Origin of the sequence: Brevibacterium sp. 239c, assembly GCF_900169365.1 — a bacterium.
Lineage (GTDB): Bacteria > Actinomycetota > Actinomycetes > Actinomycetales > Brevibacteriaceae > Brevibacterium.
This window is the reverse complement of the sequence record NZ_FXZH01000005.1, coordinates 115,343-230,685: the sequence shown is the minus strand read 5'-3', so window position 1 is coordinate 230,685 and position 115,343 is coordinate 115,343. Positions and strand designations below refer to the sequence as shown.

Here is a 115,343-nt window from a genome sequence, read left to right as displayed (position 1 = left end):
GGTCCTCGTGGCCGGACCCGACTTCGGCACCGGCTCCTCGCGTGAACACGCCGTGTGGGCACTGAAGGACTACGGATTCCGTGTCGTTCTCTCCTCCCGCTTCGGCGACATCTTCCGCGGCAACTCCGGCAAAGAGGGCCTCCTGGCAGCTCAGCTGGAACAGGACGACATCGAACTGATCTGGAAGATCCTGGAGAACCACCCGGGCACGCCGATCACCGTCGACTTGAACGAGAAGACCGTCACCTGCGATTCGGTCACCGTGACCTTCCAAATCGATGACTACACGCGCTGGCGCCTCCTCGAGGGCCATGACGACATCAGCCTGACCCTGGCCAAGGAATCCGAAATCTCTGATTTCGAATCCCGACGCGCCGCATTCAAACCGAAGACCCTGCCCGCGAAGGTCTGAGAGCCTTCCCACAGGGGACCCACGCGTCGTCTGCGCTAGTCTTGGACGAGTCCGGATTAGTCTGGACCACGTCCGGATCCCACCGGGTGCAAGTGTGACGCAGGGAGGAACATGCTCGAAGTTCGCGGCGGCAATCCGCTAGGCGGAACCGTCCAGGTCAGAGGTGCCAAGAACCTGGTACCCAAGGCCATGGTCGCCTCATTGCTGGGGGAGACACCCTCCGTGCTGCGGGGAGTCCCGCAGATCAGGGACGTTGAGATCGTCACCGGTCTGCTCGAACTCCACGGAGTTCGGGTCACGCCCGGTCCCGATGGGCAGTTGCCCGACGGTGAGCTCCACCTGGATCCCTCGGACATGGCGCAGGGGTCGATCGTCGACATCGATGCGCATGCCGGTTCCTCACGGATCCCGATCCTCTTCTGCGGACCTCTCCTGCACAGCTTGGGCCAAGCGTTCATTCCTGACCTGGGCGGCTGCCATATCGGTGACCGTCCCATCAACTTCCATCTCGACGTGCTGCGGCAGTTCGGCGCCGAGGTCGACAAGACCTCCGGCGGCATCATGCTCACCACCCGGGGACGCCTCCAAGGCACGAAGGTCGAACTGCCCTTCCCCTCCGTCGGTGCCACCGAGCAGGTGCTGCTGACCGCCGTCCGCGCCGAAGGTGTGACCGAACTGCGCAATGCGGCCATCGAGCCCGAGATCATGGATCTCATCGCGCTGCTCCAAAAGATGGGCGCCATCATCACCGTCGACACCGACCGGGTGGTGCGCATCGAAGGTGTGGACTCCCTGCGCGGCTTCATCCACCGGGCGCTGCCTGATCGCAATGAGACCGCCTCATGGGCCTCGGCCGCGCTGGCCACCGGCGGAGACATCTTCGTCGAAGGCGCCTCCCAGCCCGAACTCATCACCTTCCTCAACGTCTTCCGCCGCATCGGCGGCGAATTCGAGGTCGAGGAGTCAGGGATCCGCTTCCGCCACCCCGGCGGCAAACTCACATCCTTCGCGCTGGAAACCGATGTGCACCCGGGCTTCATGACCGACTGGCAGCAGCCGCTCGTCGTGGCCATGACCCAGGCCGAGGGCCTGTCGATCATCCACGAGACCGTGTACGAGAACCGCTTCGGCTTCACCCACGCACTCGGTGAGATGGGCGCCCAGATCCAGCTCTACCGCGAGTGCCTCGGCGGCACACCCTGCCGCTTCGGGCGCCGCAACTACCAGCACTCGGCCGTGGTCTCCGGACCCACCGAACTCACGGGAACACGCATCGACGTGCCCGACCTGCGCGGCGGGTTCAGCCACCTCATCGCCGCATTGGCGGCACGCGGCACCAGCCAAGTCCACGGCATCGAACTCATCAACCGCGGATACGAGAACTTCCTCGACAAGCTGCTGGGTCTCGGCGCCGAGGTCTCCGCATGAGCGAGGATGTTGAGTCGAAGGAGCTCGTCTCCTTCGACCCCGCTTCGGTGCGTTCGCAGAAGCGAGTGGCCTTCGCCGCCGCGACCTCGGCCTACGGGCTCATGCGCACCGCCACGAAGATGACGGTCGAGAACTCGGAGAATCTGCCGCCCCGGGGTACCGGTGCGATCGTTGCCGCCTATCACGCGAACCACCTCGACCCGATCCTCGTCGGCCTCGCACTGTGGCGCAATGGTCGGGTCCCACACTTCCTTGCGAAGTCGACTCTGTTCTCTGGGGTACTCGGTGTCATTCTCAAGGGCCTGGGCCAGATCCCGGTGCTGCGGGCTTCGGCACAGGCCGGTGACTCCCTGGACTACGCCAAGGAAGCGCTGGCTAGGGGTGAGACCGTCGTCATCTACCCCGAAGGCACGCTGACGAAGGATGAGGAGTTCTGGCCCCAGCACTTCAAATCCGGAACCGCGCGGCTGGCGCTGGAAACTGGGGCCCAGATCATTCCCGTCGCCCACTGGGGGCTCAACGGAATCTACCCACGGGGAGCGAAGCTGCCCAAGTTCAGGCCGATGAGCAACACCTCGGTGGTGCGCTTCGGTCCTGCCCTCAGCTATGACGATTTGTGGGGACATCGCGACGAGAAACGATCGAAGACGTTGCTGACGAAGCGTCTGACGAACACCATCGCAGTGATGGTGGGTGAGCTCTCGGGCCGGGAGCTGCCAGAGAGATTCCACAACGAGGAGGCAGGCGAATGAGCGTCGAGAAGACAGCAGTACTGGGTGCAGGATCGTGGGGGACCACCTATGCCGCCGTCGTTGCCGATGCCGGATTCCCCGTCACGCTCTGGGCCCGGAGGGCCGAGGTCGCAGAAGAGATCACGCGCTCGCACACGAACGAACGGTACCTGGGCGATCGGGTCCTGCCCGAGCTGCTGACCGCCACCGATGACGACGTCGCCGCCGTCACCGACGCCGAGGTCATCATCCTCGCCGTTCCCGCACAGACCCTGCGAGAGAACTTGAGTCGCTGGAAGGATCACCTGCGTCCGGGAGTCAGGCTCGTGAGCCTGATGAAAGGCATCGAGGTCGACACCGGCATGCGCATGTCCGAGGTTATCGCCGAGGTCGCCGAGGTGGATCCGGGCCAGATCGCGGTCGTGTCCGGACCGAACCTGGCCCGTGAGATCGCCGACCAACAGCCCACCGCCACCGTCGTCGCCTCGGAGAGCATCGACACCGCCGAGGTGGTCGCTGAGATCAGCGCCAACGGGTACTTCCGTCCATACACGAACACCGACGTCGTCGGTGTCGAGATGGGCGGCGCGGTGAAGAACGTCATCGCACTGGCCGTCGGCATCGCCGATGGGCAGAAGCTCGGCGACAACTCGAAGGCGTCGATCATCACCCGTGGTCTGGCCGAGACGTCCCGCTTGGCTGCCGCCATGGGCGCCCAGTCGCATACCCTCTCCGGGCTGGCCGGGCTCGGTGACCTCGTCGCCACCTGCGCCTCGCCGCTGTCGAGGAACAGAACTTTCGGGCGCCACCTCGGCGAGGGCATGAGCCTTGACGACGTCATCGCCCACACCCTCCAGACCGCTGAGGGAGTGAAATCGGCTCCTGCCATCCTTGCGCTGGGACGCAAGTACTCGGTCGACCTGCCGATCACGGAAGCCGTGTGTGCCGTCCTCGCCGGGCGGCTGCGGGTTGACGAACTCGCCGGTTTGCTGTTGTCTCGGAAGCGTAAGCACGAAGGGCCACCGGCCTGATCGCCTCAGCGTCTCAGCAGGAATTTCAACGAGAAGGAGCAGTCATGAGCGTCAACTCACCGTTCTACAACCTTTCCGACGTCCCGACATTCACCCTCACCAGCACAGACATTGAGAACGGCGCCGAACTCACCGGTCCGCAGCTCTCGGGTGCGATGGGTGTTGACGGCGGTCAGGACGTCTCCCCGCAGCTGTCCTGGTCGGGCTTCCCCGAAGAGACCAAGGCCTTCGCTGTGACCTGCTATGACCCGGATGCGCCCACCGGTTCCGGCTTCTGGCACTGGGTTGTGGCCGACCTCGACGCGTCGACGACCAGCCTGCCCGCCAACGCCGGCGATCCCTCGGCAGACCTCCTGCCGGCAGGATCCGTGACGCTGCGCAACGATGCAGGTGAACCCCGTTTCGTCGGTGCTGCACCACCCCAGGGGCACGGATCACACCGCTACTTCTTCATCGTCACAGCACTCGCTGAGCCGCTGGGCCTCGACGATTCCGCTTCACCGGCCTTCGCCGGGTTCAACATGTTCTTCAAGGGCATCGCCCGTGCCTGGTTGGAATGCACGTTCGAGCTCAAGTGAGCTAGAGTTTTCCAGTCCGTACAAACGGTCACGCGCTCTGACGACCAAGGATTCCTATGCCTGAAAATGATCACCGGCCACTCGTCGCAGTCCTCTTCGGCGGACGATCGAGCGAACACGCCGTCAGCTGTGTCACTGCTGCCGGAGTCATTCAGGCCATCGATGAAGACGCCTACCGAGTGCTGCCGATCGGCATTACGAAGGCCGGTGTGTGGCGCATCGTCGACGACTGGTCGACGATGGCCTTCGACCCGGCCGATATGCCAGAGGTGCTCGACAATGGAACCGAGGTCATCCCGCCGATCTCCGCTCAGGGCTCGCCCCTGCTGCAGCGCGATGCCGAGGGCCGCTACACCGAACTCGGATCCGTTGATGTCTACTTCCCGCTGCTGCACGGCCAGTACGGGGAGGACGGAACTCTGCAAGGTCTGTTCGAGCTCAGCGACACGGCCTTCGTCGGTTCCGGGGTCTTCGCCTCGGCGGCGAGCATGGATAAGCACTACACGAAGTCCCTGATGGCCCATGCCGGAATCCCGACATGCCCCTGGGAGCTCGTGACCGAAACCATGTGGGACGCCGATCAGGCCGAGGCGCAGGAGCGGATCGCCGGCCTGGGGCTGCCCGTGTTCGTCAAGCCTGCTCGGGCAGGATCGTCGATGGGAGTCAGCCGCGTCGAATCAGCCGAGGGGCTGGATCAGGCGCTGCGCTCTGCCTTCGAGCATGATGCGAAGGTCATCGTCGAACCACAGGTTGTGGGCCGTGAGATCGAGTGCGCGGTGCTCGGCTCCGTCTACGACCGTGAGATCCGAGTCTCGTACCCCGGAGAGATCGAGGTCTCAGGGGAGCACTCGTTCTATGACTTCGAGGCCAAATACCTCAACCTCGCGGATGCGCAGCTGACCTGCCCGGCACGGGTGGACGAGAAGACGACGGCACGGATTCAGGAACTCTCTGCCCAGGTGTTTCGACTCTTCGACTGCACGGGACTCTCACGCGTGGACACGTTCGTGACAGGGGCGGGGGAAGTCCTCATCAACGAGATCAACACCCTCCCAGGCTTCACCCCCACCTCGGCGTACCCATTCATGTGGTCGAACTCGGGCATCGAGTACCCGGCACTCATCTCAGAGCTCATCACCATCGCGCTGGTCGATCACGCCCGCACCCACTGAGTTCCGGTGCCATACGGCGCTTCTCGTCGAGGGGCCTACTTAGCGTCGAAGGATCACGCTATAGCCTCGTCCCTCGAGGCTAAGTAGCCCGGTCAATGCTGAGTGGTCTCACTGAGGCGTCTCATTGAGTCACCTTGCTGGGTGTGCACGCCCGTTCTTGCTTGCCGCAATGTACTCAGTTGATTGTGTGCGTCGGCGGCTGTCAGTCGAACTCGGCGAGAGCTGCTCTGATCCTCGCGAACTCACTCGTGCGGAAGAGGTCTGCCCAAACGAGGTTGAAGACTCGGTATCCGGCGTTGAGCAGCTTCATGTGTCGTTCATGGTTAGCAGAACTCGCTTGGTCTGGCCCTGCGGCATTGAGGTAGTACTTTCCCACGCCGTGGACCTCGACGATCAGCGGATGCTTGTCATGTTGGAAGTCATTGCGTGCGATCCACTTTCCGGAGAGATCATAAGCATTAATCTGCGGAACCATCCCGGTGATGTTGAAGCGAAAGAACTTCACGGCGCACAGTGCTTCCGCAGATGACTCGTGAGCCGGGCTGGCCAGATTGATAGCCTGCACGGCTTGTCTGCAACCACGAGTGCCTGTTCGGATACTGTCGCGCAGCGATTCGCACGAAGTGAGTCCTCGCCGCAGTGCCTCAGAGATGTAGGGGACCGATACTTCCAGAGGATAGTCGCTGGCAAGGTCGAGAAGTGTTCTGGCGATGGTGGTCACGGGCAGATCGCCGATCTCTGCCAGTTCTTCAGAGTTCAGTGCACGGTCCCGAGTTCGCAGGGTCTTCTTTGCACGGTGCATGCCGGGCCGGATCACCTCGGCGGACTCTGTTGCCGGAAACGGAGGGGCAAGACCGTGTATCAGCGCTGCGGACACGTGAGAGAAGACCGCTCCCGACTGAAGTTCATCAGCATACGAGCGGATAAGCACCTTCAGCCATTCCGAATTGTCTCGAATGTCCCCATACTGTCGCGGGTAGTCCGTGGCGGTGGCGTCGTGCAGAAGGTGGAGCGGTTTATGTTCAGTCGTGGTGCAGGGCGAATACAGAACGAAGTGTCCGCGCCGAATCCGGCGCAGACAACAGCTCAGCGCACCCTGAATGCCCGCCTCGGTGAACCCGAGGTTATGGAGCTCTTTGGATCTGAAGACAGAGACCATAGGGTCATTATGTCTCTCAATGATGCCGAAATGCAATGAACGTCATCAAACATCATCAAACGGCGTGATGTAAGTACATGTCCAGTGATCGCCCCTCATCGTTTACAAGCATGGTGACTGCGCCAAGGGGGCTACTTATCATCGAGCGGCCATAGTAGAACGTCTACCCTCGAAGGTAAGTAGCCCGGTCGAGGCTAAGTATGCCCCTCGATGTTGAGGGGGCCTGCTGAGGGGACTGGTTCAGAGCACCAACTCAGCGGACCTGCTCAGCTGTCGAGGTCTTGGGCTCCTACGCACTTGGCCTCTGCCTTGACGGCGGTCAGGGCCGGTGAGATGGCAGCGAGGACATTGTTGCCCGATTCTGCTTTGCGGTTGACAAGAACTTCGACCGCCGGGGTGCGACCGTAGCTGGTGAACACCCAAGTGTCGTCCTCTTCGGAGGCCTTTGAAATCCAGTCGACGCTGCTCACGCTCACGCACTGATCAGTCGTCGGTCCCGGAGGAGTGACGCCGCAGCGGACGACAGCGATATTGGGATCTCCCCACGCCATCGTGCCCTGGGAGGATGTCGTGCGTGACTTCTGGCCGGCGATCTCATCGGGCATGCGCAGCATGATGTCGGCGCATTTGGGATTCTGTGCGTCCTGAGCCGGGTCAACGACGACGGTTCGCTCGCATCCGGCCAGGCTCACACCAGCCACCACAGTGGCAATGGCTGCGAGTGCGATAGTGCGCGTCTTCTGAGGCCTCTTCCGAAGCGAGGGGCGAGGCGACGGGCGGAGGCGACGAGATCTCATACAACTACCGTATCTCCCGATAACCTTGAGTCATGACCCGACTGTCCGAACTTGGCGAATCACACGTGCTCGAACGCATCCTCTCTCACATTCGCGGCGGTTCGCAGGTGATCATCGGACCCGGAGACGATGCCGCGGTGACCGCGGTGGAGGGTAATCTTGTGTCGACTGCCGACATGCTCGTGGAGAACGAGGACTTCACTCGCACCTGGCTCGACTGGTCTCGGCTCGGAGTCAAAGCCGCAGCACAGAATCTTTCCGATGTGTGCGTCATGGGTGCCGTGCCGCACGGGCTGCTCGTGTCATTGGCCGTGCCGAACTCAACCGATATCGAGGACCTCGAGGCACTCTTCGCAGGCATCGTCGCCGAGGCGGCGCGTGCCGGTGAGGAGCTGGACTGCGACATTCCCATCATCGGTGGTGACCTTTCGTCCTCCGGGCTCATCGTCGTCGCGATCACAGCGCTGGGCACCGTCGGAGGCCCTGAAGCCACAGCTGCAGGAAGCGGCGCAGCGATCACCCGCGCGGGTGCCAAACCGGGCGACTCGATCTACCTGGCCGGGACCATCGGTCGCGCCGCTGCCGGCTTGGATCTTCTCTTCGCCGGTCTCGGCGATCGTACCGGGAACACGGGCGATCGTGCCGGGAACGCGGGCGATCGCTCCGGGAACACGGGCGAGCAGCCCGAGCTCGATGCGAGTCTCAAAGAGCTGATCTCCACTCAGTTGGCCCCACAGCCGGACTATGCGGCCGTCTTGAGCATGGGGGCAGCCTCGGCGATGATCGATGTCTCCGATGGGCTGAGCACGGACCTGGGCCGGGTCGCAGCGGCGTCGGGCGTCCACGCAGACATCGACCGAGCCGCACTCCAGGAACTCATCGATCCGCTGCTGCCCGCAGCACGCTACCTGCTGGCCAGCGCTAAGAGCACCGACGAAGTCGAGGCACCTGAGGAAGGAGCCGAAGCCCCGGCACCTGTGGCAGAAGCCCGGTCTGCCGAGGAATTGGCGTTGAGCTGGGTGCTGAATGGGGGAGAGGACCATGGCTTCGTCGCGTCGTCGATGCAGTTCGACACGCCTCCGGTAGGCTGGCGGAGAATCGGAGAGATGACAGTCGGCAGCGGGGTCAGTCTCGACGGCGCACCGGTGCCGACGAGCGGCTTCAGCCATTTCGGGAAGTGACATGAGCGGACCCAAACAAGCCATCGGCCTCAACGGGCGTCTGGCCGCCAGGTGGGCTCGGCGGGCCGTGGATCGTCTGCGCAAGGAACGCGTCGAAATCGACGAACTCAACGTCTTCCCTGTCCCCGACGGTGACACCGGCACAAACATGTATCACACGCTGCGCAGCGCCTACCTAGCCGTCGAAGAGCTCACTGGCCCCGTCACCTTGCCCCAGGTCGTTGCCGCACTGGCAGAGGGCGCCGGTCGCGGGGCTCGTGGGAATTCCGGACTGATCCTGGCCGTCGCGCTCCAAGGTGTTGCAGATGCCTTGGACGGTGTGACCGTGGCGACGCCCGAAGCGATGGCAGCAGCCCTCGAGCTCGCCTCCGCCCGGGCCAGAAAGGCAGTGGCCCGACCGGTCGACGGCACTATGCTCACCGTCCTCGACGCCATGGCCACCGAGGCACATGAGAAGGCCGAGAAAGGCGCTAACCTCATCGAACTCATCTCCGCGGTGCGGCTGCGCTCCCGGTCGGCTCTGCGCGAGACCACCGGACAGCTGCCCGTGCTGCGCGAAGCTGCGGTCGTAGATGCCGGCTCGACAGGGATCGTTGAACTCTTCGACCTCCTCTACGCCACAGTCACCGGCCGCACACCCCAAGACTCGATGCTCGTCGAGGTCACCAGGGCCCCACGAATCGTGCATCAGGCCAGTTCCGATGAACTCGAGATCATCGCCATCCTGGCCACGAACCCGGCATCCGTCGATTCCGAAAAGACGTCATCCACCCTCGCCGAGGCGCTTGATGCGCTCGGTGGGACATCGATCGTCATCAACGGTCCCAAGGTCCACGTCCACGTCGCGGACGAAGCCACCGCCGTGATCGTCCTCGACCACCTCGCCAGCTACGGCATCGCCCGCCTCGACATGGAGGACTTGCGCCTGCACGAGGAAGAGGGCGAGACCCATCTGGTGGCGATCGTCTCGGGCACCGGCCTGCTCATGCACTGCGCACTCAACGGAGCAAGCGCCCTGTCACCGGATGCCGGTGACGCGGTGGCCATGACCACAGACATCATCGCCGAGGAGGAACGAGAGGTCCTCGTCGTCCCCAGTTCCACCACGGTCCTCAAATCGCTGGGACAGGTGAGCGGGGCACAGGTGCTGCGCTCCCGCAATGTGGCCACGCTGCTATCGGCACTGGCGGTCTATGACCCCTTCGCCCCGACCAACGAGATCGTCGCCGATATGACCGAAGCCGCAGCCGGTACCCGCGTGGGAACCATCGTCTCGGCCGAGCAGCTGGCACTGAACCCACCGACCGGTGCCCTGCCGATCATCGATGACTCGATGGGCGCTGAACCTGGCTCGGAGGGTGGGCGGAGGATCCCACTGTCTCATCCTTCGCAGTTCTACCGCGTCTTCATAGATGGGAAGGTCAAGACTCAGAGCACCGAGCTCAGCACCTTGGTCGAGAAGCTTGCGGATCGTCTGCTGGGCGCCGGAGGGGAACTCCTCACCGTCGTCCACGGGCCGGGCTGCGCACCCGATGTCCTCTCGCACCTGCGGGACTGGATCCGGAAATCACACGCCCAAGTGAGGTTCCAGGACATCGACTCAAGGGATCGGGCCACACTGCTCATCATGGGAGTCGAATGAGCGCCCGCCTCGACGACTACTTCACCGCACGAGACCGCGGTGCACTGAAGAAGCGGGGGATCACCTCGGTGGCGGATCTGTTCCGCTTCTTCCCTCGCCGGTTCCTCGTGCCCGGAGAGAAGACGCCACTGGGCGGGCTCCCCCTGGGCGAGACCGCGATCCTGCAGGCCGAAGTCATCTCCGTGGACACCAGACGCATGCAGAAACGCCGCGGCACCATCACCGACGTGATCGTCCACGATGGACAGCAGTCGATGAAGATCGCCTTCTTCAACCAGCGCTGGCTGGACAGCCAGCTGGTGCCCGGGCTCACCGTCGTCTTCGCCGGGAAGGTCGAGGAGTACCGCGGGCAGCTGACGCTGAACTCCCCCACCTGGCTGAACCGGGACGAACACGATGAGAAGTGGACGCCGGAGGACCTCAACTCCCCATTCCCCGTCTACTCACGAGTCAAAGGCATCGCGCAGACACGACTGTGGAAGGCCATCAAGGTTCTCCTCGATGTCGCCGACCCTGCCGAGTTCGAAGACCCGCTGCCAACCGCCATGCGAGAAAACCTTGACCTGCCCGACCTGCGCACCGCATTCAACGACATGCACCGGCCCAGGTCAGCGGCGGCGACGGAGAAAGCCAAGCAGCGGTGGAAATGGGAAGAGGCACTCGCCTTGCAGGCGGAGTTCGTCTCCCGCAAGGCTGATTACGAAAGGCTCGAGGCCACCCCTCTGCTCAACGTCGGGGCCAGAAGTGAACGCTTCGACAACAATCTGCCCTTCTACCTCACCGCCTCTCAGCTGCGCGTCGGTGAGGAGATCGAGGCAGACATGGGCCGGAAGACGGCGATGCATCGGCTGCTCCACGGCGACGTCGGCTCCGGCAAGACCGTCGTGGCGCTGCGGGCGATGCTCACAGCCGTCGATTCGGGAGCGCAGGCCGCCATGCTGGCCCCCACCGAGGTGCTGGCCACTCAGCATTTCCGCTCAATTGAGAGCCTCCTCGGCGATCAGATGGCGCTCAGCCCTCTGCTCTCGAGCGATGATCAGGTGCGGGTGGCGCTGCTGACGGGGTCGATGCCGGCTCGGGAGCGCAAACAGCTGGCACTCGACCTCGCCACCGGTCAGATCGACATCGTCGTGGGCACGCATGCCCTGATGTCGGACACCACGATGTTCGACGCCTTGGGTCTCATCGTCGTCGATGAGCAGCACCGGTTCGGCGTCGAACAGCGTGAAGCGCTGCGGGCGAAGGCCGGACTCAAGGTCCCGCACACCCTCGTGATGTCCGCGACCCCGATCCCACGCACCGTGGCGATGACCGTCTTCGCCGACCTCGATGTGTCCACCCTCGATGAGATGCCCGCCGGCACCAAGGACATCACCACCCACGCCGTCTCCCTGGGCGATCATCCCAACTGGTTGGCCCGCGTCCTCCAGCTCATCGACGAGGCAGCCGAGAACGGGCGGGGCACCTTCGTGGTCTTCCCCCGCATCGACCCCTCCGACATCGAAGATCCCGAAACGGGCGACGTGATCGGCAGCCGACAGGGAATCGAAGACCTGAGAGACCTGCTGCAGAACTCCGAGCAGCTCCGGTCACGTTCGATTGCTCTGCTGCACGGTCGGATGCCTCCGGCGGAGAAGGACCGGACGATGGCGGCCTTCGTCTCCGGCGAGACCGACATCCTGGTCTCCACCACCGTCGTCGAGGTGGGCGTCGACGTCCCTCGGGCAACCATGATGGTCGTCTTCGAGGCTGAGCGCTTCGGCGTCGCTCAGCTCCATCAGCTGCGCGGACGCGTCGGACGTGATGGCAGTGCGGCCATGTGCTTCCTGCTCACCGAGGTGCCTGAAATCGATGAGAGCTTCGAACGGCTCAGCGAGGTCGCAGGCACCCTCGACGGCTTTGCGCTGGCCGAATACGATCTCGGCACCCGTGGAGAAGGTGATGTGCTCGGGTCCTCACAGTGGGGAGGATCGTCGTTGAAGCACCTGTCCATTCTCCGTGATGCACCGATCGTCGAAGAGGCGAGAGCCATCGCGGAGAAGATCATCTCCGTTGACCCCGACCTGAGCGCACTGCCGGCTCTGCGGACCTTCATCAATAGGGTTCTGCCCGCAGAATCGGCTCACTTCATCGAGGCGAGCTGATGTCGCGCTACTGTGAGATGACAAGGTTTCGTGTGCTGTCGAACCACCCCCTTGAGGAGGAGACGCAATGAGAATCATCGCTGGTGCGTTCAAAGGTTCCAAGCTTGTGGCACCGGGCGGGTCCAACACCCGTCCGACCTCGGACCGGGTCAAGGAATCTCTTTTCTCCATGCTCGACGGTTACGGGGTGCTGCAGGCTGCGAATGTTCTCGATCTTTTCGCCGGGTCCGGTGGGCTGGGATTCGAGGCCATGTCGCGGGGTGCTGCCGAGGTCGATTTCGTCGATTCGGCCGGTGCCTCGGTCCGCGCGGTCGAGGCGAATGCCGCGAAGCTCGGAATCGATCACTCGACTCGGATCCATTCCTCGGACGTTGTGTCATTCCTCAGCGCTCAGCGTGTCCCTAAGCTGCAGGCTGCCGCGCAGCAGGCATCGGGGCAGCAGTCTTCGTCGGAGCAAACTTCGGCGCAGCTGCAACCCGATGGCCACAACGGGGGAGTGGGGCACGCTGACGGGCTCGACGCGGTTCTGGACGGCGAGGTACTGGAAACCAGAAGCGACTTCGACGACGGTGAGGGGCGCATCTTCGACCTGGTGTTCATGGATCCGCCGTACCCGCTGGGTGAGGACGCAGTGACTCAGATTCTGAGCAGGCTCTCCGGGCTCCTCGACATGGAATCCATCGTCGTGCTCGAACGCGCATCACGCGCACCTGAGCCGACGATGCCGGCGGCGCTTGAAATCTTCCGTTCGAAGAGCTTCGGTGAGACCGCTCTGTACTTCGTCCAACTCAAGGCCGACTCTGAAGAGGCAGCGGATGTCGCCAGCGCAGTAGGTGCTACGGCAGCAGACGAGTCGGCGTGAGCTCTCATCGTCCCTGGCACCGCACACCCTGGGTGTTCGCAGCCTGCGGGGTGGGTCTGCTGCTCCTCTGGTTGGCACTCAGGTGGCTGACGAGTCAGTCGGAGACTGATGCCGGTGCAGGCAGGAGCGACGCGGGCACGAACGCAGCGGATCCGGTGCGGCGCTCCGATGTGTTCTGGGCCGGGCCTTCGGACATCCTGTTCTGGGTGGCCATGGTGCTCATCGCCATTGCAGTCGTCGTGAGGATCTGGCGGCTCGTGCGCCGCATCCGCAGCTGAGGTCCGTCGGAACGATCGAGACCTGAAAGTACGGCTGAAGCCCACCGGGAACGCCAGAGGCCCACCGGAATCGCATACCGGTGGGCCTCCGTTGAACGTGAGGCTTACTGCACGCTGGAGAGGAACGTACGGGTCCGTTCATGCTGCGGATTGTTGAAGATCTGATCCGGCGGACCCTCTTCGAGGACCTGGCCGCCGTCGAACATCATCACCCGGTGTGAGACCTCGCGGGCGAACTGCATCTCGTGGGTGACCAAGAGCATCGTGATGTCGGTCGTCTCTGCGATATCGCGGAGGACTCCGAGGACATCTCCCACGAGCTCGGGGTCGAGCGCGGACGTCACCTCGTCGAGGAGGAGGATCTCCGGGCTCATCGCCAGTGCCCGTGCGATAGCCACACGCTGCTGCTGACCGCCCGAAAGGCGAGTGGGATGCTCATCGGCCTTGTCTGCGAGTCCGACCTTGTCCAACAGCGACTTCGCCTCTGCCACGGCATCGGCCTTGGATCTGCCGAGCACGTGGATGGGCGCCTCGATGATGTTCTCGAGCACCGTCATATTGGGGAAGAGATTGAACTGCTGGAAGACCATTCCGATCCGCGTCGTCATGGCCCGGGTCGTCTTCGACGGCAGTTCGACTCGCTTGCCGTTCTTCTCGGTGTGGGTCAGCGGTTCGCCGTCGACGAAGATGTAGCCGCCGGTCAGCTCCTCCAAGGTCATGACGAGGCGGAGGATCGTCGTCTTTCCCGAACCGCTGGGCCCGATCAGAGTCACACGCTCCCCGGGCGCGACAGTGAAGTTGAGGTCCTTGAGTACGGTGGTCTTGCCGAAAGACTTCTCCACTTCTTTGAACTCGATCGCCGGTGTGGCCGAGCTTGCGGGGTCTGCCGTCGGAGTTGATGAGGTGCTCTCAGTAGGTGGCAAGGCGCTTGTCCAATCGTTGGATGAGCAGGGACGTCGGGTAGCTGGCGGCGAGGAAGATGATCCCGGCCAAAGTGAAGGCTTCCGTGTAGGCGAACGTGGAACCGCCGAAGTCCTTCGCGGAGCTGACGAGTTCGACCACCGAGATCGCGAACAGGTACGGGGTGTCCTTGAACATGGCCACGGCGTAGTTGCCCAATGACGGGATCGTGGCGCGCAGCGCTTGCGGGAGGACGACGGCGGTGAACGTGCGCACCGGTGGTAGGGACAAAGCTGTGGCGGCCTCGCGCTGACCCGGAGGCACCGAATCGATGCCCGCACGGTAGCTTTCTGACATGTATGTCGAATAGTGGATGCCGATGACGATGCAGCCGATGACGAGCGCCGGAATGCTCTTCAGTCCAGGGAGGTCCGAGAACGCAAAGTAGACGAACATCAGCTGCACGATCAGCGGCGTGTTGCGGACGAAGGCGACAAGCAGTCTGACCAGCCAATTGATCCAGCGAGGCAGTGAGCGTATAGCCACGGCAATGAGGAGGCCCAGAATCGCGGCGATGATGGTGCCAACGACTGTGGCGATGAGTGTGTTGACGAATCCTCGGAGGAGGATCGGCAGCGCTTCGGCGGCAAATTCCCAGTTCCAGATCACAGGCCACCTCCTTGACCGGCAGGACCTAGCTTGGAGGCCCCATCGTTGGCAGCAGCATGGGATTTGAGACGATCGCGGCGAAGTTCCTCGCGAGCGTCGCGACGAGCATCTCGTCGATCACTCCGGGAGTTCGGGCGTCTGCGTCCGAGCCGTTTGGTGGCTTGGCGTTCGAGAAGGTTCATGCCCTCCTGGATCAGCCACGCGATGACGAAGTAGATAAGGAGACCGACGGTGAACGCAAAGTAGGTGTCGCCGGTTGACTGGCGCAGCTGTTGGATCTTGTCCGTAAGGTCGCTGAGCGTGATGAAGAAGACCACGGCTGTGCCCTTGAGCAGCTGGATGAGCAGAGTCGCCAGCGAGGGGATCATCAGGGCCCATGCCTGGGGGAAGATGACGCGGATCATGCGCCGGGTCGGGGAGAGGCTGAGCGCGATCGCCGCCTCCCATTGGCCGGAATTCACGGTCTTGATCGACGACCGGACCACCTCGGCGGAGTAGGCCCCGTAGTTGAGCGACAGCGCGCCGATACCGCACAAGATGGGGTCGAGATCGATGCCGAGGAGTGGGAGCACGTAGAAGAGCCAGAAGATCTGGACCAGCAGCGAAGTGCCGCGGAAGAATTCGACGATGATCCTGGCAGGGATGCGCATCCACGCGTGAGGGGAGGTCATCGCGAGTCCGAGGATGAGGGCGATGATGATGGTGCCGATCGAGCCGGCGATGGTGAGGATGAGCGTCGTCTGAATTCCCTCCCACAACTGTGGGAGGAAATTCAGCAACGTAGTGACATTGTCAGTCATGATCGGCAGCGACTAGGGGCCGGTTCAGGACTTGGCAGTGGGCAGTTCGCCCTTGCACAGCTGATCGGTCGTGATCTCACCGTCAGGACGCTCTTCTTTGGTGAAGCCGAAATCGCCGACGACATCGAGGTACTTCGTCTCATCGGAGACGATTTCGTCGAGCTTCTCGTTCCACTTGTCCCGGAGTTCGGTGTCATCGGTGCGGAAGACTGTGGCACCGGCACCGATCTGTGGGACTCCCTTGATCTCCTGGACGAAGGAATCTCCGACCTCGACGCCGGAGTCCTTGTTGTTCTTGGCCATCCAGTTGAGCGAGATGGCGGTCAGTGCGAAGACATCGGCACGGCCCGTGGTCACAGCGTCCATGCCGTCCTGCGGAGTGCCGACCTTCTGCGATTTGATGCCGAGGTCCTTGGCGTAGTCTGACTCCACTGCGCCAGTCATGGTCGCGAGCTTGAGACCCTTCTTCTTCACATCATCGATGGTCTTCATACCGTCCTGCTTGCCCTTCTTGGTCATCAGGGCAGTGGTGTACATGAACTCAGGATTGCCGAAGGCGGCCTGCTCACAGCGATCGGGCAGGATGGACATGCCCGCGGAGATCGCACCGAAGCGGTCGGCGTTCAGTCCGGGGATCAGCGAACCGAATTCGGTGTTGACACCCTCGACGTCGTCGACACCGAGTTCCTTGAAGACTGCTTCTGCCATGGCGACCGATGCACCCTGGAGCTCGCCGTCCTTTTCGAAGCTGTACGGAGCCTCACCGGCGAAGCCGACGGTGATCTTTCCGTCATCGACGGCCTTCTGGAGAGTGCTCTTGTCGGAATCGCTTCCGCCGCAAGCCCCCAGGGTGAGTGTCAGAGCGAGGATCGAGGTCGCGGCGGCTAGCCCCTTGATGGCTTTCATAGCTGTCCCTTTCTTAGTACGTCGACACATCTTCGTGACATGCGTCTCAAGAACACTATTCAATACTTTTGTTGTTCGGATGTCACACTGTCAGACAACGTTATATGATCGTGATATGCCTCAACTCCCGACTTCGGAGCTTCCTGTCCTGCGCAAGGTCATCCGTTCCTCGACGATCGACCTCATCGCCGATCAGATCAGGAACGCCATCTACAGCGGCTCGCTGGCGCCGGGACAGTCCATCAACGAGGTGCGCACGGCAGAGCTCCTCGTCGTCTCCCGCCCCTCCTTGCGGGAGGCCCTGCAGCGTCTGGTCAGCGAAGGGGTGATGACCCACGCGCCCGGTCGCGGAGTCTGGGTCAAGCGGATGACGTCTGATGACATCGACGACGTCTATGCGGTCAGGGAAGCCATTGAGGCGCAGGCTGTGAAGATCATCATCCGGTCGGGCAAGCCGATCGCCCGCATCCACCAGGCGCTGGCCAAGCTTGAGCTCGCGATCGAGGAGAACACTGCGCGAGCAATCGGCGACGCCGACCTCGACTTCCACCATTCGATCGTCGCCTGCTCCGGCTCCATCAGGCTCAGCAGCCTGATGAAGGTCTCGATGGTCCACACCCGACTTCTCTCACTCTCCGATCCGCGCGGATACGAGGTCAGGTGCGACCTCATCGAAACGCACAGAGAGCTGAATGAGGCCATCGCAGCCGGTGACGAGCGCCTCTCCTTGGAGATCGTGGGCAGGATCATGACCGGCGCCGCCTGCCGTCTGCACAATCCGCTGACTGAGCCCGAAGCCGTCATCGTCAGGGCCGGTGATCAGGACGGGCCCGTTGATGACCAGTGGTCGCAGCTGAGAGATACGATGAAGACATGAAGGTTGTCTGCCCCGGTTCCTATGACCCGATCACTATGGGTCATCTCGATGTCATCGCCCGCAGTGCCCGACTCTTCGACGAGGTGGTCGTGGCCGTTGTGCACAATCCCAAGAAGTCCGGACGTTTCGACCCTGAAGTTCGCGCCGATCTTATCCGGCGGTCCCTGGACGAGGACGAGCGGACACGCGACGCCGAAAACGTCATCATCGACACCGTCGCCGGGGGGCTCCTCGTTGACTACTGCACCTCTATCGGAGCCCCCGCCGTGGTCAAGGGACTGCGCTCGGGCACAGACTTCGCCTACGAACTTCCGATGGCGCTGATGAATAAGCATCTGAGTGAGCTCGAGACGATCTTCGTCCCCGGCAACCCCGAGTACGAGCATGTCTCGTCCTCGCTCATCAAGGAAGTCCACGGTGGTGGGGGAGACATCGAAGGTCTGGTTCCCGGCGCGGTGCTGTCGGCGCTGAACGCCAGCGCCTGAGGCATGCCGATTCCCTCTTCCTCGTCTCGGGCGTGGTTCCTCGGTCTCATCTTCCACACCGTGATCGCACATGCCACCTACAACGGCGTGCGCGTCCTCATCTCCTACCGGACCCTGGAGCTGGGCGGCAGCGGGGTCGTCCTCGGTCTCATGACCGCCTGCTATTCACTCGTGCCGCTGATCACAGCGCTCCTTGTGGGCCGGCTCGTCGACCGCGGATACGCCACCGCTGTGCTGTGGACGGGAACGATCCTCTCGATCCTGCCCGTCGGGCTCGCAGCGATAGCGCCCAACCTCGGCATGCTTCTCATCGCCACGATGTGCCTGGGGCTCGGGCAGCTGCTGACCACGGTCGCGTCGCAGGCGCTGATCCCACAAAGCTTTCCCGCCTCGGCGCTGACCTCGAAGTTCGGCTACCTCACCCTCGGCGTCTCGATCGGACAGACCATCGGTCTGCCCGTAGCCGGTGCGATCGCCGGCGCCACCGATGGTGCGCCGCAGATCGTCAACGCCCTGTGGTTCATGACCGGGGTCTCCGCGCTGACACTGGTCGCCGCGGTCATCGTCCTCCTCCGCGGTCGCACCCCGCACGTCTCCCGCGCTGATGCGGCCAAAGACGCCCGAACCCCCTTGTCTCTGCTGGCGATCCGGGGCATGAAGCCCGCGATCCTCGCATCAATGACGACCCTGGCCGCCGTCGACCTGATGACGGCCTACCTGCCGCTCATCGGACAGCAGAACGGGTTGTCGGTGACGACGGTGACCTGGTTGCTGACCCTGCGCACACTTGCCTCGGTGATCTCGCGACTCATCATCGGACAGCTCACCCGCAGATGGCGCAATCTCTCGCTCCTGTGGACCGCCTCGGCGCTGGCAGGGGTCTGCATCATCCTCATCCCTGTCTTCACCCAACCGTGGGCGCTGGCGATCCTGCTGCTCGCCTCCGGGTTCTGCTTCGGACTCACCCAGCCGCTGACGATGACCTGGGTCTCGACATTGTCGGACCCGGCCAACCGGGCCGCAGTCCTCTCGATCCGACTTGCCGGCAACCGACTCAGTCAGGTGGCGATCCCCTCGGCGGCCTCTCTGCTCACCATCGTTGCCGGATCCGGAATCGTGTTCACGATCTCCGGGACACTGCTCTTAGCCGCCGGTGGCGTCACCTGGCGCAACCAGCACGAGAAATGGTGACCAGGAACACCCGCGCATCCGCACAGGCTCGATTGGTAATGACCGGCGATGATGACTAGAATGGTGAGTCGCGTGTGAACGCAGGAGTAAGCATCCTCAATCACGTAAAGGAGGAGTGAGCATGAAGAAGCAGTCTGAGTTCGTCTACGATCTCAGGTCGATGGGATTGCTCGGTCATCCTGGTGAATGGGAACGGGTGAACACCACCCTGTCTGCTCCGTCGGATCTCAAGATCGAAGTGATCGGGGTCGCCGAAGGTTCACCACTGACACTCGAGCTGATGTTCGAAAGCGTGTCGGAGGGAATCTACGTGTCGGGCACAGTCTCGACAGTGGCCCGCGGCGAAGATGTAAGGACTCTCGACGAAATCGAGTTGCCTATAGATGTCGACATCCAAGAGATGTATGTCTATGAGCAGGCCGATGGCGACGAGGATTCCTATGTCATCGATCGCGATCAGCTCGACCTCGAGCCCGCAATCAGGGATGCTGTCGTCATGGCTCTGCCCTTCAGTCCGTCAAAGGACCGGAGCGAAGAGTTCAGCTTCACCCTCGGTGAAGATCTTGAGGTCGATGACAGCGAATCGGATTCGCCGTTCGCATCATTGAAGAGTTTGTTGGATGAGAAGAAAGAGAGCTAGACGTGGCTGTTCCAAAGCGTAAATTGTCGCGCAGCAACACCCGCCACCGTCGTTCGCAGTGGAAGGCACAGGCGCCTAGCCTGGTCAAGACTGTGGAGAACGGTCGCGTTGTGTACTCGCGCCCTCACCAGGCCAAAGTTGTCGAAGACGCAGCCGGCACCCCGCTGTTCCTTGAATACAAGGGACGCAAGGTCGCTGACGTCTGACCTGTGGACACTGACACCACAGCAGAACTGCAGAAGAGTCTCGGGATCGATATTGATCCCGAGACTCTTCGTCTCGCGTTAACTCACCGCTCCTTCGCCTTCGAAGCCGGCGGCATACCCACGAACGAGCGCCTCGAATTCCTCGGCGATTCCGTCCTGGGCCTCGTGGCCACCGAGTCGCTCTACTACGACAACCCGGATCTGGCCGAAGGTTCACTGGCCAAGATGCGCTCCGCCGTGGTCAACACCAAAGCACTGGCGTCGATCGCGCGCAGACACAGAATCGGCCCCCATATACTCCTGGGAAAGGGCGAAGAGCTCACCGGCGGTCGCGACAAGGACTCGATCCTCGCCGATACCGTCGAAGCCCTCATCGGTGCGACCTTCGTCGCCCGCGGACGTGAAGAGGCCTTCGCCTTCGTTCACCGTCTCATCGACGGTATGCTTTCCGACGCCGTGAATCTCGGTGCCGGAATGGACTTTAAGACGACCCTGCAGGAAGCAGCGGCCGACCTTGATCTGGGCGCCGTGAGCTACGAGATCGTGTCCTCGGGACCCGACCACGCCATGGTCTTCACCGCCACAGCGCTGTTGGGCTCCAACGGTTGGGGCTCCGGAGACGGTTCCTCGAAGAAGAACGCGGAAGCCGCCGCCGCGGAAGTCGCCGTCAAGGCCATCCGCACCATCTACCCGGACTACACTCGCTGAACATCGCTGTGGCGGGGCCTCGTAGCCCCGCTCTGAGCGTGAGAGCTCGAAGGAGTTCCTGATGCCTGAGCTGCCCGAGGTTGAGAGCGTCCGTGTGGGCGTCCATGAATGGACTGCCGGCACCACCATCACCGGCGCCGAGGTGATCGATCCCCGAATACTCGGCACGACGTCACAGCGTCGCATCGATGCTTCCGCAGCCGAAGAGTTCGTCGCAGCCGTCACCGGTCGGCGAATCATCGGTGCCGAACGTCGTGGAAAATTCATGTGGCTGACGTTGGGGGAGGACCCCGGCGTTGGGCAGTCGGCCGAACCGGCTGCCCCTGAACTCAGTCTGCTCGTCCACCTCGGCATGAGCGGGCAGCTGCGCGTGCACAACGCGAATGACTCAATCCACAAGCACACGCGAGCCATCTTCCGGCTCGAACGGGGCAGCGCCGGATCCGAGACCGACGGTGAGAGCCTTCAGCTGCGCTTCGTCGACCAACGGATCTTCGGCCATCTGGGCGTTCAGCCCCTGGTGCACGCCTACGGTCGGCTCGTGCCCGCCTCGGCGAATCACATTGCGGCCGACCCGCTGGAACCTGCATTCGAACCCGGTCTGGCTCTCGAGCAGCTCTCCCGCAAGCGGACGGTGGTCAAATCAGCGTTGCTCGATCAGTCTCTGGTCAGCGGCATCGGCAATATCTATGCCGATGAAGCTCTCTTCAGAGCCGGCATCCACCCTCTGGCGATTCCCGCTCGCACCCGCAAGTCACGCCTGGCTGCTGTCCTCGATTCTGCGGCGCGGGTGATGAGCGATGCGCTGGCCGTGGGTGGGACCAGCTTCGACGCGCTCTACGTCAACGTCAACGGAGAATCCGGCTACTTTGACCGGGCCTTGCTGGTCTACGGTCGCGGTGGCCAGGAATGTGTGCGCTGCGGGACCGAGATCGAGAAGATGACGATCGGCGGACGCGGCAGCCACTTCTGCCCGAACTGCCAGAACGCTCCGCGCTACCGCTAGCCGCGTGCCGACGACTGCGGCGCTGGCGCATCAAGCCGAAGAGTCGCTGGAGCCCGTCAGCAGTGTGAGTAGACTCGGGACAAGCGAATTCCAGGTCGGTGGATGTTCAGAGAGGAACAGACATGTTCACAATTCCAACGTTCATCGGCGGGATTGTCCTCCTGCTCGTTCGGGCGCTGCTCACTGCGGCATTCGTCCGCGAGTTCTGGGTCAAGGCAAAGGACATTCCGGGTTTCGCAAAGAACGACGGGCTCAACGTCCCGACCGCGTGGTTCGTCGCCATCGCCGAACTGACTGCGGCGGCATCCTTCGCCTCCGGCGTTCTCGCTCAGTGGGCCGGAATCGGAGTGATCGTCCTGATGCTCATCACCACCTGTCTGCACGTGTTCAGATGGCACTCGAAGTACTGGGCCTCGGCCGGAGGTCCGGAGTACGACCTGCTTCTGCTGGTCTTGGCCGCGGTCATCACCGCCTTCGGGACGGGACCGATCGCGATTCCCACCCTGTTCGGGATGTGACCCTGACTCGAAGGTGACCCTCTTGGGGCAGGAAGCCCAGGGAATTGCCGAGGGCCGGGTACCGCTCCTCTCGGAGTGATACCCGGCCCTCGGCTCGGTTTCTGCGACTAATCAGCGCATGCGGTACTTGGAACCCTCCTCACCGGACGTGTCACCGGACTTCGAGGAATCACCCTTCGACGAAGACTCAGCACCCGCCTCGGTGTCGGTGGAGGTCGTGCCTTCGTCGTCTGCGATCTCCTCGGCAGGCAACTCGGACGTGTCGAGTCCGAAGACCTCACCGTCGTACTCGTCGACGGCCGTGGCGACCGACTGTTCGAGGATGTGGTCGGCCAGCTGCCCCTGGATGATCAGCGGATCTCGGGACAGGTCCTTCCACACCGCCACACACAGCAGCAGCATGACGATGACGAACGGCAATGCCGCCACGATCGTGATGTTCTTCAGACCTTCGAGCGCCTCGGCGGGGTCATCACCTCCGGCGAGGAGCATCACCGCGGCCACAGCACCGGTGGCCACACCCCAGAACAGGACAAGACCTCGTCCTGGCTCTTCGCGACCGTTGGCCGAGAGCGTGCCCATGACGATCGAGGCAGAGTCGGCGCCGGTGACGAAGAAGATCGCGATCAGGATGACCGTGACGATCATCAGGATGATGGCGATGAGGTTCGGCAGCGGAAGCGCGCCGAGGAGGTCGAAGAGGATCGTGTCCATGTTGATGTCCGGCTCACCGTCGACGACCTTCGCCAGTGCCTTGACAGTTCCTTCGCCGCGTTCGGCACGCTCCTGGATGCCGATGGCACCGCCGCCGAAGATCGCGAACCAAATGGTCGACACGACGGAAGGGACGATGAGGACGCCGGTGACGAACTGACGCACGGTGCGGCCGCGCGAGATACGGGCGATGAAGAGGCCGACGAAGGGCGACCAGGAGACCCACCAGGCCCAGTAGAAGACCGTCCACGAGGACAGCCACTCATTGACGCCCTGACCGTTGGCCGCGGTGCGCGAGGCCATCTGGGGCAGATCCTCGATGAACGAGCCGATCGAGGATGGGATCACGTTGAGGATGAACAGTGTCGGCCCGCCGATGAACACGATGAGGGCGACGATGATCGCGAGAACCATGTTGATGTTCGACAGCCACTGGATGCCCTTCTCGACACCGGACACGGCCGAAGCGACGAAGGCAGCTGTGAGGATTGCGATGATGATGACGAGGATCGGCGAAGAGACGTGGGACATGATGCCCGCCGATTCGATGCCGCCGCCGATCTGGATCGCGCCGAGACCGAGCGAACAGGCGGAGCCGAAGAGCGTCGCGAGGATCGCGAGGATGTTGATGACCTTGCCGCCGGCGCCGTTGACGGCACGCTCGCCGAACAGTGGGGTGAACATCGAGGAGAACAGCTGGGAGCGACCGAGACGGAAGGAGCCGTAGGCGACGCCGAGTCCGACGATGGCATACATGGCCCAGGGGTAGAGGGTCCAGTGGAAGAGCGTGGTTCCCATCGAGGTGCCCATCGCCTCCGCCGTGGAACCATCAACGGTCGCCGGGGGAGGAGACATGTAGAAGAACAGCGGCTCACCGACAGCGGAGAAGACCAACCCGATGCCCATGCCGGTGGCGAACATCATCGAGATCCACGACGAAGTCTTGAACTGCGGCTTCTCATCGTCCCTGCCCAGCGGGATGCGCCCGAACTTGGACAAGGCGACGATGATGACGAAGATCGTGAAGACCGTGGCGGCGATGACGAAGAGCCAGCCGAAGTTGTCCATGACACCGGTCAGCAGAGTGCCCGCGACAGAACCGAGGCTCTCTGGAGAGATGAAGCCCCAGACGACGAATGCAACTGCGAGGATACCGGCTGTGAAGAAGACCACCTTGTCGACTCCCTGGCGAATCAGGGGCCTCTGTTTGGTGGTCGGATTCTTCAGGTGCTTGATCAGCTCCTGAGTCTTAGTCAATTCACTGCTCATAGGGACGCTAGCCGATCAGCTGGGCCGCAATAGGTTCGCGACCATTCCCAGTCGGCGCTCCTTCCTGTTCATGGACGGCATTGATAGTCATCGGGCGGTATTACGATGTGCTTACCTAGAAATAGCCCGATTTGTCAGTTTCCTGTCGATTCACACCGATGATCTCCTCAGATGAGATGCGATCTTCTCAGGTGAGATGCGAGGCGGGCCGAGCTTTCGCCGGTGCGACGATGATTGATTCTGCCCGGGCAAGGACAAGGCCTCGTCGCTAACGACGAGGCCTCGATCCGCTCCTCCGGCTGGGCTCGAACCAGCGACCCTTCGATTAACAGTCGAATGCTCTGCCAACTGAGCTACGGAGGATAGGCGCCGATTTCGGCGCACGAGGGAACACTCTATCAAAAGATCGGAGTATTGCAGGAACTCCTTCGCGATATGCTGGATGGACAATGCATCTCAAAAGCCTGACCCTGCGAGGATTCAAATCCTTTGCCTCGGCGACGACTCTCAAATTCGAGCCGGGCATCACCTGTGTTGTCGGCCCCAACGGCTCCGGCAAGTCCAACGTCGTCGACGCCTTGTCCTGGGTGATGGGAGAGCAGGGCGCGAAGAATCTGCGCGGCGGAAAGATGGACGACGTCATCTTCGCCGGGACCTCGAAGAGACAGGCATTGGGCCGCGCCGAGGTGGCCCTGACCATCGACAACACCGACGGAGCCATCCCCGTCGACTACACCGAGGTCACGATCTCGCGCACCCTGTTTCGCACCGGGGGCAGCGAATACGCCGTCAACGGGACACCGGCACGACTGCTGGACATCCAGGAACTGCTCAACGACTCCGGTCTGGGCAAAGAGATGCACGTCATCGTGGGACAGGGGCGCCTCGACGCGATTCTGCACGCCGACCCGATCGAGCGCCGCAGCTTCATCGAAGAGGCCGCCGGCGTCCTCAAGCACCGCAGACGCAAGGACAAAGCCGTCCGCAAGCTCACCGGTCTGCAGACGAATCTTGATCGTCTGTCCGACCTGCGGACTGAACTCAATCGACAGTTGGGGCCGCTGGGGCGACAGGCCGAGGCCGCTCAGAAAGCCGCCACCGTCCAAGCCACACTGCGCGATTCCGCAGCACGGCTGTTGGCTGATGACACCGTGCGCCTGCAGGCCACACTGGCCTCGACTTCCACGGTTGAGGGCGAAGACGGCAATGACCGGATCGGTGACCTCGAGCATCGGCGATCCCGCACAGAGGCGCGATTGCAGGAGATCGAAACACGTCTGGGAACCCTTGATGCCGAGCTGGAGAACCTGCGGACCTCCGAATCGCGGACACAGACCCAGATCGTCCGGGCCAGAGGACTTGCCCAGCGCGCCGAGGACAAGCGCTCACACTTGCTCTCCGAGGTTGCAAGCCTGGGCAGACGGGAATCGAAGTCGCCGGAAGAGCTGAGATCCCAAGCCGAGCACCACCAGCAGGAACTCGGCGCCGCACGGAAGGCAGTGGAGGAATCCGCGGTGGCACTGGATCGCAGCCAGATGCGAAAAGAAGAACTCGCATTGGCGTTGAAGAAGGCCGAAGACGAGGTCAAGGCGACCCAGTTGGCCATCACCGAGGCGATCAAGAACCGCTCGGCACTGCAGTCCAAGAGCACCCAGGCGCGAGAGCGCATCAGCGACCTCGCCTCCAGAATCGAATCCAACCGGGCAGAGATCGACACCGCGTCGGCCCGTATCGCCGAACGCCGTGAAGAACTGAGCACCGCCGAGGCAGCTGTGGAAGGCGTGGAAGCAGGCGAGAGCGAACTCGACACGGAATACGAATCCGCGAAAGACGCCCAGACCGCGTTGGAGACCGAACTCGACGAGCTCCGAGCACAGCAGGCGAAGACCGCGTCAGAACTCGCCTCGGCCCAGGCCCGCGCGGAGGCCCTGTCTCTGGGCACCGCATTGGAAGCCGACCTCGAAGACATCGTCAACGCCGATCTGCCAGGGGTCGGCTCGGCCGTGACCGAACGGTTGAGCGTGGCCAACGGATTTGAAATGGCTGTGGCGGCAGCCCTGTCGAACACGGTCTCCGGTGTGCTCGTCGATTCCGGTCGGGTGGCACTGACAGTCCTCGACCACCTCGGCGAGGACACCAATGTCCACCTCACGATCCCTGCCGGGACGAGAACAGGTGGGACCGCTGGTAGGGCCGCTGGTGGGATCGCCGGTAGGAGCGGCGAGTCGAAGAGCCTGCCCACCCTCAGCCCGACCGCGGACGGTGGGGCGGCCACGCGGTGGCTCTCCGACGTGGTCAGCAGCGACGTCCCTGAACTCACCGAACTTCTGAACTCTGCGCTGGAGGCGGTCGTGTGCGTTGATGACGCTGACAGCGCCTTGTCCCTCATCGACGCCCACCCCGAACTCACCGCCGTCACGGTGCACGGTGAGATCCTCACCGCCACCCGGGTCAGTCGGGCCCGCACCGCCTCGGGCACCCGTCTGTCCTCACAGACCGCGCTCGAAGAGACCCGTACCTCAATCACCGAACTGGAGCAGGCACGGAGCCGCATCGACGCCGACATCGATCGGGTCGACGCGAAACTCGTCGAGGCGAAGACAGTGGCCGCCGCGGCCCTTGAGGAACTGCATTCCTCGGACGCGGCGATCATGGCCGCAGGGGAAGAGGTCTCGCGAATCACGGGCGACATCACCACCGCCCAGACTCGCCTGCAGCGGGCCAAGGACAACGAAGTAGAACTGAAGACACGGCTGGAGACCGCCGAAAGTGAGGCCCGCACAGCCGAATCCGCACTCGCCGGGGCAGACGACGTCGAAGAGGTCGTCGACACCACAGCCCGAGACGAGCTCAGCCAGCAGGTGTCTCAGTCCTCTGAAGACGTCATCGAGACTCGGATCAGCCACAAGGCAGCCACGGACCGGGCACAGTTCCTCTCCGACCGTGTTGATTCCCTGCTGCGTCAGGCAACGGCGGAGGAGACCGCACGTGAGCAGACGCAGCGGACGATTGTGCGCAAGAACAGAGCAGCCGCCTCGGCGCTGCTCATCGTCGAGACCGCACAGAACGCGAGCACCCTCGCGGAGACGACGGTGTCCGAACTCGGCTCCCAGATCCAGGTCCTCGTCGAGGAGCGCGGGCAGCTGCGCGAGGAGAAGGGCCACCTCGGCGAAGAATTGGGCACCACGCGCACAGAACTCCAACGACTCAAGGACATGGCGGCCGAAGCCGAACTCGCAAAGGAACGGTTCCGACTTAAGCTCGAAGAGATCGAGAACCGGGCGGGGGAAGAGACCGGGCTCGGGCTCGAACGACTGGTCGAACTCTACGGTCCGCATACCCCTGTGCCCGCCTTCGACGAGAGCGAGGAAGAACGACCCTACGTGAGAGCCGAGGTCGAGAAGCGTCACAAGCAGGCAACCGCTGCCCTCAAGCGCATCGGAACCGTCAACCCGCTGGCGCTCGAAGAATACGAAGCGCTGAAGGAGCGACACCAGTTCCTCGAAAAGCAGATCACCGACATCGAGTCCTCCCGGAAAGACCTGATGAAGCTCGTCGATGAGGTCGACCGGCACGTCGAACGCGTCTTCTCGGAGGCCTATGCGGACACCGCTCGCGAATTCGAAGACATCTTCTCCCGACTCTTCCCCGGCGGCGAGGGATCCCTGAGCCTGACCGATCCCAATGACATGCTCACGACCGGCGTCGATGTCCACGCCCGGCCCGCCGGTAAGAAGGTCAAACGACTGTCCCTGCTCTCCGGCGGTGAGCGCTCACTGGTCGCCGTGGCCATGCTGGTTGCGATCTTCAAGGCCAGGCCCAGTCCGTTCTACGTCATGGACGAGGTCGAGGCGGCACTCGACGATCTCAACCTGTCTCGCCTGCTGACCGTGTTCGAGGAGCTCCAGGACTCCTCTCAGCTCATCGTCATCACGCACCAGAAGCGCACGATGGAGATCGCCGACGCGCTCTACGGGGTGACGATGCATGGTGATGGTGTGTCGAAGGTCATCTCGCAGCGGATTCCATGAGCGGCAACCGCCCGCCAGAGACCGATTCGGCAGAGACGTCCAGGGGAGTCCCAGGGAATTCTCCAACAGGCTCACGGCCCCCGAACACAAATGTTGTGGGTTTGGACGATAGACTTGGGGACAGGGAAGCATTGTCAAAAAGCTTGAGGAGCGAGACGTCCATGGCCGAGTCGGCTGATTCACGGGGTGACTCGAGAACATGAATGCAGTACTCGTCGTCATCGTCGGACTCGCCGTATCGTTCGCGTTGGCACTCATCGTCGTCCTCCTCGTCGCACTGCCCGGGTTGAGGGCCGAAGGCCGCCTGAAGTACTCATCCGATGTGCAGCGGTTTCGACTGCCGGGCCAATGGACCGGGTATGACGATGAGGTCCACGAATTCTTCGGACATGATGATGGCACCTCCCATCTGGCGACTCGCGAACAGGCCGCCGTCACCGCGATCCGAGACCATTCCTACGTGCTCAGGCCGCAGCCGCGCCGGCACGCCGCGCCATCACTGCTGACAGTGAGGCCGCGCACCCGTCATTGGAAGATTCCGGAATCCGGCACAGGGTGGAGAACCACAGCCGGTCTGCTCTTCGGCAGCCGAGGTTCCTGACCCGAACACAACATCATCCACGTGCCCCGAGACAGTGGGGCGCCTGAGCGCGGGCCACCTGAACGCGACACCGGTCTGGAACCGATGCGTGCAACGGCAGGCGCACAGCACCCTCAACTGGCGGTCGCCGCGTGAGAGCGTGGGGCCGACGAAGGTAATCAAAGGAGAACGTACGTCCATGGATCAGCCGATCGTATTGCTCATCGTCGCAGCCGTCGTCTTCATTCTGGTCGTCGGCCTGGGCTTCACCCTGCGCGTCAACGCCAAGAGGAAGGGTCTGCGGGATCAGCGCAGCATCGACGCCGATGTCACCGGTGAAGGGGAGGTCGGCGAGCCCTCCGAGGCCATCGCCAAGGAGAAGGCCGCCACCCGCGGCTCCGAAGTTCCCACCGAACCTGCGAACCGACTGGTCCGCCTGCGCGAGCGCCTCGCGAAGTCCAACTCAGGCCTGGGACGCGGACTGCTCAGCCTGCTGTCTCGTGACACTCTCGACGAATCGACATGGGAGGAGATCGAGGACACTCTCATCCTCGCCGATGTCGGAGTCGATCCGACCACCGAACTCGTCGACCGTCTGCGCGAACGCGTCAAGGTCCTCGGCACCCGTGAGCCGGAACAGGTCAGGGAACTGCTGCGCGAAGAACTCATCAACCTCGTCGATCCCTCTATGGATCGTGAACTGGCCGCCACCGGCACCGACGGCGACCCCACTGTGATGCTCGTCGTGGGTGTCAACGGTGCTGGCAAGACGACGACCGTGGGCAAGATCGCTCGCGTCCTCGTCGCCGAAGGCCAGAGTGTGCTGCTGGGTGCTGCCGATACGTTCCGTGCTGCTGCGGCCGAACAGCTGGCCACCTGGGGCGATCGCGTCGGCGTGGAGACCGTACGCGGTGAAGAAGGAGCCGACCCTGCTTCCGTTGCATACTCTGCCGTCGAAAGGGGTAAGCAGGACAGCACCGATGTCGTGCTCGTCGACACCGCCGGACGCCTGCAGAACAAGATCGGCCTGATGGACCAGCTCGGCAAGGTCAAGCGTGTGGCCACGCGTCCCTTGGGTGAGGGACACGAGATCGACGAGGTGCTCCTCGTCCTCGATGCCACGACCGGGCAGAACGGCATGCAGCAGGCCAAGGTCTTCGCCGAGGCGGTCAACATCACCGGCATCGTGCTGACGAAACTTGACGGCACTGCCAAGGGCGGAATCGTCATCGCCGTTCAGCGTGAGCTCGGAGTTCCGGTCAAGCTCATCGGCCTCGGAGAAGGTGCCGACGATCTGGCGCCATTCACCGCCGAGGGATTCGTCGACGCTCTCCTCGACTGAACCCGGGTGTCACACGCTGGAAACATGACTGACTCACCGTGGTGACATGTGTCATAGACACTGTCATTGTTCGGCTCGACCGGAGCCGGCAATGACGTGGAAGAGACGACATGGAACTCGATGCGGTAAGCGTGTGGATGATGATCGCGGCAGGCTTGGTCCTGCTCATGACACCGGGGGTCGCCTTCTTCTACGGCGGAATGACCCGAATCACCTCGAGCATCAACATGATGATGATGGTCTTCTCCGCGATGGCCGTGGCCGGTCTCGTCTGGGTCCTCTTCGGCTATGGGTTGAGTTCCGGTGATTCGCTGGCCGGGATGGTGGGCAATCCGCTCTCGCAGATCGGCCTCGCCGAGGCGGTCGCCAGTCAGCCCGAGACCCTGATTTCCATCGGCTATGGATCCACCTTTGCGATGATTGCGATCGCACTCATCGCCGGAGCTGTGGCCGATCGTGCGAAGTTCTCCACCTGGTTGGTCTTCGCCGCACTGTGGGTCACGTTCGTCTACTGTCCCCTGGCGTTCATGGTCTGGGGCGATGGGCTTCTCAGCGAAAAGGGTGCGATCGGCAGCGTCGTGGGGACCGCGATCGATTTCGCCGGCGGCACCGTCGTGCACATCAACGCGGGCGTTTCGGCACTGGTCCTGGTCGTCGTGATGGGACGTCGTGCCCGCTTCTCGACACCGCACAAACCTCACAACATTCCGATCACCGTCCTCGGTGCTGCACTGCTGTGGTTCGGGTGGTTCGGATTCAACGGGGGAGCCGCCTCGACGATCGAGCAGGCGGGCCTGATCTGGATCAACACTCTCATCGCACCGGCCGCCGGACTGGTCACCTGGATCGCAATCGAACGGATCCGTTCCACCCGGCCCAGCAGCATCGGCAGCGTCTCCGGCGCCATCGCCGGCTTGGTGGCCATCACCCCCGCCTGCGCGAACGTCGAACCCTATGCGGCGATCATCATCGGAATCGCTGCGGGCGCGGGCGCCGTCCTGGCCGTCGAGGCGAAGAATCGTCTGCGCTACGACGATGCGCTCGACGTCGTCGGTGTTCACCTGGTCGCCGGGGTCATCGGTACCGTGCTGATCGGACTCTTCGCCGTCCCGAGTGCGAACTCTGCGGCCGGTCTCTTCCACGGCGGAGGCCCAGGGCTGCTCGTGTCACAGATCGCGGCCACCGTGGTCGCTCTGGTCTATGCAGGAGGCGTCACCCTGGTCATTGCCCTCGTGCTGCGCAAGACCATGGGCCTGCGCATCGATCCGCGAGACGAGCTTGCCGGCATCGACGCCTTCGAGCACGCGGAGCAGGCCTACTCCTTCCGCTGAGCCAGCGTCGGCGCCCACGATCGGTCTCGAGGGGACTGGTTGTGGGCGCATTCTCAGCTTCTCCGGTTTCAGTCGGACACCGGTGAGTTGTTAGGCTAGGGAGTCGACCAATTATCGTGAAGAAGGCTTGTACGTGTTTAATTCTCTTTCCGACAGGCTCACCGCGACGTTCAAGAACTTGCGCGGCAAGGGCCGGCTGTCCGAAGCCGATGTGGATGCCACCATCCGCGAGATCCGGCGTGCTCTTCTGGACGCCGACGTCGCCCTGCCCGTCGTCCGTGCATTCACCGGACGCATCCGCGAGAGGGCGCTGTCCGAAGAAGTCTCGGGTGCGCTCAACCCGGGCCAGCAGGTCGTCAAGGTCGTCAATGATGAACTGGTCGGCATCCTCGGCGGAGAGACCCGTCGCCTGAACTATGCGAAGCGCCCGCCCACTGTGATCATGCTCGCCGGTCTGCAGGGTGCGGGTAAGACCACACTGGCCGGAAAACTCGCGTACTGGCTGAAGTCCGAAGGCCACCGTCCGATGCTCGTTGCAGCTGACCTGCAGCGTCCCAACGCCGTCAATCAGCTCGAGATCGTCGGCGAACGTGCGGGCGCCTTCGTCTACGCACCAGAACCCGGCAACGGCGTCGGCAATCCGGTGCAGGTGGCAACCGACTCCCTCGAGGTCGCAAAGTCCAAGCTTCACGATGTCGTCATCGTCGACACCGCCGGTCGTCTCGGCATCGACGAAGAGCTCATGCAGCAGGCCGCTGACATACGTTCCGCGGTCAACCCGGACGAAGTCCTGTTCGTCATCGATGCGATGATCGGTCAGGACGCGGTGAAGACCGCCGAGGCGTTCCTCGAAGGCGTTGACTTCACCGGTGTCGTACTCTCGAAGCTCGATGGTGACTCACGTGGTGGTGCCGCGCTGTCCGTCGCCGAGGTGACCGGAAAGCCGATCATGTTCGCGTCGACCGGTGAGTCGATGAAGGAGTTCGAACAGTTCCATCCCGACCGGATGGCTGACCGGATCCTCGATATGGGTGACATCCTCACCCTCATCGAGCAGGCCGAGAAGAACTTCGACGAGAAGGAGACCGCGAAGCTTCAGAAGAAGGTCGAAGCCGGTGAGGACTTCGACCTCAATGACTTCCTGACTCAGATGTCGGGCCTGAAGAAGATGGGCTCGATGAAGAAGATGCTGGGCATGATGCCCGGCATGAGCCAGTACAAGGATCAGCTGGAGAACTTCGACGAACGCGAAGTCGACCGCGTCGAAGCCATTGTGCGATCGATGACTCCTGCAGAGCGCACCAACCCGAAGATCCTCAACGGATCACGCCGGGCACGCATCGCCAAGGGCGCCGGCACCACGGTGACCGCGGTCAACCAGCTGATGGAGCGTTTCACTCAGGCGCAGAAGATGATGCGTGGGATGACTCGTGGCGGCGGGATGCCCGGAATGGGCGGAGGCGGCGGTATGCCGGGCATGGGCGGTATGCCTGGAATGGGCTCAGTGCCCGGCGGCGGCAACCGTAAGAAGAAGGCTGTGGGCAAGAAGAAGGGCCGCAAGGGCGGTCAGTCGGGCAACCCCGCCAAGCGTGCGCAGCAGGCGCAGGCGCTTGAGGACAAGAAGGCCGGCAAGACGAAGGACCCCGTCGGCTCGGCCTTCGGGGGAGTCGATCTCGACGGTGAAGAAGACTTCGATATGAAGAACCTGCCGAAGGGCTTCGGCGGGATGTTCCCAGGTGGAAAGTAGTACGGCTTTCTGGCACAATTGAGTCTTGTACTTTTGCTTCCGACGCGGGCCCTCTCTTCCGCGTTGAGGTGATAGTCCAGGTCACAGACTCCGACAGGTCAACCCCACGATTCTTCTGGAACCTCTGTGCAACATAAAGACAAAAGGAGACACCACTAAAGTGGCAGTCAAAATTCGCTTGACCCGCATGGGCAAAATCCGTGCACCGTTCTACCGCGTTGTCGTGGCCGATTCGCGCACACGTCGCGATGGTAAGGCCATCGAACAGATCGGCATCTACCACCCGACCCGCAACCCATCGGTCATCGAGATCGATTCGGAGCGTGCACAGCACTGGCTCTCCGTCGGTGCTCAGCCGACCGATCAGGTTCGCACACTCCTGAAGCTCACAGGTGACTGGCAGAAGCACACCGGCATCGGCGAAGCAGTGAACACTGTGAAGCCGCAGCCGGAGAAGGAAGCCTTCGTGGCTCCTGCTGCCGGATCCGTGATCAAGGAAGCCATCACTCCTAAGGGTTCGGACAAGGCTGCGGAAGCACCTGCCGAAGAAGCAGCTTCTGCTGCCTCCGAAGAGAGCGCTGAAGCCTGATCATGTTGGCTGATTCGCTCGAACACCTGGTCCGCGGCATCGTCGATCATCCAGACGATGTTGCTGTTCGATCCCGCTCGTCACAGCGCGGGACCACGCTCGAGGTTCGGGTTCACCCGGAAGACCTCGGTCGTGTCATCGGTCGCGCGGGGAGAACCGCAAAGGCTCTGCGTACCGTGATCAACTCTCTTGCCGGCCGTGAGTCGGTGCGAGTGGACCTCATCGAGGCGTAACACCTTCATCAGGAAAGGGGGACGCGGCGTTTCATCGCCGGGTCCCCCTTCCTGTATTCACTGATCGGGCGGTGATATTGCACGGTGCAAACCGGGCGCGAGGCAGATATGACCGAGTCAGCGGACTAAACTGTGTGCTTGAAGTGAATGCGTACCCGCATCTGCACGGTCACACGCATCATCACACGCACGAGCTTGAGTACTTTCATGAACACGAGGAGCAGCATGGACACGGTGATCGCCCGGTTGGGCAAACCGCACGGCATCAAAGGCGAATTCACCGTCGAGGTGCGTACCGACAGGCCGGATGAACGACTCGTCCCCGGCCAGACCTACACGACCGATCCCGATATCGGCGAGCTGACGCTGGCGACGGCGAGGTGGCACCGGGACCGTCTGCTGCTGACCTTCGACGAGGTTCCCGATCGGAACCGGGCCGAGGCGATCCGCAACACCCTGATCCTCAGTGACCTGGATGAGGACGAGGTCGAAGACGATGCCTGGTACCTCGAAGACCTCATCGGGCTGCGAGTCCTCGAAGGCGAGACACAGGTCGGCGAGATCGTCGACGTCACGAACGGCACTGCCCAGGACCTGCTCCATATGAAGCACGTCGACGGTCATCAGGCGCTCATTCCATTCGTCACCGAGATCGTGCCCGAGGTCGATGTTGAGGCCGGATGGGTCAGAGTCACGCCTCCGGCTGGTCTCTTCGACGCCTCGTGAGCACAGGCATGAAGATAGACGTCGTCTCCATCTTCCCGGAGTACCTGGCCGGACTCCAGCTTTCCCTCATCGGCAAGGCTGTCGATCAGGGGCTGCTGGACTTGAGCGTGCATGATCTGCGTGACTTCACCTTCGACCGACACAACACCGTCGATGACTCACCGTATGGCGGAGGAGCCGGCATGGTGATGAAGGCCGAGCCGTGGGCGCTGGCACTCGAGCACATCCTCGGCGGGAAATCACCTGAGACTGTCCGCGGCGAGGAGCACACAGTCAGCGGGAACTCTGCTGAAGGCGAGCCCGCCGGTAACGGGAAGCCGATCCTCATCGTGCCCAGCCCTGCCGGCCCCGTATTCAACCAGCGCATCGCCGAGGAGCTCTCCAGCGCCGACCACCTGGTGTTCGCATGCGGACGATACGAAGGGATCGATCAGCGCGTCATCGACTGGTCGGCTCAACATTTCGATCTGCGACCCATGAGCATCGGAGACTATGTGCTCAACGGGGGAGAGGTCGCCTCGATGGTGATGATCGAAGCGGTCAGCCGCCTCATCCCCGGAGTCATCGGCAACCCCGAGTCCCTGACAGAGGAAAGCCATGAAGACGGCCTCCTCGAATACCCGATCTACACGAAGCCCGCCAGCTGGAGAGACCGGGACGTGCCCGAAATCCTACTCAGTGGAAATCACGGTGCGATCGCACGGTGGCGACGGGACCGGAGACTCGAGCGCACGGCCGAGATCAGACCCGATCTGCTCGCCGAACTCCACGATCTGGATAAGCACGATCGAAGCGTTCTGGACCGGTTTGAGTCCGGAGACGAATCCGTGAAAGAATAGGTCGTCGCGTTTGTTGGCATTCACCTGCTTCAGGGGGATGGATGCCCAGAACTGTTCTCCGATGTCGACATCGGAGAATTTCGGGGAGTGATCCCGACAGACGATCCAATTACCGGTTCAACCGGTCCGATATGCGTGTCCTCGACCTGAAGCTGGGGATACATGGAGAAACACAATGCAGAAGCTTGATGTTGTTGATGCAGCCTCGATGAAGTCTGATGTTCCTGAGTTCCGCCCAGGCGACACCCTCAACGTTCACGTTCGCGTGATCGAAGGATCGCGTTCGCGTATTCAGGTGTTCAAGGGAATCGTCATCCGTCGCCAGGGCGACGGAATCCGCGAGACCTTCACCGCTCGTAAGATCAGCTTCGGCGTCGGTGTCGAGCGCACGTTCCCAGTGCACTCGCCCATCGTCGAGAAGCTCGAAGTCCTCGCACGCGGTGACGTTCGTCGCGCGAAGCTGTACTACCTGCGCGACCTGCGCGGCAAGGCTGCACGCATCCGCGAAAAGGCCTGATTATTGCCTGGCACTGTGGGCAATGATCACGCTGTGCCGAAGAATCAAGAAAACGCGACCTTCGGGTCGCGTTTTCTGTACTCTGGCCGCTTCTGGAAGGTCGTCGCCGTCATTGCGATCCTCATCATCGTCATCGGCGGGTCGGTACGCGGGTTCGTCATCCAACGGTTCACGATCCCTAGCGCATCGATGGAACCGACCCTCAACGTCGGCGATGACATCACCGTGTGGCGTCCCGACGCGCTGACGTCTGATATCCAACGCGGAGACATCGTCGTCTTCGACGGTCGAGGCTCCTTCGTTGACGATGCGCTGCCGACCCCGCTGCAGAAGGTGGGGTCATGGGTTGGGATCGGAAATCGAGACGTCTACTACGTCAAACGCGTCATCGCGCTCGGTGGAGACACCCTCCGATGCTGCGACGCGCAGGGCCGGATGCTGCTCAACGACGAACCTCTTGCAGAGGATTATGCTCCGCACCCGGCCTCAGCCACTGAGTTCTCGATCGAAATCCCTGCAGACACCATGTGGGTGATGGGCGACAACCGGAACAACTCCGCCGACTCGCGTGCACTGATGGGCAAACCAGGCGGCGGGTTCATCCCCCTTGACCGAGTCATCGGACCAGTGATCGGCCATGGCTCCTCGATCGACTGATCTGCCGCGCTGACTTGGCCGGCTGACTTGGCCGGCTGACCTGGCGCGCTGATCTGGCACGCGGATCTTAGTGGCCGACCTGGGTGGCCGACCTGGGCAGCCGAGATGATCGCCGGCTGAAAGTTGGCGCTCCGGAGTGCTGGTACGCTCATTTCATTCCCTCTGGGGAACCTGTGGTCCGATGCGAAAGCGAACGAATGTCAACCGAATCAGAAGCTTCCCCACCTTCAGCCTCGAAGAGATTCCTCCGTGGCCTGCTCGAGATCGCAGCGATCATCCTCGTCGCCATTATCATCTCCACCGCCCTCAAGACCTGGGTCGTCCGCTCGTTCTACATTCCTTCAGGATCGATGATGGAGACCCTGCAGATTGATGACAGGGTCCTTGTCAATGAGATGGCGCCCCGTTTCGGACCGGCCAACCGTGGTGACATCATCGTCTTCGACGACCCAGACCATTGGCTGAGCCCTCAAGAAGTCTCGGAATATCAGCCCAACCCTCTCCTCGAATTCATCGGATTGGCTCCCGCAGACGGTGGCCAACAGCTGATCAAACGCGTCATCGGCGTCGGCGGCGACACTGTCGAATGCTGCGATGCGCAGGGACGGATCCTCGTCAACGGCGAACCCATCGATGAGACCTACCTCGACGCCGACACAGCCCCTTCCGAGATGGACTTCAAGGTCACCGTTCCCAAGGGCCACTACTGGGTGATGGGAGACAACCGCAGCAACTCCGCAGACTCCCGATATCACGTCGACACACAGCCCTATGTTCCCGAAGACAACGTGGTGGGCACCGTATTCCTCATCAACTGGCCGTTTAAGCATTTCAGCTGGATGTCCACGCCGAAAGCGGTCTTCGCCGATGTCCCCGACTCCGAGGGAATCACCGGCAGCTGATGGCACAGATCGGATTGCAGGACCTCAGCCTCGAACGCGCACTGCTGGCAGAAGGCTATGAGTTCGTCGTCGGCATCGACGAGGTCGGCCGTGGTGCGCTGGCCGGACCGGTCAGCGTGGGAGTTGCTCTCTTCGACCTCAGAGAGCTCACCGACGCCGAGGTGCCTGCGGGCATTCATGATTCGAAGCAGTTGAGCGCGCTGTCGCGTCAAACCGCGACCGATCGTGTCAATGGGTGGGCGCGGGCGACAGCAGTGGGGTCGACAACGCCGAATGAACTCGACGAACTCGGGATGACCATGGCTCTGAACCTGGCCGGGCGTCGGGCACTGTCTGACATGCTGGTGACGCTCTTCGGCGCAGCAGTCTGCCCGCAGTCGACGATGGTGCTCCTCGACGGCAAACACGATTGGCTTTCAGCTCCACTCACGCTCGACTGCCTGGGGATATTCGGGCCCGCAGCGGACTTGGATCTGCCCCCGGTGCGGACTGTGATCAAAGGTGACGGCAGCGTCCCAGTCATCGCCGCAGCAAGTATTGTGGCAAAAGTGGACCGAGACGAGGAGATGATCGCACTCGCGCAGGCTCACCCCCAGTATGGTTGGGAGTCGAATGTCGGGTACGGAACCATGAAACACCGTCGGGGCATCGCCGATTTCGGCCCCAGCATTCACCACCGGAGAAGCTTCCGCCTGCAAACGGCGCACGATGCGAAGGAGGGATCGTCATGAGCACCGATGATCTGGACGATTACGAAGCTCAACTGGAGCTGCAGCTCTACAAGGAGTATCGCGATGTCGTAGGACTCTTCGCCTACGTTGTAGAGACCGAACGGCGCTTCTACTTGGCCAACCACGTTGACCTCAAGGCCCACAACGATGCCGGAGACGTCTATTTCGAACTGACGCTGCGCGACGCTTGGGTGTGGGACAGCTACCGATCAGCACGCTTCATCAAGACCGTGCACGTGCTGACCTTCAAGGACGTCAACATCGAGGAGATCGCGAAGAACGATCTGGAACCGCCGACGTCAATCAGGGGCTGAGAACTCTGACGACCAGTGGCTGCCGTACGTGAGTTCCTGAATCGAGAGAACCACTCGCACACACTTCGTCTGTGGACCGAACCTTGACTTGCACGTGATCGGCCTGTGGAAGGCTAAGCGCCGTCCACAGGCCGATTTTGTGCTCTTGCCACGCTTGCAGTGCCGGTAGTGGTCTGTCTGTCATGGAACCAACATCGGGCAGACGGAGCACAACGACATCGGGGATGCGTCAGCGTGCTGTGGGTCAGACAGGGGAGGACCTGGCCGCTGAATTCCTGCAGCGGCAGGGAATGGTCGTCATCGAACGTAACTTCAGGTGCCCGCGGGGAGAGATCGACATCATCGCCCGAGACGGTGACACCATCGTCTTCGTAGAGGTGAAGACCCGCAGAACCTTCGCCCTCGGATCTCCGCTCGAGGCCGTGACCAGGGCAAAGCTGAAGCGGATCAGAATGCTCTCGGGCATCTGGCTGCGCGGACAAAGTGACTTCTTCCCCAGCGTCCGCATCGATGCCCTCGGCATCGTAATGGAACCAGAACCCGCCTACTCCCACCGCCGCAATCTGCAGGTCGACTCATGAGCGAGGAGGCGAAGCTCAATGTGATCGGTCGCTCGTCCGCCGTGGCGCTCTGGGGTCTGGCTGGCAAGATCGTGTCCATTGAAGCCTGCGTCAGCGCTGGTCTGCCCGGTATCGACATCGTCGGTCTGCCGGACGCCTCGGTCAGCGAATCGCGGAAACGACTTCGGGCCGCACTCGCATATCTGGGCATCCCCGTGGCCACACAGCATGTGACGATCAACCTCACTCCCGGCACTGTGCCGAAGGTCGGGACAGGATTCGACCTGGGTATCGCCGTGGCCGTGCTCAAGGCGCAAGGAATCATCACCGAAACGCACACGGAATCGATCATCCACTGTGGTGAGCTCGGCCTCGACGGACGCATTCGTCCCGTCAACGGTGTGCTGCCGAGCCTGCACAGCGGTCTTCAGGCAGGTTTCGACCGATTCGTCGTCCCCGTGGGCAACCGTCAGGAATCAGCACTGCTCGCCGGTGCCAGGGTCATGACCATCTCCTCTTTGGCCGAACTGATCAACATCTATGGCGGAGCACTCAACGTCCCGCAGCTGCCACCCGTCGTCGATGCAGCAGCCGCCCACCCAGAAACCTCGCAACGTCACGACCTCGCCGAAGTCCAAGGGCAGGCCGAAGCGCGTTTCGGCCTCGAGGTCGCTGCAGCCGGTGGACACAATCTCCTGATGCGAGGCACACCGGGAGCGGGGAAAACGTTGCTGGCGCAGTGCCTGCCGGGGATACTCCCACCGTTGGATGACCAACAAGCCGTCGAGGTGGCGGCGGTGCGTTCCCTGCGCGGAGAGCTGCCCATCGGCGAAGGCCTTGACCATCGGCCCCCTTTCGAAGCGCCCCACCATCGCAGCACAGCCTCGGCGCTCATCGGCGGACGCAGGCCGGGGTCGATAGGAATTCTCAGCAGAGCCCACCGAGGCGTTTTGTTCATGGACGAAGCACCCGAGTTCTCACGCGATGTACTCGAAGCACTGCGTCAGCCGATGGAGGCTCGACAGGTCCACATCCACCGGGCCTGGGGATCCATGGTCCTTCCTGCATCGTTCCAATTGGTGATGGCGGCGAACCCATGCCCCTGCGGAGCCGGGATGCGCGGAGCCGAATCCACGTGTCGATGCACGCCGATGGACAAACGTCGCTACCGCAACAGGCTCTCCGGCCCCCTGCTGGACCGAGTCGACCTGCAACTCGAACTGTTCCCCGTCTCCCCAGCAGACATTCGCCTCGGCGGGGCACAGGAAGACAGTGCTGCCGTCGCAGGGAGAGTCAGGCTTGCCAGGCAGAGACAGGCCGACCGATACGTCGACTGTGACTGGACGCTGAACTCGAACGCCCCCGGGGCCTGGCTGCGTGAGCATTTCTCCCTGCGCCCGCACAGTCTGCGCGACCTAGACCGTGCGCTCGACACAGGAAGGATCACCATGCGCGGATACGACCGAGTGCTGAGGGTGGCAACGACCCTGGCAGATCTTGAAGGGACAGAGGCGCCCACACCGGACAAGATCACGACGGCTCTGGCGCTGAGGACCCAAGACTCATGAACGACGAAGGCAATAGAGACACTCGCGCGGCGATCGCTGCCCTGCTGAGGATCGGAGAACCAGGCGACGGACTGCTCACCGGACTCGTGAACGAGATTGGTCCGATCGCCGTCCTTGAACTGATTCGGGCGGTGGCGGCCGGAAGATCGTCAGCAGCCGAGGCCGCGGAGAGTCTGTCGTCGTTTGTGGCCGCGGTGGCCGGCGGCGGGCAGCTGGGAGAGGCTTTCGACCGGTGGGCAGTGCGGGGCGAGGACGCGCAGGGGCATCGCGACCTCGAAGCCGTGCACAGACTGGGTGGGCGACTCGTCATTCCCAGTGACGACGAATGGCCGGCTTCGCTCAGTGACCTGGGGCCGGCGGCACCGCTGGGACTGTGGGTCCGGGGCGAGGCGAAGTTGAACGCAGCATTAAAGCGTGCGGTCGCCATCGTCGGGGCACGCGCTGCCAGCAACTACGGCACCAAATGTGCCTCAGATCTTGCTTGGGACCTGGCCGCGAGAGGGCTGACCATCGTCTCCGGGGGAGCCTTCGGCATCGATGCGGCCGCCCATCGAGCAGCCATCGCCCGAGAAGGCACCACGATCGCGTTCATGGCTGGGGGAGTCGACCGTTTCTATCCGGCCGCGAACACCGAACTGTTCCATCAGATACTCGAACAAGGTGCGATCGTGTCCGAAACCGCTCCCGGGATGACTCCGATGCGACACCGCTTCCTGCTCCGCAACCGGCTGATCGCCGCCTCGTCCCAGGTCACCGTCATCGTCGAAGCAGGCTGGCGCAGCGGAGCCCTCAACACTGCTCGACACGCCCTCGAGCTCTCCCGTGAAGTCGCGGCATTCCCCGGATCCGTGTATTCGGCATCATCGACGGGAACCCACAGACTCATCCGAGATCATGAAGCGGAATTGGTGACCAGCTGCGAGGACGTCATCGAACTCACCAAAAGTGGGGAACCCACACTGTTCGACAACCGAAGCCCCTCGTCAGAGGACTCAAGTCTTCCTGCCGGCACCTCAAGCCTCCAAACCAGCAGCCGAAAGCGCGTACCGGCAGATCCGATCGATGACCTCGCCGAGCGAGAGAAGATCTGTGTCAACGTCCTCTCGGCGACCAAGGCTCTGGATGTCGGAACTGTGGCAGCACGAGCCGGACTGACCGTGCCGAACACTCTCTCTGCGCTCGCCGTCCTCGAACTAGCCGGTCTGAGTGCTCGTCGCGATTCCGGCTGGATCAAACTGCGCAGACCGGCCTAGATCCACTCCGTAGGTCCACCGTCAGGCTCGGCCGATCGCGTAACCTGAGGTTGTGACCCAATCGATGACCATCGCCGAGGTGGTGTCCGGCTATGCCGACCACCTGAGATCGCGCGACGTCTCCGCCCACACCTCGCGGGCCTACATCGCAGATGTCACCGAATTCTTCGACCATGCGGCTCACTCTCGAGCGGCCCAGTCCACGACCACGGACGCCGGGGTCCGAACCGCTGAGTTCGGGGTGGACGACATTGATCTCAACGACCTGCGTTCGTGGCTCATCACCCTCGATGACGCCGGAGCAGCGAAGTCCACCGTGGCTCGGAAGATCGCAGCCGTGAAGTCCTTCTTCGCCTACTGCGTGAACCAGCACGGGCTGACGAACAATCCGGCGGCGCGGCTGCGGACCCCGAAGAAGGAATCGCGTCTTCCCACCGTACTCAAACCTCAGCAGGCAGCCGATCTCGTATCCCGGGAGCGTCCTGCTCACGCTGAGGCGGAGGACAGCGATCCCATCGAAGCAGCCAAGTGGGTCAGGGACGCAGCCATCCTGGAGCTGCTCTATGCCACGGCGGTGCGTGTATCGGAACTGACCGGACTGAACCGCAGCGACGTAGACCACCAGCGCTCGATGATCACCGTCCTGGGCAAGGGCAACAAGGAACGACGCGTCCCGTTCGGGAAACCCGCCCAGTCGGCGCTGCAGCAGTGGCTGAACCTGCGGCAGACGTTCGCCTCCGACGGCAGCGGTGATGCGCTTTTCCTCGGCGTCAGAGGCGGTCGCATCGGAGCCAGACAGGTGAGAGAGCTCGTCCATAAGTACGGCGCCGATGACCCCAGCGCACCGGATATCGGCCCGCACGGGCTCAGGCATTCGGCGGCTACCCACATGCTCGACGGGGGAGCGGATCTGCGACAGATCCAAGAGTTCCTGGGGCATTCGACCATGAGCAGCACGCAGATCTACACCCATGTCTCGATGCAGCGACTGCAGGAGACCTATCGGCAGGCACACCCTCGGGCCTGACCACACCCGGCAATGTCATCACTTTCGTACCGGTGGGGTGTCATATTCAGATTGCATGAGTTCCTCCTTTTTGGCCTGCCTCATCACGGTGCTGGATATATGCACTCCAGTCGCGGCCGGATAACTTGGCCCATGCCGCCGCGTTCCTATCGGTGATCCCGAGTAGCCCAGCAAGCACGGGTGCAGGAATTCTGGCTGCGAGGTGAAACATGGAAGCCTTTCGACTCTCGTACGGCTTGATCCCGATCGCGGTAAGGTCCCGACGGAACACCTCGGTAACGAGATGACGACCGGGCTGGCCCCCGGGGAAGAGCCATCCCGGATCGCTGGTCTCGACCAGCCTGTCTGCACGGGTAGTCAGGTAGTTCCGTAGTAGGTCGTCAAGAATGGGTGGCATTTCAATTGGGTCATTGGCGAAAGTGACCAACACGTCGGTTTCGGTGACATGGATCTGCTGAAGCCTCATTGCCACAATGCGATTGAGGGGCTGAGCAAACAGGAGGGTGAAAAGCCCGGCCAAACGAATATGAGCAGGATGGTGGTCCTCGTTCAGAAGTCGCTCGACATCCGACCAGTGTTGCTCAGTGCTGATAGTGACAGTTGCATTCGGCCACGGCTCACCAGACGCGGTCAAGTTTCTATTAACTCGAGTCTTTCTAGCCCAAGCGATGAATGAAGCAATCGTTTTGGTTCGGTTATAGCCGGGAGAGTTGCTGATGAGTTCTTCGAGGTCGACCTGTGTGGCATCCTCGATAGAGACTCCACGACGAGCTAGCAGCTCGCAGAACTCAATTGCTGCGCGAACCCGGATACGAGCAGAATTCGCAACCGCCTGCGTCAGTGTTCCGTTGCTCGCATGGCGGTGGAGGTTGCGCAGGATGTGCCATCGGGCATAACTGTTGATGGTAAAAGCACACTCGGGTTCCAGTCTCGGGGCGATTTCGGTGTCGAGCCACGAGATGAAACGGTCGACATGTGGTTCCCACGGGCCGAGGATCCCGATCGAGACAAGCAGATTGCGCAGGTAGTCATTGGGTTTCGTCGGTGGCAATTGCCGAAAAGCAACATGGCTAATGGACGACTGCCCGCAGGCCATTTGTCTCAGGAGATCGGTGCTCGCTTGCGACTGGGAGACCCAGCGTAGTGGGGTGCGCGGGTCAACTGAATTAATCCAGTAGTCAAGCAACGGTCGCAACTGTTGATTGAGGTGGCCCGTGGCTGGGTCGGTCAGGAGCTCGGTGGCGCGGGTCGCCAGTGTGCACCGGGCGCACACCTTGCCATAAGGGTGAGATTCCTCCCCACAATTGGGACATTCGAAGAGCGGTGGTGCTCCTGCACAAGTGGTGCACACGGCTTGTTTACCCAATGGGAAAGCGAGCACTCGGACCAGGCCACAAGTTGGGCATGGGGCTGGATGATTGCGACGGCGTTTCGTGCAAGGTCGACACATTTGCCATCCGGTGATGCGTTGGTCGATCGGTGTATCGGTGCGGCCACAGCCGATGCAAGGACTGAGACGGGTTTTCTGGGTCGACGAAGTCATGTCAGGTGAGACGTGTCGCCCAAGCTGACGACCTGTCGGTTATGGAAGAAATCGTCTTCCCTGAGAGTGGTGATGCTTCCGGAAGGCGCACGGAGATTGATGTATCCCAGCGATTCGAGTGGCATCTTGATCCAAGAGGCTACAACGAACGTGAGGGCGTATCCATGCGTCACGATGACTTGGTGTTCTGTCGGGCTTGCCAAGATGTCGTCCATGGCGGCGTACACACGATGGGCGAAGACACGGTTTGGTTCCGCCCCCACTACGCCTTCGTCATGGTTCAGGCGATCACCTGTGCGCGGTGGCGGAACGAACCGACTGTCCAGCCATGATTGGGGCCTTCCTTCTCCTTCGCCATACGATTTCTCACGCAACCTACGATCCAGAACTGACTCCGCCCCTAGCATCGCGGATATTTGGTCCGCAGTCTGAGCCGTGCGTTTCAAGTCCGAAGAGAACAAGTCGACTGTTGCATTTTCCGGAAGTTTCGACCGCAACGCCTGAGCAATCGCGACGGCGGCTTTGTGTCCGGCGAGTGTGAGTTCGGAGTCATGCCACCCACCGACCAAGTTTTCCACGTGGTGTGTTGCTTCGGGATGGGCGACGACGTGGATTGTGCGCATTTCCTGTGCCTTTCAGTTACGGGGAATGTGGGTCAAGGGGCGCTAGCAGTTACCTGACAGAGCGATAGCGCCAAGTCATAGGCCATCCGGGCGTCGGACAGTGGATCGAACTGGTCGGAGGTCGCCGATGCCCGCAGTACCGCTGGGCGACTGCGGCGCCGACTTTTGGTCATAATTCAGTTCGAGGAGGTCGTTGGGTGTGCAGTCCAAGATGTCGCAGAGCGCGGCGAGCAACTCAACATTGATGCGTTGAGGGGTGCCAGTGACGACTTTGTAGATCATCTGCTTTGAGATATCGACGCCTCGTGCGGCAAGCGGTTCGACAAGGTCTGTGGTCTTGAACATGCCAGCAGAGGCCATGACCTGACGCAGATTCCACTGCAGAGAAACCTGCCGGCCCGGTGTCGGGAATTTGTTGCTTGCTGTATTCATTGTTGCCCTTCTTCGTTGTTGTAGACCCGGCGGAGAGCAGCCTGCAAAGTTTTGGTCTTGAAGTCGTTTGAAACTGAGGTGTAGATAGCAGTAGTCGAAGCATATGAGTGGCCGACTTGCTCGGTGACGAATCGTTCGGGGTAACCGAATTCGATGAGGTGGGTGACGTAAGAATGTCGAAGGCAGTGAAGCGTCAGTTCGTCTGGTAGCTCGGCTTCGCGCCGCAACCAGGCGAACCGTAGGTCCATGGTTCTCGGGTCAATGCGTCCGCCGCGTTCGGTTGGCCACAGTTCAACTCTTCTTTCAGCGTCGGTACCGAGGACCATGGGTCGTGCCTGTTCGACCCACTGGGTCAGTCCAGTCACGACCCAATCGAACTCAGGGACTGTGTGAACTGTGCGTCGTCGAGGAACTCCTCCGCGGACAGCTTTGCCGTAACGGACGTGGACTGCTCCGTACGTTCCCCATTGAGGCATATCAGGACTGGGTCGCAGATCAGCAATGTCAAGCATGCAGGCCTCGCGACGGCGTAGTCCATAGGCATAGATCGTTTTTACGATTTGGGAGTCGCGCAGCGCCGCCCACGCGCCTTTACGGCCCGAGGCTTTGACACGCTCGACTCGGGTATCGAGGAAGTCGAAGAGGTGCTGGATCTCGTCGTAAGTAAATGGGCGGCGGCCCGGGCGTCCCTCGTAGTCGGTGGTGTGAGCGACTGTGTTGTAGTCATGACAAACCTGCGACGGGATCTGATCGAATCGTTTCTGGCACTCTTCAATCCACCCGTAGCGGCCGTCGAGAAGATAGTCGCAAAACATACGAATCACAAAGTGATAGCCACGGATCGTTGATGGCGCAGCCTTCTTAGAACCCGACATCAACGACAGCGTGAAGTCTTCCATATCGCCGGGGGTCCAGGACCAGGGGTGGGATCCTGCGAACTCGTTGAAGCGGCGGATCAACGAGATTCGACTGTCCACGGTTTGGTTACTTAAGGATCGGGATCGTAGTTGTCGCTGCCACCCAGCCACCATTGCGTTGAACACAGCTTCTGGTTCGTTAAGGTGGCGAACACCGGGTACGAGGACCAACTGGGCTGATCCAGGAACATCCATCATCAACACTCCAAATCGTCTATTTGAAGTAGAGATTAGCAACTTAAAGTAGAGATTGGAATAGACTGCTTGATGAGAAGCGCGTCGCGTTCTTCGTTCTGGAGCATTCGGTCGCCCAACGGACTCCAGGGACGCAACTTTAAGTTTATTCGTGACCATAGAATTCCCAATGCCACGGTTCAGGCAGTGAACCCGACTGACGAGCCCAGCTCGGATGGATCCATCCGAACTTCGGTGCGTTGGCACGCATCCACTGGTGCTCAGCGCTGCCGAACGAATTGATTCCGCCGCCTAGGTCCATTGCCAGCGCCCAACCGTGGTTCGAAGTTCCGGGAGTCGCAGCCATCCGACCCTTCCGTCGTTTCAAAATGACCTGAGTGTCGTAGTCACGATAGGCATCAGTCACCGAGATCGGAGTCGAGAACCTGGCTGCATAGGCGTGAGACATCCGGTCGAACGCCGTCTGAGCATCACAGCGCAGCATCTGTCCCGGCGCCGACATCAACGAACACATCGCCGCGGCAGGTATCCGACCATTGCGATGTCCACCCCACGCACCCGCTCCAGAGGTCGTGGAGTCGCCGGTATGTTCCTTTTCGGGCTTGCGCGACAGTGGCAAGAGGATCGACTCCTCTTGTCCGAAGAAGCCTGCCGGGTCGATGTACTTCTTCACTCCCTCAGACTTCCAGACGCCGACGTGCAGACACGATTGATCGCAGTGACCACCCTCAGCGACTGTTCCGATCTCAGCACCGGCAGAGAACGCCTCGCCCGTTTTCAGAACCGACTCTGCCGGTTGGAACGAGATGACATATCCGGAATCTGTTTCGATGCTGATGGTCGCGGTGCCAGCCACCGAGCCACGGAAGCGAATGGTGCCAGCGGCGGGTGCCCGCACCGGTTCACCACTGACCGTGAGCACATCGATGCCCCGGTGTCCCTTCAACCACGCCTCTGTCGGCGGATCAAATGCTTCGAGAATCTCCATCGCCGGGACCGGGGAGGCCCATGTCCTCTGTGCCTGGGCCGCAGCTTCGGCAGAGGTCGCCGAAAACGGTGCCACCACCTCGGCGAGGGCGAGGAGCACTGGAATCAGACTCACGGTCATGATGCGACTCAGCCTGTGAGATGCCAGGCGAGCCCTGGACCAGACCGCCAGCCGAGTTAGAGACAAGGCAGCCGGCAGCGTTCGAGACCAGATGGAACGGGCGGTGTGCGAAGAAGCGACGATGAGGTCCATGAGCCAATGGAAGCCCGGTCGCCTCCAGATGTCAGGCGCGCGAGCAGCGACTGTGGACAGAGCCCCGTCGTACACAGACGAAACGAACACGAGTGGCGCGGCGATCCACAGGAGACTGCCCATGAGTGGTCGAGAGGAGTGCCTGACCAGCGAGTTGTGGAGATTGCGAATCTGATTGGAACCTCGAAGCTGCGGCTCTGATCAGGCGATGCGGGACAAAGATATCCACACGGCGCCGGACATGGGTCGACTGACTGGCTACTTGGGGGCGTGCACTGGGTGAGCACACCGAGCAGTCTGAAAGCCGCGCAGACTGTGATGCAGCCCATTCGGCAGGTGCCTGATCGATTGGAAAAGCCTTGGGCAACAGGGATAGACTGGCCTCAGCAGAAGCGTGTCTTCTGACTACGCGTATTCGATTTCTTCTCCATCCCATGGTGCAAATAGCCTGCAAGGGCGAATTTGTGGGGCGGATGAACCGAATACCAGGAATTAACCGAAAATGTCATTGTTCCGCCAGCACAATGCTGTCGTTCGATAATGACGTAAAAGCGCCTCCGGGCGCAAGAGAAGGGAGGACGTCGGTATGGCCGTCGTCACCATCCGCCAGCTGCTCGACAGCGGCGTTCACTTTGGACACCAGACCCGCCGTTGGAACCCGAAGATGAAGCGTTTCATCTTCACCGAGCGCAACGGCATCTACATCATCGACCTGCAGAAGTCGCTGGGCTACATCGACTCTGCATTCGAGTTCGTCAAGGAAACCGTGACCCACGGTGGCTCGATCCTGTTCGTCGGCACCAAGAAGCAGGCCCAGGAATCGATCGCCGAACAGGCCAAGCGCGTGGGACAGCCCTACGTCAACCAGCGCTGGCTCGGCGGTATGCTCACCAACTTCCAGACCATCTCGCTGCGCCTGCGCCGCCTGAAGGAACTCGAAGAGATCGACTTCGACGATGTTGCAGGTTCCTCGCACACCAAGAAGGAACTGCTCATTCTCCGTCGCGAGAAGGACAAGCTGGAGAAGACCCTCGGCGGTATCCGCGACATGCAGCGGACCCCTTCGGCTGTCTGGATCGTTGATACCAAGAAGGAACACCTCGCCGTCGACGAAGCTCGCAAGCTCGGAATCCCGGTCATCGCGATCCTCGACACCAACTGCGACCCTGACGACGTCAACTACCCGATCCCGGGCAACGACGACGCCATCCGCTCGGTGTCCCTGCTGACCCGCGTGATCGCCGACGCAGTGGCAGAGGGCCTCATCGCCCGCCACTCCTCGGACGACAACAGCGGAGAGAAGAACGTCTCCGCCGTCGAACCGATGCCAGAGTGGGAACGCGAACTGCTCGAGGGCAACGCTCCTGCTTCTGAGGAAGCTGCCGCTCCGGCTGCAGACGCTGCCGAGAAGCCAGCCGCCGATGCCGCTGCTGCCGCTGAAGAAGCAACCGACGAGCCGCCAGTTGAGGCTGCTGCCGAAGCTGCTGACGAGGCAACCGAAGCACCCGCCGCAGAAGCAGCTGCAGACTCCACCGAGTCCAAAGAGTCCTGATTTTCCATAACTCCACCATCCTGAGGAGAAAGAATGGCAAACTACACTGCCGCTGATATCAAGGCATTGCGCGAGAAGACCGGCGCCGGAATGATGGACGTCAAGAAGGCTCTTGACGAAGCTGACGGCGATCAGGCGAAAGCCATCGAGGTCCTCCGTGTGAAGGGTCTCAAGGGCGCCACCAAGCGTGAAGGTCGCTCCACCTCTGACGGTCTCGTGGCTACCCACGTCGAGGGCGGCGTCGGAACGATGATCGAGCTCAACTCGGAGACCGACTTCGTTGCGAAGTCCGATCCCTTCGTTGCACTCGCTGATGAAGTTCTGTCTCTGGCCGTGTCCAGCAACGCCGATTCGGCCGAAGCTGTTCTCGAGTCCACGAAGGACGGCAAGCCCGTCTCGGAGTTCATCACTGAAAGCGGTGCGACTCTGGGTGAGAAGGTTGCCCTTCGTCGCGTTGGACGTCTCGAAGGCGCAAGCGTCGAGTCCTACCTGCACCGCACGAACAAGGACCTGCCACCTCAGGTGGGCGTCCTGCTGGCATACGAAGGTGATGACGCCACTGTCGCACACGACGTCGCCGTGCACATTGCAGCTATGAGCCCGAAGTACTTCTCCCGCGAAGAGGTCCCAGCCGACCTCGTGGAGAACGAACGTCGCATCGCTGAAGACACCGCGAAGAACGAAGGCAAGCCTGAGAAGGCTCTGCCCAAGATCATCGAAGGCCGCGTCAACGGCTTCTTCAAGGAAAACTGCCTGCTCGACCAGGGATTCGCCAAGGATCCCAAGCAGTCCGTGAGCAAGGTCCTCGAAGCTGCCGGCGTCAAGGCCACCGGATTCCTGCGCTTCCGCGTCGGAGCCTGAAACATCATTGACCGCTGAGCGGGTCGCAAACCGACCTGCACAGCAGTCGTCTCGCTTGAGAGTGAACTCATAAGCGGCTGACGGGGTCGGACCATTCGGTCCGGCCCCGTTTTCGCTACACTGGCACCGACGACACATCCGGGCTCCAACCTGCCCAGACGGAAGAAGGACTCTAAATGACATCCACCCCGGTTCACGAATCCAGCTACGCCAGCAGACCAGTCCGCACACACCGCCGCCGCGTGCTCCTCAAACTCTCGGGTGAGGTCTTCGGCGGAGGCAAAATCGGAGTCGATCCCGATGTCGTCGCCGCTGTAGCCAGAGAAGTAGCCCCTACCGTCGAAGAGGTGGAAGTCAGCATCGTCGTCGGAGGCGGAAACTTCTTCCGTGGAGCAGAGCTGTCACAGCGCGGCATGGACCGCACACGCGCCGACTACATGGGCATGCTCGGAACAGTCATGAACTGCCTTGCGCTGCAGGACTTCCTCGAACAGACCGGCGTCGACACCCGGGTGCAGACAGCAATCCCCATGTCGCAGGTCGCCGAGTCCTACATTCCGCGCAGGGCCATGCGCCACATGGAGAAGAACAGGGTCGTCATCTTCGGCGCGGGAGCCGGACTGCCCTACTTCTCCACCGATACCGTCGCCGCTCAGCGGGCGCTGGAAATCCACGCCGACGAAGTCCTCATCGCCAAAAACGGAGTCGACGGCGTCTACACCGCCGACCCGAACATCGACCCCACTGCAGAAAAGATCCGTGAGATCACCTATCAGGAGGCGCTGCAGAAGGGCCTCAAAGTCGTCGACGCAACCGCATTCTCCCTGTGCATGGACAACAAACTTCCGATGCACGTCTTCGGGATGGAAGGCGAAGGCAATCTGCGCAAGGCCATCGTCGGCGACAAGATCGGCACCGTAGTCAAATAGTCTCCAGGGCGCATCGGCCCCGGGCCTACAACGCCTCGAAATGTCTCAGACGAGGTCCAGAACTCTCCCTGGACCAAACGAGTGCGGCATTCGACAGCTATGACCCATAGAATGAACCCAAAGCTCCTATCGACGGAAAGAGTGAGTCGTGATTGAAGAAACACTGGCCGAGGCCAGGGAAAAGATGGACAAAGCCGTGGAATTCACGCAGGAGGACTTCTCGTCCATCCGCACCGGCCGCGCCAATCCCGCACTGTTCGCCGCCATCGAGATCGATTACTACGGTGCACCGACCCCTCTGCAGCAGCTGGCCTCATTCCAGACCCCAGAAGCTCGCACCATCTTGGTGACTCCTTACGATCGTGGAGCACTCGGCGACATCGAGACCGCGCTGCGCAACTCGGACATCGGCGCCAACCCAGCCAACGACGGCAACGTCATCCGCGTCGTGCTCCCGGAACTCACCGAGGAACGCCGCAAGGAATATGTGAAGATCGTCAAGAGCAAGGCTGAAGACGGCAAGGTGTCGATCCGCAACATCCGTCGTCATGCCAAGGAAACCCTTGAGCGCATCAAGAAGGACGGCGACGCCGGTGAAGACGAAGTCGCACGCGGAATCTCCGAACTCGATGACCTGACCAAGGGCAAGGTCGACAATGTCGACAAACTGCTGTCCAAGAAGGAAGCTGAGCTCCTCGAGGTCTGATGATTTCGTTGACCGGGCCAGGCACTCCAGCATCCGATCCGGCTCCCCTCGGGGGGCCGGATCCGGATCCGGTTCCGCATGCAGCGGGGCCTGAGACCCCATTCCCCAGGCGCAGAGACCTGCGCAACTCCGATAAGGACTATTCGCCGGAAGACCCGGCGACGAACCCTGCCGCTGAGTCTGGGCAGGATGTCCCTGAGGTGGCGGAGAAGGACTACGGCAAGGCCGGACGAAATCTGCCGGCTGCGATCGGCATCGGGCTGCTCATCGGCGGCATTGTCCTGGCGTCCCTCATCTTCTTCCCGATCTCCTTCCTCTTCATCATCCTCATCGCCATCGTGGCCGCAATGTGGGAGCTGGCCAATGCGCTGTCCCGGTCGGGGTCACTCGTATCGCGGATACCGACGATGGTGTCGGCGGCATGCATGGTGGTGGCGACGTTCGTCGGTGGACGCGAGGCCCTGTGGGTGACCTTCGCCGCCAGTGCCGGCGCCGTCATGCTCTTCACCATGGTCGAGCGCCGTAAGAACGCGGTCAAAGACGTTTCGCTGTCCCTGTTCGCACTGACCTACGTGGGCCTCATGGCCTGCTTCGTCGTGTACCTGCTGACCCAACCCGACGGCAACTTCTACGTCATCCTGTTCTTGGCCAGCGTGGTCGCCTCTGACACCGGCGGCTACGTCTTCGGCGTCCTCTGGGGCAAACACCCGATCGCACCGAGAATCTCCCCGAAGAAATCCTGGGAAGGTTACATCGGTTCGGTGGTCTTCGCCGCCGCGGTCGCCACCATCCTCGCTCTGACTCTCTTCGACGCTCCGTTCTGGACCGGTCTGGTCATAGGTGTCGTCATCCCAGCCTTCGCCACCCTCGGCGACTTCAGCGAATCGATGATCAAACGCGACCTCGACCTCAAAGACATGGGGACTCTGCTGCCCGGGCACGGCGGCGTCATGGACCGACTCGATTCGATCCTGCCCACCGCACCGGTGGCCCTCGTGATGTTCACGGTCCTGCCCGGCTACCTCTGATCCACACTGATCCGCCTCGCACCTGCAATTGGATAGCCGTCAATCGCGGGCATCTGCATGACCGCGAACCGCGGGTATCCACCCAGCCCTCAATCGCCGGTGACAGCCTCTTATCGGGCGTGGCGGCACACACACTCCAAGACATTTGCTCTCATGAGACAATGGACGTGTGAGTTCTCAAGCAGGTAACAGGCAGACACGGCCCGTCGTCGAACACGCAGACGGCACGACATCGAAGACGCCGACGCGTGACGGCCGTCCGCTGCTTAATTTCAAATCTCCACGAGCCAGCCAGCCAAAGCAGCATCTGGCCGATATGACGATGGACGAACGCATCGACGCGGTCAAAGAGATGGGACTGCCCGCCTTCCGCGCCAAGCAGATCTCCACTCACTACTTCACGCACTATCAGACCGATGTCGAGTCCATGACGGACCTGCCGAAGGACCTGCGTGCCGACCTGCAGGAACGATTCTTCCCCCACCTCCTGACCGAGGTTCGTCGCCTGCGCACCGCCAACGGCGACACAATCAAGTTCCTGTGGCGCCTCTATGACGGAGCACTCGTCGAATCGGTGCTCATGCGCTACCGCAACCGAGTCACACTCTGTGTTTCAAGCCAGTGCGGTTGTGGAATGAACTGTCCCTTCTGCGCAACAGGACAGCAGGGACTGACACGCAATATGTCTGCGGCCGAGATCGTCGAACAGGTCATCCGCGCCAACCAGGTCATCGCTGACGGCGAACTCGCACCGGCACCCTCGGGGGACATGCCAGCCGACGGCGAGACGGCCCTCGGTGCCGAAGCAGACGATGACCAGGGCGAATCACCAGAGGCAATGGTCGACGCATCGGACTTGACCACCTCGGCGACGGGACCCGAACGCGTCTCCAACATCGTTTTCATGGGAATGGGCGAACCCTTGGCCAACTACAAACGCGTGATGAACGCGGTGCGCCGGTTCGTCGAACCAGCGCCGCAGGGACTGGGAATGTCGGCCCGTCGCATCACCATCTCCACGGTCGGTCTGGTCCCAGGTATCAACAAGCTGGCGGCCGAGGAGATTCCGGTCACCTTCGCACTCAGCCTCCACGCACCCGATGACGAACTGCGCGATGAGATGATCCCGGTCAACACCCGGTGGAAGGCCGATGAAGCCATCGACGCCGCGTACAACTACTACCAGGTGACCGGACGTCGGGTGAGCATCGAATACGCCCTCATCAAGGACATGAACGATCACCCCTGGCGTGCGGAACTGCTGGCGAAGAAGCTCAATGCTCGTGGTCGCGGTTGGGTCCACGTCAACCCCATCCCGCTCAACCCGACGCCCGGGTCCGTGTGGACCGCCTCCGACCCGGAGGTGGCCGACGAATTCGTGCGCAGGCTCATCGACCAGGGCATTCCCACGACCATCCGCGATACCCGCGGTTCGGACATCGATGGGGCCTGCGGACAGCTCGCCGCCGCCGACTGAGACGTCGCGAACACGCATTTTCCGCGTCCGCCATTTATCATGGTGGAAATGACCCATACGCACGATTCGCTTCTGGAGGCAACATGGCGGACACGACTTTCCCCCGAATGTCCGGATGGAAGAACGGCTACGACCCGAAACAGGTCGACAGCTTCTTCAAACGTGCGCGCGAATCCTTCGAACGCCCCACTCCGCAGCCCGGTGACCTCGACTCACGCGCGGTGCGCACAGTCGGCTTCGATCTGGTGCGAAAGGGATACCACGTTGCCGTCGTCGATGCTGCGCTCGATCGTCTCGAAGACGCCTTCGCCAAACAGGCACGTGACCGGCTCATCGCACAGTCGGGCCAAGATGCTTGGGTCTCCGAACTGACACGTGTGGCCTCGTCTCTGCGAGGACGCTTGGTCCGCGAACCGGGCGAGCACTTCGACAACCCGGCCCCGGGAGTCATCGGCTACGACATCGACCAGGTCGATGACATGTGCGAGAAGGTCAACGCCTACTTCACGGAAGGTGTGGCGATGAGCGTTGACCAGGTCCGCCGCGTCCTGTTCAAAACGGCCAAGGGCAACAAAGCCTACGACGAAGACCAAGTCGATGCGTTCATCGACCGTGTCGTCGAAGTGATGGCCTCCGTTGACTGACTTCCACTACTTCGAAGCACCCACAGACACCTCACCCGGAACGCTTAACCCGGTGTTCGAGCTGCTCGATTTCCCGATCGTCATGGGCGGTGCCGATGACATCGTCCTCACCGGTCCGACCCCGGACAAGCCGATGGTCGATGGCCGTGAAGTCAGCGACCCACGGCTGATCAAGGCACTGTCGAAGCCTGTGGAGCTCGATCGCGCCGAGGTGTTGGACCGGAGTGCGAAACTCGGCGGCATCCTCCATGCCATGGGCATCATCGGCACAGAGAACGCTCGAGTCGTCATCGCCGAGGATGTTCCACCGATCTCGCGGAGGCTGAGCATCCTCGGCGCCGTGCGCATCGGAGCCAGCGTCGACGTTCGTTCCGGCGCGGCATCGACCGATGCCCCGTTTGCCAGCGCGTCGTCTGCGGACTCTTCCTCAACTGATGGTGGGGGCGAGGGCCTCACCACGGTTCTCGTGCACACGATCGACGCTGCCCCGATCGAATCGGGACGAGCCTCGGTCAAGGTCATCCGCTCCCAATTCGAAGGAGTCGGCATCACCGTCGCGGGGGAGACCGCGAATATCGACCAAGCGATGCGGGACTCGCGAGTCGAACCTGCCGCAGTGGTCGCATTGGTACCGAGCCGCCCGCTGATCGTCACCGAGGAGAAAGTGCTCGATGCGCAATCGAGCTTGGAATGGCTGGCTCAGGAGACCCTAGCTGAGGCCTGACGCCTCCGACCCAGAAGGGTCCGAGTCCGACCCAGACGGGCCCGAGCAGATGGACCCGCCGAAGGTGGTGGCCCGACTGCGAGAGGCAGGGTGTGTCTTCGCTGAAGATGAAGCGCGGATCCTGATGGAAGCGGCGCAGGGCTCCGTTTCTGACCAGGAATCCTCTTTGACCGAACTCATAGCTCGCCGCGTCGCGGGCGAGCCTCTCGAGCAGATCGTCGGATGGGTCGAATTCGCGGGGCAGAGACTCCCCGTTGTTCCTGGCGTGTTCGTGCCTCGGCAGCGGACCGCGTTGCTGGCGGAACGGTCGATCCTTGCAGTTCAGGCTGCAACGGATACTGTGCAGACCACAGGGAGTGCTGTGCAGGCCGCAAATGCTGTTCGTGATGTAACCGATGCGACGGAAAACGGACGTCCGGCCCGATTCCTCGAAGCCTTCTGCGGGGTGGGAGCTGTCGCCACCACAGTGGCCTCGGCTATCCCGGGTACGCAGATCCATCTCGGCGATCATGACGAAACAGCACTGAGGTGGGCACAGGACAATGTCGGACCCTGCGCTCAGGCTCACTTGCTTGACTGTCTGGTGGGATTGCCACAGGCCCTGAGTGGTAGCTTCGACGTCATTTCCGCGGTGCCGCCTTATGTGCCAGATTCTGCTGCCCAATTCCTTCCCCGTGAGGCAAGTGAGCACGAGCCGGCGACAGCACTGTTCGGGGGAGTCGATGGGCTCGACCTGGTTCGTCGCCTTGTCAGCGAATCTCGTGAGTGGCTGGCACCAGGCGGGGTGGTGCTCATCGAACTCGGCGCCGCACAATATACGAACGCTGCTGAATTCGCGGAGGCACAGGGATTCACCGCCACCAGCACGCTCGGCGAAGACGAACAGTCCGTGGTACTCGAGCTGCAGCTGAATGAAAGACGCAACCCGATGAATGAGAACAACCGCTGGCCAGAGGTGGCGCGGTCGTGCACTGATGCACGACGTAGACACTTCTGGCCAGCGGTTGTCGGCTGAACTCAGACCCCGCAGGGATCAGTTCGCGAAGGCGTTGATCCCGGTGAGGCTGCGGCCCAGTGTGAGCTGGTGAACCTCGTGGGTGCCCTCGTAGGTGAGCACGGTCTCGAGGTTGACGGCGTGGCGCAATGGTGGGTATTCGCTGGTGATGCCCGAACCGCCGAACAGTGCGCGCAAGTCACGGCAGACGTTCATCGCGGTGTCGACATTGACCATCTTGCCCAGGCTGATCTGTTCGGGACGCACACCCTTCTCCGAGTCCTTGAGCTTACCAAGGTGGGCGGCGAGCAGTGTGATCTGCGAGTACTGGCCGAAGGCCTTCGCAAGCTTCTGCTGGCTGATCTGGAACGAGGACAGCGGACGGTCGAACTGAACGCGGGTGCCGGTGTACTCCAGTGCGGACTGGAGCGCGTCACGCGCGGCACCGGTGACTCCGAAGACGATTCCGTAGCGGGCCTCGGACAGGCAGGACAGGGGGCCCTTCAGACCCTTGGCCTCGGGCAGCATGGCGTCTTCGGGCAGGCGCACGTTATCGAGGACGATCTCACCGGTGATCGAGGCACGCAGAGAGATCTTGCGGTGGATCTCAGGAGTCTGGACACCCTCGGTGTCGCTGGGGACGACGAATCCGCGGACAACGGGCTTGCCCTTGGAGTCGGTTTCCTCGGTTTTTGCCCAGACGACCATGACGTCGGAGACGGGGGAGTTCGTGATCCACATCTTCGCCCCGTTGAGGATCCAGTCGGATCCGTCCTTCTTCGCGGTCGTCTTCATGCCCGATGGGTCGGAGCCGACGTCGGGTTCGGTCAGGCCGAAGCAGCCGATGGCCTTGCCGGCAGCCATCTTCGGAAGCCATTCCTCCTTCTGCGCTTCGGAGCCGAAGTGGTGGATGGCGAACATGGCCAATGATCCCTGGACCGACACGAGTGAACGCAGACCCGAGTCCACGGCTTCGAGCTCACGGCAGGCCAGACCGTACTGGGTGGCGGTGGATCCTCCGCAGCCGTAGCCGTCGAGGTGCATGCCGAGGAGCCCGAGTTCGCCGAGTCCCTCTGCGAGCTCCCGAGCGGGGATTGTGGCGTCGAGGAAGTAGTCGCCGATCTTCTCGCGAACGTTCTCATCAAGCCATTTCTTCACGATCGACGCGAACTCGAGGTCATCTTCTTCGAAGACCGAATCCAGTCCCAGGATGTCGTCGGGGCTCAGCGTTGCACTCATGTAAACCTCTCTCACCATAGATTCGCATTGCATATCTCACGTCGCCGATGGTGACAATGTCGAGTCATTTCTCAGAGAACTTTGGCATTATCGGTAGGCGTGAGCAAACGTAGAATCATTGTAGTCGGCTCGACCGGTTCGGTCGGCACCCAGGCCCTCGATGTCCTGGAAGAGAACGCAGCGGATTTCGAGGTCATCGGCCTCGCCGCTGGAACCCAGCTCGATGCTTTGGTGGTCCAGGCGCTCGATTTCTCGGTTCCCGTCATCGGTCTCACCAGCCCACCTGAGGGCGGCCCAGATGAGATCCGGAAGAGGCTGGAGCAGGCTGCTGGTCAACGAGGCATCAGTGATCCTGTCCGTGAGATCCATGTGGGCCCCGATGCCGCCGAGGTGGTCGCCGGTGCCGCTGCCGACATCGTTCTCAATGCGGTGACCGGAGCAGCCGGGCTCGGCGCGACCCTGGCCGCGCTCGAGCGCGGCACCGATGTGGCGCTGGCGAACAAGGAGTCACTCATCATCGGCGGCACGATCGTCCTCGATGCCGCGGCCCGCACCGGAGCGGCACTGATCCCTGTGGACAGCGAGCACTCGGCAATCGCCCAGGCCCTGCGTTCAGGCACCCACGGTGAGGTCAGCAAACTCGTCATCACCGCTTCCGGTGGACCCTTCCGCGGCATGACCCGGGACGCGCTGCGACGTGTCACCCCGGCTCAGGCACTCAAACATCCCACCTGGTCGATGGGGTCGATGATCACCATAAACTCGGCGACACTGGTGAATAAGGGCCTCGAAGTCATCGAGGCCCACCTGCTCTTCGATATCGACTTCGACAACATCGAAGTCGTCGTCCACCCGCAGTCCCAGATCCATTCGATGGTCGAATTCAGCGATGCCTCGACGATCGCGCAGATCTCACCGCCGGACATGCGACTGCCCATCGCCTACGCGTTGGGCACTCAGTCCGACGGTCAGACCCGTCGACTGGCGTCTGGAGCGGTGGCGAACAACTGGGGACAGCCGATGCACTGGTCATTCGAACCCGTGAACCACATCGCCTTCCCCGCCTTGGGCCTGGCCGTTGAAGCCGGACGGAAGCGGAAGAGCTTCCCCGCAGTCTTCAACGCCGCCAATGAGGTTCTCGTCGAAGCCTTCGTGGGTGGTGAGATCCCATTCACCGGAATCGACAAGGGCATCGAACGGGCCCTGCAGGCCCACGAGCCGGCAGCCGAGCACACGGTCGAGACCGTCCTCGCCGCCGATGCCTGGGCTCGAGAATTCGCCCGCCAGGACCTGGCGGAGCAGGTGGCAGAGGCCGCACCCGGCGCACCGGCTGCACAGTCCGCACCGGGCACGAGCCTCGGCGGTTCCTGATATGACGGTTCTCCTCTACATCGTCGGGATCGTCCTGTTCCTGATCGGAATCTCGATTTCGATCGGTCTGCACGAGCTGGGCCACCTGACGCCGGCGAAGAAGTTCGGTGTCAAGGTCACCCACTACATGGTCGGCTTCGGCCCGACCGTGTTCTCCTTCCGCCGCGGCGAGACGGAATACGGAATCAAGGCGTTTCCCTTGGGCGGATTCATCGCCATGCCGGGAATGTACCCGCCCCTCAAAGCGACAACGCGACGGGCAGGGACTGCTTCCGGAGAGGATGCCCAGCACGCAACTGACGCGGCCGGAAGCGATCACCTCGGCGACGTCGCGACCGAGACTGCTGGCCGCCCGCGCAGGCAGCGGCGCGGTCGCCTGTTCGAGAACACGATGGCCGATGCCCGGGACTTCTCGAACCAGGAGATCGATCCGGGGGAGGAGCACCGGACGTTCTACGCTCTGAACGTCCCCAAACGCCTCGTCGTGATGTTCTCCGGACCTCTGGTCAACCTCGTCCTCGGAATCATCATCATGGCGATCTCGCTCATCGGCATCGGGATCACGACCCCGACGACCACCGTGCAGACCGTCGTCGAATGTGCGGTTCCGGCCTCCGAAGCGGCGCAGCGTCCCGCGGACCAGAGGAAGAGCTGCCAGGACGATGATCCGCTGACTCCCGCGTGGGAAGCCGGAATCAAACCAGGCGATGACATCACCTCGGTCGCCGGCGTCTCCACCGACAGCTGGGACGAACTCTCCAGCGTCATCAAAGATCATGCCGGTGAGCGAGTCGACGTGTCGTTCACCCGGGACGGTCACTCGCAGTCCGTGAACGTTCCGATCATCGCGCATGAGAGCGCCCGCGTCGACGACAGCGGAAAGCCCATGATGAACGCCGACGGCACACCTCAGACGGTGACGGAGGGATTCTTCGGCGTCGGACCGGTCCAGGAGCGCCAGCCGCTGCCGCTGAACGAATTCCCCGGCGCAGTCTGGGACCAGGTCAGCGGTGTCTTCCACGCGATCGTGACCCTGCCCGTCAAACTCATCGACATCGCCGAGGTGGCCACCGGTTCGAAGGAACGCGACGCCGAGGGGCTGGTCGGGATGGTCGGAGTCGGGCGCATCGCCGGTGAGATCGTGTCGACGGACAAGTTCCAGATCATGGACAAGGCGCAGCTGGGGCTGGGAATGCTGGGATCACTCAACATCTTCCTGTTCGCGTTCAACATGATCCCGCTGCTGCCGCTCGACGGCGGACACATCGCAGTGGGCCTCTACGAAGGGGCGCGCCGCCAGATCAACAAATTCCGTGGGCGCGGCAAGATCGGGCCCTTCGACACAGCCCGACTGCTGCCGCTGACCTACGTCGTCATCGCGCTGATGCTGTGCATGACGGCGCTGCTCGTCTACGTCGACCTCGTCAAACCCGTCACGTTAGACGCGATCTTCAACTCCGGATAGCCGGAGGGCCGACCCCGGGCGGCGGGACAGCGAGGGAGAAGTCTGCCCGCAATGCCCGGCGGGAGCGGTGTTCAGCTGCTCAGCGAGATCGTCTGCACCTCGCCGAGGTGGTCCAAGCTCACCGTGATCGTCGGTGACGTCTGTGCCGGGTTCGTCTCGCCGCCAGCCTGCCCGCCCGGAACCGTCACCGTCCCCTTCAGCGGAGTCGTCATGGTGACGTTCTCGGCGCTGAAGGCCCGAGTGAGCTGCTGCTCTTCTCTCCACGCTGCGAAACGCTCACCACGTTCTGCGCGAGGCTCATCGAGGTCCATGTTCACGGTGAAGAGTTCCTCGGCGACCGTATCGTCGAAATCGATGACCAGGTTCGCTGCGCGCAGCACGGTCTCTGCCTGTTCGGGTGCGGCGGCGTGGTGAGGTGACGGCACCGCGGTGGCCCTGCGGGTGAGCTGCAGACCGGGATTGCCCGTTGCCGCGGCCCAACCGGCGTCGATGGCGTCCCGGACGGTGCTTTCGGCCGGGTAGTAGGTTGTGTTGCCGAACACGACGATGCTCAGACCCAGATCCGGGAACCAGCGCATGTGCGAGCCGTATCCGGGATAGCCCCCGGAATGGCAGGCGACACGACCGAAGCGGGAGTCCAGGCGCGGCTGCAGACCGAAACCGTAGTTCACGGATTCCGTGTGGTGCTCGCTGTGCTGAACTTCGATGAGGCGATGCGCCTGCTGATTGTCGTTCAGGATCCGCGGCAGCGCCTCAGGCGCATAGGCGTCGATGTTCTCAAGGGCGTCCATATGGGCATCCATCCAGGCCCCGATGTCGTTGACCGTGGAGATGACTCCGCCGATGGGGGAGAAGGCACCGGGGCCGGTGAGTTCGGCAGGGTGGCCGCCGCCGTTGCGGTCGATGCGGATGCCGGGCATCAGGTCTGGGAAGTCGGCGATGTCGAAACCGGTGCGAGTCAGACCTACGGGTTCAAGCACCTCGGTGGTCACGAGGTCGATGAACGGCCTCCCGGTCACTGCCTCGGCGACGAGTCCGAGGAGTGCATAGCCGAGGTTGGAGTATTCGTAGCCGGTGTCTGCCGGGCCGATGGGGATGGCTCCGGCCTTGAGATAGTCGACGAGCTCGGTCTTCGTCATCGACTCCACCCGGTCGGCCCAGGGGTCGTCCTTGGTGAACCCGGTGCCCATCGTCAGTGCCTGTCGGCACGTGCGGTCGGCGATCGATGTGTCGGCGATATCGGGGATGAGCTGGCCCAGGGGCCGATCGAGATCCAAGCCCTTGGATGTGAGGTGGCCCATGAGCGCCGCAGTGAACGACTTCGTCATCGACGCGATCCGGTAGGGAACGTCGCCCTGGGCAACGGTCCCGGTCTCACCTCGGCGAAAGACACCCCACGCCAATGTGCCGCCCTGGTCTGCCAGGGAATCGGCTGCAGCTTCAAGATGGCCGATGATGGCCTGGGTATCGGGGTGGGTGAAGGGCACAGAATCGCCTCGGCGCACAGGCATCTCCTCTGATCTGATCCTCGGATCGGAAGGCAAGTTTCCTTCACAATACCTGCGAAACGATGCTGTGGTGAGCGATCACACCGTGGTCGACGAGCCCGGACACAGTTTGAAGTCCTACAATATGAATGACTCGAACGATCAGTCTGGTCCCCAGTCTTCAATGAAGGGAATGTCTTCGTGACATCGGTCAATCTCGGAATGCCTGCCCCACCACCTCCTGTGCTCTCGCCGCGACGGAAGACGCGACAGATCCAGGTCGGAAAGGTCGGCGTCGGTTCCGATTTCCCTGTCAGTGTCCAGTCGATGACGACGACGCAGACCACTGACATCAACGGGACTCTGCAGCAGATCGCCGAACTCACTGCCGCAGGCTGCGACATTGTGCGGGTGGCCTGCCCCTCACCCGATGACGCTGCCGCTTTGCCGATCATCGCGCAGAAGTCGCAGATCCCGGTCATCGCCGACATCCACTTCCAGCCGAAGTACGTCTACGCCGCGATCGACGCCGGCTGCGGCGCTGTCCGCGTCAATCCCGGAAACATCCGCAAATTCGACGATCAGGTCAAGCAGATTGCGAAGGCGGCAAATGACGCCGGAACCTCGATCAGGATCGGTGTCAACGCCGGATCCCTGGACAAGCGGATTATGGAGAAATACGGCAAAGCCACTCCGGAGGCGCTCGTCGAGTCCGCCGTGTGGGAGGCCTCGCTGTTCGAAGAACACGACTTCCACGACTTCAAGATCTCTGTGAAGCACAACGACCCCGTGGTCATGGTCCGCGCCTACGAGCTGCTCGCCGAACGCGGCGACTGGCCCCTGCACCTGGGCGTCACCGAGGCTGGGCCCGCCTTTCAGGGCACAATCAAGTCCGCGACCGCCTTCGGCACACTGCTGTCGCAGGGCATCGGCGACACGATTCGCGTCTCCCTCTCTGCCCCACCGGTGGAGGAGATCAAGGTCGGCAACCAGATTCTGGAGAGCCTCAACCTCAAACCTCGCAAACTCGAGATCGTCTCCTGCCCCTCCTGCGGACGCGCCCAGGTCGACGTCTACACCCTCGCGGACAAGGTCACTGCCGGTCTCGAAGGCATGGAGGTTCCTCTGCGTGTGGCTGTCATGGGCTGTGTCGTCAACGGTCCCGGTGAGGCTCGTGAAGCCGACCTCGGTGTGGCCAGCGGCAACGGCAAGGGCCAGATCTTCGTCAAGGGTGAGGTCATCAAGACCGTGCCCGAGGACATGATCGTCGAGACTCTCATCGAAGAAGCCAATCGCATCGCAGCTGAGTCCGACATCCCGTCCGGGTCGCCCGACGTCGTCGTCGGCTGAGCCCAGTCCTGGCGGAGAAATTTCCCGGTGTGTGAGGATCTGAACAAGGAGGCGCTCTCGTGCTGAGAGTCGCTCGGCTGGGACATCAGCACACTGACTGGCTGAAGGATCTGCTCGCACGCAACCCGTGTGAGAACGTCTACCTCATCGCGCTGCTCGAAGTCACCGGCACAGCTCAGATGGGGTCCCCGGCAGGTACCCTGCTGGGAGTCTTCAACGGCGATCGTCCGGTCGCAGCCTACTGGGTGGGCGGCAACATCATCCCCGTCGCTGCGACCCCAGGCACCAACCAGGTGCTTGCGGAGAAGCTCAACGCCGATGGGCGCTACTCCTGTTCACTCATCGGCGCCCGCGACATCATCCTCGATCTGCACAGCCGCCTGAACTGGGGGCGTCCCCGCGGGGTCCGTGACCGCCAGCCGCTGTTGGCCATCAGCTCCGACCCGTTGATCGAACCCGACGAGGCCGTCAACTTGGTCACGGTGGAGCAGCTGCCCGCAGTGTTCTCTGCCAGCGTGGACATGTTCACCAACGAGGTGGGCTTCTCTCCCGTCGAGGGCGGCCAGGCGAGCTACCTGGCCCGAGTCCGCAACATCATTCGGGGTAAGAACTGCTTTGCACGCATCTCCGAGACTCTGCCTCAGGGCGGTGCGGTCAGACGCTGGCCGGCGACGGAGCAGGCCGAGCAGGTGCTGTTCAAGGCAGACATCGGCATCCGGGCACCGCGCATCGTTCAGGTTCAGGGCGTCTGGGTCCATCCCGACGTTCGCCAGCAGGGCCTGGGCGCTGCCGGAATGGCGGCCGTCGTCGCGCAGACTCGAGCCGCGGGGCATACCACTGTGAGCCTCTATGCCAATGATTACAACGAGGTGGCCCTGCGCATGTACACACGCGTCGGGTTCGAACAGGTCGGCACCTTCGCCACCGTCATGTTCTGACCGGCCTCACGCCGGCGGCGAATGGTTGTGGGCCAGCGGCGCGGCCAGCGGCAGCCTCAGGAGTCTCGGCGATCCCAGTTTCGGGGTTTGGCCATGTCGCCCAGAAACTTCTCCATCTCCCGACGGTCCTTCTTCGTCGGCCGTCCCAATCCTTTGTCTCGGCGGGGGACGAATCCGCGCAGAGCAGGATCCGGCGGCGGAGTGAGGTCTTCGTAGCACTGCACAGCGATCGAGGCCTGCGGCCGAGTGGGGATGAAGCCGGTGATCTTCCAGATGAATTCGGTGCTGGCTTTGCGCACGCGCACCTCCTGGCCGATGGAGACCTTCTGCGCTGCCTTGACACGCTGACCATCGACCTGGACGTGTCCGCCGCGGCAGGCCTGAGTCGCCAGGTTTCGGGTCTTGAACATCCTGGTCGTCCACAGCCAGACGTCGACACGAACGTGCTTGCCGGGCGAACGGTCAATCTCCACAGTCGGCCTCCATCACATCAGCGTTCAACACATCAGAGTCCATTATCGTCGGTGCCCGCGCTCGGTGCTGGGACGTCTGCATCGCGACGCAGCGCGATCTCGGAGCGGCGGGTGAATGTCTGGGCGGGGCGACCGCGCCCCTGGGACACAGCTTGCCCAGTCGGTGCCAGCAGCGGAAGCATCGTGCGGCGAAAGGTGTCTGCCTGCAGATCCTCGCCGGAAACGACCTCGTGCAGTTCGCGCAGCTGTCGCAGCGAGAATTCCTTCGGCAACAGCCCGAACGGGTCGGGTGTGCGCTCATGCAGGGCACGCAGTCGGTGCACCGCCACTCGGACGATCTCCTGATGCTCGGCGCTGAGCTCACGCACCGAATGCACAGGAGCCAGCTTTCTCCGCCGGGCATCCTTCGGGTCAGGCTCTGTCTCCGGGGTACTCGCGTCACCGAATCCGACATCGTTCGTCGACAGCACGTCGAGGTGTGCCACCGAGATCACCCACCCGCGATCATCACGATCGGGCTGGTCGAAGACATGGAGCTGAACTGGGGCACGGTCGACAAGCCGCGCCTTTTCGTGCAGACACCGGGCAACAGCCTCGGCGAGTCGCTCCTGGGGGCGCAGAATCGACCCCGGCAGCTGCCACACGCCATCGCCGGAATGAGTGAGGAGCACGTGCAGGCCACGCCGAGGGACGGGGCAGAGGACCGCGGTGTCGACCGCGACCGAGGGCCGCGGGAACTGCGTCAGTTGAGTGGAATCAGGCATGCTCTTCGTATCGGTCAGGGAGTCGGTGGGACAGCGTATCGGCCTGAATCGTTCAGGCCCTGGTGGACGTCTGTGCCCACCAGTCTAATTCGCTTCCCCCACCACGCGAATCCACCCGCTGACTGCCGCCTTCCAACCACGCGAGCGATCGGTTTTGTCCCATAATTGCCGTGTGGATACTCGCGTGCGATAGTGTTCGATCTGAGTCTTGACAAGTTGAGGAGTATCACCCATGGCCCTGCGCATGTCGTCCCTGTTTGTGCGAACCCAGAAGGAGGACCCGGTCGGTGCCGAGGTCGCCAGCCACAAACTTCTGCACCGTGCGGGCTACATCCGCCGATCGGCCCCGGGGATCTACACATGGCTGCCGCTGGGACTGAAGGTCTTGGGCAAGATCGAAGCCATCGTGCGCGAAGAGATGGCCGAAGCCGGATCACAGGAAGTCCATTTCCCCGGTCTGCTGCCCGCCGACCCGTACCGGAAGTCCGGCCGCTGGGAAGCCTTCGGACCCGACCTGTTCCACCTCAAGGACCGCAGGGACAACGACTACATTCTGGCACCCACACACGAAGAGGTCTTCACCCTCCTCGTCAAGGACCTGTACTCCTCCTATAAGGACCTCCCGCTCTCGATCTACCAGGTCCAGACCAAATACCGTGATGAGGCCAGGCCCCGCGCGGGTCTGCTGCGCGGACGCGAATTCATCATGAAGGACGCCTACTCCTTCGACATCGACGACGCCGGACTCGACGCCTCCTACGAAGCCATGCGCGTGGCCTACCTGCGCGCCTTCGCCCGCCTCGGCCTGCCCTGCCTGCCCGTCAAAGCCACACCCGGCGCCATGGGCGGCTCCGGTACCGAGGAATTCATCTACCCCTCCGAGGTCGGTGAAGACACCTTCGTGCGCTCACCCGGCGGATACGCCGCGAACGTCGAGGCAGTGACCTCGATCGTGCCCGAGGCGATCCCGTTCGAAGACTCACCCGCAGCCCACGTCGAGGACACCCCCGACACCCCCACGATCGAGTCCCTCGTGGCCGCAGCGAACGCCGATCACCCTCGCGAGGACCGCGAGTGGAGCGCAGCAGACACACTCAAGAACGTCGTCTGCGCCGTCACCCACCCCGACGGCACCCGCGAGATCATCGTCATCGGCCTTCCCGGAGACCGCGACGTCGACCTGGACCGCGCCGCCGGAACCGGAATGCTCGGCAACGGCGAAGTCGATCTCGAGGCCGCCACCAGCGAAGATCTCGCCGCTCACCCGGAGCTCATCAAGGGCTACATCGGGCCAGGCCTCGACCTCGACAACCAGGTGCTTGGACTCGAGGGCACCTCGAAGGTCCGCTATCTCCTCGATCCTCGCGTCGTCGAGGGCACCCGGTGGATCACCGGCGCCAACGAGCCCGGCCGCCACGTCTTCGATCTCGTCGCCGGTCGCGACTTCACCTCCGACGGCACCATCGAGGCCGCCGAGGTGGTCCTCGGTGACCCCGCGCCCGACGGTTCTGGCCCGCTCGAGTTGGCCCGTGGCGTTGAGATCGGTCAGATCTTCAAACTGGGCCGCAAGTACGCCGAGTCCCTTGATCTCAAGGTCCTGGACCAGAACGGCAAGGCCACTACCGTGACTATGGGCTCCTACGGCCTCGGCGTCACCCGTGTCATGGCCTGCATCGCGGAGGAATACCACAGCGAAGGCGGTCTCCTCTGGCCCCAGCACCTGGCCCCGGCCGATGTGCACATCATCGCCGCAGGCAAGGGCGAAGAGATCGCCGAGGCGGCCGAGAAGCTGACATCCGAGCTCGAATCAGAGGGCGTCACCGTCCTCCTCGACGACCGCCTCAAGGTCTCACCCGGCTTCAAGTTCGCTGATGCTGAACTCATCGGCATCCCGACCGTGATCGTCGTCGGTCGCGGCCTGGCCGATGGAGTGGTCGAAGTCCGCAACCGTCTGGCCGATGAGAAGCAGGAGCAGCCCGTCGCCGAGGTGGTCGCCTCCACCGTGGCCACGATCCGCGCCGCCTACGCCGCGGCTGCTTCCGCGGCAGACGCTGCGATCGCGGAAACATCTGAACGTTGAGCCGACCCAGGTGATGGAAACCCTCACCGCCGGCATCGATGTCACCCTCGGGATGCTCCTGTGGCTGTTGGCCGCGGGCGTACTGGCCGGGTGGATCGATGCCGTAGTCGGCGGCGGCGGTCTGATCCAGCTGCCGGCGCTGCTGCTGGTGCCCGGCATGACACCGGTCCAGGCGGTGGCCACGAACAAGGTGGGATCGATCGCGGGGACAACCGCCTCGGCGGTGACTTATCTGCGCAAGATCACGCCGGACAGATCGGCGACGATCCCTGCCGCCGCCACGGCGTTCCTCGGTGCCGTCCTCGGCGCCAAACTCGCGACCCTGGTCCCCGGTGAACTCTTCACACCGATCATCCTGATCGCGCTCATCGGGGTCGGACTCTTCACGGTCCTGAACCCCAGCCTCGGCGCCGATGCGACCCTGCGGTTCGGGGAGTCCTCGAAACGCCATCATGGGCTGTCATGGCTGATCGGACTCACGATCGGCGTCTACGACGGCGTGCTCGGCCCGGGCACCGGTTCCTTCCTCGTCATCGCGTTCGTCACGGTCATCGGGTTCTCATTCCTCCAGGCCTCGGCCACAGCGAAGGTCATCAACTGGGCGACGAACTTCGGAGCCCTCGTCTTCTTCATCCCCGACGGCCAAGTCGTGTGGGCGCTCGGCCTCGTCGTGGCAGTGGGCAACGTGCTCGGCGGAATCTTCGGTGCGCGCACGGCCTTGAAGAAAGGATCCGGCTTCGTCCGCGTCGTCTTCGTCATCGTGGTCTCCGCGATGATCCTCAAACTCGGCTACGACGTGATCTCCGGCCTCATTCACTGACTGACACCATCGCTAAACCTCCCCGACGTCACTAAACGACCCCGGCGCCGGGTGCCATCAGCGACGTCGGGGAGGTTTAGGGGAGTGTTCAGCCGATGGGTTTGAGTGCGTGGGCGTTGACGCCGGCGACGTCGGCACCGGACAGGGCACGCGCCACCCACAAGGACCGTGCGGCATCGGCCAAGGCCCCGGTCGAACCGCTGCGAGCAGACCTGAGATACCAGAACATGTTCGTGACCTCCCGCGCGACGGCGGAACCCATTCCGTACTGTGGGTCCATGCCTGCGCACAGTGCGAGGTCGGTGGCGAAGCCGCGCAGCCACGCGGCCTGGGCCTGCGGATGCTGGGACGGGATCTCCACGAGACGATTCCACAGCACCGGCGCCAAGGTGTAGGCGGTCGGCCCCGACAGCGGCTGCGGGTCGATGGCCTTCCACGTGGAGATGCCGGCGGCATCGGGGTTGCCGGCGAGGATGTTGTAGTAATGCAGATCGGCGTGGATGAGCCAATTCTCCTCTGAAGCGGCCAGCGTCTGCATCCAATTGCGCGCGAACGAGAGCAGAAGCGAATCACCGGGACCTGCCTCTGACCAGCCGCTGAGCAGACCGGCATCAGCATCGAAGGTGCTCAACCAGCCTGCCGCCACATCCTGGACCCGCAGAAAGTCGGAATCCGCGGGAATCTCGAGCGACCTCTGCAGGGCACCCCAGACCGGAGGCACATCGGCCAGAGGAAGCACAGACAGATTGTCCTCGGTCCGCAACCGCTCCTGCAGCGTTACCCGGAAGCTGTGATCGTCCCTGACCACCCGGACGGCGCCGTGCCCGTTCCACATCTTCAACGCCCGCAGGGCCTGCGCATGCGCGGCAGTGTGCGCCGAGGTGGGGGCGGCGAACCGCAGCACCCCCTGGTAGTGCTCCTGGGTCAGGACCGGGATGACGAGGCTCTCGCAACCGGCCCAAGGAGAGCCGGGGACATCGTCGAAGCTCAGCTTCCAGCGATCGGCGAGCTCAGTGGCCATGAAATCCAATGCGGCGACCCAGGAGGTGGTGCGGAATTCGCCGATGATGTCGCGAGTGGCGTTGAACAGGACCGGTGGCACCTTCATTTCTGTGCCTCCGCGGTTCCCGAGTCCTCGGAATAGGAGTAACGCAGCACCTGGGGGCTGGCGAAGACCATGCGGGCTTGTGCCGACTCCCACAGTCGCAGAGCGGCTCGTGTGTCGGTCTGCAGCCATGGCAGGATGGCGGCTGCGAGGCCGTCCTCGAGGGATAGGGCCAGCTCTTTGGCGGTCGCCGGGTCGGTGGGGCTGGGGTCGAGCTTCCACGAGGGAGCACCAGCGTCCGCGTTCTTCTCGCCGAGCTTCTCAAGCATCTCTCCTGCCAGTGAGCCCAAGGACTCCAAACGGGCGACCGCACGTTTGCGCTCACGCGACTTCGAGTCGAAGTTCACGGCGAGACGCTCATATCCGTAGGAGGCGGCCCTGGCTTGGTCGAGGATCTCATTCCACATCGGGGAAGCAGTGGAATCGTCGGCGGTGGGTCCCTGTTCGTCAGGAGAGCCCGAGTCCTTCGCAGCCTCAGGTTCGCCCGAGGCCGAGTCAGGACTGGGCTGGCGAGAGTCGCGGATCAGTGCATCTGCGTCACGGATGATCTTCGCGTGCTCTTCTGCCCCCGCGGTCAACGCAAGGCCAGTCGCGACGTCAACGAGCACAGGAATGAGAGTTGAGCCCAAGGTCGGCAGAGCGGTGAATACGGCGGTGGAGACCACCTCGGCGGCGGCGATGTAGGACCGCGGCTTCTCCGACGGTGGGGCCTCGGTTGCCACCTCCGTGGGTGGTGACCACACCGGACCGATGGCAGTGCGGAGCTTCTGCAGATCCTCACCTGCGGTCTCGGGATCCGTGTCTCCCGCGGTCGTGGCGGCGAGGATCCTGGCGATGCGGTTGCGCAGCTGATTCGTCTCATCGAGAGTCGGCACATCCGGGGGAGTATCGAGTCTCACTCCGCAGCCCGACAGCAGGCTCAGGCCGGCCCCGCTCGCACCGAAGAGGAGAAGAGCGCGACGGCTGACGGGAAAACGCATAGGCCAATCGTAGCGGATGCTTAACCCCACCCGGGGGAGTCGCTTAGGGTTGGGCATAGGCAATCAGCAGGGCAGATACGACGTACCCGCGCGAGGCACCCCTCGGCCGCGGGATGAGGACTGGAGGACACATGGATGAAGACGTGGCGCAGATCGAGAAACTTCTGCGGGAGCCGCTGAAGACCTCCGGTTTCTACCTGGAATCGGTCAAGGCAGTCGCCGCAGGGCAAAGGCGGGCGCTGACGGTCGTCGTCGACCTTGACGAGTCCAGTACGGAACCGATGTCGATGGAGAAGATCGCCGAATCCAGCCGACTCGTCGGCGACACCCTCGACGACGTCGAGATCTTCCGTGACAAGCCCTATCAGCTCGAGGTGACGAGCCCGGGGGCGACGAGGAAGCTCGAATCCCCGCGGCACTTCAAACGCGTGATCGGCCGTCGACTCGAAATCAGCACGAAGAAGGATACCTTCAAGCTCGATCTCGACGATGTGGGCGAGAACTCAATTTCGGGAATCGACCCCGCCAGCCGTGAGAAGCGGACCGTGTCGCTGGGCGACATCGTCAAGGCACAGGTCGAACTCAAATTTCGGTGAGCGTAATCTGAGATAGAATGTCACGCCTGCATAAATGAAGACCGACAATTCAATGCTCGAGGGAGCCGGAGAGGATATAGGCCATGGATATCGACCTCAGTGTTCTGCGCATTATCGAGCGAGAGCGGGAGATTCCGCTCGACACTCTGATCGAACTCATCGAACAAGCGCTCTTCCTTGCCTATCAGAAGACCGAGGGCGCGTGGCCAGACTCCCGCGCCGAACTGGACAAGACCTCCGGCGAAGTCCGCATCCTCGCGGTCGAATTCGACAACGATGACAACCCGATCGGTGAATTCGACGATACGCCCACCGGCTTCGGACGCATCGCTGCCCAGACAGCTCGCCAGGTCATCCACCAGCGTCTGCGCGATGTCGCAGACGAATCGGTGCTCGGCAACTTCAAGGGCCGTGAAGGCGAGATCGTCGCCGGCACCATCCAGCAGGGCAGAGACCCGCAGATGGTGCAGGTCGACCTCGGCGAAGTTGAGGCAGTTCTGCCTCCGCACGAGCAGGTTCCCGGAGAGACCTACCGTCACGGACAGCGCCTGCGCGTCTACATCGCAGACGTCCACAAGGGTCCTAAGGGAACTTCTGTCACTGTCTCGCGGACGCACCCGAACCTCGTTCGTCGGCTGTTTGCACACGAAGCACCGGAGATCGCAGACGGCACCGTTGAGATCGTCTCCCTGGCTCGTGAAGCCGGGCACCGAACCAAACTGGCAGTGCGCGCCACGAAGCCCGGCGTGAATGCGAAGGGCTCATGCATCGGTGAACTCGGTTCCCGCGTGCGCGCCGTGATGAACGAACTGGGCCAGGAGAAGATCGACATCGTCGACTACAGCGATGACCCGGCCAAGTTCATCGCCCATGCACTCTCGCCCGCCAAAGCGTCGAAGGTCGACATCCTCGACCCTGACCTGCAGGAATCACGCGCCATCGTCCCGCGCGACCAGCTCTCCCTGGCCATCGGCAAGGAAGGACAGAACGCACGTCTGGCGGCCAAGCTCACCGGTTGGAAGATTGACATCATCCCAGGCGAGTAGGCATCAAGCGTGATCTGAACCACTCGAGCCGTGGCACAGGTGGGGATGGAAGTGCTGTAGAATTGTTTACTGTGATTGTAGGCGCGGCACCCCAAAGGACGTGCATCGCCTGCAGGCAAAAGGCCGACCGGAAAGAACTCACAAGATTCGTGATTCGACCCGATCAGCATCCAGCCATCGTCCATGACGTGTCAGCGACACTTCCGGGACGAGGAGTCTGGGTGCACCCGACCGCCACATGCCTGAAGAAGGCGCTGACGGCCGCATCCTTCGCTCGAGCCTTTCGAACGAAGGTCACCGCCTCGGACCTGCCGAGGATGGATACCGAACCCAAGAAGAGCGGGTAGCCCGAATGGATGACAAGTTGTGAGTGTCGTGCGATGACACCGCTATCGGAATTCGAGAGAGCAGTGAAATGAGAACTGCTCTTCATTGATGAGGTTCTTTCCTGACCGGGAAAGAACCCGGACAGGAGAACTGTGGCAAAGCCCCGTGTTCATGAGCTCGCGAAAGAGCTCGGCACTACAAGTAAGAACGTCCTCGAGAAACTCCAGGGCCTAGGCGAATTCGTTCGCTCCGCATCCTCGACCCTTGAAGCACCGGTTGTGCGCAAGGTGAGAGAAGCATTCGCAGACTCGGCTCCAGCCGACTCCAGCGCAGACAAGGCATCCGGCGCATCCGCCGATTCGAAGTCGGCAGCCAAGCCGGGCGCAAAGCCCGCAGCGAAGCCAGGTGCGCCCAAGCCCGGCGCAAAGACTTCGGCTAAGCCAGGAGCCAAACCCGCCGCCAAACCCGGGGCGAAGGCAAGCTCGGCAGTGACCGAAGCCGCTGATTCCACGGCTGCAGAGTCGAAGCCCGCAGCCAAGTCGACCGGTGCCAAGCCCGGTGCGAAGCCAGCTGCAGCTCCGAAGCCTGCCGCAGAGGCTACGTCCGAAGCACCAGCAGCACCGGCCGCAGACGCCAAACCAGCTGCAGACGCCAAGGCCGCTGACACCGACGCAGCTGCGGCTCCCACCGAGCCCGCAGCTGAGCAGGCCAAGCCCGCAGCGCGGTCGAACGCGCCGAAGCCAGGTGCTGCTCCGAAGCCAGGTTCGGCACCCAAGCCGGGCGCTGCTCCGAAGCCAGGCGGTCGCTCGCCGGCTCGCCCCGGAAACAACCCCTTCGCACCAGCACAGGGAATGCCCAAGCCGGCAGGACGCGGCGGACCGAAGTCCGGCAATCGCCCCGGCAGCCAGGGTGGCCAAGGTGGTCCAGGTGCGCGTCCGGGCAACAACCCGTTTGCGAATTCGCAGGGAATGCCGAAGCCAGGCCAGAAGCCACCTCGTGCATCCGGTGAAGAGGGCTCAGCAGGTCCACGACCGGCACCACGCCCGGGCGCACCTCGCCCCAACCCATCGATGATGAAGAACTCTGCGCTGAACAAGCCAGCTCCAGGCCGCGGTCGCGGCGGAGGACGCGGCAACGCGCCCGCCGGCGGTGGCGCACCCGGTGCACCAGGTGCTGCCCCAGGCGGCGCACCCGCAGGTCGTCGCGGACCCGGAGGCGGCCCAGGCGGCCGTGGCTCAGGTCGCGGTCGCGGAAGCACCCAGGGTGCATTCGGCCGCGGTGGAGGTCCCCGTCAGAAGGGACGTAAGTCGAAGCGGGCCAAGCGCGCCGAGTTCGAGCAGATGCAGACACCGTCCGTCGGTGGCGTCTCTGTTCCACGCGGCAACGGCACCACTCCGCTGCGTCTGCGTCGTGGATCCTCGCTGGCTGACTTCGCTGAAAAGATCAACACCGATCCGACGAACCTGGTCACCGTGCTCTTCCACCTCGGCGAGATGGCGACCATCACCCAGTCTCTGGACGAGGGCACCTTCGAGGTCCTCGGCGAGGAGCTCGGCTACAAGATCGAGATCGTCTCACCCGAAGACGAAGACCGTGAGCTGCTCGAGACCTTCGACATCGACCTGGACGCGGAAGCCGCGGACGAGGACGACGATGATCTCGCAGCACGCCCACCGGTCGTCACCGTCATGGGTCACGTCGACCACGGTAAGACTAAGCTTCTCGATGCCATCCGCTCCGCGAACGTGGCGTCCCGCGAAGCCGGCGGAATCACCCAGCACATCGGTGCCTACCAGGCCGAGGTCGAACACGAAGGCATCGATCGCAAGATCACCTTCCTCGATACCCCAGGTCACGAGGCGTTCACCGCTATGCGTGCCCGTGGTGCGAAGTCGACCGACCTTGCGATCCTCGTGGTCGCAGCCGATGACGGCGTGATGCCGCAGACCGTTGAAGCACTCAACCACGCTCAGGCCGCGAATGTGCCGATCGTGGTGGCAGTGAACAAGACGGATAAGGAAGGCGCCAACCCCGCCAAGGTCATGCAGCAGCTGACCGAATACAACCTGGTCGCCGAGGAATACGGCGGCGAGACCATGTTCGTGCCGATCTCCGCGCTCAAGCGCGAGGGCATCGACAAGCTGCTCGAATCCGTCCTGCTGACCACCGACGCTGCACTGGACCTCCGGGCCAACCCGGACAAGTCCGCTCGCGGCATCGCGATCGAAGCCAAGCTGGACAAGGGCCGCGGCGCGGTTGCCACCGTGCTCGTCGACTCCGGCACACTGCGTCAGGGAGATGCCATCGTGTGTGGCACCGCCTACGGACGTGTGCGTGCCATGTTTGATGAGAACGGCAACCTCGTTGAGGAAGCGGGACCATCCCGTCCCGTCCAGGTGCTGGGTCTGTCCTCAGTGCCGCGCGCCGGTGACACGTTCATCTCCACAGATGATGATCGCACCGCCCGCCAGATCGCTGAGAAGCGTGACGCCATCGAGCGCAACGCAGCTCAGGCTCGCGGTCGCAAGCGCATCAGCCTCGAGGACTTCACCAAGGCGCTCGCCGAGGGCAAGGTCGACATGCTCAACCTCATCCTCAAGGGCGACGTGTCCGGTGCTGTCGAAGCACTGGAAGATTCGCTGCTCAAGATCGATGTGGGCGACGACGTCGACCTGCGCATCATCCACCGCGGTGTGGGTGCGATCACCGAGAACGACATCAACCTGGCCACGGTCGACAATGCGATCGTCCTCGGCTTCAACGTCCGTCCGGAAGCGAAGGCACGCGACCTGGCAGAACGCGAAGGCGTCGACGTCCGGTACTACTCGGTCATCTACCAGGCGATCGACGATATCGAGAGCTCGCTCAAGGGCATGCTCAAGCCGGAGTACGAAGAGGTCCAGACAGGCACCGCGGAAATCCGCGAAGTCTTCCGTTCCTCGAAGTTCGGCAACATCGCCGGTTGTATCGTTCGCGACGGTCACATCACCAGGAACGCGTCTGCTCGCGTCACCCGTGATGGCGTGGTCGTCGGGGAAAAGGTCAAGATCGAGTCCCTGCGTCGTTTCAAGGACGATGCCACCGAGGTCCGCGAAGGATACGAGTGCGGCATCGGCCTGGGCAGCTTCAACGATCTGCGAACCGGTGACATCATCGAGACCGTCGAGATGCGTGAGAAGCCTCGCGACTGATCAGCGCATCGCTCTCCAGGCCGGGTTCTGAACGGGTAGTGTGCGAGCGGGTGGCATGAGTCCACTCGCCCGCATACGGCCCGGGCAGGACCCGGTCTGTGCTTCGGCGCCCAGCTACACCCAGAAACTCACGCACAGCACCACCCCAGAGACGAAAGTGGCAGTTCCCAACGAACTCGGTCACGAACACGATTCAGACGAAGAAGGAAGACACCATGGCAGATGCAACTCGGGCGCGTAAGATCGCCGACCAGATCAAGGTCATCGTCGCCAGCACGATCGAACGCAGACTCAAGGACCCACGTCTCGGTTTCGTCACGGTCACCGATGTGCGCGTGACCGGAGATCTGCAGCACGCCTCGATCTTCTACACGGTCTTCGGCGACGGACAGGACCTGGAAGCCACAGGCAAAGCACTGGAATCCGCGAAGGGCTTCATCCGCTCCGAGGTCGGCAAGGGCCTCACGATTCGACTCACCCCGAGCCTCGAATTCATCGCCGACGCCGTGCCGGAGGCCGCCGCTCACCTCGACGGTCTTCTCGCCAAAGCCGCAGCCGATGACGCTCGGGTGGCCGGCCTGGCCAAGGACGCGAAACCTGCTGGAGATGTCGACCCCTACAAGAGGGCCGACGTCGAAGACGAGGACTGAGCGCTGAACCGCGCGGGAAACCGCGCAGACGCGATCTCTGTCACTGTGAGCAAAAAACTTCACGTAACAGTTTTGTTATCTTTCGGTTCTGGTTTAGACTTTTTCTGGTAACGAAATGATTACGACTCTGTCAAGGGATTTCTGCATTGGGTAAGCACTCTTCGCCAAAGCCTGGCTTTGCTAAGCAGCTGGTCCGGGATCTGACCCCCGCCAGCAAGCGCTCTGCCGGTCGGCACTCCTCGGACGCGCCGTCAACCGCCACCTCGGTGTTGGCCACTGTCCGTCAGCGTCCTGTCGTTGCCGCTATCGCGGTTCCGGCCGCCGCCACTGCAGCCGTTGTCGGCTCCACCGTCGTGATGAGCCCGCCCGAGGCCGGCAACGTCACGACCGAGGCAGCTGAGACCTCGGCGCAGCAGCCGCAGTCGAGGCCTTCGGCTGTCAGCCAGGACGAGATCGACGCCCAGCGCAAGAAGGCCGGCGAAGAGTACATCAAGGATGTCAAGGACGATCCCAAGTACAAGAACAAGACATCGAAGACGACGCTCGACGTCAAAACTCCGAAGCCCAAACCGTCTGCGACGACTGAGAAGGCCGACGCGGAGTCCGGCAGCGCGAAGTCCTCCGACGACAAGTCCTCTAAGGGTGGAGACACCCCATCCGGCATCTCGAACGAGCCCTGCTCGGTCTCGTCCTCGATCGAATCCGGTCTGCAGCCCAATGCGGTCAACGGCTACCGCGCCGTGTGTGCGAAATTCCCCGAGGTCAAGACCTACGGCGGCGTTCGCCCGGGCTCCGGCACATCCGACCACTACACAGGCGGGGCCGTCGATATCATGATCGCCGACTCCACCGGCGACCGCATCGCCGACTACCTGATCAAGAACTCGGGTGCCCTCAACGTCAAGTACGTGATCTGGAAGCAGCGCATCTGGAACCCCGGCAGCGGCTGGTCCAGCATGGAAGACCGTGGATCACCAACGGACAACCACTTCGACCACGTGCACGTATCGTTCAACTGATCGCACCTGCCACGTGAACGATTCCGCGCCACAGGGCGTCCTTGTCTGTGACAAGCCCCAGGGCCTGACTTCCCACGGCGTCGTCTCTCGGATTCGGCGCTGGTACGGCACCCGCAAGGTCGGGCACGCCGGAACACTCGATCCGATGGCCACGGGCGTGCTCGTGCTCGGACTGGGCCGCGGGACCAAACTTCTGGGATACATCACCGGTGTGTCCAAAACCTATCTGGCCACGATCCGCCTCGGCTCGGCCACGCCCACGGATGACGCGGACTCCGAACCGGATCTCTTCGCCGAACCGGCCGCACTGGCGGCAGTCACCGGTGAGTCGATCGCCCAAGGCGTTCTCGCGCTGACGGGATCGATCGACCAGGTTCCCAGTGCCGTCTCCGCAATCAAGGTCAACGGCCAACGCTCCTACGCCCGCGTGCGTGCCGGTGAAGACGTTGAGCTCAAGGCCCGCAGGGTCGAGATCTCGAACTTCACCATTCTCGATACTCGGTTCTCCGTTGCCGAGGGTCACATTGACGTCGACGTCGAAGTCGATTGCTCATCGGGAACCTATGTGCGTGCTCTGGCGCGAGATCTTGGCACCAGCCTCGGCGTCCATGGCCATCTGACCGCGCTGCGGCGCACCCGCGTGGGCGCCTTCGACCTGGACCAGGCGGTGACGATCCCCGAGGATCTCGACACCGGGGCGCCCGCACTGATATCCCTCGCCGAGGTGGCCCAGACCCTGCTTCCGACGGTGCACGTGGACTCGGAGGAGGCCAAGGCACTCATGCAGGGCAAGAGGGTCAGCACGGACCGCAGCCCTGAGCAGGGCAGCGAGGTCGCTGTGGTCTCCGGCGATGAGCTCGTCTCGATCGCCGAGGTGCGAGCCGGGGGAGTGCTGAAGTCCCAGACGGCATTCGCCATCGACCTCGCCTGATAGTACAAGTGATTTGCTTGTATTCAGTCAATACAACTGAAACGCTTGTTTCTTGTCAGCGGGTTTGGTGTACTTGAGTCATGTATGTCATGACCATCGACCAGCGAGGATCCCGCGACCGCACCGATGAGGTGCCCGGTCTGCTTGAGATCCTCGCCCGCGTTGAGACCCAGCGGGGCTTCGAACGCACGATCGGCGATGAGGTGCAGGGCGTTCTCAGCTCGGCGGAACAGGTGACTCTGGCCGTCCGACTGTTGGCTGCTCAGACCGGGTGGCATATCGGAATCGGCATCGGCCCGGTCGAAACCCCATTACCGGCCTCCACTGCCGAGGGCAGGGGAGAGGCCTTCTATGCAGCCAGGCGCGCGGTCGAGGCCGCAAAGGGGGCGCCGGCGCATCTCGTCGTGGATCCGACGACCGAGCAGTCGGATCCGGCGACCGAGCAGTCGCAACTGGCCGAAAGTGCTCTGCGGCTGATGGTCTGGACATTCGAGAACATCCGGTCTCAGTCACGTCGCTACATCGAACGTCGACTCGACCGGCCCGAATCCACACAGCACGACATCGCCGAACATTTCGACGTCTCCCAACAAGCTGTGTCGCGGGTGCTCTCCCCGGGCAGTGTGGAACTCATCGAAGGCGCCTGCGCGCTCTCGACCTTCCACCTCGCTCGGTCAGAAGCCGGCTCAGGCAGCGATTCTCAGGCAGGTGCCCTTGTGGTTTGACGTACTCATCGCGGTCCTCGCCGCAATCGTCGCCGGGGCAGGCGGGTACCCGCTGGTTCCGCTGTTCCTGAGGTTGACCCACGACGGCCCCGGTTCGAAGCCGAGTCGCACCGGCAGTGAGGACATCGAGGTCCTGCGGGGTGGAATGTGGATCGGCATCGTCGAGCGTGCACTCATCGCCGGTGCCATCGTGCTGGGGCGGCCCGAGCTCATGGCCGTCGTCATCGCAGTCAAGGGGCTCGGGCGCTTCGCAGAGATCAAATCGTCGTCTGCCGCCGGCGAACGATTCATCATCGGCACGTTCGTGTCCATCGCGATCGCATCCTTGATCGGTGTGATCGGCTGGGCGGTCATCTCCTGACAGAGCCATCTCCCGACAGGGGAGCGGGTTAGCACGTGGGAACATCTCTGAGATAACCTGATTCGGTGCACGGAAGGAGCAAACGTCGAGTGGAGCTTTATCACGGACTGAATGAGGTCAGGACCGACGATGTCGGCACCGTCGTGACCCTCGGAAACTTCGACGGGGTCCACCGCGGTCACCAGACCGTTCTCCAAGCCGTCGCGGCGCTGGCCCGCGAGCGATCTCTGCGCTCCGTGGCCATGACCTTCGACCCGCATCCGCGCACGGTCCACCGCCCGGATGGACCCACTCCGATGATCACGAGCACGAAGCAGAAGGCCGACTTCATTTCGGACACCGGCATCGACGCCCTGTTCGTCCAGCGCTACGACCTCGATTTCGCGGCCCAGAGCGCCGAGGAGTTCGTCCGCACCTACTTCGTTGAGGCTCTGCACTGTGAAGTCGTCGTCGTCGGCGATGATGTGCGCTTCGGCAAAGACAACGAAGGCACCATCGAAACTCTGCGCCACCTCGGCGAGAAATACGGATTTCGGACCGAGACGATCGAAGAGGTCGGACGTGGGGGACGGTACTCCTCGTCCCGGATCCGTGAGCAGATCGCCGCCGGTGATGTCGCCGAGGCTGCTGATCAGCTGGGTCGCTACCACCGGGTTGAGGGGACTGTCGTCCACGGCGATGCCCGCGGTCGCGACCTCGGGTTCCCGACCGCGAACCTGTCCGAGGATGCCGCCGGCCTCATTCCCGCCGACGGCGTCTATGCCGGGTGGGCGACTTTCTCCGGGGAGAATCAGGCTTACCCTGCCGCCATTTCGGTGGGGACGAATCCCACGTTCGAAGGCAACATCCGACGCGTCGAAGCGCATGTTCTCGATAAGGAATTTGGGGAATTCGACGTCTACGGCAGGCACATGACACTCGAATTCGTGTCACGGATCCGGGGACAGGTGACGTTCACCGGCATGGACGAACTCGTTGTGAAGATGCATGAGGATATTGCCGATGTGCGCGAGGTCCTCCACACCTGATAAACTGAACCTTGCCGTTTTCACCGGCCGCGGTTCGATAGTGCTGAGACTGACAGGTCTCGGCGCCGCGCAACGATCAAAAGGAGAAGTCCATGGCTCTCAGTACTGCTGAAAAGCAAGAAGTCATCAAGGAATATGCAACTCACGAGGGCGACACCGGTTCTCCCGAGGTCCAGGTTGCGCTGCTGACCCGCCGGATCACCGAGCTCACCGAGCACTTCAAAGATCACAAGCACGACCACCACTCACGTCGTGGCCTGCTGCTCCTCGTCGGCCAGCGCCGCCGGATGCTCAAGTACTTGCAGCGCGTCGAGATCGAGCGCTACCGCGAGCTCATCAAGCGCCTGGGCCTGCGTCGCTGAGACCAGCCCCCTCATATTGAGTGCGACACGAAGCGTCCTGCATCATGCAGGGCGCTTCTTCGTCTTCCCAGGCAGCTCAATTCCCGTGGCATCCGGATTTCCGCGACAGCACGAGTTCTCGGCATGCCCGGGTGGTATGCGTCTCGATGGCTCGACGAGGCAACTGCGGTAGACTTCAAAGTGGACAATCATGCCATGGACGTTTCGGTCCTCGGTAGTGGCCTCCGGAAGAACGGGCAGACGACTGCCGGTTCCGTGGGCCCCGATCGATGACCGGCTTGGATCCATGGGATGTCCAAGCCAATATCCACCGGATTCACGCGGGCTTTCCGCCTTCGGACTGCGAAGGTGTCCGCGTGCCGGTTACGAACAAGGAGAATACGTGGGACTCAACCCTGAATCCGCCGTAGCGCACATTGACAATGGCAGCTACGGTTCACACACCATCCGTTTTGAAACAGGGCGGCTCGCCCAACAGGCCGCCGGTTCTGCCGTCGCCTACCTCGACGACGAAACCATGCTCTTCTCGGCCACCTCGGCCGGCAAGCACCCCCGTGAGGGCTTCGACTTCTTCCCCCTGACAGTCGACGTCGAAGAGCGCATGTACGCCGCGGGCCGCATCCCGGGATCGTTCTTCCGCCGCGAAGGACGTCCCTCGACCGACGCAGTCCTGACCTGCCGTCTCATCGACCGCCCCCTGCGCCCTTCCTTCGTGAAGGGACTGCGCAACGAGGTCCAGGTCGTCGTTACAGTGATGTCGATCCACCCTGACCACATCTACGACGCGCTGGCCATCAACGCCGCCTCGATGTCGACTCAGCTCTCTGGGCTGCCCTTCTCCGGCCCCATCGGCGGTGTGCGCATCGCACTCATCGACGGCCAGTGGGTTGCCTTCCCAAACCATTCTCAGCTCGACGACGCCGTCTTCAACATGGTCGTCGCCGGCCGTGTCGTCGGTGACGACGTTGCGATCATGATGGTCGAGGCAGAAGCCACGGACAACGCCATGGACCGCATCAAGACCGGTGCCCCCGCACCGACCGAAGAGGTTGTGGCCGAGGGACTCGAAGCTGCGAAGCCCTTCATCAGCGAACTCTGCCGTGCGCAGCAGGAGCTGGCCGACAGCGCTGCCAAGCCCACCGTCGAGTTCCCTGTCTTCAAGGACTACCAGGACGACGTCTACGAGGCTGTGCGTGAACTCGCCGAAGCCAAGCAGACCGAAAACTTCCAGATCGCTGACAAGCAGGAACGCGAAGCAGCCGGCGAAGTTCTGCTCTCTGAGCTCTTCGACCAGCTGGGCGAGCGTTTCGCGGGCCGCGAGAAGGAAATCGCCGGTGCTCTCAACGCACTGACCAAGCAGGTCGTGCGCAAGCGCATCCTGACCGAGCAGATCCGCATCGACGGTCGTGGTCTCAAGGACATCCGTCCGCTGACCGCAGAGACCAACGTGATCCCACGTGCACACGGTTCGGCCATCTTCGAGCGCGGAGAGACCCAGATCCTCGGCGTCACCACGCTGAACATGCTCAAGCTCGAACAGCATATCGACTCGCTGTCGCCTGTGACCACGAAGCGTTACATGCACCACTACAACTTCCCGCCCTACTCGGTCGGTGAGACCGGTCGTGTGGGCAGCCCGAAGCGTCGCGAAATCGGTCACGGTGCACTGGCTGAACGTGCTCTCGTGCCGGTTCTGCCGAAGCGTGAGGACTTCCCCTACGCCATCCGTGAGGTCTCCGAAGCACTCGGATCCAACGGTTCGACCTCAATGGGTTCGGTCTGTGCCTCGACTCTGGCCATGCTCTCGGCCGGTGTGCCGCTGCAGGCTCCTGTTGCAGGCATCGCCATGGGCCTCGTCTCCGACGTCATCTCCACCGACTCCGGTGACCAGACCGCCTACGCGGCACTGACGGACATCCTCGGCGCAGAAGACGCCTTCGGCGACATGGACTTCAAGGTCGCCGGTACGCGTGACTTCATCACCGCGATCCAGCTCGACACCAAGCTCGACGGCCTTCCCGCCTCGGTGCTCGGTGCCGCACTCAAGCAAGCCCACGAAGCCCGCATGGTCATCCTCGACGTGATCGCCGAGGCCATCGACGCTCCGGCAGAGATGGCACCGACCGCTCCACGCATCATCTCGGTGAACATCCCTGTCGACAAGATCGGTGAGGTCATCGGACCCAAGGGCAAGATGATCAACCAGATGCAGGAAGACACCGGCGCTGACATCAGCATCGAAGACGACGGAACAGTCCTCATCGGTGCCACCGACGGCGAGTCAGCAGAGGCTGCTCGTTCGATGATCAACGCCATTGCCAACCCGCAGGTTCCTGAGGTCGGCGAACGCTACCTCGGCACCGTCGTGAAGACGATGAGCTTCGGCGCATTTGTCTCCCTGACACCGGGCAAGGACGGACTGCTGCACATCTCCGAGCTGCGCAAGCTCAACGATGGCAAGCGCGTCGAGGACGTCGAAGACGTCGTCGGAGTCGGACAGAAGGTCCAGGTCGAGATCACGAAGATCGACGACCGCGGCAAGCTGTCACTCTCGCCAGTCGGCGACGATGACGAAGAGACAGACGAGGGATCAGACAACTGATACTCAAGGATTCTCACACCGGGGAGGGCAGCCGAATTGATCGGTCTGTCCTCCCCGGTGGTTTAACAGTGACCACTGAACACATGCCGGGACTTGCCTCGGAGACGATCGGCATCTGGGTCGCGGCCGGTTCGCGTGACGAATCGATCGAGACCGCCGGTTCGACCCATTTCCTCGAGCACATGCTCTTCAAGGGAACGCCGACGAAGGACGCGAAGTCGATCGCAGCGGCCTTCGACCGGACTGGGGGAGACTCCAACGCCATCACGGCCAAGGAACTCACCTGCTATTACTCGCGCTGCCTGGTCACAGACCTGGCGGACATCACCGCGCTCCTCGTTGACATGGTCTCGAATTCGAAGCTGGATGCCGAGGAGTTCGAACGTGAACGCGGGGTCATCATCGAAGAGTTGGCAATGTCGGCCGACGACCCCGGCGACGTCCTGTTCGATGACTTCGACGAACTCATCTTCGGCGATCACCCCTTGGCGCGCCCGGTCGGTGCCACCAAGGACCAGATCCGCGTTCTGGGTCACCACACACTCCTCGAGCACCATTCGACGACCTATGTTCCGCCGCGTCTGGTCATCGCCGCAGCCGGCGGCGCCACCCACGACGAGGTCCTGAACATGGTCGACGAGGCATTGGCTCGGGCTGGTGTCGGCTCAGAGGCGGGCTCACATACTTGGGACAGCGCTGCCGCGGATGCAGGTTCAGTGCTGGGCCGAAACGCGCGCGAAGTGCCGACATTCCATTCGGGTCGCTCACAGACGGTCAAGGACACTGAACAGCTGGGAATCCTGCTGGGCTGTGAAGGACTGGAAGAGGGCCACCCGGATCGTTTCATCTATTCGGTGCTGCTGACGATGCTCGGTGGAGGCATGTCCTCGCGTCTCTTCCAGAGCGTGCGCGAAGACCACGGTCTCGCCTACGCCGTCAACTGTGTGGCCAGCCAGTTCACCGACTTCGGCACGTTCGGCATCTATGCCGGCTGCACACCGGAGAACGGGCAGGCCGTCGTCGACCTGGCACTGGCCGAATGGGACCGTATTGCCCAGGAAGCGCCCAGCGGTGCGGAGCTGGACGCGATCGCATCACAGCTCTCGGGCTCGATGGTCCTCGGACTCGAGTCCTCGGCCGCGCGCATGAATCGCCTGGCCAGGTCCGAGATCTTCGGAAGCCCACTCGAGTCTCCGCTCGACCTCATCAAACGCGTCCGCTCTGTCACTGCTGAGCAGGTGTCGACGATGGCTGGTGACCTGATGAGCCGACCGAAGTCGCTGTCCCTCGTGGGACCGCAGGCCGACGTCGCACTGCCCTGAGGTAGTTTCCTCGGCCTCGCCGGTTATGAGCGTTTAGAATGGCTGTACAACAAGAATCTTGTTGTACAGCCATTTCTGTCTGTGTGGGGAAGAAGTTCATGCCAAGAAAAAGTGCATCGGTCCGCCGGGAGGAGATCCTGGCCGCGACCGTCGAAGAGATCGAAAGCACCGGACTGCGCACGCTGCGAGTGGCCGATGTCGCCGCTCGACTGAAGTTGAGTCCGAGCCTGGTGATCTACCATTTCGTGACGAAGGAAGCCCTCGTTGCCGCTGCCTTCGCTCATGCGGGAGAGAACGATCTCTACCGCGCACGTCGACTCGCGGCAGCCCGCAAGCCGGCAACGGAGAGGCTGAGATCCGTTGTCCAGTGGTACATGCCCACCGGTTCGACGAGGAGTTGGAAGATCTGGATCGATGGCTGGTCTGCCGGGCTCTTCGACGAAGGGGTGAAGTCGACCTTCTCAGCCCTCGACCGAGAGTGGAAGGCGATACTGGCCGGGCTCATCGCCGAGGGAGCCGAAGCCGAGGAATTCCGATTCAGCCACGCGGAAGAGACTGCAGACGCGGCAGATGCCAGAGACGCTGCGGACTCCTCATCGGCCGCAGACTCCTCGTTCAACGCGGTTGCCGAGGGCTGCGCGACACGGATCCTGGCCTACCTTGACGGGCTCGCGGTCCAGCTCATCTTCAACCCCGAATCCGTGTCCCCGGAGGTGCTTTCTGACTGGGTCGACACGTTCGTGGCACGCGAACTGGACTGAGCCGGTCTCAATTCTCTCCGTACTCTTGACGCGGCGGTCCCTCGACGGTCAGACTGATGGTCTGAGACTAGCTGAATGGCGGTTCAATAAGATCGTGGGGAGCAACATGTTCATGGACATCACCTGGCAGGATCCGATTACCGGTGCGAACGGTTTCGTCGTCATCGACACATTGGTGAGGGGAACGGCCTCGGGCGGCCTGCGAATGCGCCAGGGGTGCACCCTCGAAGAGGTGCGGGGTCTGGCTCAGGGGATGACGCGCAAGGAGGCAATCCACCTGCGAGCCGGCCGGCACTACGTTCCCGTCGGCGGTGCCAAGGGCGGCATCGACTTCGATCCACGTGCGTCCGGAGCCAAAGACATCCTCGAACGTTTCCTCGTCGCCGTGAACCCGCTCATGCGCGCCTACTGGGCCCTCGGTGAAGACCTGGGCGTGCGCCAGGGCGACATCGACGACATCCTCGACACGCGCGAGCTGGGAAGCGGACTCAGCGCCGTCGAGAAGCTGCTCACAGACCCACAAGCCGCAGCAGCGCGATCCGAGATCGCCTTCTCCACGATCGTCGACGGTGTGGGGCAGGACGAACTCGTCGGCGGACTCGGAGTGGCCACCTCGGTGATCGCCGCACTTCAAGCCGAGGGACGGGACCCGGCAACCGCGAGTGCCGTGATTCAGGGATTCGGCTCGATGGGCGGGGCGAGCGCCCGATTCCTCGCCGAGGCGGGAGTGCGCATCGTCGGCATCGCCGATGCCGACGGGTTCGTGTCCAACCCGGCCGGCCTCGACGTTGAGGCCCTGCTGGCCACACGGGATCCCTTCGGCGGCATCGACCGGTCCGCACTACGTTCCGAAGACCTTGACGGAGACCGCGGGGACTGGCTGGCCGCTGACTGCGATGTGCTGGTTCCGGCCGCTGTCAGCTACGCAATCACGAACGAGAATTGTGAGTCCATCACCGCCGGGCTCATCGTCGAGGCCGCGAACATGCCGGTCCTACCGGAGGCTGAGTCCCGACTGCAGGACCGCGGAATCACGGTCGTTCCCGACTTCCTCGCGAATTCCGCAACGAATGCCTGGTGGTGGTGGGTGACCTTCGGTGATGTCGACGGCAGCTGGGAGGACAGCCGTACGATGGTGACCCAGACTCTGAGCGAACTCACGACCCAAGTGCTCGGCGACGCGAAGCATCAGGGCATCACGCCCCGACAGGCGGCACAGTCCCTGGTGGATGCGAACCTCGAAGCCCTCCGGGCTGCCCCAGGTTCAGGTTCCGGCTCGAAGGCAGAACGCTAGAATCATGGACCAATTCTTCGACCCCGGCAGCGTTGCCGTCCTCGGAGCCTCGAACGACCCAGCGAAATGGGGGTTCTGGCTATCGGCGGGAGCGCTGAAGGGAACCCATCGCCGCCAGGTCTATCTCATCAACTCCCGCGTCGCCTCGATCCAGGGTGAACCCACCTTCGGCAGCCTCGCTGAGCTGCCGGAGACCCCGGAGCTCCTGGTCATCTCGATCCCGGGCCGAGGGGTGCCTGCCGTCGTCGATGAGGCGCTGGCGGCCGGAGTGCGCGCCTTCCTCATCATCTCCGCCAGGGTGCCGGATGCTGCAGACATGGCCCAACGCATCATCTCCGCAGGTGCCCGCCTCGTCGGTCCCTCCTCCTTAGGCGTTGTCGATGCGAGCAACGATCTGCTCCTAGCGTGGGGCAACTTCACGCCGGGGTCTCTGGCCGTGGTGACGCAGAGCGGCCAATTGGGCACGGAGATCGCAACCCTCTCGGCACGCAGCGGACTCGGAATCTCACGCTTTGCCTCCATCGGGGGACAGTCCGACGTGAGGGCCGCGGAGATCCTGACCTCCCTGGTCGATGACGAGGCCACCACACAGGTCGTCCTCTACCTCGAGTCCTTCACCGGCGGCAGTGCCCTGGTCGCGGCCATGCAGGCGCTGCGCGCGGCCGGAAAGCCCACAATGATCCTGACCACGGGCCAATCCGACGCCGGTGCCCGGCTCGCGAAATCGCACACCGGATCGCTCACCTCGGCGATGGATACGGTCGATGCCGCCTGCCGCGCGGCCGGCGCGATCCGGCTCTCGACTCCAGGGGAGGCGGTCGAATTCGCCGGTTACCTCGCCACGTCGTGGCTGCCCGCGGGCAAGAAGATCGCCATCATCTCCGACTCTGGCGGGCAGGGCGCGATCGCGGCGGACCGAGCCGAATCCCATGGTCTGCGCGTCAACGTCCTCAACACCGCCACCCGCGCCCGGGTTGAAGGCCACCTGCCGCTGGCCGGGCATATCGACAACCCGATCGATCTCGATGGGGCAGGGGAGGCGGACCTGTCCGTGCATGCGTGTCTCGTCGATGAGCTCCTGGCCGATGAATCGATCGACTCAGTCATCCTCAGCGGGTACTTCGGCTGCTACGGCGAGGACATTCCCGCACTCCTCGATGCGGAACTGGCCGAGGTGGGAGCGCTGGGGGAGACCGTGCGCAAGCACCGCAAACCACTCATCGTCCACTCGATGAGCGCCGATTCACCCGCCGTGGCTGCACTGTGGGAGAACTCGATACCTGTCTACACCTCGATCGAATCGGTCATGCGCGTCGTCGCCGGAGCAGGCTTCTACGCCTCACACGCCGGGCGCATCACCGAGGCACTGGAACGCTCGGGTCCGGTCACGCCGTGGGGGACCGGATACGCGGCGGCGCGGGACACGATCTCCGCGGCCGGGGTGCCGGTGCCCCGGGCGCAGACCGTGAAACGCGGAACTGAACTCGTCGAGGTGATGGCCGGCTCGGACCTGACCCCGCCGTTTGTACTCAAGGCCGGGTGGCCCGCCCACAAAACGGAGCTCGGCGCGATCGCCCTGGGCCTTCGCGATGCCACGGCCCTCAAGGACGCCTACACGGAGATGGTGGCCCGCCTCGGCGAGGGCGAGTACATCGTCGAGGAGATGGACACCCGCGGTGAAGCCGTCGAGATCCTCGTCGGTGGGCGACAGGACGAGAACTTCGGGCCCATCGTGATGGTGGGAGCCGGAGGGACCGAGACGGAACTCTACGGCGACACCTGGCTCGAACTGGCACCGGTGACGCATGCGGAAGCACTCGATATGGTCTCCCGGCTCACGTGCTACCGGCTGCTGACCGGGTGGCGTGGACGGCGTGCCGCCGACCTTGACGAACTGGCCGAGATCATCGTCTCGGTGTCCCGTCTGATCGCCGGCAGCAACGAGATCCAGGAGGTCGAGATCAACCCGGTGCGCGTCACCCCGGACGGGGCGCTCGCCGTGGACGCTCTCGTCGTGACCAACCGAGACGACGAGAGCGATGACGGCACCGACGACAACAGCAGTAGCGACAGTGGCAGCAACACCAATGGCGATGGCAGCGACAACGGCAAAAGCGACAACGATGGCAATGGCGAGAGGGAGTCACGATGACAGAGGTACAGGCAGAGATCACGGGTGGCGCACACCTGGCTCGTGCGTTGAGGGCCGAGGGCATCACGCGCGTCTTCGGGATCCCCGGGACGCACAACCTTGAGATCTTCGCGCAGCTGGCGGCTGAGGGAATCGACATCGTCTCTCCGCGGCACGAGCAGGGTGCCGGATATATGGCCGACGGTGCTGCACGCGTGACCGGAGAGGTGCAGGTCGTCGTGACGACGACGGGACCGGCGGTGTTCAACGCGCTGACCGCGCTGCTGCAGTCCTTCACCGACTCGGTTCCGGTCCTGCTCATCAGCCCCGGAATGCCATTGACCCACCCGGGACGGGGCAACGGACTCCTCCACGAGGTGCGCAATCAGAGCCAGGCGATCGACGCCGTCCTCGGTGACAGTCATCGGGTGACGAGCCCCGGTGAGGTGTCGTTGGCGGTCGGACAGGCCCTGTCGCGCATGCGCACCGGGCGCGCTCGCCCCGCCTACATCGAGATCCCACTCGATCTCATCGAGGCCGCTGGGCCCGGGTGGGCCCACCCGGCGATCACCCGCCCGCATCCGAGCTCTGAGCCCTCCGCGATCAGGTCCGCCGCCGAGGCGCTGGCTGGCGCCCAGCGTCCCCTCCTCATCGTCGGGGCTGGGGCCCGCAGCGCCGGAGCTGAGATCGAAGAGCTTTCCCGGGTGCTCGGTGCCGGTGTCATCCTGTCCTCGAACGCGAAGGGAACGATCGATGATGAGTTCGAGAACAACCTCGGCGCCATCGGGGTCCTCGAAGCCTTGCCGGAGGTGCTCAGCGCTGCCGATGCGGTGGTGGCCATCGGCACGGAACTGGCTCCCAGCGATTTCTGGCCCGAACCGATGCCGCTTCCGCACGCCATCGTGCGAATCGACATCGACGAGGAGCAGATGCTGCGCAACGCCCGCGTCACCCACCCGATCGTGGCCGATGCCAAAGACGCGACGATCGCGCTGACACACCAGCTGCACCAGACCAGGTCGACCAGTGGCTCCGGGAACAGTGTCGAGTGGCTGCGTGGCTGGCAGGACACGATCACGGCCGCAGCCAAGGATGAAGGTGCGCCGTGGGCACAGCTGTGCGCAGGGCTCAACGACTACACCGCCTCTGCGACATCACCGGTCATCATCGCCGCGGATTCTACGATGTGCTGCTACTACGGAGTGCAGACCGGATGGATGGCACGCCGAGGTGATCGTTTTCTCTACCCGGCAGGCGCCGGAACCCTGGGATACGGGCTGCCCGCGGGAATCGGTGCGAAACTCGCCGTGCCCACCGCAAGGGTCGTGGCGATCGAGGGTGATGGGGGCGCGATGTTCACGATCACCGAACTCGCCGCGGCAGTGCAGGCACGAGCATCACTGTCACTCATCATCGTCGACAACGGCGGGTACGGGGAGATCCGCAACGAAATGGCCGATCGCGGCGACACTCCTGCGGGTGTGGCACTGCTGGGCCCCGACTTCCCGAGCCTGGCTCAGTCGATGGGCGCTCGCGGTGTCCACGTCGAGACCCAGGAACAGCTGACCTCGGCGCTGAAGCAGGCCGAGGACTTCGCGGGACCAACACTCATCCACATCATCGAGGACTCCCGTGCCGCCACGGACATGCTGGGTGACTCTCGGCCGGCAGACTGTTCACACGAGTCGACACACAATTCGCACGAGAAGAAGGACCTGACATGAGCTACACACCCTGGCCACTCAGCGATGAACAGAATGACATCATCGAACTGTGCGCCACCTTCGCCAAGGACAAGATCCGACCCATAGGGCACGCAGTCGACGAGGCGGACACCGAGTCCCCGGTTGAGCTCTTTCGCGAAGCCTCGCGCGTGGGCATCACCGACTTCATGATTCCCGAGGAGTACGGAGGTGGTGGCTTCACCGACGTCTTCACTCAATGCCTCGTCCAGGAACAGCTGTGCTTCGGAGATCCCGGCATCGGCAACCTGCTGTGCTCCAACGGCTTCTTCGCCGATCCGATCCTCGCGCTGGGCACCGAAGAGCAGAAGGAGACCTGGCTGCGTCCCCTGACCGGACCCGATCCGATCTTCACCGCTCTGGCGACGACCGAACCGGGTTCGGGATCCGACTCCGCCTCGATCACCACCAGAGCCGAGCCTGTCGACGGCGGATACCTCCTCAACGGACAGAAGGTCTGGATCTCCAACGCCGGACTGGCCGAGGGCTATGTCGTCTTCGCCAAGACCGACCCTGCGCAACGCTCACGAGGAGTCACCGCATTCCTCCTGCCGAAAGACACCGAGGGCATGGACTTCGGTGCGCCGATGAAGAAGATGGGTCAGCGTGCGATCGTGTGCAGGGAGATCTTCTTCTCCGACGCGTTCGTGCCGACCCACAACCGCCTCGGCGAGGTGGGGCAGGGTTTCTACGGGCTGATGCGCACCTTCGACATCTCCCGTGTGGTCCTCGGCGCCGCAGCGCTGGGCACCGCCAGAGCCGCCTACGAATACGCCCGCGACTATGCGCGTGAACGCACACAGTTCGGCAAAACGATCATCGAACACCAGTCCGTTGCCTTCCGCCTTGCGGACATGTCGGCGCGCATCGATGCCGCCTGGCTGCAGGTCCTGAATGCGGCCCGGATGATCGATGCCGGTGATGCGGTACCGCGAGAGAAGGTCACCGCAGCGGCGGCTATGGCGAAGCTCAATGCCTCGGAGACGGCGATGTTCTGCACCTGGGCCGGCATCCAGACCCTGGGCGGTTGGGGCTATTCGCGAGAGCACCCGGTCGAGCAGTGGATGCGAGACGCGAAGCTCGAGGAGATCGAGGAGGGCACCTCAGACATCATGCGGCTGCTCATCTCACGAAATCTGCCCTGATCCGGCTCGAGCTCGCGTGCTCGAACCGGTGGAAACATGCTGGTCTCTCGGCGTGCTCGATCCGGTGTGATCACGGCCGATCAGATATTTTCCGAGGTCACAGGGCGTCATCTGGAATAGACCTCGGCAATACCGTGTTGTCCGAGATGAGACCCTGCTATAGGGTCGAAATGAAGCCGCCGACCTGGCGGACATCAATTCTCTTCAGGAGGAATTTCATGGCTGAGCAGTACGTCCTTCCGGAACTGCCCTACGACTACTCCGCACTTGAGCCGCACATCTCGGCTCGCATCATGGAGCTGCACCACGACAAGCACCACGCAACCTACGTCAAGGGTGCCAACACCGCTGTTGAACAGCTGGCCGAAGCCCGCGAAAGCGGAAACCTCGCCAACGTTCCGAAGCTGACCCGCGACCTCGCGTTCAACCTCGGCGGACACGTCAACCACTCGATCTTCTGGAACAACATGTCTCCAGACGGTGGCGACAAGCCCGTCGGCGAACTCGCAGCAGCCATCGACGACCAGTTCGGCTCCTTCGACAAGTTCCGTGAGCACTTCACCACGGCAGCCACCACGATCCAGGGCTCCGGCTGGGCCGTGCTCGTCTACGATCAGCTCGGTGGAAACCTCTTCATCGAACAGCTCAAGGACCAGCAGTCGGACATCCAGCTCGGTGGAACCCCGGTTCTCCAGCTCGATATGTGGGAGCACGCCTTCTACCTCGACTACCAGAACGTCAAGCCTGACTACGTCAAGGCCTGGTGGAACATCGTGAACTGGGCAGACGCCGGCGCACGCTTCGACCGCGCCGTCGCTCAGACCAAGGGACTCCTGCTCGGCTGACAGCCTGACAGACCCCTAAACGGCGGCCCCGACCCATAGCGGCGGGGCCGCCGTTTTCATGTCCCGGATCCTTTGTCGCTCAGGCGGACACCTGAGCAACCATCCCGGCGCTGGGAAACCCGCAAAAGGTTGCTCAGCGTCCGGAGAGGTCGAAAGTTGCCCTGCCTCGACTGTCCCCGGCCCACTACGCTTGGCCCATGACCGCCTCTCTCAGACGCTGGCACCGCGCTGACGCGGATACCCTCGTCGACATCTATGCCCGTGCTGACTCGGATCTTCTCAACAACATCCCTGACGATCTCTCACTGGCGGGCGCGCAGACATGGCTGGACTGGGCCGGTGGCGCAGAAGTCGATGGTTCAGCAGTGGCCCTCGCAATCGTGGACGGCGACGAGAGCCCGGTCGGCAATGTCATGGCGACATCCATCGACCAACGAAATTCGACCGCCTGGGTCTCCTACTGGCTTGACCCGAGCGCCCGCGGTCAGGGACTTGCAGCGGCCGCTCTGCGCAGCTTCGTCGATTACCTGCACGATGAGCACAACGTCTACCGTCTTGAACTGGGCTACCGGTTGAACAATCCAGCATCGGCAGCAGTCGCCGCGAGTGCCGGATTCGTCGTCGAAGGTAGGCAGCGCGAACGACTGCTCTACGACGGAGTCCGGTTCGACACAGAAGAATGTGCTCGACTGGCCGGAGACCCACGGCCGCAACGGCGCAGACTGCCGATCCGTGCGTCAGAGACCACATCACCTGATGAGGGTGGCCGGGCCGGAAGTCGTTAGACTGGCCTGCGGAGATCGTCGAGCAAGGAGTTACGAACTTATGAATGCGATTCGAGTAGCCGTCATCGGAGCACAGGGCCGCATGGGCGGCCAGGCTGTCGATGCCATCACCGAGGCCGAGGGTCTCGAACTCATCGCGGCTCTGGGCAGCAGCGACTCCTTGGAGACCCTGCTGGAGAAGAACATCGACGTTGCGGTCGAACTTACGGTCCCGAAATCGACCGAAGACAATGTGCGCTTCCTGGTCGAGCACGACATCGACACCGTTGTGGGCACCACCGGCTGGGACAACGATCGTCTGGCTCGGCTCGAGGACTCCCTGCAGAGCCATCCGAAGACCGCCGTCCTCATCGCCCCGAACTTCTCGATCGGCGCAGTCCTGGCGATGCGATTCGCGGAACTGGCAGCACCGTACTTCGATTCCGCCGAGGTCGTCGAAATCCACCACACACGTAAACTCGACGCTCCCTCAGGCACCGCTAACCACACGGCCCAGCGCATCGCTGCGGCCCGCAATGCGGCGGGCCTGCCGCAGGTCCCCGACTCCACCGAGAGCGACCCCAACGGGGCCCGTGGAGCCGTCATCGACGGCATCCACGTCCACGCCATCCGTCAGCAGGGCATGAATGCCTCCGAAGAGATCCACTTCGGTTCCGACGGCGAGGCGCTGACCATTCGCACGGATTCACATTCCACCTCGGCGTTCATGCCCGGAATCGTCACCGCGGTGCGTTCGATCGCCGAGTACACCGGTCTGGTTCACGGCCTCGAGAACATGCTCGACCTCTGATGTCCAAAGGCAAAATCGGGGCGATCATCGTCTCAGTGGTGCTCGTCTTCTACTTCGTCCTCATGGGGCATCGAGCATGGATACTGGTCAGAGAACCCGACCTGGTTCCACGGCTGATGGGTATCGCCCTCTTTGTCCTGCCCCTTATCGGGGCATGGACGCTGGTCGTCGAGCTCATGTTCGGCGCACGGACTGAGAAACTGGCACGCATCCTCAAATCCGAGGAGGGACTTCCCATTGATGACCTGCCGCGGACACCGGGCGGAAAGATCATTCGCGAAGCCGCCGACGAGGAATTCGGAAAGTACCAGGCCGAAGCTGAGGCAGCGCCTGAAGACTGGCGTTCATGGTTCCGTCTCTCCTGCGCCTACGACGCGTGCGGGGACCGCAAGCGTGCCAGATCAACGATGCGCAAGGCCGTCAATATGTATCGGGTCGGCGCGAAGCAGAATTCCTAGCCGAGTCTGAATCCGGACTCGGAATCGGTGACGCGGACCGAATCACCGCGGCGACTCCCGCTTCCAGCGGACCGTGGGCACCGATCGCCAGCTTCCACAGCAGCGCAGACCCGATGAACACGAGAGCATGGACACTGAACTCGACGGCCTGCGGTGTCATCATCTCGCCGCCGAGGAGCGGAGTGGCTTCGACCCAGGGGCGAGTGATCTGGAGCAGGATGACGTGGGCGAAGTACACGCTCAAGGGCATCGAACCGGGAGCCGTCAACGGTGCAAGCACCCAGGTCTTTCGTCCCAGAAGAACAGCCAGCGACTGACAGGCGACGATGGTCAACAGCGCCGTCCCAGCCGTGGAGAGCAGGTCGAAGGGTGTCCCTGAGTGCGGGCCGGCGATCGCCAGCCACCACCAAGAGGTCGTCGGCGTCACCCCATAGCTGCCGGTGAACAGCGCCGCGTTGAGGTCGGTTCCATACAGCTCGGAGACACGGACCAGGACAGGACCTCCGCCGGCGACGTTGAGGAGCAGCCACGAGACGCCCTTGCCGATGAGGCAGAGTCCGAGTCCGGCGGCGAAGAGGGACATGAGGTGCTTGCCGATGTCGACCTTCGCCACCGCCATCCCCAGCACAATGTAGGACAGCCACTGCAGAACCGGATAGTAGCCGGTGAGCACCAGATCGTGGAGCATCGTCAGCGGAGTCGCAAAATCGAACCATGACATTGACGAGTACTTCGGCTCCAGCCCGAACTGACTGCGGATGAGCATCGAGAGCACAGGACTGAGGATCATCCACGCCAGGGCGGTGACGAAGAGGGTGCGGGTGCGCAGGCGCAGGAATAGCATCGCAATGGCGAACATGACCCCGTAGTTGACGAGGATGACAGCCAGCAGCGTCGACACCGATCCCAGGCACAGTCCGATGAGAATGATTGCTCCCGCGCGGATGAGCACACTGGGTGCAGCATCGCGCAGGCGCCCGGAGCCTGCCATCCGCGACCGTGTGGCGAGAACCAGCGAACAGCCGGCCAGGACCGCGAACAGTGCCGAGGCTCGGCCTGCGAACACAGCGGCCCAGGTAGGGAAGCCCTCAGGGTCGGATAGGGCGAAGATATGGGTGACCATCATCGCGAACAGGGCGATTCCGCGTGCGGCATCGAGCCCGATGAGGCGGCCGGGGGGACTCAGATGTTCCAGAACCGATTGACCCGGCGCAGTCGCCGAGATGGGGGAGCGGTGAGAGCTCATGCCTCGATTCTCACATGCCCCGGAACGTTCCCGCTGTTCTGCACCTAGCGACGGGGTCTTCCACGCCGAGCGCCGGGACTTCCCCCGTTAGTCATACCGTGATATGAATTACGGGTCAGGACCCACCGCATGCATCAAGGATGATCATGTCTTCACTGTTCCCACGCCTCTTCGAACCCATCACACTGGGCCCGAGGACCATTCGCAATCGCATCGTGTCCTCAGGCCACGACACGGTCCTCGATGACCACGGGAAGATCGGCGACGATCTCGTGGCCTATCACGAAGCACGAGCCCAGGGCGGCTGTGGGCTCATCGTCCTCCAGGTCTCCGGAGTTCACGAGACCGCCCGCTACACGAACCATGTGCTCATGGCCACCGATGATTCCTCGGTGCCCGGATACGGAGCCGTCGCCGAGGCAGTCCACGCTCATGGTGCCACGATCTTCGCTCAGCTCTTCCACCCCGGCCGGGAGGTCATGGACGGTGAGCGCGGCATGGCACCGCGAGCAGTCGCACCCAGCGACGAACCGCAGGAGCGCTTCAAGGTGGTCCCCGAGGCACTGAGCACCGAAGCGATCAAGGAGATCATCGCCGGCTACGCGAGCGCCGCCAAGCGGATCAGTGACAGCGGCATCGACGGCGTCGAGATCGTCGCCAGCCACGGGTATCTGCCCATCCAATTCTTCAACCCGCGAGTGAATGTGCGCACCGACGAATACGGTGGCAGTCCGGCCAACCGTCGTCGCTTCCTCGCCGAGGTGGTCGCCGGGGTCCGCGAAGCAGTGGGCCCCGACGTCGTGGTCGGCCTGCGGATCTCAGGAGAGGAGAAGACCGAAGACGGGATGGTCGCCACCGAGGTCCTCGACCTCATCGAACACCTCGATGGAATGAAGACGGGTTCTGATGCTGGCCCCAGCGCGGGCGACATCGAGGAAGTGGACTGCCTCGACTACTTCTCGATCACGGCCGGAGACTCCTCGACCCTGCAAGGTGCGGTGCACATCGTGCCCTCGATGCAGATCGACCCGGCCTATGCCGCGACCCTGTCCGAACAGGTCAAGAAGATCACAGACAAACCGGTCATGGTCGCCGGACGAATCAACCAGCCGCACGAAGCGGAGAAGGCCATCGCCGAGGGGCGCACGGACATGGCGATCATGACTCGGGCGATGATCTGCGATCCCGCGATCGCCAGCAAGGCGCAGCGTGATGCGGTGGACGAGATCCGGGCCTGCATCGGCTGCAACCAGGCCTGCATCGGACACTTTCAGATGGGTGTGCCCATCTCCTGCATCCAATACCCCGAATCGGGCAGAGAGCTTCAGTTCCTGCCCCGGCCCACGGTGAGGATCCGGCGTCGTGTCCTCGTCATCGGCGGCGGACCAGCCGGACTCAAGGCAGCAGCGGTGGCAGCCGAAGCCGGTGATGACGTCGTGCTCTGCGAACGCGAGCCCCACCTCGGCGGGGCTGTGCTGATGGCACAGGAACTGCCCTACCGATCCGAATTCGGGGGAGCCGCGACGAACCTGAGCGCCGAGGCGAGACGAGCCGGCGTTGACATCCGCACCTCGACGCCGGTGACCCAGCAGGTCTTCGACGAGGTGGCACCCGAACATGTGATCGTTGCGACGGGTGCGCAGCAGCGCATGCCCCACCTTGAAGTCGACGACGAGGCCTTCGTCATCGGTGCCCGCGACTATCTCATGACCCAGCCGACCCTGCCGGCAGGTCGCGTGCTCGTCAGTGACTGGATGGGCGACTGGATCGGCCTGGGCATCGCGTTGCGTTTGGCCGAGGCTAGGGTGCCGGTGACCTTGGCGACGGCGGCGAACTTCGCCGGAGCCGCCATCCAGCAGTACACGCGCACGCTGCTCATGTCCCAGGCACTGCGGACAGGAGTCGACTTCGTCAACGACGCTCGCCTCGTCGGAGTCGATGCGACGACCGGGTACCTGCAGTCAACCCTGTGCGAGATCGTCCACGAGGTCGACGGTGTGGCCGCCACGATCGTCTCCGGGGCCCCACAATCCGTGGTCCCCGATCTTGATTTCGGGACTGCGAGCGTTCGGACCATCGGAGATGCCGTGGCCCCGCGGACCGTGGAGGAAGCGGTCTTCGAAGGACTCGAGGCTGCGAGCAGTCTGGCGCCAGTCCCGTGAGTCCACGTCCCCAGTTCTCCACGGCCGAAGTCGACGCCCGGCGCGCCGCGATCCTCGAAGCAGCCCTTGACCAGATCGCTGCGCAGGGGCCCGAGTCTGTCCGGATGAAGGACATCGCCGAGGCAGCAGGACTGTCTGTGGGCACCCTGCAGTACTATTTCGGATCCCGCGAGTCACTGCTCGTCCACGCCTTCTCGACCCACAGCAGCGCAACCGTCGACGCCATCGCGGGTCTCACACGGGAGGATGCCATCGCGGGTCTCACCAGGAGACAGGGGACAGCGTGGGAGACGCTGCAGGCGAGTCTGCAGGCCGTGCCGAGGATCGGTGACCTCAGACGCCGCTCACAGGTGTGGCTCGAGCTCATCGCCGCCTCGTCGCGCAACGGCTATCTGCGCGACTCCGCCGACGCTGTCTTCGACACCTGGCGTGCCCACTTTCGGACCCTCATCGAAACCGGCATCGACGATGGAAGTTTCAGCCCGCACACCGAAGTGGATCTCATCGTCGACATTCTCATCGCAGCGATCGACGGCTTCGACATGGCGGTGGCCGCCGGCCGCAGCGATGTCACACCCGAGAGGATCGCAGACTCCCTCGAACTCACCGCGAGGAGCCTGCTGGGTGTCCATGGCAGGGCCACCAACAGCGCATACGCCAGCACAACCCTCTGAAGCCCGATCCATGTGATCTGTCTCTCGTGCTGAAAACACCACCGATCGCCCCGGGTGAACGTCCCGCACACCGCCGATGAGCGGGGCGCGGCGACGGGTGGCAGGCGGTGATCAGAAAATGCGCCGGTGGCGCGCGCACGGCCACTGCCGCAGACTAAGACTGTGCGCGGTATCCTTTTCGTATGGCGATTCTCGGTGACAACGCAGCGGCCGCTGCAATTGATGCGTTCGGTACTGTCGGCACGGCGATGGTGACGCCGTTCAAGGACGACGGAACCATTGATTATCCTGCCGTGGAGAAGGTAGCGAACCATCTCGTCGACCTCGGCAACAACATGCTCGTCGTGTCCGGAACCACCGGCGAATCACCGACGACGACCGACGACGAGAAGATCGAGCTGCTCAAGGTCGTGCGCGGCGTCATCGGCAACCGGGCGAAGATCATCGCGGGCACCGGCAACAACGTCACTTCGCATACCATTGACCTGTCCAAGCGTTCGGCAGCAGCCGGTGCCGATGGCATCCTCATCGTCACCCCCTACTACTCGAAGCCGACACAGCCGGCCATCGCCGCCCACATGTGCGCGGCCGCGGACTCCACCGATCTTCCCGTCATGCTCTATGACATCCCAGGACGATCGGGCGTGCCCATCCGCACGGAAACTCTCCTCGGGTTGGCCGATCACCCCAACATCCTCGCGGTCAAGGACGCCAAGGGCGACCTCTTCGCCTCCGCGCAGGTGATGAACCGCAGCTCCCTCGTCTACTATTCGGGCGAAGACGCACTCAACCTTCCGCTGCTGGCACTCGGCGCCCTGGGCGTCGTCTCCGTTGCTGGCCACGTCTGCACACCACGGTTTGCCGACATGGTCGAGGCCGTGGCGAACAACGACCTCACCACCGCTCGCGCGATCGCCCATGAAACGGCGGACATGGTCGACGCGCTCATGAATCACATGCCGGGAGTCACCTCGGCGAAGGCCGCATTGCAGGCCCAAGGAATACTTGACAACCGCGGAACACGAATGCCGCTGCTCCCAGCAGATGAAGAGCAGATGGCGCTCGTGACCGCCCAATTGACCAGGAGTGGTTACCTCAGTGAATAATGCATTGACTCAAGAATTGAAGCTTCCGCCGAAGATGGACGCAGAGGCCGTCCGCATCGTCGCACTCGGCGGCCTCGGCGAAGTCGGTCGCAACATGACCGTGTTCGAATACCACGGCAAGCTGCTCATTGTGGACTGCGGCGTCCTCTTCCCCGAAGAGGACCAGCCCGGCGTCGACCTCATCCTTCCCGATTTCGCCTACCTCGATGACCGTCTCGACGACATCGTCGGCCTCGTTCTGACCCACGGCCACGAAGACCACATCGGTGCCGTGCCCTACCTGCTGCGTCGCAAGGCCGATATCCCGATCCTCGGTTCGAAGCTGACGATCGCGCTCATCGAGGCCAAGCTCAAGGAACACCGGATCAAGCCGATCACCCGCGTGGTCAAGGAAGACGACCTCGACCAGCTCGGTCCCTTCGACCTTGAGTTCGTCGCCGTCAACCACTCGATTCCCGACGCGCTCGCGGTCTTCATCCGCACCGGCGCAGGAAACATCCTCCACACCGGCGACTTCAAGATGGACCAGCTGCCTCTCGACGGCCGCATCACGGACCTGCGTGCCTTCGCCCGCCTCGGCGAGGAAGGTGTCGACCTGTTCATGACGGACTCGACGAACGCCGAGGTCCCCGGGTTCACCGCCCTGGAGAAGGACATCGGACCGGTTCTCGAGAACCTCTTCGGTCACGCCGAGCGTCGGATCATCGTCGCCTCATTCTCCTCACACATCCACCGTGTCCAGCAGGTGCTCAACGCCGCTGACGCGCACGGTCGCAAGGTCGCGCTCGTCGGCCGGTCGATGGTGCGCAACATGAAGATCGCGGAAGATCTCGGCTACCTTGAGGTCCCACGCGGTGCCCTCATCGACATCAAAGAGGTCGACAAACTCCCCGATGACCAGGTCGTGCTCATGTGCACCGGTTCGCAGGGTGAGCCGATGGCCGCGCTCTCGCGCATGGCCAACCGCAGCCACCGCGTCGAGGTGGGCGACGGTGACACCGTCATCCTGGCCTCCTCACTCATCCCCGGCAACGAGAACTCCGTGTTCAAGGTCATCAACGGGCTGATGAAGCTGGGTGCCAATGTCATCTCGAAGGCAGACGCCAAGATCCACGTCTCCGGCCACGCGTCCGGCGGCGAGCTGCTCTACTGCTACAACATCGTCAAGCCCCGCGGAGTCATGCCCGTCCACGGCGAATGGCGACACATGCTGGCCAATGCCAGGCATGCCGAGGCGACCGGGGTGAATCCGGACAACATCGTCCTTGCCGACGACGGTTGGGTCGTCGACCTCAAGGACGGTCACGCCGAGGTCGTCGGTGCAGTGGACTGCAACTTCGTCTTCGTTGACGGCTCCTCCGTCGGTGAGATCACCGAGGCGGATCTCAAGGACCGTCTCGTGCTCTCCGGCGAAGGCTTCGTCACGATCTTCATGGCCATCAACAGCCAGTCGAAGTCCCTCATCGCCGGGCCCGAGATCCACGCCCGCGGTGTGGCCGAATCCGATTCCGTTTTCGACTCCATCATGCCGAAGGTCACGAAGGCCGTCGAAGATGCGCTCAAGGACGGCAACACCGACCAGTACCAGCTGCAGCAGGTTGTGCGCCGCACTGTGGGACGTTGGGCGTCCTCGAAGCTGCGTCGCAAGCCGATGATCGTCCCCATGGTCGTCATCGTCTGAGTTCGCTTCGCTGAGTTCGCTTCGCTGAGTACTCTCGTGTGAGTTCAGACACTTCGCCCGCGGTGCACCCTCGAAGGAGGGCGCATCGCGGGCGAAGTCGTATCTGCGGGGCCTTGGCCCCACGGCCTCGAAGTCTCTGTCGTCGATCACCGCCAACTCGTCTGTCTCTGCCCCCGATCAATGCGAAGCTCGTTTTCACCGTCCCCGGCGACGATAAAAACGGGCTTCGCATTGATCGAGGCCGCGCGTTAGTCTCGAAGGAGTCAGGCCGCCCCGCTCGAAGAGTGAGCCCGGGCACTTCTGGTGGTGTCTCAGAACGAGGGAAGGGTTTGACGAGAGGTGCGTCACCTCCTATTCTTTTCGTTGTGTGAACAATAAATTTCACGATGTGAAAGTTTTGCAGGCCAAACCCCGTTGCCAGCGACAAGCGATGCACTAGTGAAAGTGCCGACTAAGGAGAACCACGGATGACTGCTCATATCGAGAATCTGAACATTCCAGAAGGCATGGAGATTACCGGCGAACTGCCGGACGGGGCAGAGAAGGTACTCACCCCCAAAGCTCTCGAGCTCATCGTCGAGCTGAACCGGAAGTTCAACGGCACCCGCCTCGAACGATTGGAGGCTCGCAAGGAGCGCCAGGCTCAGATTGCCGCCGGCGCTGACCTCGACTTCCTCCCGGAGACCGCCGAGATCCGCAACGATCCCAGCTGGCAGGTCGCACCACCGGCACCCGGTCTCGAGGACCGGCGCGTGGAGATGACCGGACCGACGTACAAGAAGATGACGATCAACGCCCTGAACTCCGGGGCCAAGGTGTGGCTGGCTGACCAGGAGGATGCGAACACCCCACAGTGGGATTCGGTCATCGGCGGACAGCTCAACCTGCTCGACGCACTCAACCGCGAGATCGACTTCACCTCGCCCGAGGGCAAGAGCTACACCCTGGCCCCCGACGAGGAGCTGCCGACCATCGTCGTCCGTCCCCGCGGCTGGCACATGCCGGAGAAGCACATCCTCGTCGACGGCGAGGAGACATCCGGCTCGCTCGTCGACTTCGCGCTCTACTTCGCCACCGCCGGACAGCTTCAGATCGAAAAGGGCAAGGGCCCGTACTTCTACCTCCCGAAGATGGAATCCCATCTCGAAGCTCGTCTGTGGAACCAGGTATTCGACCATGCAGAGGACTCCTTCGGTCTTGACCGTGGGACCATCCGCGCCACCGTGCTCATCGAGACCTACCCTGCGGCCTTCGAGATGGAAGAGATCCTCTACGAGCTGCGCGAGCACTCCTCGGGTCTCAACGCCGGCCGCTGGGACTACATCTTCTCCGTGATCAAGAACTTCCGCGCCCGCGGTGCTGACTTCCTGCTGCCCGACCGTTCTGACGTGACGATGACGGTGCCGTTCATGCGTGCCTACACCGAGCTCCTCGTTCACACCTGCCACAAGCGCGGCGCGCACGCCATCGGCGGCATGTCCGCCTTCGTGCCCGCGAAGGATCCGGAGGCGAACGAGGCCGCATTCAACAAGGTCCGCGAGGACAAGTCCCGTGAGGCCGGCAAGGGCTTCGACGGCTCCTGGGTGGCCCACCCCGGCATGGTCGCACTGTGCAAGGAGGTCTTCACCGAGACGCTGGGTGCCAACGCCAACCAGATCGAGAACAAGCGCGACGATGTGTCCGTGACTGCAGCCGATCTCCTCGACGTCAAGTCGACCCCAGGATCGATGACGGAGCAGGGTCTGCGGATCAACGTCTCCGTCGGCATCCAGTACCTGCGCGCCTGGTTGGAAGGAAACGGCGCCGTCGCCATCAACGGACTCATGGAAGATGCCGCGACCGCTGAGATCTCCAGGTCCCAGGTCTGGCAGTGGATGGACGCCGGAGTCGAACTCGACACCGGAGTCACCGTCACAGCTGACTTCGTGCGCCAGGTCGTGACCGAAGAGGTTGCGAAGCTTCCGGGTGAGCAGGCGGATTGGAAGGATGCCACCGACACATTCCTGTCCGTGGCCGTCGCAGACGAGTACGTCGACTTCCTGACGCTGCCGGCCTACGCCCGCATGCCCTGATCTGCGCGCGCCTGTGGGCTGAACTAAAGCCCTGAGTCGGCACGGTTCAGGAGTCTCACCACGTAAGAACGCCGTCGAAAATGTGCTCCTTGGCACATTTTCGGCGGCGTTCTTCGCTAAGCTCGACATCATTGACGCAAGGAGGCGTAAGTGGACAAGAGCAGAGTCGACTCGGTTCTCACACGGATCGAACCGCATTTGCCACCAGGGGCGATCGTCACCGACGAGAACGAACGCAAAACCTATGAGTGCGATGGTCTGGCCGTGCACAGGACCGTCCCGGCCCTGGTCATCCGCGTCACCTCCACCGCCGAGGTGGCCGTTGCCGTGCGTGCCTGTCACGAGTTCGCTGTCCCCTTCGTCGCCCGGGGTTCGGGCACCGGACTCTCCGGTGGTGCCCAACCGCACGCCGAGGGCGTGCTCATCGTCATGTCGACGATGCGAGACATCCTCGATATCGATCCGCTGGCCCAGCGCGCCATCGTGCAGCCCGGGGTCATCAACCTCAATCTCTCCAATGAGGCCAACCCGCACGGCTACTACTTCGCCCCGGACCCTTCGAGTCAGAGCGTGTGCTCGATCGGCGGCAACGTCGCTGAGAACTCCGGCGGTGCCCACTGCCTCAAATACGGGTTCACCACCAACCACGTCACCGGCCTCACCCTGGTCACCGCCCAGGGTGACATCGTCGAGATCGGGGGAGATGCTCCCGAATATCCCGGCTATGACCTCCTCGGTGTGCTCTGCGGATCAGAGGGGACGCTGGGCATCGTCACCGAGGTGACCGTGCGTCTGACCCGGCTGCCCGAAGCGGTGGAGACGCTGCTCATCGGGTTCGAGTCGACCGATGCGGCAGGAGAGGCGGTCAGCGACATCATCTCCGCGGGGATCATGCCCGCCGCCATCGAGATGATGGACGCCCTGGCCATCGAGGCCGCAGAGAAGGCCGTGGCGTGTAACTACCCAGAGGGTGCCGGTGCTGTCCTCGTCGTCGAACTCGATGGCCCTGCCATCGACGTCGATCTCGAACGCGAGACCGTCATCGCCCGGGCCAAGGACCACGGGGCCGGCGAGGTTCGCGTTGCCGTCGACGATGTCGAACGCGGTCTGATCTGGAAGGGCCGGAAATCGGCCTTCGCCGCTGTCGGTCGCATCAGCCCCGACTACATCGTCCAGGACGGGGTGATCCCACGCTCACGGCTCGGGCCTGTGCTGGCCTCGATTTCGACGATCGCTGAGGAATGCGGTGTGCGCGTGGCCAACGTCTTCCACGCCGGAGACGGCAACCTGCACCCGCTCGTGCTCTTCGACGGCAGCATCGAGGGCCAGACCGAACTGGCCGAGACCGCCTCGGGGCGGATCCTCGACCTGTGCCTGAGCGAAGGCGGTTCGATCACCGGGGAACACGGGGTCGGCTCCGACAAGGCGAAATTCATGCCGCGGATGTTCACCAATGAGGACCTCGACACGATGCAGATCCTGCGCTGTGCCTTCGACCCGGACTATCTGTCCAACCCGGGAAAGATCTTCCCGACTCCTCGACTGTGCGGGGAACCACCTCGGCGAACATCGGGGGAACACCCACTTCAGGCAGCAGGAAAGGCGGAGCTGTTTTGACCGAGGAACTGCCCAGGCTCGCTCGACCCGACAGCGTTGAAGAGCTCTCCGAACTCGTGGCCGCCGCGCACCGAGACTTACGCACCATCGGCGTCTACGGTGGTGGAACCGCACTTGCTGATCACCCGCCGGGTAAGACTCCGGGGCTTCTCCTCGACATGGGAGGCCTCAACCAGGTCACCGAACACTCTCCCGGAGACCTCATCCTCGTCGCCGGAGCAGGTGCCACGGTCGCTGAGCTGACCCGAGTCGCCGAAACCGGAGACCAGGAGCTCCTCTCAGACTTTCCAGCCGACCGCACCGACTCCGGTTCAACCCTGGGCGGAGCCATCGCCACCCGTGCCGTCGGGCCCCGCCGCATCGGCCGCCTGCCGCTGCGTGAAGTCGTCCTCGGCGTCACCGTCGTCCTCGCCGACGGCACGATCGCGAAGGCCGGAGGCAAGGTAGTGAAAAATGTCGCCGGCTACGACCTCGCCAAACTCATGACCGGGTCCTGGGGCACGTTGGGCATCATCGCCAGTGCTGCGATTCGGCTCTACCCGAAACCGCAGACTCAGGGCTTCGTCGAGATCCCCGGCGCCGAGGCTGCGCTTTCCAGCATCGGATCCCAGGTGGCCCCGGCGGCAGTCGAAATCGACCGCTCGCCGGGTGTAGCGGCAACGACCGTCGTGATGGTCGAAGGACTCCCTGAGTCGGTCGAGTCCCGAACACGGCAGATCATCGACGCCAACCCCGGTGCGATGCCGGGCGTCGAACCCAGCTGGTGGGCACGGCGAGCCCAAGCACCGGTGACGATACGGGCCTCGGTCTCACCGGCCCTAGTGCCGGAACTGGTGGGCCAGGTCGCCCGCCTTGAGGACGCCATCGGGTACCCGATCCAACTGCGCGGGTCCGCCATGGGAGTCTTCGACCTGGGCATCGGCGATCTCGACTCCGATCCCACGATCGCGACCCGCGTCGTTCTCGAACACCTGCGCTCATGGGGCCAGAAGCAGCTGAGCGCGACCGTGCTGTGTGCCCCCGCCTCGGTGTGGGGCGAGGTCGATGCCTGGGGCGAGATCCCCGGATTCGGACTCATGACCACCATCAAGGACCGGTTCGATCCGGACGGTCTGCTCTCACCCGGACGTGGAATAGGAGGACTGTGATGTCATGCGATTGCGGTGGCGCAGGAGCCTGCCAGGGCGGCGGAGCGCCCAGTGAAGCGACCGGTCCGACACCCCTGGAGGCCACGATGTCGACCGCGGGTCAGACAACGATGGAGATGGCCCCGCCGACGATGGACCACTCGGCCTTCGACGTCTTCAACCCACCGGATTCGAGTCTCATCGCCGACTGCGTCCACTGCGGTTTCTGCCTCCCCGCCTGTCCGACCTACCAGCTGTGGGGAAACGAGGAGGACTCACCGCGCGGTCGCATCTACCTCATGCAGGAGGGCCTGAAGAACGGTCCGATGAGCGCGTCCATGGTCGAACACTTCGACGCCTGCCTGGGCTGTATGGCCTGCGTCAGCGCCTGCCCCTCGGGCGTCCAATACGACAAGCTCATCGAGGCCACCCGCGGACAGGTCGAACGCAACGGTCAAGAGCATCGCAGCCGCGCCGAGGTGGCGCTGCGGGCAGCGATCTTCCAACTCTTCCCGTACCCCGATCGTCTCAAGACGATGTTGGCACCGCTCAAGCTCTACCAGCGGACGGGGCTGTCCACGCTTGTGCGCAAGTCCAAGATCCTGGAGAAGCTCTCACCGACCTTGGCCACGATGGAGGCCATCGCACCGCCGGTGACGAAGAAGGTCAGTATTCCATCGTCGAACCCGCCACGTTCGGCCGCAGGTGAGAGCCTGCCGGTCAGGGCGCGGGTGGGGATGCTGCTCGGTTGTGTGCAGCGCACCTTCTACCCTCAGGTCAACGCCGCGACCGTGCGCGTGCTCAATATGGAGGGCTGTGAGGTTGTGGTGCCTCAGTCGCAGGGGTGCTGCGGTGCACTGTCGGTCCATGCCGGGCGCAGCGAGGAGGGCGAGGACTTCGCGCGCAAGATCGTGGACACATTCACCTCGGCGCAGGTGGACTATCTGGTCGTGAACTCCGCCGGCTGCGGGTCGACGATGAAGGAGTATGCCGACATCCTCGCAGGTGATCCCGCCTATGCCGAGCGTGCGAAGGAACTGGCGGACAAGGTCAGAGACGTGACCGAGATCCTCGTCGAGCTCGGCCCCAGCGCCCCGCGGCATCCGGTGGCCGATGGTGGTCTGCGTGTGGCCTACCACGACGCCTGCCACCTCTCCCATGCCCAGGGGGTGCGCAACCCTCCACGCGAACTACTGGGTCAGATCCCGGGAGTCGAACTGGCTGCGATCAAGGACGCCGACACCTGCTGTGGTTCGGCCGGTATCTACAACCTGGTGCGCCCAGAGGCAGCTCGTGAACTGGGGGATAAGAAGGCCACGAACATCGCCGCCACCAAGGCCGGACTCGTCGTGACAGGCAACCCCGGTTGCCTGCTGCAGGTCACCGACGCCCTCCGCCGACAGGGTGAGGCAACGCTGCCCACCGCGCACACGATCGAACTCCTCGACGCCTCACTCACTGGGGCAGGAGCCGGAGAGCTGCTGGCACGCTGAGGCAGCACGCTATTTGACGATGAGCACCGGGCATTCGGCCTCGAGGATGACCCTCTGGGTGCTGGAGCCCAGCAGCAGTTTGACCAAGGGGGAGCGGCGGCGAGAGGCCATCACGATCAGCTTCGCCTGCCACGCCTCGGCGAGGTCGATGATCTGGGAGGCCACATCGGAATCGGCGCGTTGGATTTCGAACTCGAGGCCTGCCTCGGCGAGCGAATCGGCCAGCTCCTTCGTCTGCGACAGGGAACCGGCCGCCGGTGCAGTCGTGGTGTCGGTGCCGAAGTGGACGACGCGCAGGGCTGCCCCTTCTCGACGGGCACCGGCGATCGCCTCGTCGAGAACCGTCGCCGAGGAATCGGACCGGTAGGCCAGGATGACCGTGGCCCGGGCATCGTCGATGCCGGCCGAGGCCGCCACCCGCAGCGAGGGTGTCGGGAATCTGTGCTGAGGTGCTGAGTAGAAGTCAGTCATGTCGGTTCTGTTCCTATCCGATTGCAATGACGCCGATGAGGACGCCGACGGTCAGCATCACGAGGGCGACGATGAGGGCTCGCCACAGGACCTTCTTATGGTGGTCTCCGAGTTCGACTCCCGAGAGTGAGACGAGGAGCAGGATCGCGGGCACCAGCGGTGACTGCATGTGCACCGGCTGTCCTGTGATCGAGGCTCTGGCCATATCGGCAGCCGAGATCCCGAAGTGACCGGCGGTCTCGGCCAGCACGGGAAGGATGCCGAAGTAGAAGGCGTCATTGCTCATGAAGAACGTCATCGGGATCGAGAGCAGCCCGGTGATGACGGCCATGTAGGGGCCCATGGAGGACGGGATGACGTCGACGAGCCACGCGGCCATGGCATCCACCATGCCGGTGCCGCTCATGATGCCGGTGAGCACGCCCGCGGCCATGACCATGGCGACCACGGCGATGATCGCCGAGGCGTGTGAGGCCAGCTCTTCCTGCTGTGCCTTGAGGTTGGGGAAGTTGACCATGAGCGCGATGACCATGGCGATCATGAACAGGTAAGGCAGGGGCAGCAGGTCGGCGATGAGCATGACCATCACGGCCACGGTCAGGATCAGGTTGAACCAGAAGAGTTTGGGACGCAGCGTCGCCCGATTGGGGTCGAGCGCGGTATCGGTCAGGGCCGAACCGGAACCGGCATCGTCATCTGCGACCGCTGTGCCCGCCGAGGCTGTTCCACCGTGATCGGAACCCGACATGGACCCGGTGGCGGAGACTGAACCCGGGCCCGAAGCCGAACCTGCACCCGAGTTCGTGCCTGACTCTGAGTTCGAGCGGGCGACGGCACCGACGAGGTCGGAGCGCTTCGAACCCGCACGGGACTCATCGACCCAGGCCACACCGTTCTTGGCCAGCCGGCGGCGTTCAGAGACGCCGAGGAAGTAGGCGAAGACGAAGCACACCAGCAGACCCGCAGCGAGGGCCGGCACCATGGGAGCGAAGATTTCGTTGGCATCGATCTGCAGGGCAGAGGAGGCGCGTGCCGTCGGACCTCCCCAAGGGACGATGTTGAGCGTGCCGTTGATCAGACCCGCGACACAGGTCAGCACCACGGGTGACATCTCCAGGCGCTGGTAGATCGGCAGCATCGCGGCGGTGACGACGATGAACGTCGTCGACCCGTCACCGTCGAGGGAGACCGCTCCGGTCAGCAGTGCCGTGCCCATGACGACTCTGACGGGATCATGGCCGGCGACTCTGAGGATGAATCCGACGAGTTTGTCGAAGAGCCCCACGTCGATCATGATGCCGAAGTAGATGATGGCGAAGAGCAGCAGCGCTGCGGTCGAGGACATGTCTGCGATGGCGTCCATGACCATTTCGCCGATTCCCAAGCCTGCGCCGGTGAAGAGTCCGAAGATGGTCGGGACGATGATCAGGGCCAGGATCGGTGAGAGTCGCTTCGTCATGATCAGCGTCATGAAGACGATGATCATTGCGAAACCGAGGATTACGAGCACGAGCTTCTCCTGTGAAGACGGATGTGATGCCCGATACACCCTAGGCCGCGCACTGCCCGGGCGCGCGCTTGTGTGCACTGAACACGTTCTGCCTGTTTGGCGCCTTTTGCGCATTTCGCTCACGCCTGGTTACTGTGGGTTGGTGCCACGTCCCAGCCGATCGTTCTCTCGCCGTGTTCTGTTCAGTCAGCTCGCGGTCATTGTGGTGACGCTGGCGTTGGTGACCGGAGTCTTCGCCTGGATGGGTGCACGCTCGGTCACCGAAGTCACCGAGACCAAAGCACTGGCGACCGCACGGACTCTGGCCATCGATCCTGATGTGAGGAAGGCCTCGACCGACGCCTCGGCGCAGCCTGCGGGGGAGGCCGATGATGCGATCACGACTCCGCTGCTCGAGATCACCGATGACCTGCGCGACTCCTCAGGTATCGTCTTCGCAGTCATCACCGATGACCGGGGCATCCGACTCTCCCACCCGGACCAGGACAATATCGGCAAACGTGTGTCCACTTCCCCGGATGATGCATTGGCCGGCAGGGAATCCGTGACGCATGAGCGAGGCACTCTCGGCGAGACCGTGCGTGCGAAGGTCCCGATCTTTTCTTCAACCGATGATGAGACCGTCGTCGGAGAGGTCTCCGTGGGCATTCACGCCTCGGTGCTTGATGCCGATCTGCGGCGCGAATTCCTAGTCCTCGGCTCCGTCGCGGTCCTGGCCCTGGCCATCGGTGTCATCGCTTCACTGGCTCTGGGGCGCAGGCTGAGGCGTGAGACTCTGGGCGTAGGTCCCGAGGAGCTTGCGGAGATGGCACGCGATCAGGGTGCGGTCCTGCGCGGTCTTGACGACGGGGTTCTCGCCTTCAGTTCTTCGGGAGTCCCGACCCTGACCAACTCCACGGCCGAACAGCTGCTCGGAATCTCCCATGTCGACCGTGACGACGATGACGACGACCACGACCGGTTCGCCGGCACCAACAGGGGCGCCGGCACTGACGTCACGGTGTCGGCCTCGGGCGGGTCCACGACCGGTCCACGGGCAGAAGTGCCCGAGGTGATCCGGAACATGATGGTCGAGGCCCCCGATCACGGTGCCCTGCGGCGGCGAGTCACCGTCGGCGACCGGATCCTGTTGGCCACCGCTGTCCGCGTGAGTCGTGATGGAGTCTCGGTCGGTGGGGTCGTCACTTTGCGCGATGAGACCCAGGTGCTGACCATGGCACGTCAGCTCGAATCGGTGACCTCCATGGCGCGGGCCCTGCGCACGCAACGCCACGAATTCGCGAACCGTCTCCATACCGTCCTCGGCCTCGTCGACACGGGTGCCACCGACGAGGCACGGAACTACCTCGCCACGATCTTGCGCACCGGGCCGATCACCACGCCCGTCGAAGGCATTGAGGTGATCACCGATCCCTATCTTCGTGCCCTGCTGGAAGCAAAAGGAACCACCGCCGCCGAGGTGGGTGTGAGCCTCGCCGTCACCCCAGATTCCCTGGTGCTGGGCCGGGTGAATGAACCCGAAGACGTCACGCTCATCCTCGGCAATCTCATCGACAATGCGGTGCGGGCGGTGGTGACGCAGGCAAGTGGCAAAGCTGTTGAGAGTGCTGAGGGTGTTGATCGGGTCGCCGAGGTGTTCGGCCGAGTCGAAGTGACGCTGCTTGGGTCGGGCCCGGAGCTGCATGCCGTCGTCACTGACTCCGGTGGGGGAGTGGATGAGAAGGATGCGGAGTCCATCTTCGACGAGGGGACCAGCAGTGCCGACGGTCTGGATTCAGACCATGGGCATGGCATCGGTTTGGCGCTGTGCCGAAGGACCGCACGCCGACACGGCGGCCGGGTGTGGCTGCTGGCAGGCCACGATCCCGATCTGGGCGGTGCCGGTTTCGGCATGCACCTGTCCGATGTACTCAGCGATGACACGGATGACGAGGAGAGATGATGATCAACGTTCTGGTTCTCGACGACGACTTCTATGTGGGGCAGATCCACTGCCGGTACGTCAACGAGGTCGCGGGATTCAACGCTCTGGAACCGGTCAGAGATCTGCGCACCGCTCGCACGATCATCGCCGAAGAGGACGTAGACCTTGTGTTAGCCGATTACGTTCTGCCCGAAGGCAACGGAGTCGAGCTCATCCGTGAGACGAATGTTGATGCCATCGTGCTCTCGGCCGTGTCCGATTCCGAGGTGGTGCGTTCGGCTCTGCGGGCGGGAGCCATGACCTATATTCTCAAACCCTTCGCCGCTGAGGAGCTGCAGGACTTCCTCAGACGTTATGCCCGCTTCCGCCGTTACTGGGAACGGGAGAAGGTGAGCCAGCCCGAGCTCGAGCGTCAATTGCGGGGCCTGCATGACGTCTCCTCACCGGGGAGCGCACCGGCCAAGGGCTCGGGCTCGTCGACGACTGGTCGGATCCTCGAAGCACTCGAGAGCGCCGATCAGCCACTGACGGCAATGGAGGTCTCCGATATCGTCGGCACCTCCCGCGCGACAGCGCAGCGCCACCTGGCCAAGCTGGCCGAGTCCCGCGCCGTCACCGTCTCACTCCAATACGGAAGCACCGGCCGCCCCGAACACCTCTATGGGGTGGGCTGAGGGGCCATCTGTCCTGGGCACGTGCCCGACCGCACTCCAGAACCTTCCGCCCAGGAAAGCTTGAGTATGAAATACAGAATTGCGATCAAGGCTCATTGGGTCAGCAGCTGGTTCCTGAAACTGTTGTCAAAACCAGTGGCGGTGGTTGGTCATGCAGAGCACCCGTTGACCTGGTCCGAACCCACTGAAATAGAGATCGAGCAGGATGCGCCGGTCCGGATCGGAGTCGGTGTCCGTTACTTCGGGAGGGGAAAGTTGCTGGGCGTCTCTGTGACGGAACTGCCTGCACACAGCACCCCCGAGCTCAGTTCAGGTGTCATCGCATTTCGCAATGGATTCTGGAATCACGAACCATTCAAGCTGGTGTGAGTCTTAAGCAGATTCCTCTTCAGCATCACTGGTGGCGTCACTGTCGGCACCAAGCAGGTCCAGCTCGCGCGGCAGAGTCCGCATCTGCAGGAGCGGGGATGCGATCACAGGGATCGACGCGGCAAGCGAACACGCTGCGAGGATCCACATCGTCGTGGACACGCCAAGGCTGTCGCCGAGGAAACCGGCGAGTAGTGAACCCAGCGGCATCGGCCCCCAGACGAGGAAACGAATTGAGGCGTTCATGCGTCCCAGCAGCGGCTTCGGGCACAAGCGCTGGCGGAAGCTGACCTGGGCGATGTTGTAGACGACGACCGCCCAGCCGGTGACAAGACTGGCCACGAGCATCGTCGGGAAGGTCGGCAGAACCGTGGCCAGGGGCATCCCGAAGAAGCTCAACCCACCGAGCATTGCGGACACCGAGATGCTCGTTCCTTCACCGAGTCGTGTCTGCACCCTGGCGGCACTGAGAGCACCGAGGATTCCCCCGATCGCGCTGGCCGACATGATGATGCCCAGCTGAACCTGGCTCAGTCCCAAAGTCGTCAACACGAACAGCACCAGGAGAGCGAAGATGCCTGATGCTGCGAAGTTCGTGAGGCCGGTGCACGCGGTGATCCGCAGCAGCAGGTTGTGGCCGAGGACGAAGCCCAATCCCTCACGGATCTCGGAGATGAAGCCGTTGCGGGTCTCTGGTTCCGGCGGTGTTTCGCGGTGGCGGATTCTGCTGACGAAAAGACTCGACAGGCCCATACAGACACTGGTCAGGCCCACTGTCAGTGGGGCTCCGATGGCTGTGACGAGGCCTGAGGCCAAAGTCGGCCCGACGACTCCTGCCGTCTGCTGACTGGCCTGGAGCTTGCCATTGCCGTCCCCGATGGATCCGCCGTCGACGAGTTCGGGCAGATACGACTGATTAGCGATATCGAAGAAGACGGTGACGATCCCGACTCCTGCGGCCACAATGTAGAGCTGGGGCATGCTCAGTGCGTCGAGCGCCCAGGCCAGCGGGATCGTCAACAGGATGCCAGCACGCACGATGTCGCCGGAGACGATGACGATCTTCTTCGGCAGTCGATCGATCCAAGCGCCCGCCGGCAAACTGATGAGGAGGAAGGCAGCCGATTCCAGTGTCGCCAGAAGCCCCATCTGGAAGGCATCGGCGTCTAAGAGACTGACGGCGATAAGGGGGAGTGCGAAGAAGACGAGCTGCGAACCGAACACTGAGACCGTGTCGCCCGCCCACAGTTTCATGAAGTCGCGGTGGTTCCACAAGGGTGAGCGTCCTGGCGGTGCGGGGTCGGCTGTAACCATGGCTCGTCCTTGAGTCGGGGTATCGGTGAACTGACGACGGAGATTAGATCGGGAGTGATTGAGATCTCTCAATTGCAGTCTGACAGGAGTGATTGAGTTAAGTCAATCACTGTGGTGTGACCAATTGACTTCTCCCGATCACTCGTTAGCGTTGAGGTATGAATGCTGAGCGCGCCGAGAACACAGCGCGGACCGTCGCGCGAGCCGTCGAACGCCGTGATGCCACCGATTCCGAGGCGAAGGCTCTGGCCTCGAGTCTTCGCATACGCATCCTGCGGCTGTGCCTCGACGAGGCACTGAGTAATCGTGAGATCGCCGAGGCGACCGACCTCAACCCAGCGACATCGCTGCACCATGTGCGGATGCTCGCCGACACGGGTTTCCTTGAGGCGCAGGAGCCGAGACGAGGTCGCCGAGGTGCCCGGGAGATCCCGTACCTTGCAACGGGCAAGAGTTGGTTCCTCAACACCGGTGACATGACAAATGAGATGCTCGATGCCTTCACCGCCGAATTCACGGCGGCTCCCTACGCGGAGCGCACGATGGGACGGATGGCGGCGATGCTCACCGAGGATGAGGTTGAGGAGTTCCGCGCCCGCATCGA

The 115,343-nt window shown here is 62.9% G+C and carries 108 protein-coding genes and 1 tRNA gene (2 of these 109 running past the window's edge); 86 read left to right on the top strand and 23 right to left on the bottom strand.

Annotated features, from left to right (window positions below; all coding sequences use genetic code 11):
• The 6 genes from leuD to BSP239C_RS07055 all read left to right on the top strand — a co-directional run.
• Positions 1-412 carry the 3' portion of a 3-isopropylmalate dehydratase small subunit gene (gene leuD, locus BSP239C_RS07080; protein ID WP_101571318.1) on the top strand. The gene continues 188 nt to the left of window position 1, outside the view, so the window shows 412 of its 600 coding nt (coding positions 189-600); the start codon falls outside the window, past its left edge; it ends in the stop codon at positions 410-412.
• 111 nt (positions 413-523) lie between these two features.
• Positions 524-1,840 (top strand): UDP-N-acetylglucosamine 1-carboxyvinyltransferase, encoded by a 1,317-nt coding sequence (gene murA / locus BSP239C_RS07075; RefSeq protein ID WP_101571316.1) that lies wholly within the window; start codon positions 524-526, stop codon positions 1,838-1,840.
• A complete protein-coding gene (locus tag BSP239C_RS07070) occupies positions 1,837-2,592 on the top strand; it encodes a 1-acyl-sn-glycerol-3-phosphate acyltransferase (RefSeq protein ID WP_101571314.1) in 756 nt (251 codons plus the stop codon). The genes murA and BSP239C_RS07070 overlap by 4 nt, the downstream gene beginning before the upstream one ends.
• Entirely contained in the window at positions 2,589-3,602 is a 1,014-nt protein-coding gene (locus BSP239C_RS07065; protein WP_101571312.1) for an NAD(P)H-dependent glycerol-3-phosphate dehydrogenase, read from the top strand. Before BSP239C_RS07070 ends, BSP239C_RS07065 begins: the two co-directional genes overlap by 4 nt.
• A 44-nt stretch (positions 3,603-3,646) precedes the next feature.
• Positions 3,647-4,180 carry a YbhB/YbcL family Raf kinase inhibitor-like protein gene (locus BSP239C_RS07060; RefSeq protein ID WP_101571310.1) on the top strand — a complete coding sequence of 178 codons (534 nt, stop codon included), beginning with the start codon at positions 3,647-3,649 and terminating at the stop codon, positions 4,178-4,180.
• Between the two features lie 56 nt (positions 4,181-4,236).
• Positions 4,237-5,352: a D-alanine--D-alanine ligase family protein gene (locus BSP239C_RS07055; RefSeq protein WP_101571308.1), complete on the top strand. Its 1,116-nt coding sequence runs from the start codon at positions 4,237-4,239 to the stop codon at positions 5,350-5,352.
• A gap of 202 nt (positions 5,353-5,554) precedes the next feature.
• Here BSP239C_RS07055 and BSP239C_RS07050 read toward each other — a convergent pair whose 3' ends face one another.
• Complete coding sequence (locus BSP239C_RS07050) at positions 5,555-6,511, bottom strand: hypothetical protein (RefSeq protein WP_101571306.1); 957 nt, start codon at positions 6,509-6,511, stop codon at positions 5,555-5,557.
• Positions 6,512-6,777: 266 nt separating this feature from the next.
• Complete coding sequence (locus BSP239C_RS07045) at positions 6,778-7,308, bottom strand: DUF3515 family protein (RefSeq protein WP_226841906.1); 531 nt, start codon at positions 7,306-7,308, stop codon at positions 6,778-6,780.
• Positions 7,309-7,340: 32 nt separating this feature from the next.
• Between BSP239C_RS07045 and BSP239C_RS07040 the strand changes: the two genes are divergently transcribed.
• The 5 genes from BSP239C_RS07040 to BSP239C_RS07020 all read left to right on the top strand — a co-directional run bounded on the left by BSP239C_RS07040 (position 7,341) and on the right by BSP239C_RS07020 (position 13,415).
• On the top strand, positions 7,341-8,489 hold the full coding sequence (locus BSP239C_RS07040) for a thiamine-monophosphate kinase (protein WP_101571304.1): 1,149 nt from the start codon (positions 7,341-7,343) through the stop codon (positions 8,487-8,489).
• A gap of 1 nt (position 8,490) precedes the next feature.
• The gene (locus BSP239C_RS07035) at positions 8,491-10,131 is read left to right on the top strand and encodes a DAK2 domain-containing protein (protein ID WP_101571302.1); all 1,641 of its coding nucleotides are present in this window, start codon (positions 8,491-8,493) and stop codon (positions 10,129-10,131) included.
• Complete coding sequence (locus BSP239C_RS07030; RefSeq protein WP_101571300.1) at positions 10,128-12,275, top strand: ATP-dependent DNA helicase RecG; 2,148 nt, start codon at positions 10,128-10,130, stop codon at positions 12,273-12,275. Before BSP239C_RS07035 ends, BSP239C_RS07030 begins: the two co-directional genes overlap by 4 nt.
• A 67-nt stretch (positions 12,276-12,342) precedes the next feature.
• Complete coding sequence (locus BSP239C_RS07025) at positions 12,343-13,137, top strand: RsmD family RNA methyltransferase (protein ID WP_101571298.1); 795 nt, start codon at positions 12,343-12,345, stop codon at positions 13,135-13,137.
• The gene (locus BSP239C_RS07020) at positions 13,134-13,415 is read left to right on the top strand and encodes a hypothetical protein (protein WP_101571296.1); all 282 of its coding nucleotides are present in this window, start codon (positions 13,134-13,136) and stop codon (positions 13,413-13,415) included. Before BSP239C_RS07025 ends, BSP239C_RS07020 begins: the two co-directional genes overlap by 4 nt.
• A 104-nt stretch (positions 13,416-13,519) precedes the next feature.
• Here BSP239C_RS07020 and ehuA read toward each other — a convergent pair whose 3' ends face one another.
• Genes ehuA through ehuB form a run of 4 tightly spaced genes read right to left on the bottom strand, consistent with a single transcriptional unit; the run spans position 13,520 to position 16,690 of the window.
• Positions 13,520-14,338, bottom strand: a complete 819-nt coding sequence (ehuA, locus tag BSP239C_RS07015; protein ID WP_101571294.1) for an ectoine/hydroxyectoine ABC transporter ATP-binding protein EhuA — start codon at positions 14,336-14,338, stop codon at positions 13,520-13,522.
• Positions 14,325-14,984: an ectoine/hydroxyectoine ABC transporter permease subunit EhuD gene (gene ehuD, locus BSP239C_RS07010; protein WP_101571292.1), complete on the bottom strand. Its 660-nt coding sequence runs from the start codon at positions 14,982-14,984 to the stop codon at positions 14,325-14,327. The genes ehuA and ehuD overlap by 14 nt, the downstream gene beginning before the upstream one ends.
• Positions 14,981-15,784, bottom strand: coding sequence for an ectoine/hydroxyectoine ABC transporter permease subunit EhuC (gene ehuC / locus BSP239C_RS07005; protein WP_101571290.1), 804 nt, complete (start codon positions 15,782-15,784; stop codon positions 14,981-14,983). Before ehuC ends, ehuD begins: the two co-directional genes overlap by 4 nt.
• Before the next feature lie 24 nt (positions 15,785-15,808).
• Positions 15,809-16,690: an ectoine/hydroxyectoine ABC transporter substrate-binding protein EhuB gene (ehuB, locus tag BSP239C_RS07000; protein ID WP_101571288.1), complete on the bottom strand. Its 882-nt coding sequence runs from the start codon at positions 16,688-16,690 to the stop codon at positions 15,809-15,811.
• A 115-nt stretch (positions 16,691-16,805) separates the two neighbouring features.
• Here ehuB and BSP239C_RS06995 point away from each other — a divergent pair, with 115 nt between their 5' ends.
• The 8 genes from BSP239C_RS06995 (at position 16,806) to BSP239C_RS06960 (ending at position 22,321) form a co-directional block, all read left to right on the top strand.
• Entirely contained in the window at positions 16,806-17,567 is a 762-nt protein-coding gene (locus BSP239C_RS06995; RefSeq protein ID WP_101571286.1) for a GntR family transcriptional regulator, read from the top strand.
• Positions 17,564-18,052, top strand: coding sequence for a pantetheine-phosphate adenylyltransferase (gene coaD / locus BSP239C_RS06990; protein WP_101571284.1), 489 nt, complete (start codon positions 17,564-17,566; stop codon positions 18,050-18,052). The genes BSP239C_RS06995 and coaD overlap by 4 nt, the downstream gene beginning before the upstream one ends.
• Before the next feature lie 3 nt (positions 18,053-18,055).
• The gene (locus tag BSP239C_RS06985) at positions 18,056-19,243 is read left to right on the top strand and encodes an MFS transporter (protein WP_101571282.1); all 1,188 of its coding nucleotides are present in this window, start codon (positions 18,056-18,058) and stop codon (positions 19,241-19,243) included.
• A gap of 121 nt (positions 19,244-19,364) precedes the next feature.
• A complete protein-coding gene (locus BSP239C_RS06980; protein WP_101571280.1) occupies positions 19,365-19,883 on the top strand; it encodes a DUF177 domain-containing protein in 519 nt (172 codons plus the stop codon).
• A gap of 2 nt (positions 19,884-19,885) precedes the next feature.
• A complete protein-coding gene (gene rpmF, locus BSP239C_RS06975; RefSeq protein WP_009885115.1) occupies positions 19,886-20,089 on the top strand; it encodes a 50S ribosomal protein L32 in 204 nt (67 codons plus the stop codon).
• Positions 20,090-20,092: 3 nt separating this feature from the next.
• On the top strand, positions 20,093-20,797 hold the full coding sequence (rnc, locus tag BSP239C_RS06970) for a ribonuclease III (RefSeq protein WP_101571278.1): 705 nt from the start codon (positions 20,093-20,095) through the stop codon (positions 20,795-20,797).
• Positions 20,798-20,858: 61 nt separating this feature from the next.
• Complete coding sequence (mutM, locus tag BSP239C_RS06965) at positions 20,859-21,803, top strand: bifunctional DNA-formamidopyrimidine glycosylase/DNA-(apurinic or apyrimidinic site) lyase (RefSeq protein ID WP_101571276.1); 945 nt, start codon at positions 20,859-20,861, stop codon at positions 21,801-21,803.
• A 122-nt stretch (positions 21,804-21,925) separates the two neighbouring features.
• Positions 21,926-22,321, top strand: coding sequence for a DoxX family protein (locus tag BSP239C_RS06960; protein ID WP_101571274.1), 396 nt, complete (start codon positions 21,926-21,928; stop codon positions 22,319-22,321).
• Between the two features lie 111 nt (positions 22,322-22,432).
• On the opposite strand, the gene BSP239C_RS06955 is transcribed toward BSP239C_RS06960, so the two are convergent.
• Both BSP239C_RS06955 and BSP239C_RS06950 read right to left on the bottom strand, forming a co-directional pair.
• On the bottom strand, positions 22,433-24,304 hold the full coding sequence (locus BSP239C_RS06955; protein WP_257930113.1) for a BCCT family transporter: 1,872 nt from the start codon (positions 24,302-24,304) through the stop codon (positions 22,433-22,435).
• Positions 24,305-24,594: 290 nt separating this feature from the next.
• A tRNA-Asn gene (locus BSP239C_RS06950) sits at positions 24,595-24,667 on the bottom strand.
• A gap of 86 nt (positions 24,668-24,753) precedes the next feature.
• Here BSP239C_RS06950 and smc point away from each other — a divergent pair.
• The 18 genes from smc to BSP239C_RS06860 all read left to right on the top strand — a co-directional run bounded on the left by smc (position 24,754) and on the right by BSP239C_RS06860 (position 43,251).
• Entirely contained in the window at positions 24,754-28,335 is a 3,582-nt protein-coding gene (smc, locus tag BSP239C_RS06945) for a chromosome segregation protein SMC (RefSeq protein ID WP_101571272.1), read from the top strand.
• A 199-nt stretch (positions 28,336-28,534) separates the two neighbouring features.
• Positions 28,535-28,936, top strand: coding sequence for a hypothetical protein (locus tag BSP239C_RS06940; RefSeq protein ID WP_009885107.1), 402 nt, complete (start codon positions 28,535-28,537; stop codon positions 28,934-28,936).
• Between the two features lie 178 nt (positions 28,937-29,114).
• Complete coding sequence (ftsY, locus tag BSP239C_RS06935; RefSeq protein ID WP_101571270.1) at positions 29,115-30,257, top strand: signal recognition particle-docking protein FtsY; 1,143 nt, start codon at positions 29,115-29,117, stop codon at positions 30,255-30,257.
• Between the two features lie 110 nt (positions 30,258-30,367).
• Entirely contained in the window at positions 30,368-31,588 is a 1,221-nt protein-coding gene (locus BSP239C_RS06930) for an ammonium transporter (RefSeq protein WP_101571268.1), read from the top strand.
• 133 nt (positions 31,589-31,721) lie between these two features.
• Positions 31,722-33,335, top strand: coding sequence for a signal recognition particle protein (gene ffh / locus BSP239C_RS06925; RefSeq protein ID WP_101571266.1), 1,614 nt, complete (start codon positions 31,722-31,724; stop codon positions 33,333-33,335).
• Between the two features lie 160 nt (positions 33,336-33,495).
• The gene (rpsP, locus tag BSP239C_RS06920; protein ID WP_101571264.1) at positions 33,496-33,924 is read left to right on the top strand and encodes a 30S ribosomal protein S16; all 429 of its coding nucleotides are present in this window, start codon (positions 33,496-33,498) and stop codon (positions 33,922-33,924) included.
• Between the two features lie 2 nt (positions 33,925-33,926).
• Positions 33,927-34,157, top strand: coding sequence for an RNA-binding protein (locus BSP239C_RS06915; protein WP_009885102.1), 231 nt, complete (start codon positions 33,927-33,929; stop codon positions 34,155-34,157).
• Between the two features lie 225 nt (positions 34,158-34,382).
• Positions 34,383-34,883 (top strand): ribosome maturation factor RimM, encoded by a 501-nt coding sequence (gene rimM, locus BSP239C_RS06910; RefSeq protein WP_101571262.1) that lies wholly within the window; start codon positions 34,383-34,385, stop codon positions 34,881-34,883.
• A gap of 8 nt (positions 34,884-34,891) precedes the next feature.
• Complete coding sequence (gene trmD, locus BSP239C_RS06905; RefSeq protein WP_101571354.1) at positions 34,892-35,722, top strand: tRNA (guanosine(37)-N1)-methyltransferase TrmD; 831 nt, start codon at positions 34,892-34,894, stop codon at positions 35,720-35,722.
• A gap of 175 nt (positions 35,723-35,897) precedes the next feature.
• On the top strand, positions 35,898-36,239 hold the full coding sequence (gene rplS / locus BSP239C_RS06900; RefSeq protein WP_101571260.1) for a 50S ribosomal protein L19: 342 nt from the start codon (positions 35,898-35,900) through the stop codon (positions 36,237-36,239).
• 33 nt (positions 36,240-36,272) lie between these two features.
• On the top strand, positions 36,273-36,896 hold the full coding sequence (gene lepB / locus BSP239C_RS06895) for a signal peptidase I (protein WP_101571258.1): 624 nt from the start codon (positions 36,273-36,275) through the stop codon (positions 36,894-36,896).
• Between the two features lie 197 nt (positions 36,897-37,093).
• On the top strand, positions 37,094-37,798 hold the full coding sequence (lepB, locus tag BSP239C_RS06890; RefSeq protein ID WP_101571257.1) for a signal peptidase I: 705 nt from the start codon (positions 37,094-37,096) through the stop codon (positions 37,796-37,798).
• Positions 37,798-38,529, top strand: a complete 732-nt coding sequence (locus BSP239C_RS06885) for a ribonuclease HII (RefSeq protein WP_101571254.1) — start codon at positions 37,798-37,800, stop codon at positions 38,527-38,529. Before lepB (BSP239C_RS06890) ends, BSP239C_RS06885 begins: the two co-directional genes overlap by 1 nt.
• Complete coding sequence (locus BSP239C_RS06880; protein ID WP_101571252.1) at positions 38,526-38,843, top strand: DUF2469 domain-containing protein; 318 nt, start codon at positions 38,526-38,528, stop codon at positions 38,841-38,843. The genes BSP239C_RS06885 and BSP239C_RS06880 overlap by 4 nt, the downstream gene beginning before the upstream one ends.
• A gap of 182 nt (positions 38,844-39,025) precedes the next feature.
• Positions 39,026-39,424 (top strand): YraN family protein, encoded by a 399-nt coding sequence (locus tag BSP239C_RS06875; RefSeq protein ID WP_101571250.1) that lies wholly within the window; start codon positions 39,026-39,028, stop codon positions 39,422-39,424.
• Complete coding sequence (locus BSP239C_RS06870) at positions 39,421-40,971, top strand: YifB family Mg chelatase-like AAA ATPase (protein ID WP_101571248.1); 1,551 nt, start codon at positions 39,421-39,423, stop codon at positions 40,969-40,971. The genes BSP239C_RS06875 and BSP239C_RS06870 overlap by 4 nt, the downstream gene beginning before the upstream one ends.
• The gene (gene dprA, locus BSP239C_RS06865; RefSeq protein WP_101571247.1) at positions 40,968-42,224 is read left to right on the top strand and encodes a DNA-processing protein DprA; all 1,257 of its coding nucleotides are present in this window, start codon (positions 40,968-40,970) and stop codon (positions 42,222-42,224) included. Before BSP239C_RS06870 ends, dprA begins: the two co-directional genes overlap by 4 nt.
• 52 nt (positions 42,225-42,276) lie before the next feature.
• The gene (locus BSP239C_RS06860) at positions 42,277-43,251 is read left to right on the top strand and encodes a tyrosine recombinase XerC (RefSeq protein ID WP_101571245.1); all 975 of its coding nucleotides are present in this window, start codon (positions 42,277-42,279) and stop codon (positions 43,249-43,251) included.
• A 46-nt stretch (positions 43,252-43,297) separates the two neighbouring features.
• On the opposite strand, the gene BSP239C_RS06855 is transcribed toward BSP239C_RS06860, so the two are convergent.
• The 5 genes from BSP239C_RS06855 to BSP239C_RS06835 form a co-directional block, all read right to left on the bottom strand.
• The gene (locus tag BSP239C_RS06855) at positions 43,298-44,437 is read right to left on the bottom strand and encodes a hypothetical protein (protein WP_145997419.1); all 1,140 of its coding nucleotides are present in this window, start codon (positions 44,435-44,437) and stop codon (positions 43,298-43,300) included.
• A gap of 353 nt (positions 44,438-44,790) precedes the next feature.
• Positions 44,791-45,417, bottom strand: a complete 627-nt coding sequence (locus tag BSP239C_RS06850) for a histidine phosphatase family protein (RefSeq protein ID WP_101571241.1) — start codon at positions 45,415-45,417, stop codon at positions 44,791-44,793.
• A 75-nt stretch (positions 45,418-45,492) separates the two neighbouring features.
• Positions 45,493-45,849: a helix-turn-helix transcriptional regulator gene (locus BSP239C_RS06845; RefSeq protein ID WP_101571239.1), complete on the bottom strand. Its 357-nt coding sequence runs from the start codon at positions 45,847-45,849 to the stop codon at positions 45,493-45,495.
• Positions 45,846-46,964 carry a tyrosine-type recombinase/integrase gene (locus BSP239C_RS06840; protein WP_101571237.1) on the bottom strand — a complete coding sequence of 373 codons (1,119 nt, stop codon included), beginning with the start codon at positions 46,962-46,964 and terminating at the stop codon, positions 45,846-45,848. The genes BSP239C_RS06845 and BSP239C_RS06840 overlap by 4 nt, the downstream gene beginning before the upstream one ends.
• A 142-nt stretch (positions 46,965-47,106) precedes the next feature.
• Positions 47,107-48,069 (bottom strand): D-alanyl-D-alanine carboxypeptidase family protein, encoded by a 963-nt coding sequence (locus BSP239C_RS06835; RefSeq protein ID WP_226830986.1) that lies wholly within the window; start codon positions 48,067-48,069, stop codon positions 47,107-47,109.
• 718 nt (positions 48,070-48,787) lie between these two features.
• On the opposite strand from BSP239C_RS06835, the gene rpsB reads away from it, so the two are divergent.
• The 9 genes from rpsB to BSP239C_RS06790 all read left to right on the top strand — a co-directional run bounded on the left by rpsB (position 48,788) and on the right by BSP239C_RS06790 (position 57,137).
• On the top strand, positions 48,788-49,753 hold the full coding sequence (gene rpsB, locus BSP239C_RS06830; protein WP_101571236.1) for a 30S ribosomal protein S2: 966 nt from the start codon (positions 48,788-48,790) through the stop codon (positions 49,751-49,753).
• Positions 49,754-49,786: 33 nt separating this feature from the next.
• Positions 49,787-50,614, top strand: a complete 828-nt coding sequence (gene tsf, locus BSP239C_RS06825; RefSeq protein WP_101571234.1) for a translation elongation factor Ts — start codon at positions 49,787-49,789, stop codon at positions 50,612-50,614.
• Positions 50,615-50,790: 176 nt separating this feature from the next.
• Positions 50,791-51,543 (top strand): UMP kinase, encoded by a 753-nt coding sequence (gene pyrH / locus BSP239C_RS06820; protein ID WP_101571232.1) that lies wholly within the window; start codon positions 50,791-50,793, stop codon positions 51,541-51,543.
• A 148-nt stretch (positions 51,544-51,691) separates the two neighbouring features.
• Positions 51,692-52,249, top strand: coding sequence for a ribosome recycling factor (frr, locus tag BSP239C_RS06815; protein WP_101571231.1), 558 nt, complete (start codon positions 51,692-51,694; stop codon positions 52,247-52,249).
• The gene (locus BSP239C_RS06810) at positions 52,249-53,277 is read left to right on the top strand and encodes a phosphatidate cytidylyltransferase (protein ID WP_101571229.1); all 1,029 of its coding nucleotides are present in this window, start codon (positions 52,249-52,251) and stop codon (positions 53,275-53,277) included. The genes frr and BSP239C_RS06810 overlap by 1 nt, the downstream gene beginning before the upstream one ends.
• A gap of 169 nt (positions 53,278-53,446) precedes the next feature.
• Positions 53,447-54,754, top strand: a complete 1,308-nt coding sequence (locus BSP239C_RS06805; RefSeq protein WP_101571227.1) for a 23S rRNA (adenine(2503)-C(2))-methyltransferase RlmN — start codon at positions 53,447-53,449, stop codon at positions 54,752-54,754.
• An 83-nt stretch (positions 54,755-54,837) separates the two neighbouring features.
• Complete coding sequence (locus BSP239C_RS06800) at positions 54,838-55,398, top strand: DivIVA domain-containing protein (protein WP_101571225.1); 561 nt, start codon at positions 54,838-54,840, stop codon at positions 55,396-55,398.
• The gene (locus tag BSP239C_RS06795; protein WP_101571223.1) at positions 55,391-56,122 is read left to right on the top strand and encodes a hypothetical protein; all 732 of its coding nucleotides are present in this window, start codon (positions 55,391-55,393) and stop codon (positions 56,120-56,122) included. Before BSP239C_RS06800 ends, BSP239C_RS06795 begins: the two co-directional genes overlap by 8 nt.
• A 166-nt stretch (positions 56,123-56,288) precedes the next feature.
• Positions 56,289-57,137, top strand: a complete 849-nt coding sequence (locus tag BSP239C_RS06790; protein ID WP_180958942.1) for a HemK/PrmC family methyltransferase — start codon at positions 56,289-56,291, stop codon at positions 57,135-57,137.
• Between the two features lie 18 nt (positions 57,138-57,155).
• On the opposite strand, the gene BSP239C_RS06785 is transcribed toward BSP239C_RS06790, so the two are convergent.
• Entirely contained in the window at positions 57,156-58,355 is a 1,200-nt protein-coding gene (locus BSP239C_RS06785; RefSeq protein WP_101571221.1) for an acyl-CoA dehydrogenase family protein, read from the bottom strand.
• 99 nt (positions 58,356-58,454) lie between these two features.
• On the opposite strand from BSP239C_RS06785, the gene dxr reads away from it, so the two are divergent.
• Together dxr and BSP239C_RS06775 are read left to right on the top strand one after the other, a co-directional pair.
• The gene (gene dxr / locus BSP239C_RS06780; protein ID WP_101571219.1) at positions 58,455-59,726 is read left to right on the top strand and encodes a 1-deoxy-D-xylulose-5-phosphate reductoisomerase; all 1,272 of its coding nucleotides are present in this window, start codon (positions 58,455-58,457) and stop codon (positions 59,724-59,726) included.
• A gap of 1 nt (position 59,727) precedes the next feature.
• Complete coding sequence (locus BSP239C_RS06775) at positions 59,728-61,191, top strand: RIP metalloprotease (protein WP_101571217.1); 1,464 nt, start codon at positions 59,728-59,730, stop codon at positions 61,189-61,191.
• Between the two features lie 71 nt (positions 61,192-61,262).
• On the opposite strand, the gene BSP239C_RS06770 is transcribed toward BSP239C_RS06775, so the two are convergent.
• On the bottom strand, positions 61,263-62,696 hold the full coding sequence (locus tag BSP239C_RS06770) for a serine hydrolase (RefSeq protein WP_180958941.1): 1,434 nt from the start codon (positions 62,694-62,696) through the stop codon (positions 61,263-61,265).
• A 183-nt stretch (positions 62,697-62,879) separates the two neighbouring features.
• On the opposite strand from BSP239C_RS06770, the gene ispG reads away from it, so the two are divergent.
• Complete coding sequence (gene ispG / locus BSP239C_RS06760; protein ID WP_101571209.1) at positions 62,880-64,028, top strand: flavodoxin-dependent (E)-4-hydroxy-3-methylbut-2-enyl-diphosphate synthase; 1,149 nt, start codon at positions 62,880-62,882, stop codon at positions 64,026-64,028.
• Between the two features lie 59 nt (positions 64,029-64,087).
• Positions 64,088-64,966 carry a DUF4081 domain-containing GNAT family N-acetyltransferase gene (locus BSP239C_RS06755; protein WP_101571207.1) on the top strand — a complete coding sequence of 293 codons (879 nt, stop codon included), beginning with the start codon at positions 64,088-64,090 and terminating at the stop codon, positions 64,964-64,966.
• Between the two features lie 56 nt (positions 64,967-65,022).
• On the opposite strand, the gene BSP239C_RS06750 is transcribed toward BSP239C_RS06755, so the two are convergent.
• Both BSP239C_RS06750 and BSP239C_RS06745 read right to left on the bottom strand, forming a co-directional pair.
• Positions 65,023-65,439, bottom strand: coding sequence for an RNA-binding S4 domain-containing protein (locus BSP239C_RS06750; protein ID WP_101571205.1), 417 nt, complete (start codon positions 65,437-65,439; stop codon positions 65,023-65,025).
• A gap of 32 nt (positions 65,440-65,471) precedes the next feature.
• The gene (locus BSP239C_RS06745; RefSeq protein WP_101571202.1) at positions 65,472-66,203 is read right to left on the bottom strand and encodes an NrtR DNA-binding winged helix domain-containing protein; all 732 of its coding nucleotides are present in this window, start codon (positions 66,201-66,203) and stop codon (positions 65,472-65,474) included.
• 232 nt (positions 66,204-66,435) lie between these two features.
• Here BSP239C_RS06745 and BSP239C_RS06740 point away from each other — a divergent pair, with 232 nt between their 5' ends.
• The gene (locus BSP239C_RS06740; protein ID WP_101571200.1) at positions 66,436-68,283 is read left to right on the top strand and encodes a proline--tRNA ligase; all 1,848 of its coding nucleotides are present in this window, start codon (positions 66,436-66,438) and stop codon (positions 68,281-68,283) included.
• Positions 68,284-68,296: 13 nt separating this feature from the next.
• Entirely contained in the window at positions 68,297-69,103 is an 807-nt protein-coding gene (locus BSP239C_RS06735) for a TSUP family transporter (RefSeq protein WP_101571198.1), read from the top strand.
• Positions 69,104-69,191: 88 nt separating this feature from the next.
• Here the strand turns inward: BSP239C_RS06735 and BSP239C_RS06730 are convergent, their stop codons facing one another.
• Together BSP239C_RS06730 and BSP239C_RS06725 are read right to left on the bottom strand one after the other, a co-directional pair.
• A complete protein-coding gene (locus BSP239C_RS06730) occupies positions 69,192-70,211 on the bottom strand; it encodes an aminoglycoside phosphotransferase family protein (RefSeq protein WP_101571196.1) in 1,020 nt (339 codons plus the stop codon).
• Entirely contained in the window at positions 70,208-71,188 is a 981-nt protein-coding gene (locus tag BSP239C_RS06725) for a hypothetical protein (RefSeq protein ID WP_101571194.1), read from the bottom strand. Before BSP239C_RS06725 ends, BSP239C_RS06730 begins: the two co-directional genes overlap by 4 nt.
• A 131-nt stretch (positions 71,189-71,319) precedes the next feature.
• Here BSP239C_RS06725 and rimP point away from each other — a divergent pair, with 131 nt between their 5' ends.
• The 22 genes from rimP (at position 71,320) to BSP239C_RS06615 (ending at position 95,299) form a co-directional block, all read left to right on the top strand.
• Complete coding sequence (gene rimP, locus BSP239C_RS06720) at positions 71,320-71,784, top strand: ribosome maturation factor RimP (protein ID WP_101571192.1); 465 nt, start codon at positions 71,320-71,322, stop codon at positions 71,782-71,784.
• Between the two features lie 83 nt (positions 71,785-71,867).
• The gene (gene nusA, locus BSP239C_RS06715) at positions 71,868-72,830 is read left to right on the top strand and encodes a transcription termination factor NusA (RefSeq protein WP_101571190.1); all 963 of its coding nucleotides are present in this window, start codon (positions 71,868-71,870) and stop codon (positions 72,828-72,830) included.
• Between the two features lie 71 nt (positions 72,831-72,901).
• Complete coding sequence (locus BSP239C_RS06710; protein ID WP_101571189.1) at positions 72,902-73,177, top strand: YlxR family protein; 276 nt, start codon at positions 72,902-72,904, stop codon at positions 73,175-73,177.
• Between the two features lie 132 nt (positions 73,178-73,309).
• Positions 73,310-76,348: a translation initiation factor IF-2 gene (gene infB / locus BSP239C_RS06705; protein WP_101571187.1), complete on the top strand. Its 3,039-nt coding sequence runs from the start codon at positions 73,310-73,312 to the stop codon at positions 76,346-76,348.
• A 215-nt stretch (positions 76,349-76,563) separates the two neighbouring features.
• A complete protein-coding gene (gene rbfA / locus BSP239C_RS06700; protein WP_101571185.1) occupies positions 76,564-76,998 on the top strand; it encodes a 30S ribosome-binding factor RbfA in 435 nt (144 codons plus the stop codon).
• A 146-nt stretch (positions 76,999-77,144) separates the two neighbouring features.
• On the top strand, positions 77,145-78,017 hold the full coding sequence (locus BSP239C_RS06695; RefSeq protein ID WP_101571182.1) for a ligand-binding protein SH3: 873 nt from the start codon (positions 77,145-77,147) through the stop codon (positions 78,015-78,017).
• 13 nt (positions 78,018-78,030) lie between these two features.
• A complete protein-coding gene (truB, locus tag BSP239C_RS06690; RefSeq protein ID WP_101571179.1) occupies positions 78,031-78,948 on the top strand; it encodes a tRNA pseudouridine(55) synthase TruB in 918 nt (305 codons plus the stop codon).
• Between the two features lie 80 nt (positions 78,949-79,028).
• Positions 79,029-79,673, top strand: a complete 645-nt coding sequence (locus tag BSP239C_RS06685) for a hypothetical protein (RefSeq protein WP_101571176.1) — start codon at positions 79,029-79,031, stop codon at positions 79,671-79,673.
• The gene (locus BSP239C_RS06680; protein WP_101571173.1) at positions 79,657-80,034 is read left to right on the top strand and encodes a hypothetical protein; all 378 of its coding nucleotides are present in this window, start codon (positions 79,657-79,659) and stop codon (positions 80,032-80,034) included. Before BSP239C_RS06685 ends, BSP239C_RS06680 begins: the two co-directional genes overlap by 17 nt.
• An 89-nt stretch (positions 80,035-80,123) precedes the next feature.
• Positions 80,124-81,062 (top strand): bifunctional riboflavin kinase/FAD synthetase, encoded by a 939-nt coding sequence (locus tag BSP239C_RS06675; protein WP_101571172.1) that lies wholly within the window; start codon positions 80,124-80,126, stop codon positions 81,060-81,062.
• 92 nt (positions 81,063-81,154) lie between these two features.
• Entirely contained in the window at positions 81,155-81,424 is a 270-nt protein-coding gene (gene rpsO, locus BSP239C_RS06670; RefSeq protein ID WP_101571170.1) for a 30S ribosomal protein S15, read from the top strand.
• A gap of 382 nt (positions 81,425-81,806) precedes the next feature.
• Positions 81,807-84,026 (top strand): polyribonucleotide nucleotidyltransferase, encoded by a 2,220-nt coding sequence (locus BSP239C_RS06665; RefSeq protein WP_101571168.1) that lies wholly within the window; start codon positions 81,807-81,809, stop codon positions 84,024-84,026.
• A gap of 68 nt (positions 84,027-84,094) precedes the next feature.
• Positions 84,095-85,348 carry a pitrilysin family protein gene (locus BSP239C_RS06660; RefSeq protein ID WP_101571166.1) on the top strand — a complete coding sequence of 418 codons (1,254 nt, stop codon included), beginning with the start codon at positions 84,095-84,097 and terminating at the stop codon, positions 85,346-85,348.
• A gap of 98 nt (positions 85,349-85,446) precedes the next feature.
• Complete coding sequence (locus BSP239C_RS06655; RefSeq protein WP_101571162.1) at positions 85,447-86,109, top strand: TetR family transcriptional regulator C-terminal domain-containing protein; 663 nt, start codon at positions 85,447-85,449, stop codon at positions 86,107-86,109.
• A 106-nt stretch (positions 86,110-86,215) separates the two neighbouring features.
• A complete protein-coding gene (locus BSP239C_RS06650) occupies positions 86,216-87,403 on the top strand; it encodes a Glu/Leu/Phe/Val dehydrogenase dimerization domain-containing protein (protein WP_101571160.1) in 1,188 nt (395 codons plus the stop codon).
• A 4-nt stretch (positions 87,404-87,407) separates the two neighbouring features.
• Positions 87,408-89,555: an acetate--CoA ligase family protein gene (locus BSP239C_RS06645; protein ID WP_257930112.1), complete on the top strand. Its 2,148-nt coding sequence runs from the start codon at positions 87,408-87,410 to the stop codon at positions 89,553-89,555.
• Positions 89,552-91,258, top strand: coding sequence for a thiamine pyrophosphate-binding protein (locus BSP239C_RS06640; protein WP_101571158.1), 1,707 nt, complete (start codon positions 89,552-89,554; stop codon positions 91,256-91,258). The genes BSP239C_RS06645 and BSP239C_RS06640 overlap by 4 nt, the downstream gene beginning before the upstream one ends.
• Entirely contained in the window at positions 91,255-92,421 is a 1,167-nt protein-coding gene (locus tag BSP239C_RS06635) for an acyl-CoA dehydrogenase family protein (RefSeq protein ID WP_101571156.1), read from the top strand. Before BSP239C_RS06640 ends, BSP239C_RS06635 begins: the two co-directional genes overlap by 4 nt.
• A 218-nt stretch (positions 92,422-92,639) precedes the next feature.
• Complete coding sequence (locus BSP239C_RS06630; RefSeq protein ID WP_092107348.1) at positions 92,640-93,266, top strand: superoxide dismutase; 627 nt, start codon at positions 92,640-92,642, stop codon at positions 93,264-93,266.
• A 197-nt stretch (positions 93,267-93,463) separates the two neighbouring features.
• Entirely contained in the window at positions 93,464-94,051 is a 588-nt protein-coding gene (locus BSP239C_RS06625; RefSeq protein ID WP_101571154.1) for a GNAT family N-acetyltransferase, read from the top strand.
• Between the two features lie 40 nt (positions 94,052-94,091).
• Positions 94,092-94,841, top strand: a complete 750-nt coding sequence (gene dapB / locus BSP239C_RS06620) for a 4-hydroxy-tetrahydrodipicolinate reductase (RefSeq protein ID WP_101571151.1) — start codon at positions 94,092-94,094, stop codon at positions 94,839-94,841.
• Positions 94,841-95,299, top strand: a complete 459-nt coding sequence (locus BSP239C_RS06615) for a hypothetical protein (RefSeq protein ID WP_101571149.1) — start codon at positions 94,841-94,843, stop codon at positions 95,297-95,299. The genes dapB and BSP239C_RS06615 overlap by 1 nt, the downstream gene beginning before the upstream one ends.
• Here BSP239C_RS06615 and BSP239C_RS06610 read toward each other — a convergent pair.
• Positions 95,262-96,545 carry a heparan-alpha-glucosaminide N-acetyltransferase domain-containing protein gene (locus tag BSP239C_RS06610; protein WP_101571147.1) on the bottom strand — a complete coding sequence of 428 codons (1,284 nt, stop codon included), beginning with the start codon at positions 96,543-96,545 and terminating at the stop codon, positions 95,262-95,264. The genes BSP239C_RS06615 and BSP239C_RS06610 overlap by 38 nt on opposite strands.
• 146 nt (positions 96,546-96,691) lie before the next feature.
• Between BSP239C_RS06610 and BSP239C_RS06605 the strand changes: the two genes are divergently transcribed.
• From BSP239C_RS06605 to BSP239C_RS06570, 8 genes are all read left to right on the top strand, one after another.
• Entirely contained in the window at positions 96,692-98,707 is a 2,016-nt protein-coding gene (locus tag BSP239C_RS06605) for an NADH:flavin oxidoreductase (protein ID WP_101571145.1), read from the top strand.
• Positions 98,704-99,381: a TetR/AcrR family transcriptional regulator gene (locus BSP239C_RS06600; protein ID WP_101571142.1), complete on the top strand. Its 678-nt coding sequence runs from the start codon at positions 98,704-98,706 to the stop codon at positions 99,379-99,381. The genes BSP239C_RS06605 and BSP239C_RS06600 overlap by 4 nt, the downstream gene beginning before the upstream one ends.
• Positions 99,382-99,563: 182 nt before the next feature.
• Entirely contained in the window at positions 99,564-100,487 is a 924-nt protein-coding gene (gene dapA, locus BSP239C_RS06595) for a 4-hydroxy-tetrahydrodipicolinate synthase (RefSeq protein ID WP_101571140.1), read from the top strand.
• Positions 100,488-100,521: 34 nt separating this feature from the next.
• Positions 100,522-102,168 carry a ribonuclease J gene (locus tag BSP239C_RS06590; RefSeq protein ID WP_101571137.1) on the top strand — a complete coding sequence of 549 codons (1,647 nt, stop codon included), beginning with the start codon at positions 100,522-100,524 and terminating at the stop codon, positions 102,166-102,168.
• A gap of 467 nt (positions 102,169-102,635) precedes the next feature.
• Entirely contained in the window at positions 102,636-104,240 is a 1,605-nt protein-coding gene (gene aceB / locus BSP239C_RS06585; RefSeq protein WP_101571134.1) for a malate synthase A, read from the top strand.
• A gap of 150 nt (positions 104,241-104,390) precedes the next feature.
• Positions 104,391-105,857 (top strand): FAD-linked oxidase C-terminal domain-containing protein, encoded by a 1,467-nt coding sequence (locus tag BSP239C_RS06580; RefSeq protein WP_101571132.1) that lies wholly within the window; start codon positions 104,391-104,393, stop codon positions 105,855-105,857.
• Positions 105,854-107,005, top strand: coding sequence for an FAD-binding oxidoreductase (locus BSP239C_RS06575; protein ID WP_180958940.1), 1,152 nt, complete (start codon positions 105,854-105,856; stop codon positions 107,003-107,005). The genes BSP239C_RS06580 and BSP239C_RS06575 overlap by 4 nt, the downstream gene beginning before the upstream one ends.
• Positions 107,005-108,477 (top strand): (Fe-S)-binding protein, encoded by a 1,473-nt coding sequence (locus BSP239C_RS06570; protein WP_180958939.1) that lies wholly within the window; start codon positions 107,005-107,007, stop codon positions 108,475-108,477. Before BSP239C_RS06575 ends, BSP239C_RS06570 begins: the two co-directional genes overlap by 1 nt.
• A gap of 9 nt (positions 108,478-108,486) precedes the next feature.
• On the opposite strand, the gene BSP239C_RS06565 is transcribed toward BSP239C_RS06570, so the two are convergent.
• Together BSP239C_RS06565 and BSP239C_RS06560 are read right to left on the bottom strand one after the other, a co-directional pair.
• Positions 108,487-108,948, bottom strand: coding sequence for a universal stress protein (locus BSP239C_RS06565; protein WP_101571127.1), 462 nt, complete (start codon positions 108,946-108,948; stop codon positions 108,487-108,489).
• Between the two features lie 13 nt (positions 108,949-108,961).
• Entirely contained in the window at positions 108,962-110,458 is a 1,497-nt protein-coding gene (locus BSP239C_RS06560; protein WP_101571125.1) for a CitMHS family transporter, read from the bottom strand.
• A gap of 142 nt (positions 110,459-110,600) precedes the next feature.
• Between BSP239C_RS06560 and BSP239C_RS06555 the strand changes: the two genes are divergently transcribed.
• From BSP239C_RS06555 to BSP239C_RS06545, 3 genes are read left to right on the top strand one after another with little or no spacing between them, the layout of a single operon-like run.
• Positions 110,601-112,400, top strand: coding sequence for an ATP-binding protein (locus BSP239C_RS06555; protein WP_257930111.1), 1,800 nt, complete (start codon positions 110,601-110,603; stop codon positions 112,398-112,400).
• Positions 112,397-113,056 (top strand): response regulator, encoded by a 660-nt coding sequence (locus BSP239C_RS06550; RefSeq protein ID WP_226830977.1) that lies wholly within the window; start codon positions 112,397-112,399, stop codon positions 113,054-113,056. Before BSP239C_RS06555 ends, BSP239C_RS06550 begins: the two co-directional genes overlap by 4 nt.
• 21 nt (positions 113,057-113,077) lie before the next feature.
• Positions 113,078-113,425 carry a hypothetical protein gene (locus BSP239C_RS06545; RefSeq protein ID WP_145997418.1) on the top strand — a complete coding sequence of 116 codons (348 nt, stop codon included), beginning with the start codon at positions 113,078-113,080 and terminating at the stop codon, positions 113,423-113,425.
• A 3-nt stretch (positions 113,426-113,428) separates the two neighbouring features.
• Here the strand turns inward: BSP239C_RS06545 and BSP239C_RS06540 are convergent, their stop codons facing one another.
• Positions 113,429-114,739, bottom strand: coding sequence for an MFS transporter (locus tag BSP239C_RS06540; protein ID WP_101571117.1), 1,311 nt, complete (start codon positions 114,737-114,739; stop codon positions 113,429-113,431).
• A gap of 158 nt (positions 114,740-114,897) precedes the next feature.
• Here BSP239C_RS06540 and BSP239C_RS06535 point away from each other — a divergent pair, with 158 nt between their 5' ends.
• Positions 114,898-115,343: the 5' portion of a transcriptional regulator gene (locus tag BSP239C_RS06535; RefSeq protein WP_101571115.1), read on the top strand. Its footprint extends 100 nt past the window's final position; the window shows 446 of its 546 coding nt (coding positions 1-446); it begins with the start codon at positions 114,898-114,900; the stop codon falls past the right edge of the window.

What these genes read in the sequence shown, in the direction of transcription:
- BSP239C_RS06845 (WP_101571239.1), bottom strand. Translation starts at nt 45,849, where the DNA reads ATGAATACAGCAAGCAACAAATTCCCGACACCGGGCCGGCAGGTTTCT.
- BSP239C_RS06940 (WP_009885107.1), top strand. Translation starts at nt 28,535, where the DNA reads ATGAATGCAGTACTCGTCGTCATCGTCGGACTCGCCGTATCGTTCGCG.
- BSP239C_RS06645 (WP_257930112.1), top strand. Translation starts at nt 87,408, where the DNA reads ATGGACCAATTCTTCGACCCCGGCAGCGTTGCCGTCCTCGGAGCCTCG.
- BSP239C_RS06565 (WP_101571127.1), bottom strand. Translation starts at nt 108,948, where the DNA reads ATGACTGACTTCTACTCAGCACCTCAGCACAGATTCCCGACACCCTCG.
- BSP239C_RS06745 (WP_101571202.1), bottom strand. Translation starts at nt 66,203, where the DNA reads ATGCCTGATTCCACTCAACTGACGCAGTTCCCGCGGCCCTCGGTCGCG.
- rpsO (WP_101571170.1), top strand. Translation starts at nt 81,155, where the DNA reads ATGGCTCTCAGTACTGCTGAAAAGCAAGAAGTCATCAAGGAATATGCA.
- rimM (WP_101571262.1), top strand. Translation starts at nt 34,383, where the DNA reads ATGGACACGGTGATCGCCCGGTTGGGCAAACCGCACGGCATCAAAGGC.
- BSP239C_RS06540 (WP_101571117.1), bottom strand. Translation starts at nt 114,739, where the DNA reads ATGGTTACAGCCGACCCCGCACCGCCAGGACGCTCACCCTTGTGGAAC.
- BSP239C_RS06870 (WP_101571248.1), top strand. Translation starts at nt 39,421, where the DNA reads ATGAGCGAGGAGGCGAAGCTCAATGTGATCGGTCGCTCGTCCGCCGTG.
- nusA (WP_101571190.1), top strand. Translation starts at nt 71,868, where the DNA reads ATGGATATCGACCTCAGTGTTCTGCGCATTATCGAGCGAGAGCGGGAG.
- BSP239C_RS07065 (WP_101571312.1), top strand. Translation starts at nt 2,589, where the DNA reads ATGAGCGTCGAGAAGACAGCAGTACTGGGTGCAGGATCGTGGGGGACC.
- BSP239C_RS06980 (WP_101571280.1), top strand. Translation starts at nt 19,365, where the DNA reads ATGAAGAAGCAGTCTGAGTTCGTCTACGATCTCAGGTCGATGGGATTG.
- BSP239C_RS06785 (WP_101571221.1), bottom strand. Translation starts at nt 58,355, where the DNA reads ATGAGTGCAACGCTGAGCCCCGACGACATCCTGGGACTGGATTCGGTC.
- rimP (WP_101571192.1), top strand. Translation starts at nt 71,320, where the DNA reads ATGGATGAAGACGTGGCGCAGATCGAGAAACTTCTGCGGGAGCCGCTG.
- BSP239C_RS06605 (WP_101571145.1), top strand. Translation starts at nt 96,692, where the DNA reads ATGTCTTCACTGTTCCCACGCCTCTTCGAACCCATCACACTGGGCCCG.
- BSP239C_RS07040 (WP_101571304.1), top strand. Translation starts at nt 7,341, where the DNA reads ATGACCCGACTGTCCGAACTTGGCGAATCACACGTGCTCGAACGCATC.
- BSP239C_RS06725 (WP_101571194.1), bottom strand. Translation starts at nt 71,188, where the DNA reads ATGCGTTTTCCCGTCAGCCGTCGCGCTCTTCTCCTCTTCGGTGCGAGC.
- BSP239C_RS06875 (WP_101571250.1), top strand. Translation starts at nt 39,026, where the DNA reads ATGGAACCAACATCGGGCAGACGGAGCACAACGACATCGGGGATGCGT.
- ftsY (WP_101571270.1), top strand. Translation starts at nt 29,115, where the DNA reads ATGGATCAGCCGATCGTATTGCTCATCGTCGCAGCCGTCGTCTTCATT.
- BSP239C_RS06630 (WP_092107348.1), top strand. Translation starts at nt 92,640, where the DNA reads ATGGCTGAGCAGTACGTCCTTCCGGAACTGCCCTACGACTACTCCGCA.
- lepB (WP_101571257.1), top strand. Translation starts at nt 37,094, where the DNA reads ATGTCAACCGAATCAGAAGCTTCCCCACCTTCAGCCTCGAAGAGATTC.
- BSP239C_RS06775 (WP_101571217.1), top strand. Translation starts at nt 59,728, where the DNA reads ATGACGGTTCTCCTCTACATCGTCGGGATCGTCCTGTTCCTGATCGGA.
- BSP239C_RS06995 (WP_101571286.1), top strand. Translation starts at nt 16,806, where the DNA reads ATGCCTCAACTCCCGACTTCGGAGCTTCCTGTCCTGCGCAAGGTCATC.
- rbfA (WP_101571185.1), top strand. Translation starts at nt 76,564, where the DNA reads ATGGCAGATGCAACTCGGGCGCGTAAGATCGCCGACCAGATCAAGGTC.
- dapB (WP_101571151.1), top strand. Translation starts at nt 94,092, where the DNA reads ATGAATGCGATTCGAGTAGCCGTCATCGGAGCACAGGGCCGCATGGGC.
- BSP239C_RS06885 (WP_101571254.1), top strand. Translation starts at nt 37,798, where the DNA reads ATGGCACAGATCGGATTGCAGGACCTCAGCCTCGAACGCGCACTGCTG.
- murA (WP_101571316.1), top strand. Translation starts at nt 524, where the DNA reads ATGCTCGAAGTTCGCGGCGGCAATCCGCTAGGCGGAACCGTCCAGGTC.
- BSP239C_RS06840 (WP_101571237.1), bottom strand. Translation starts at nt 46,964, where the DNA reads ATGATGGATGTTCCTGGATCAGCCCAGTTGGTCCTCGTACCCGGTGTT.
- mutM (WP_101571276.1), top strand. Translation starts at nt 20,859, where the DNA reads ATGCCTGAGCTGCCCGAGGTTGAGAGCGTCCGTGTGGGCGTCCATGAA.
- BSP239C_RS06985 (WP_101571282.1), top strand. Translation starts at nt 18,056, where the DNA reads ATGCCGATTCCCTCTTCCTCGTCTCGGGCGTGGTTCCTCGGTCTCATC.
- BSP239C_RS07060 (WP_101571310.1), top strand. Translation starts at nt 3,647, where the DNA reads ATGAGCGTCAACTCACCGTTCTACAACCTTTCCGACGTCCCGACATTC.
- pyrH (WP_101571232.1), top strand. Translation starts at nt 50,791, where the DNA reads ATGACATCCACCCCGGTTCACGAATCCAGCTACGCCAGCAGACCAGTC.
- BSP239C_RS06610 (WP_101571147.1), bottom strand. Translation starts at nt 96,545, where the DNA reads ATGAGCTCTCACCGCTCCCCCATCTCGGCGACTGCGCCGGGTCAATCG.
- BSP239C_RS06930 (WP_101571268.1), top strand. Translation starts at nt 30,368, where the DNA reads ATGGAACTCGATGCGGTAAGCGTGTGGATGATGATCGCGGCAGGCTTG.
- BSP239C_RS06730 (WP_101571196.1), bottom strand. Translation starts at nt 70,211, where the DNA reads ATGAAGGTGCCACCGGTCCTGTTCAACGCCACTCGCGACATCATCGGC.
- dprA (WP_101571247.1), top strand. Translation starts at nt 40,968, where the DNA reads ATGAACGACGAAGGCAATAGAGACACTCGCGCGGCGATCGCTGCCCTG.
- BSP239C_RS07070 (WP_101571314.1), top strand. Translation starts at nt 1,837, where the DNA reads ATGAGCGAGGATGTTGAGTCGAAGGAGCTCGTCTCCTTCGACCCCGCT.
- BSP239C_RS06955 (WP_257930113.1), bottom strand. Translation starts at nt 24,304, where the DNA reads ATGAGCAGTGAATTGACTAAGACTCAGGAGCTGATCAAGCACCTGAAG.
- BSP239C_RS06800 (WP_101571225.1), top strand. Translation starts at nt 54,838, where the DNA reads ATGGCGGACACGACTTTCCCCCGAATGTCCGGATGGAAGAACGGCTAC.
- ehuB (WP_101571288.1), bottom strand. Translation starts at nt 16,690, where the DNA reads ATGAAAGCCATCAAGGGGCTAGCCGCCGCGACCTCGATCCTCGCTCTG.
- dapA (WP_101571140.1), top strand. Translation starts at nt 99,564, where the DNA reads ATGGCGATTCTCGGTGACAACGCAGCGGCCGCTGCAATTGATGCGTTC.
- BSP239C_RS06960 (WP_101571274.1), top strand. Translation starts at nt 21,926, where the DNA reads ATGTTCACAATTCCAACGTTCATCGGCGGGATTGTCCTCCTGCTCGTT.
- tsf (WP_101571234.1), top strand. Translation starts at nt 49,787, where the DNA reads ATGGCAAACTACACTGCCGCTGATATCAAGGCATTGCGCGAGAAGACC.
- BSP239C_RS06880 (WP_101571252.1), top strand. Translation starts at nt 38,526, where the DNA reads ATGAGCACCGATGATCTGGACGATTACGAAGCTCAACTGGAGCTGCAG.
- BSP239C_RS06915 (WP_009885102.1), top strand. Translation starts at nt 33,927, where the DNA reads ATGTTGGCTGATTCGCTCGAACACCTGGTCCGCGGCATCGTCGATCAT.
- BSP239C_RS06735 (WP_101571198.1), top strand. Translation starts at nt 68,297, where the DNA reads ATGGAAACCCTCACCGCCGGCATCGATGTCACCCTCGGGATGCTCCTG.
- BSP239C_RS06625 (WP_101571154.1), top strand. Translation starts at nt 93,464, where the DNA reads ATGACCGCCTCTCTCAGACGCTGGCACCGCGCTGACGCGGATACCCTC.
- BSP239C_RS06810 (WP_101571229.1), top strand. Translation starts at nt 52,249, where the DNA reads ATGATTTCGTTGACCGGGCCAGGCACTCCAGCATCCGATCCGGCTCCC.
- trmD (WP_101571354.1), top strand. Translation starts at nt 34,892, where the DNA reads ATGAAGATAGACGTCGTCTCCATCTTCCCGGAGTACCTGGCCGGACTC.
- coaD (WP_101571284.1), top strand. Translation starts at nt 17,564, where the DNA reads ATGAAGGTTGTCTGCCCCGGTTCCTATGACCCGATCACTATGGGTCAT.
- BSP239C_RS06740 (WP_101571200.1), top strand. Translation starts at nt 66,436, where the DNA reads ATGGCCCTGCGCATGTCGTCCCTGTTTGTGCGAACCCAGAAGGAGGAC.
- BSP239C_RS07025 (WP_101571298.1), top strand. Translation starts at nt 12,343, where the DNA reads ATGAGAATCATCGCTGGTGCGTTCAAAGGTTCCAAGCTTGTGGCACCG.
- BSP239C_RS07030 (WP_101571300.1), top strand. Translation starts at nt 10,128, where the DNA reads ATGAGCGCCCGCCTCGACGACTACTTCACCGCACGAGACCGCGGTGCA.
- aceB (WP_101571134.1), top strand. Translation starts at nt 102,636, where the DNA reads ATGACTGCTCATATCGAGAATCTGAACATTCCAGAAGGCATGGAGATT.
- BSP239C_RS06590 (WP_101571137.1), top strand. Translation starts at nt 100,522, where the DNA reads ATGGACGCAGAGGCCGTCCGCATCGTCGCACTCGGCGGCCTCGGCGAA.
- BSP239C_RS06570 (WP_180958939.1), top strand. Translation starts at nt 107,005, where the DNA reads ATGTCATGCGATTGCGGTGGCGCAGGAGCCTGCCAGGGCGGCGGAGCG.
- BSP239C_RS06685 (WP_101571176.1), top strand. Translation starts at nt 79,029, where the DNA reads ATGTATGTCATGACCATCGACCAGCGAGGATCCCGCGACCGCACCGAT.
- BSP239C_RS06650 (WP_101571160.1), top strand. Translation starts at nt 86,216, where the DNA reads ATGTTCATGGACATCACCTGGCAGGATCCGATTACCGGTGCGAACGGT.
- BSP239C_RS06615 (WP_101571149.1), top strand. Translation starts at nt 94,841, where the DNA reads ATGTCCAAAGGCAAAATCGGGGCGATCATCGTCTCAGTGGTGCTCGTC.
- rpsB (WP_101571236.1), top strand. Translation starts at nt 48,788, where the DNA reads ATGGCCGTCGTCACCATCCGCCAGCTGCTCGACAGCGGCGTTCACTTT.
- BSP239C_RS07050 (WP_101571306.1), bottom strand. Translation starts at nt 6,511, where the DNA reads ATGGTCTCTGTCTTCAGATCCAAAGAGCTCCATAACCTCGGGTTCACC.
- rplS (WP_101571260.1), top strand. Translation starts at nt 35,898, where the DNA reads ATGCAGAAGCTTGATGTTGTTGATGCAGCCTCGATGAAGTCTGATGTT.
- BSP239C_RS06550 (WP_226830977.1), top strand. Translation starts at nt 112,397, where the DNA reads ATGATGATCAACGTTCTGGTTCTCGACGACGACTTCTATGTGGGGCAG.
- BSP239C_RS07045 (WP_226841906.1), bottom strand. Translation starts at nt 7,308, where the DNA reads ATGAGATCTCGTCGCCTCCGCCCGTCGCCTCGCCCCTCGCTTCGGAAG.
- BSP239C_RS06850 (WP_101571241.1), bottom strand. Translation starts at nt 45,417, where the DNA reads ATGCGCACAATCCACGTCGTCGCCCATCCCGAAGCAACACACCACGTG.
- BSP239C_RS07035 (WP_101571302.1), top strand. Translation starts at nt 8,491, where the DNA reads ATGAGCGGACCCAAACAAGCCATCGGCCTCAACGGGCGTCTGGCCGCC.
- ehuC (WP_101571290.1), bottom strand. Translation starts at nt 15,784, where the DNA reads ATGACTGACAATGTCACTACGTTGCTGAATTTCCTCCCACAGTTGTGG.
- BSP239C_RS06835 (WP_226830986.1), bottom strand. Translation starts at nt 48,069, where the DNA reads ATGACCGTGAGTCTGATTCCAGTGCTCCTCGCCCTCGCCGAGGTGGTG.
- BSP239C_RS06635 (WP_101571156.1), top strand. Translation starts at nt 91,255, where the DNA reads ATGAGCTACACACCCTGGCCACTCAGCGATGAACAGAATGACATCATC.
- BSP239C_RS07055 (WP_101571308.1), top strand. Translation starts at nt 4,237, where the DNA reads ATGCCTGAAAATGATCACCGGCCACTCGTCGCAGTCCTCTTCGGCGGA.
- smc (WP_101571272.1), top strand. Translation starts at nt 24,754, where the DNA reads ATGCATCTCAAAAGCCTGACCCTGCGAGGATTCAAATCCTTTGCCTCG.
- BSP239C_RS06655 (WP_101571162.1), top strand. Translation starts at nt 85,447, where the DNA reads ATGCCAAGAAAAAGTGCATCGGTCCGCCGGGAGGAGATCCTGGCCGCG.
- BSP239C_RS06640 (WP_101571158.1), top strand. Translation starts at nt 89,552, where the DNA reads ATGACAGAGGTACAGGCAGAGATCACGGGTGGCGCACACCTGGCTCGT.